The sequence below is a fragment of the Brevundimonas sp. EYE_349 genome, from assembly GCF_023147505.1.
GTDB lineage: Bacteria > Pseudomonadota > Alphaproteobacteria > Caulobacterales > Caulobacteraceae > Brevundimonas.
This window is the reverse complement of sequence record NZ_JAHXPB010000006.1, coordinates 166900-264136: the sequence shown is the minus strand read 5'-3', so window position 1 is coordinate 264136 and position 97237 is coordinate 166900. Positions and strand designations below refer to the sequence as shown.

Sequence of the window (97237 nt, the reverse complement as noted above, 5' to 3'; positions counted from 1 at the left end):
GCCGGCTCGGAAGGTGACCCGTTCCATCCACGAAGACGCCAGGGACGTCGCCCGCGACATCGCCAGGGCCGACGCCTACGTCACCTCCCGACGCGAACGGAAGAAGGTCGAGATGCTGTTCGCACACTTCAAGCGCATCCTCAGGCTGGATCGGCTGCGCCTTCGCGGTCCCTGCGGCGCCCGAGACGAGTTCCTCCTCGCCGCCACCGCCCAGAACCTGCGAAAAATGGCCCGCTTGATCCCACTGCAGATCGCCCCAGCGCCCGCCTGAAGGCCTGAAGCGTCACGAACACCGTCACAGCCCGACCACGCAGCCGTGTTGTCCCGTCAGCCAGCCGACTTTTTCAACTGTATCCGCCAGAAGCGGTCATTACTTGAGCGTCCGAGACACCACCTTTAGCCATCCTGTCTAAGCCAGTGAACGTCCGCTTTTCGGGCTGATGCCGATGACCGTCTCGCGCCTCCCGTTGAAGCGGTAGTCGTACTGTGAACGCGATGCCTCCTGACGGTGTCACGAGCACGTAGAGACCGTCTCTGTCGGTCTTTTTATACGCTTTTGATTTTCCTCGTGTATTCCTCAGTTCTGCGTCGGTAAGCATGCCATTTCCCCTGCAAAAGACCGTCAGGCGTTTTCGCGGTCTTTCGCGGTCATTTTCCGCAAACAATTCAAAAGCTTGTTTCAAAAAAGACCGTCAGGACACCCTAGAAGCGGTGACGGTATGGAGGAGCCGGCGGAGGCAACGGACGCGAGACCGTCAGGAAAGCCGTCATCACAAAAAAGAAACCCTCCGAAAGGCTTCGAAGGGTCTCGTCAGAATTCACTTTAACGTCAGTGACTTATCGGCGCTTTCGGAAGTGATTTCGAAAGGCTCAGAAAGGCCTGAATCATTCCACTCATTATTGATTGAAAGCATAAAGCCTTGAAATATAGCAGTTAAAAATATTTCTTGCGGCGGTATACCGTCATACATCCTGGAAAATGGGCCGGCTTTTGAGTTTATTGCATTTTTCCGAGATGCCCCGAAAAACCGTGCCTTCGGGATCTATCGTCAAGTGAGAAACACAGGAAACAATCCGATCCGATCCATGCATTCCGCCGATTTCACGACGTAGCTCTATCATCAATGCGGCCAACTCTCACGCGGGTCACGTCAGTGCCTTCGAGAGAGAATATCGCCATCTGACGCTACAGCATTTCAAGTGGACGACGGTTGCCTGGCCTGGGAAATGCCGCGTCGAGCGTCGCAAGTTGGGCATCGGAAAGAACGATATCGGCGGCCGCGCGGTTCTCCCGCACATGTGCGACTGAACTCGCTTTCGGGATGGCGATGAGGCCATCGTGCCGCAACGTCCAGGAAAGTGCGACCTGCACAGGGGTTGCACCAACCTCGGCTGCAATTTTGTCGAGAGCGGGGTGCGTAGAAAGTCGTCCCTGCTCGACCGGACTATACGCCATAACCGCCACTTTGTGCTCGGAGAGCCAAGGCAAAAGTTCCAATTCGGGGCCCCGACGGACCAGATTGTAAAGGATCTGATCGGTCACGCAGCCACCCCCGCCGACAGCGACAAGCTCGTCCATATCATCGGTATCGAGGTTGCTGACACCCCAGTGCCGAATTTTTCCCGCCGATTTCAGCGCCTCCAATGCCTCCACTGTTTCAGTGAGCGGCACCGATCCCCGCCAGTGGAGAAGGTAGAGGTCGAGCCGATCGGTGCCGAGCCGCTTCAGGCTCGCCTCGCACGCACCGGCAAGGCGGGAGCGCGATGCATTCTGCGGATATGCCTTGCTGACGAGGAACAACTGGTCGCGAAAGCTGCCCAGCGCCTCGCATATCAGCGTTTCCGCCGCACCGTCGCCGTACATTTCGGCGGTGTCGATGAGCGTCAAGCCCAACTCGACACCAGCGCGAAGCGCGGCGATCTCATCGGATCGCCGCTCGGCACGTTCGCCCATCTTCCAGGTGCCTTGACCCATTGAAGGAACGACTTCCCCGCCTGGCAGCGTCACGCGTTTCATGTGCTTTCACCCTATCAGATGTGTTCGGATATTCGTTCGAGCGAGGCGGATAGGTAGATCCCCGGCACGCACAAATAAATATCGATACTTGGTGTCACAACTTTCCGCGGCTGTTCAAAAATCCTGTCGAACGCTGCGGTCTCCCGGAATGGGATGATGATTTGGGCATGCGGACTTCGGTCGGAGTGGGCATTGCTGCAGATCGACAGAGGCTTATTGCAAGAACACCGAGGACGAGCTCGCTTCGACCATCACACCGCAGCCGGCCATCGATCGAGTGCCATTTTGGCGATGGAGAGCAGTTCGTTGATCGTAGCGCCGTCGCGCGCCTGAACGGACATGCCTTCCATGACCGTATTGAAGAATTTGCCTAGGACGGCCGGATCGGCATCGGCCGCAAGCTCGCCGTGCGCGGCGCCACGATGCAGACGCTCGACTAGGAGGGCCTCCGCCGCGATACGCTTGTCGCGCAGCAGGCATTCGATGGCGGCGGACGCCGGCGACACGGCTGCCGCTGCCGAATACATGAAGCAGCCGGCCGGCGTTCCAGGTTCGGAGAACGTTGACGCCGCTCGTTCCAGCAGGCCCGTGACAGCCTCGAAGGTGGACAACGCCGGATCGTTGATGGGTGCATAGAGGTGGACGCTGAACGTGGCGGAATAGCGCTCGATCACCGCCGCGAACAGCCCCGCCTTGTTGTCAAACGCCGCATAGAGACTGGCGGCGGCGACGCCAGTCTCCGCCACCAGATCGGCCATCGACGTCGCCTCGTAGCCGCGCTGCCAGAAAAGCCGTACCGCCTTGTCGAGCGCAGCGTCAGTGTTGAACTCTCGAGGGCGGCCTGCGCCACGACGGGCTTTCGTGTCTGTCATGTCTCGCGCCCGATATGGAATGATCGATAAATAATAGCTTGAACCTTGTCGCTGACATCGATACAGAACGATCGTTCAATAATCAAGGAGTGTCCCATGAGCCGCATCGTCCGTATCCACGAATATGGCGACGCCAGCGTCCTCAGGATTGAAGATGTGGCAGTGCCCGCGCCCGCGGCCGACGAAGTGCAGATCGCGGTGAAGGCGATAGGCATAAACCGCGCCGAGGTGATGTTCCGCAACCATGCCTACCTTCAGGAAGCCGAGTTCCCTAGCCGACTCGGCTACGAGGCTGCCGGCACTGTCGTTACGGTCGGGGCGGACGTGACCGGGTTTGCGGAAGGCGAAGCCGTCAACGTCATCCCCCCGCTCGATATCGCGCGCTGGGGCACCTATGGCGAGGTCGCCAACGTGCCCGCCCGCCTCGTCGTCAAGCATCCGGCGGCGCTGTCGTTCGAGGAAGCGGCGGCCGTGTGGATGCAGTATGTCACCGCTTGGGGCGCGCTGGTGGAGCAGGCGAAGCTCGGCAAGGTCGATTTCGTCATCATCACCGCTGCTTCCAGCAGCGTCGGGCTTGCTGCCTTCCAGATTGCGCGGATGGTCGGCGCGACGGTGATCGCGACGACGCGTACCGGCGCCAAGCGCCAGGCCCTGCTTGATGCCGGTGCACATCATGTCGTCGCGACCGGGGAAGAGGATCTGGTAGCAAAGGTGATGGAGATAACCGATGGTGCAGGTGCGCGCGTGGTGCTCGATCCGGTCGGAGGCCCGTCGTTCGAGCAGCTGACCGCGAGCATGGCGCGCGGCGGCATCCTGCTCGAATATGGCGCGCTCAGCGGCGAGCCAACGCCGTTCCCGTTGTTCTCCGTGCTGGGCAAGAGCCTCACGCTCAAGGGTTATCTCTACAGCGAGATCGTCTCGGACGACGCCGCCCTTGATCGCGCCAAGGCGTTCATCGTGGCGGGTCTGGAATCGGGCGCGCTCAAGCCGCGGATCGCGCGCACTTTCCCGCTCGACGCCATCCAGGACGCGCACCGCTTCCTCGAATCGAACGACCAGATCGGCAAGGTCGTCGTTACGGTCTGACCGGCAAACCCGGGGGAGCGAGCGATGGCTCCCCCCTCCCAGACACAGGATCGGACCCTAAGCGCGCATGCCGTCGTTGCTTGTGGCGCAGGCTTGAGAGCATGATGCTCCTCGTCCGCGTGCCAGACCTGTCTCAGGGCAACATGGCGGCTATGCCTGCCCGATCTGGGGGCGAATTTGGAGATTGGCCAGGGAACCTCGCCTGATTACAGAAGCGCCAGTCTCTGGACAGGATTGAAACTCCCCCCCTGTATAGTATGCTGAAGCGATTTCTCGGGAAAACGCGATGCCACATTCATCAGAGGACAAAAAGCGAGCCATCACACGCTTGCGGCGTATCAAGGGCCAGGCGGACGCTCTGGAACGCGCGATCGAAGCCGGGGCCGATTGCACTCCCCTGCTGCAGCAAATTGTCGCCATGCGTGGTGCGACAAACGGGCTGATGGCAGAAGTGATGGAGAGTCATCTCAGGGAAACATTCGGTGCGGGCGCGGATCGGGCCGTCGGAGGCGCAGGTGGCGAGCACGATGACGGCGTGGAGGGCGTAATGAAGATTCTGCGTACTTATCTCAAATGACGATTTCAGGCTCATTTTCTTGCCCGTGTTCTCCCGCACCTAGAAGCCAGCCCCTGCTGCCTTCTCTGGTTTGAGATCCTCGTCAGGACACCTCTTGTATACTGCTGGGGAGTATGATAAACATACTCCCTGCCAGTATGAGAATGTCGACGATTTTGCGCTGACGCAACGGCCTCGCGCCAGCAATCAGTTTAGTCCAACGAGGGTATCCCAACATGAAATCTCGCGCCGCTGTAGCCTTCGAGGCGGGCAAGCCACTCGAAATCGTCGAGATCGATGTCGCCCCACCCCGGAAAGGCGAAGTCCTCATACGGGTGACGCACACCGGTGTGTGCCACACCGACGCGTACACGCTGGCGGGGAGTGATCCGGAGGGTGTTTTCCCGGTGGTTCTGGGCCACGAGGGCGCGGGCATCGTTGTCGAGGTCGGTGAAGGCGTCACCAGCGTCGGGCCGGGCGATCACGTGATTCCGCTCTACACCGCCGAGTGCCGCAAGTGCGACTTCTGCCTGTCGGGCAAGACCAACCTGTGCGTCGCTGTCCGCGAAACGCAGGGCAAGGGCTTGATGCCCGATGGGACCACCCGCTTTTCGTACAATGGTCAGCCGCTCTATCATTACATGGGTTGTTCAACCTTCAGTGAATATACTGTCGTCGCCGAGGTCTCGCTCGCCAAGATCAATCCCGAGGCAAACCCCGAACATGTCTGCCTGCTCGGCTGCGGCGTCACGACCGGCATCGGCGCAGTCCACAATACCGCCAAGGTCCAGCCCGGAGACTCGGTCGCCGTGTTCGGCCTCGGCGGCATCGGCCTCGCGGCGATTCAGGGTGCGCGCCAGGCCAAGGCGGGTCGCATCATCGCCATCGACACCAATCCGTCCAAGTTCGAGCTGGCACGCCAGTTCGGTGCGACCGAGTGCATTAACCCCAAGGACCATGACAAGCCCATCCAGCAAGTGCTGATCGAGATGACGGGCTGGGGCATCGATCATACCTTCGAGTGCATCGGCAACGTCCACGTCATGCGCGCCGCGCTTGAAGCAGCGCACCGTGGCTGGGGTCAGTCGATCGTGATTGGCGTTGCCGGCGCGGGCGAGGAAATCTCCACCCGCCCGTTCCAGCTCGTCACGGGTCGCGTCTGGAAGGGGTCTGCTTTCGGCGGCGTCAAGGGACGTACACAGCTCCCCGGCATGGTCGAGGACGCCATGAGAGGTGATATCGATCTGGCCCCGTTCGTTACCCACACCATGGGTTTGGAGGAGATCAACGAGGCCTTCGAACTGATGCACGAAGGCAAGTCGATCCGCACGGTCATTCACTACTGACCCGTCGATCAGAAGCGGCGCGAGGCGCTCGGATCGACAACTCGGCCGTCATCATGGCTCGACCCCGGCCATGATGACGCGCGCTCTGGCAAATGGGCAACGCGTCGCGATGCGGTAACAAGCGCCGAAGTGCGGTCGTTACATGCCGATAGCGGCACGGACCAGGGCCGCTTGGCCCAGGCGCTTACCGCCGGAGTGTGTGTGGCCTCGTCGCGCGACCCAACGGGACAATGGTTTTGTCGCAACCTTTGTCTAGTGCTGGAAAAATATTTCAAAGGTGCCGAACATCGGGCCAGCCTGGCCGTTGGATGTATTGAGTCGGAAATGCATTCACCTGTACCCGACTGTGATGAACCACGGGCCGCACAGGCGTATAGGGCAGGAAGACTGAATTGAAGAGCAAGGATATTCACGCGACGACGCCGGCCACCGATCATGGGCATACGGGGCCGCCCGCTTGCGTGCAGGTTCGCGGCGCGCGCCAGAATAACCTCAAAAATATTGACGTCGATGTACCGCGCGACGCCTTCGTGGTGTTCACCGGCATATCGGGCTCGGGCAAGTCATCGCTCGCGTTCGGCACCCTTTATGCCGAAGCCCAGCGGCGTTATCTGGAATCGGTTGCGCCCTATGCCCGTCGCCTGATCGACCAGGCCGGCGTGCCGGAGGTCGACGCGATCGACGGTTTGCCGCCTGCGGTGGCGTTGCAGCAGCAGCGCGGCTCGGCCAACGCGCGATCCTCGGTCGGCAGCGTGACGACGCTCTCCAGCCTGGTGCGGATGCTCTATTCGCGCGTCGGCGAATATCCGCGCCATCAGCCGATGCTCTATGCGGAGGATTTCTCCCCCAACACGGTCGCGGGGGCCTGCCCGACCTGTCACGGCATCGGGCGCGTCTATGACGCGACCGAAGAAACGATGGTGCCCGACGACACGCTGACGATCCGGGAACGCGCAGTCGCCGCCTGGCCGGCGGCATGGCATGGCCAGAACCTGCGCGATATCCTCGTGTCACTCGGCTATGACGTCGATACGCCGTGGCGCGACCTGCCGAAAAAGGATCGCGACTGGATCCTCTTCACTGAAGAGGCGCCGACGGTGCCGGTCTATGCGGGTCTGACGCCCGAACAGACCCGCGTGGCGCTGAAGCGCCGCATGGAACCGAGCTACCAGGGCACCTTCACCGGCGCGCGCCGCTATGTGCTGGAAACCTTCGCCAACACGAAAAGCGCGCTGATGAAGAAGCGCGTCTCGCAATATATCATCGGCCGCGATTGCCCGACCTGCGACGGCAAGCGCCTGAAGCGCGAAGCCCTGTCGGTCAAATTCGCCGGCCTCGACATTGCCGAGTTCGGCGACCTGACGGTGCTCAAGCTGAAGGACTTGCTGATGCCCGTCGCGCATGGCGCGTATGGGGCGGTCTCAGCCCCCTCAAAGGGCCATGTTCTGGAAAAAGCGGCCCGCGATGCAGCGGTCAAACAACGGGTTGCGGCGGGCGGCTCTGCGCACAAGAGCGCGCCCGACGTGCGCCGCACGTCCAATCTCTCCGACGAGAAGCGGATCGCCGCCCAACGCCTTGCCTGCGAATTGATCGAGCGGCTCGAGGCGCTGATCGATCTTGGCCTTGGCTACATTTCGCTCGACCGCAGCACGCCGACGCTCTCCTCCGGAGAGTTGCAGCGCTTGCGGCTTGCCACGCAATTGTCGTCACAGCTTTTCGGCGTGGTCTATGTGCTTGACGAGCCTTCGGCAGGGTTGCACCCGGCAGATGGCGAAGCCTTGCTCACCATCCTCGAGCGTCTCAAGGCGGCGGGCAACTCTTTGTTCGTCGTCGAACATGATCTCGACGTGATCCGCCGCGCGGAATGGCTCGTCGATGTCGGGCCAGGAGCCGGGGAAAAGGGCGGTGAAGTCCTCTACAGCGGGCCGATAGAGGGGCTTGCCGACGTCGAGAATTCGATCACCCGCCGCTACCTGTTCGCAGAGCCGTTCCGCAGTGAGCGCACACCGCGCGATCCCAAGGCATGGCTACGCCTGGAAGGGATCAGGCGGAACAATCTCCATGGTCTCGACGTCGAGTTTCCCATCGGCTGCTTCACCGCTGTCACCGGCGTTTCGGGATCGGGTAAATCCAGTCTTGTCAGTCAGGCGCTGCCCGAGCTCGTCACGGAACACCTCGGCGGCTCCCCCGTGGCCGAGGAGGAGGATATCGATCCGCTGCTCGATGTTGCGCAGAACGACACTGAAGGACGCATTGTCGCAGGCATGGAGCATGTTCGCAGGCTGGTGCGGGTCGATCAGAAACCGATCGGCCGCACGCCGCGCTCGAACCTATCCACCTACAGCGGCATGTTCGACCATGTGCGACGGATCTTCGCTGATACGCCGCTCGCCCGCCGGCGGCACTACAGCCCGGGAAGGTTCTCGTTCAACGTCGCGCAAGGCCGCTGCCCTGTGTGCGAGGGCGAGGGATACGTCATGGTGGAGCTGCTGTTCCTGCCGAGCGTTTTTGCCCCGTGCTCGACCTGTCGTGGCTCTCGCTACAACCCGCAAACGCTCGAAGTCGAATGGAACGGGCGCAATATCGCCCAGGTGCTCGAACTGACGGTCGACGACGCGTGCGATTTCTTCGCTGGCGAGGCATCTGTGATGCGCTCCCTCGACGTGTTGCGGGAGATCGGTCTTGGCTATCTGAGGCTCGGACAGCCTGCGACCGAGCTGTCTGGCGGGGAGGCGCAGCGCATCAAGCTGGCGGCTGAACTGCAACGCGCCCAGCGCGGCAACACGATCTACATCCTCGACGAGCCCACTTCGGGGCTTCACCCCTCCGATGCCGACCGGCTGATGCAACACCTGCAGGGCCTCGTTGACGCTGGCAATACCGTCGTCGTCGTCGAACATGACATGCGCGCCATCACGCAGGTGGACTGGGTCATCGATCTGGGACCGGGGGCTGGGGAAGATGGCGGCCGTATCGTTGCCAGCGGCGTCCCTGGCGTCGTTGCGGAAGCAGAAGGCAGTCTCACCGCCCCCTATCTCAAAGCGGCGCTGTAGGTAGTAAACCTGGCCGGACGCACGTTCGATCAGGCGTATCTCCAACGTACGCACGCTGAAATGGTCGAATCTGAAAACGGGAGCCGGCGAGGTGTCACCGCGGGTCACGCGGCTTGGGGATTGAGTGCTCGGAAGTGCGCCGTTTTCGTCTGATACTAGGCGTGGCGGACAGTCAATCGTCGGCCATCCGCTACGCCTGTTTGTGAGGACCTTCACTAGGGAGCGCGCCCTCACATGGTTCGTCGAAACCGTCCCGTATTAATTCGAGGCCGCAGGCCCAGCGCCCGCACCTTCCGCGATTTTCTCAACGAGCTTGCCACAGAAGGCGGGTAAATCATCGGGGTCGCGGCTGGTCACAAGGCCGTTGGCGACCACGACTTCCTCATCGGCCCATGTAGCGCCGGCGTTCTCGATATCGACCTTCAGCGTCGGGTAGGACGTCAAGGTGCAACCTTCAAGAACGCCCGCCTCGATCAATGTCCAAGGTGCATGGCATATCGCGGCAACCGGTTTTTTCTGATCGAAAAAAGCCCGGATGAAGTCAATTACCTCGGCGCTGCCGCGCAGCTTGTCGGCACCGACAGTCCCTCCGGGCACAACTAGTCCGTCGAAATCGTCGGCTCTGACATCGGAAAATGCTCTGTCGATAGTATAGCTGCCGCCCTCGTCGAGATCGTTATTGACCGTGTGAGCCTCGCCCGGTCAAAACTGACCACGGTCACTTTGCCGCCAGCCTCCTCGACAGCTTGCTTGGGCTTCGAGAACTCTGGTTCTTCCGTCCCGCGGGTGCGATCAGAATGGCAACTGATTTGCCCTCTAACGTCATCACTTATTCCCTATTTCGGAGAAGACTAAGGTCAGGCGGTCGGCTTAAGCACGACCTTTGTCCATCCATCATCGCGCGCATCGAAATGCTTGTAGGCGTCTGGCGCCTGATCGAGCGGCAGTCGGTGCGAGATGATTTGGGCAGGATTAGCCCGGTTTTGCTCGATCAGCTTCATCAGTCGCCGGTTGTAGTGCTTTACATTGCACTGGCCGGTACCGATCTTCTGGCCCTTGAACCAGAAATTGCCGAAGTCGAACGCCATCTTGCCTTCCTTCTGGAGATCGTCAGGCGCATTCGGGTCTTCCGGGATGAACACGCCGACGACGCCGATGCCGCCGGTGGCCTTCGTGCTTTTTACGAGGCAGTTCATCGTGTAATTGCTGCGCTCCTTGCCGTGGCGATCGCAACACTGGTATCCGACCGCCTCGACCCCCCGGTCGGTCCCTAGGCCGCCGGTCGCGTCAAGGATTTGCTGAGCGGGATCGCCCTTGCGCATGTCGATCGGGATCGCGCCCATTGCCTCGGCCAGCTGCAGGCGATCATCATGGGAATCGACCACGAAGATCTGAGAGGCACCGCGGATTTCGGCTGAGTGCGCGGCCATCAAACCGACTGGACCGGCGCCGTAGATCGCGATGCTTTCACCAGGCAGGAAACCCGACAGTTCGACGCCATGCCAACCTGTGGGGAAGATGTCGGAGAGCATAACATAGTCGTCCTCCTTCTCTTCGGCGTCCTGGGGCAACTTAAGGCAATTGAAGTCCGCATAAGGAACGCGCATCAACTCGGCCTGACCGCCTTGCCACGGACCCATTTCGGCAAAGCCATACGCTGCTCCGGCGGTTCCAGGGTTGGTCGTGAGGCAAAAACCAGTCAAACCGCGTTCGCAATTTTCGCAGAACCCGCAACCGACGTTGAACGGCATGCAGACGCGATCGCCCTTCTTGATATGATCCACGGCGGCGCCGACTTCGATGACCTCGCCAAGGTTTTCGTGGCCAAAGACCCTGCCCTTCTCAAAGCTGGTACGGCCCTCATACATGTGAAGGTCGGACCCGCAGATGTTGGTGGTGGTCAGCCGAATGATGACATCGGTGGGCTTTTCGATCTTGGGATCATCGATGGTATCGACGGAAACGTCTTTGGGCCCGTTGTACACGACAGCTTTCACGGATTTTCTCCTTTTTGTAGCTCTGCTCTGGCGTCATCAAATCGAGAGCTTGCTCATGATCTGAACCAGCGCAAAGGCGCATAGCATCGCATCTTCCGAACCGATGTCTGTCTCCTAAACCGCCTGGCGCCTGAGCGGTTCCTTCCCGTTCGGCAGTTCTCGGATCGATTTACGGCGGCTTTTCGATTGTCTGGGCCAGGACGGTCTAAAAAAGCGGCAGATTGATGTGCTCAAGAAGTCCTGCGAAACCAACGGTGCCATGATGACGCAACACATCAACGCCGACCTATCAGCAGCAGCATCGAAAGGTGGGATAAGCGCAAAAGACAAGGCCATCCACTATCGCGGATGGCCTGTCGTATTCTTCTATTTAGTTCCAGAGCCGGCCGGGCCGTCCATTCCGGAGGGCAGGCGACCCTAACCTTGCAGTCGTACGGCAGCTTGGGGTGCCGACCGCTCCGCTATTTCGCTGCCAGCAGGGTGAACTTGTGAATCTGCGGCGGTTCCGAGAACAGTTCTTCCGCCTTGTCCATCAGCGCGGCGGCAACCTTGCCGTCAAGATGGGCCTGCCGATCCTCCTCTGTGTCGAACGTATCGAAGATCGCGTACGCACCGGGACCTTCCTCGATCGCATACCAGGTCAGAGTGCCCGACTCGGCTTGAACGAGCGGCAATGCCGAGGTCAGGAAATTGGCGACATCGCGCTCTTTTCCGGGCTTGGCCTTCAGTGGCACATACAGCGCAAGTTTGGGCATCATCGACTCCTCAAGTTAACGGACAGATATCATTTGGCAAAGTAACGGTCAAACGGGCCGGAACGTTCCTAGGAGGCGGAGCACACGCGGCCCTGCCTCCTCGTCGAAATCAGAACTGCTGTGCGGTCGGCCGGATGACGATCGCGTTGACGTCGACGTCATCAGGTTGTTCTACAGCGAACGCGATAGCACGCGCCACCGATGCCGCCGGGATGGCCTGCTTGTAGAAGTCGAGCACCGTCTCGGCAGCCGTGCCAGACGTCGTGAACTTCAAATCGCTTTCGACAGCTCCAGGCTCGATTGACGTGACACGGACCTTTTCACCCACCTCGTGGCGCAAGCCCTCGCTGATCGCGCTGACGGCGAACTTGGTGCCGGAGTAGACCGTGCCGCCCGGTGGGAAGACCTTGATGCCCGCAACCGAGCTCAAGTTGATGATGTGACCGCTGCCCTGCTCAAGAAAGCCGGGATCAGCCCGGCGTTGTTGATCAGCACGTCGAGGCGGCCGAAGTCGGCGATGATTGCGGCGACGACGGACTGGACCGCCGACTTGTCGGTGACGTCGAGCGCGTAGCTGCGTGCCGTGCCGCCGTTTGCGGCGATGGGCGAGGCTCAATCCGCCGCGCCCGTACCGCCCCAGGGTCAGCGTCTCGCGTCGTCCGTTGAAGCGATAGTCGTAGCGAAACGAGATCGCTCCGCCGGGCGAGACATAGACATACAAGCCGTCCCTGTCGGCCTCTTGTAAGGCTTTGATTGCGGACGCAAATTCTTCAGTGCAACGTCAGTAAGCACGGTAAAAACACCTCGATCCAAGCAAGTGCGGATTTGCCCGATGCACGACCGGTATTTTCCTTCAAGATCAATATGTTGATCCAAAATAATACCGTCACCGCCTTGCGATGAGGCTGACGGTACGAGGGAGATTCCGGCATCGCAACAGGAGGCGACACCGTCGCCAGTGACGGTAAAACGAAAAAAGACCCTCCGAAAGATATCGAAGGGTCTCGTCAGAATTCACAATGTTGTCAGGCGCTTGTCGAGGTTTTCGGAAGCGATACCGAAAGGTAGCGAGAGCCCCGAATTATTCCAAGTCCATGGTCAAGCAACTCGCCTCCAAAGGCATCCGTGTGAATGCCGTGGCGCCAAGCCCCTCCTGGACCCCGCTGCAGGTCAGCGGCGGGGCCACGACCGAGAAGCTCCAGAGCTTTGGGTCACAGAGCCCGCTGGGTCGCCCCTGCCAGCCCGCCGAGATCGCAGGCCTCGATGTCGCCGCGGCCAATGCCGCGCTCAGCTATTCCACCGGCCAGATCTTCGCAGCAACCGGCCGAGGCGGGCAGCCCGCGTAATCGGCTGACGCGCCACAACCGACGCTCAGAGAGGGATCATGTGATCGCCGACCTGGATCTGTGGGTCTTAGCTATTGGCTCGGGAGTTCGAACCGCCTTTGCGCCCCCTTGGGGGCCAGTTTCCCGACCGGCGACGATGCTCGGGACACAATTTTCCGAGGAACGACGAACGTCCGGCGCCGCAGGAAAAGCATAGCGAGGGATGGCCTGTACCGCGTCAAATCAGGCCCCTTCGCCGGCTTACCCAAGAGTTTGATCGTAAGGTCTCGCATCGGCGGCTGGCTCGCAATCTTGATAGCCCCGTGCGACAAACAAATACCAGTACGGGTGTGCGGGTTCATCAGCCGAGGCCCGACCTTTGGAATGCTTTGGCCCATGGCCCGCCCGGCGCCTAGACACCGAGATGTTCCGGCAAGGCCCGGTCCAACATCGGGGCAAGGTCAAATCACCAAAGGACTCTCGTTATGGGTGGATGAGAAACGGGGGTCATCCTTTAAGTCAAAGTAACGTCAGGACAACGCATGCGAGGATGGCGCGTGCGGGGAATGCACGTGTGGCCGCTAGGTTGCCGGCGCCTCTGGGCGGCTGATGCGGCCGAGGAAGAGAATGGCGCTGGTCTCCTTGTCGCGGATCAGAAAGAGGAAGGGGTGGTCGGCGCGGAAGGTCGGCGGGGGCGTCACAGGCGCGCTCGTCTGTTCGACAGCGATCCCGGTGGCCGCCGCGGCTTCCGTCCCCTTCTCATCAATCCGCAAGAAGGGTTTGTGCACCACCTGGCCGATCGCCAGAGGGGCGTCGGCGATGCCGCGGAAGTCGGCGCCATCGGTGAAGGCGATCCCCATGCCCAGCATGGTCAGTTGCGGGATGAGATCGTAGCTGAGCGCCGTCTCGGTCTTTGGAAGATAAAGCAGGACCCGCCGAGGCTCCTCCTCATCAAGTGCAGTGAGCCAGCCCGCAAGATTGGCGCTGAGTTGAGCCTCCACGTCCGACAGGCCGCCGCGCGTGCGCGGCAGGATCACAGTCATCGACAGCCGATCGCCCCTGTAAGGAAGATCGATGGCCTGCAAGGCGCCGGTTTCCAGCAGACGCAGGTACCCGCGCTGATACATCATCGGCGTCGACAGGCGCGATCCGTCCGTAAGGTAGAATGTTTGGTCGCTTGTGTTGGAGGCGTTGAACGGCTGGGCCCAATCACCCAGGAAATAGACCGCGTTGGTGACGATCAGGCGCGTGGCGACGTTGATGCTGGAAGGGCTGAGCAACTCCGGGATGCGCCTGCGCGTCTGTCCCGAGACCCAGGCGTTGATGCGCCCGGCCGCCTCATCAGGCGCGTCCCGAAAATCCACGGGCCGGGCCAGGGCGCCGTAATCCCGCTGGACGCTCTCAACGAAATCGGGTTTGAGGCCAAAGCCGTCCTGCACCCACACCGCGTTGGCGACGCTGAGCGTGGTCTGTCCGTCCTCGCGCTCGAGCGAACGCAACAGTGCGCCCAGGTCTGCGTCGAGCGAGGGGCTGTCGGGGAGACTGAGGCTGCTCAGGAGGGCTGTGCGCGTCTGGCCCCGGGCTCCCGCCGAGACCACCCCGAAGGCCCCCATCAGGCTGACCGGAGAGATGACGACATTGTCGTCTCCAGCGCGCAACTGGTCGTAGAGCCTCACGCCGAGCGTTTGCCCGCTGAGATCGGCCGGCGCGTTGACCGCAGGCGCATCGGTCGAAACAGGGTCATCGGGAAGAGAGGCCGGAGCCGTCGTGCAGGCGGACGCCGCCAGGGCGAAGGCGGCCAGGGCTGCAGAGGCCCCTAACCGCGCAACGTCGCCCTGTCGCCGCCGGACCATCAGTCCCTCAGGCTTGCCGGGACCTGCCCGCCGTTCTCGGCCAACTTGGCCCAGACCGCACCGGAGAGGGCGATGTTCTGCTCTGCGGATCCGTGAGGACCGGCATGCACGCCGAGTTCCTCCGCAAGGTCCTTGCGAGCGTCGAGACTGGAGTCGAGATCCAGCAGCTTCAGGAGGTCGACGATGGAGGTGCGCCAGTTGCCGCCGCCGCCCTTCATCTCCGCCATCTGGGACAGGACCTGCTCGACATCGACCGGTTGGGAAGCGACAGGGGCCGCCGTCGGCTGCACAGGAGGGGCTTGAGGTGTGGGCGCCTGGGGCGCCGCCGGCGTCTCAGGCTTCTTGTGCCCTGTGATCTTGTCCCAGATTTTTCCGAAAATACTCATGATCGACCTCGATGTGCGTGTGTTGGGATCCCGGGCGCGCATCGCGCCCGGGGTCATAGGGATCAGCGTTGGACGACAACCAGTTCGGTGCGGCGATTCTCCGCCAGCCCGCCGGCCGTGGCGTTGCTGTCGACCGGGTTGGTCTCGCCACCCGAAAGCGACTCGATACGTCGTCCATCCACGCCTGAAGCGATCAGAGCCGACCGCACCACATCCGCCCGAGCCTGGGCCAGCGTGCGATTGGCGGCATCGGACCCGCGTGCATCGGCGTAGCCGTAAAGCCGGACGTGCGCGTTCGGATAGCGGCTGAGGACGGCGGCCACGGCCTGGATTTCGGGCCGATCCTGAGGACGGATCGTGGATGCACCCGTATCGAAGTTGACGCGCTCGAAGGCGAAGGTCCGCGGCGCGGCCTCAGATCCGGCGAGATAGGCGTCCAGGCCTGAGACGCCGGCGGGGCTGGCGGGGCTGGCGGGACCCGCGGTCGGCGGCAGAACGGGACCGGTTTCGACGGGGAACGCAGCGGCGTCCGTCACTGCCGGATCGACCGCCGCACGATCATCACCGCAGCGCGTGAGCAGGAGAAGCAGAAGCAGAAGGACCACGGCTCCGATGATCCACGGAAGGTATTTGCGCCAAGAGGGCGCCACAGGATCCAGGCGGGGATCGCGATCTCGGTTGTCGGTCATGTCGGGCTCCTTGTTGGAAGCGAAGTCAAAAGACCGGGCCGCGAAATGCGGCCCGGTCCGGGAGGGTTATTGCGGCGGGATCTTCGTGACCTTGTCGGCCCACATCTGAGCCACTTTGCCCGCCGCGTCGCGTCCGCCGAGACCAAAGGCCAAGGCCGCGGCGACCGCCGCGGCTCCCAGGATCAAGCCGAAGGCGAGAAGAACGATGTCGTCGGCGATGCCCATGAAGCGCAGGCCCATGGCCGTCGCCAGCGCGATCGTGGCCCAGCGGACCAAGGTCGACGCGAAACCGTCGGCGCCGCCAGTCCCCTTGTTGATCAGGTTGGCCAGAACGCCGCCGATCAGGACGCCGGCGGTGATGATGATCCCGCCGACGATGACATGACCCGCCAGCGCCAGGATCTCCTGGAGGGTGACGGCGATCGTGCCGAACTGCAGCAGCTTGGCGGCCTCGACCGCGGTGAAGGCCACGATGGCGGCCATGGCGATCTTGCCGACGATGGACGACGGCGTCAGGGCTTTCGGCGCCTCCCCCCCGAGCGCCCGCGCCGTAGCCGGCGTGACGTCCCCGGCATAGGGCGCGACGGCAGGCGTCGGTTGGGCCGGCTTCTCGGGCGTGGCCGTGAGGCTGGTCAGGCTGGAGATGCTGCGATCGAAGCCGGTGGCCGGCAGGATGCGTTCGATCAGGTGGGCGACCCAGCGACCGATGAACCAGCCTACAGCGAGGACGATGGCGGCGGCGAGGACGTGGGGAATCGCCGCCAGGACGGTCGAGAGGACGGCCACGGCGGGAACCGTGAGGGATTCGATGCCGAGCTGTTCCAGGGCGGCGATGGTGATCGGGATGAGGATCAGGACGAACACCAGGGTACCGATGGCCGTGCTGACACCGGTCGATCCGGTCGCCTTTGTCAGACCGGCCTTCTCAAGCCAGCGATCGGCGTTGGCGGCCTGCAGGGCGGCCTCGACGACCCGCCTGGCCAGGGTGGCGACGACGAAACCGATGAAGAAGATCAGGACGGCGCCCAGCACGCTCGGGACGAAGGCGGCGACCTGGGTCAGAAGGGTGTTGAGGGGGGTGACGACCTGGCCGAGGTTGAGGACGCCGAGCGCCGCGACGACGCCGAAAAGCAGGATCAGCCAGAAGGCGACGTCGCCCAGGCTCGCGCCGATAGAATGTTTGGGATTATCGCTGGCGGTCGCTTTCGAGGCGCCCGGAATGCGGTTGATGCCCTTGGCCAGCGCCCATTTGACGGCCTTGCCGATAAACCAGGCCGCGACCAGGATGACCAGGGCTCCGAGCGCCTTGGGGCCCCATTCGTAAATGAGCGCGTTCCAGCCGATGAACTCGTAGTTTGCCGTTTGCATTCAACCCTCCACGACGCTCCCTCGCAAGCGTCGCCGAACTAACGGTGCAAAGCTGAGGGGGTTCCGCCTGGCGATGGCTTTCACGCGGGGAACCGCCCATAAGCAGTCGGGTTGGTCGATCGCTACTCGTCGCTCACAGTTCTGGATTATGATGTTCATTCGCGTCATCCCGCTTTCACTGTTGGTAGGGCTGGCCGCCTGCGGCGCGCCGTCTCCTGACCAAGCGGCTCGGCCGGAACCTGCGCCCGTCGCTGTCGCTGCGCCAGAGCGCCCGATGGCCGCGGGCCTGTCGCGGCAGGCGATCGAGGCCGCGACATTCGAGCCGCCGGCGAAGCTGTCGCCTTCTAACGCGCCCGCGGCGACGCCAGGGTCGACGCCGCCTTTTGCAAGCACGCCGACGCAGGTCCCAGCGGGTGAGGACGTCGTTCCCACGACACCAGCACCGACCGCAGCCCTGATCCGGGCGCAGATTCTCCTGGATCGCTCGCCCTTTTCGCCCGGAGCCATCGATGGTCTGGACGGGGAAAACATGCGGCAGGCGATCGCGGCCTTTGAGACCGCCAATGGTCTGACCGTCGATGGGCAGCTCGACGCCGAAGTGTTCAGCCGCCTGGCGGCGGACAGCCGGCCCGTACTGAGCGACTACGTCATCACCGCCCAGGACCTTGCAGGTCCCTACATTGGGGCCCTGCCGGACGACCTTGAGGGCAAGGCGCGGCTGACTGCGCTCGGATACGCCACGCTGAAGGAAGCGCTGGCGGAGCGGTTCCATATGACCGAGGCCCTATTCGACGCCCTCAATCCCGGCGTCGATCTCAGCCGGGCCGGGCAGACCATCGTGGTGCCGGCGGTGGCGACGCCGTCGCTGGCCGAAGTCGTGAGGATCGAGGTCGACAAGACTTCCAGCCGGGTCACCGCCTTCGATCGCTCGGGCGGCGTCCTCGCCGTCTATCGCGCCACCATCGGCAGCAGCGAGCGGCCGGCGCCGACGGGGAACCTGAAGGTGGTCGGCGTGGCCAAAGCGCCCGACTACACCTACGACCCGTCGCGCCTGAGCTATGGCGATGGGAAACAGAAACTGGTGGTCGCCGCCGGGCCCAACAATCCGGTCGGCGTGGTCTGGATCGACCTGTCACGCGACACCTACGGCATCCACGGTACGCCGGATCCCGAACTGATCGGCAAAACCGCGTCCAATGGCTGCGTGCGCCTGACCAACTGGGACGCACAGCAGCTGGCGGCGGCGGTGAATCCCGGCATGGATGTGATCTTCCGCAACTGATCCGCCGCCCCGCACGCCACAGCTAAGGTCTTGATTTCCTGACACCAACCTTACGCTGATGCGTTGGAGCGCTGAGTAGGGAGATTTCGACCTTGACCGCGACATCCAAACTTCGACTGTCCTGGGACGCCTTTCGGACGAGAACCCTGGCGCGCGCGGGGGTTCGGGCCGGGGAATGGCGCGACTGGGTCAAGGCCAACGATCCCGTCTACAACAGCTTTCGTCATCCCGGGCGGACGGAGAAGATCGCAGCTTCGATTGTGATGCTGCTGATCGCCGCGATCGTGATCTTCTTCCTCCTGTTCGACTGGAACTGGCTGCGCGGGCCGATCGGCCGGTGGGCCTCCGCCAAATATGATCGCGAGATCGCTTTGCGCGGCGACCTGGACGTCAAGTTGTTCACCTGGACGCCTACGGTGATCGTCAACGATCTGAAGTTCGGCGGCCCGCAGTGGGCCAAGTCGCGCGACACCGCCACAGTCTCGCGCATCGAGGCCTCGGTCCGACTGCGCAAACTGTTCGCGGGCCAGATCGAGATGCATCTGCTCTCCTTCACCCAGCCCGAAGTCTATCTCCTCGCCACGAAAGACGGTCGCCAGAGCTGGGAACTTGAGCCGAACAAGCCCGACACCGGCGAAGGCATGAAGCTGCCGGTCATCCAGCAACTCATTATCCAGAACGGCCATATCGTCATAGACGAACAGAAACGGGCCTGACCCTCGACGCCTCTGTCGACGCCCGCGAGACCGCCAACGACGACGACGCCGGCTTTGTTCTGGCCGGCGAGGGCTCGGTTAATCGCTCGCCCCTGACGCTGCGGATCGAGGGCGGACCCTTCATCAACATTCGCCGTGACCGCCCGTATCACTTCAACGCCCTGATCGAGGGCGCGCGGTCGAAGTTGACCGCCGACGGCGCGGTCACCCGACCCTTCCACCTGGGCCAGTTCACCTCAACCCTGACCCTCCAGGGGCAAGACCTCAGCGACCTGTACCTGCTGACCGGCGTGACCCTTCCCAATACCCCGCCCTACCGGCTGGCGGGGGCGTTGAAGCGCGACGACAGCACCTGGACCTTCAACGACTTCACCGGCCGGGTCGGGTCGTCCGACCTGTCCGGAGACGTCAAGGCCGAGACGGGCGGCCGCCTGCGATTGGAGGCGCAACTCGCCTCGCAGAGGCTGGATATCGACGACCTCATGGCCATCTTCGGGGCCCGGACCCAGACGAATGCGGCCGGCACCAACACCACCACGGTCAGTTCGGGCGCGCCGGGCAAGCTGTTGCCTGACGCCACCTTGAACGTCGATCGCTTGCGGACGATGGACGGGAGCCTGACCTACCGGGCGGCTTCGGTGAAGGCCAACGAGATGGACATTCGTGCAGTGCGTCTGGGCGCAGAACTTGAAGCCGGGGTCCTTAACCTCAATCCGGTCGCCTTTACCTTCAATCGAGGAAGCCTGACCGGAACGGCGCGGATCAACGCCGCGCGGGACATGCCCTACAGCGCTATGGACTTTCGGCTTACCGGCTATCCGCTGGAATCCATCGTGCCTGCGAAGAATGGCACGGCGCCGATCACAGGCCAGGCCACCGGGCGGATGCTCCTTGAGGGACCGGGAAACTCGATCCATCGGTTCGCCGCCGCGTCGAAGGGTTCGGTCAGCCTGGTGGTGCCGAACGGAGAGATGCGCTCAGCCTTCGCCGAACTCCTCGGCATCAACGCCAGCGCGGGACTGCTCAAGCTACTGCGCGGCGACCAGTCCAAGGCCGACATCCGCTGCGCTGTCGCCGACTTCAACGTCTCCAACGGCGTCGCCCGGGCCCAGACCCGCGCTGCATCAGATAGGCGGTCAAGACGACATAGGTCCTCATCTGCAGAAATTCGCTCTCCCAGTTCTCGAACAGGGAGGACAGAAAGGCGCCGCCTGGTCGAGCGGTTGACACGGAGATCGCCGCCCCGCGGGTCCTGGCTTTCCTGGCGATTTGAGCTGACCCGGCGAGAGGCCTAGCCTTGGCCTTGCTCGTCGTCGGACCGTACAGCGTGCGACTCGATCCATGACAGCATTTCCAGCGCCGCCATTCGTTCTTCGCCGGAGTAATCGTACTCGATCCGTGGCCTCAATCCTTCGACGAGCGCCCGGTGCATGAAAGCCTCGGGCCGCTCGGGGTCCATGAGCACTTCCAGCGCGACGAGCGTGACATGCAAGCCTTCGGAAAGGACCCCGACACAACCGTGCAGCCGGGCGACTTCTTTCTCCAGATCAAGCAAGCGACCTGCGTCGTCGGCCTCCGCCATTCAGATAATCTCCAGCCGCACCGACATAATGAGCCCCCGAACTAGGGGTCTCGCCCGTCGTTGTCCCGCGTCAGGATCAGGACCTCTTCCCCATCACGGTGGACAGAAACCCGCAATAACCCGCCGGTCAAGAGAAGACGCAGTTCCGCCAGATCTCGCGCCTCTTCGTCGTCCTGGGCATTGGCCAACTCGGTGACCGGCTCCCCGTCGGGCGTTGTGTAAAGCTTGAAAAGGTAGGAGGTCATCGGCCATCGCGAGCTAATGGCCACGCTTAGCACCTTGGTGTCGTAGAGGAAATGCAGCTTTTCGAAAGTCCGCTGACGGACGCTCGAAGCGCGCAACCCCTGGATGTCGGCTATCGACGAACCGGAGCGCCGACACCGCCTCGGCATGTCAAAACGTCTTAGGGCTCTATACCCGCGCCGGCGGCGGAAAAGCTTCGCGCGGCACTATCTCTCCTGCCGTCAGATACCCAAGTCGAACGTCTTGGTCATGACGGGGCGACCGAACAGATAGCCCTGCGCTTCCGGACACCCGTTCTCGGCGAGGAAGGCCAGCTGTTCTTCGCTCTCCACACCTTCGGCGATCACATCCAGGCTAAAGTTCCGGCCGAGATAGATCACGGCGCGGACGATCGCCGCGTCTTCCCGGTTCGTTGTGACGTTCCTGACGAAAGACTGGTCGATTTTCAGCCGGGTGCCGATGTCAACCGCAGCATGAGAAACCCGCGCACCGTCTCGGCCGCCGCGCGCGGATGGCGACGGGCATCCGGCATGTACCGCAGCACCTCCTCGGCGATCTTGAGATATTCGCCCACTGGGCTCGCGGCCTCGAGAATGGGAAGCAGCGGCTCGAATGGATCGCGGTGGACGCGCGCGACCCGCTGCACCTCTCGCGCCCGCGACAGGGCGTGCCGGTTCATCCGCTCGCAGGCCATGTCCCAGTCAGCCTGGACGGTCTCGATGTCCGCCTGCGTCAGGACGCCGGGGATCGGCCGGAGCCGTTCGGCCAGCCACGGACATTGGCGCAGCCAACCGAACTCCACCCGGGTCAGGGCCGCCGCCAGCAGGAGCATCTCCGACTCCCAACCGGTGAAGAAGCCTCGCCTCTGCTCACGCCACTGGATGTACCAGTCCCAGACTGGCGGGCAGACCAACAGGGCAAGCGAGAGATCTTCAGGCACGGCCCCTGCCCCTTTCACCTCGCCGTCCGAACGGGCGGCCAGGGCTCCGAACAGCGGGGCAAGATGCTCGCCGCGCTGGGCGGCCGTCTCCGGCCCCCAGACACCCGATCGCTGAAAGCCCAGGTCTGTGAGGGTCGCGGATTTGAACTGGATGAGCGACCGCATCTCGGCCTGTAACTGTGGCGGTGCGGGTCTCGGCGAGCCGGTCCAGGTTCTGCAACAGATCGACGAGAAGGACCTCCTCGGTCAGCTTGGCCGGGACCGAGGGCTTTTTGCGGAAGTCATAGACGCGGCCGCCGAGGTCGAACCGGCCATGGCGTTTGAGATTGTAGACAACGGGTTCGTTGTACAGCTGGGTCGTCCCTACCCCCAGGCCGTTGTAGGCGTTCGGCGAGACCAGCAGGAAGCGGTCGTCCTTGAGGAAGCTCTCCACCAGTTTCTCCGGCCGGGCGGGAGCCTTGCCGTAGCGCGTCTGGCGCGGCGCCAGATAGAGGCCGCCGGAGACCTTCTCCAGTCGCCCTTCCTCCACGAGCTGGCGCAGATGCCGATCCACGGCATTGGACCACTTCTCGAAATCCTGACGACGATAGACCTGACCAGGCCGCAGTCGTTTCCTCACATCGTTGAGCGCCGACATTGGGAAAATCCTTCGCCACCTACGTAGGAAGCGTCCGACGCTTATGCAAAGATTTTGATTTAAATTCCATGCATACTTTGCGCAGCCGCGTCTGTTGGGGGTCACGAACTTTCGTGCCGCGCCGACACGCCGACCGGCCGGCTTCGACGAACACACCCTCTTTCCTTGAACTCGGTGCCGATCCGTCCATAGAGAACCCATGACTGACGCTGAACGCATCGAAGCCTTGCTGGACCTCGTGGATCCGGCGCGCGCCGGCAACGAGAACCGCGGACGCGAACTGACGGTGCTGGGACTTGCCGAGGCCGTCGCAAAAGGCGGTTACCGCCCGACCAACGCCGGCTGGGTGATGATCGGCAACCGGGGCAGAGCTTTCCAGCCCCGCTGAGGGTCGGCAATCCGCAACGACACGGTGGCGACTTCACCCAAGGAGACCTGCGGATGGCTCCGTCGTCGCCTTTCGGATTCCCTTGAGTCGTATTCAAAGGAGAGCCCGATGGCACAAGCCGCCGCACCGCCGCTCAAGCGAACCATCAAGAAGCCTGAGCTTCGTCAGATGGTGCCGCTGGCCGACAGCACCATCTGGGAGATGGAGCAGAAGGGTCAGTTTCCCAAGCGTTTCCTGCTCACGCCGCGCTGCGTCGTGTGGGACCTCGCCGAGGTCGAGGCCTGGCTGAAACTTCGCCGGGATCGGCCAATTCCGAGGGCGGCCGGCCCGGACGTCCGCCTGCGGCGCTCGCGCCCTGTCAGACGCGCGGATCAAAACGCGGAGCCGAGGTCTCCTGCACCGTGACCACGGGTGTGAAGGGCCTGCCAGGCGTAAATCTGTTTGACGATGTCGCGGACGTGGATGGCGGTCGCCGGGAGCTTCCTGCATCGCAACAGGAGGCGACACCGTCGCCAGTGACGGTAAAACGAAAAAAGACCCTCCGAATGATATCGAAGGGTCTCGTCAGAATTCACAATGTTGTCAGGCGCTTATCGAGGTTTTCGGAAGCGATACGGAAAGGTAGCGAGAGCCCCGAGTTATTCCCACTCGATTACACGAACGCTGGTAATGATTTGATCCATATGGTCTTTATGCCAATGGGCGTCAACAGCGCCGTGTCGCAGTCCGAATAGATCGAGGAATGTTGAAAACAATGAAGAAATAGTCTGATGTAAAAAGCGCGTGATCACGACATCTTTCGAGATGTATTGACAATGCCGAAAGCTTGGTTTGCGAGAGAAGCGAGCCGATATACCTCGCTGACACGGGATACCACAACCGAACGATCTGACGAACAGGCTGGATCTACAACCCGCTCCGGAGGCGGTCGCAGCGGCTGGCGTGACCCGTCGGCTCAAGGAAGCCTGACGGCCTTCAAACCCGTGCGACGATCGAGTCGTTGCGCGAGTCCGGGTCACCCAGTATGGGTCGAAGGTCAGGAAACCTGTATTGACGCGACTGCTCCGCCAATTCTGCGCCGGCCTCGCCGTGACCATCGTGGTCGCGCTGCAGTTCCAAGACGCGGCCCCTACCGGTTCACTCGTCACCCAAAATATGTGATCGCGTCCCTCGAAATCCTCGTCCTGCCGCTCGCGTTCGGCCAAATCTGGATCGCCCTCGCATGGACCATCGCTAACGCCATGCTTCTGGCGTGGCGTATTCGGGTGGAGGATGGGGCGCTTGCCGACCGCAGATAGGCCCTCAGGAGCATGACCGGACAGCGTGATCCCAGCCTAGCTGTGCGTCCGGGGAGGCACGCTGTTCACGTTTCACGGCGCACGCGATCACCGGGGAACGGCGGCCGTTCCGGCGGGTTGACCGAGTCCGCCATCGGAGAATCCCATGCATATCCAGTCCATGATCAGCGCCCATCCTCACGTCAAAGGCTCGACCAACGACGCGCTGATCCGCGCCGTCGAGGCGGCCTACGCGTGCGCCGCGACCTGCCGCATCTGCGCCGACGCCTGTCTCGGCGAAGCCATGGTCGCCGATCTCGTACAATGCATTCGGCTCAACCTCGACTGCGCCGACGTCTGCGCGGCCGCCGGCGCGGTCGGCGCGCGCCGCACGGGGAGCAACGAGGCGGTCATCAAGGGCCAGCTCGAGGTTTGCGCCGACATCTGCGCGGCCTGCGCCGCGGAGTGCGACAAGCACGCGGACATGCATGAACATTGCCGCATCTGCGCCGAGGCCTGCCGCCGCTGCGAAGAGGCGTGCCGGGAGGCGGCTGGCACGATCACTCCGTCGAGCCGTTGATGGAGCACCGCCTTCACCGTGCGTGCGCTGACAACGCCCCGCACGAACGGTGAAGGCGAGTCCGGCTATTCCGGGCGAATGGCGGTGACTTCACCCGCGTTGCCCTGAACGGTCAGGTCGAACTCGACGCGATCCCCGACAGCGGCTTGCTGTACCACGGCGGGGTCTGCCGTGAAGCTCATCGTCATCGCTGGCCAGCCGACCGCCGGAATAGCCTCGTGATTGATCGTCACGGTGCCGGCCGCCGCATCCACGGCGGTGACCACGCCCGCGCCGCTGCCGGATCTGGAGCCCGCAGCAGGGGATGTCGCCGTGTCCGTCGCGCCGGCCGCGGAAGCCGTGTCGACGGGAGCGGCAGCGTCCGGTTCGGCGGCCGGGTCTGCGGGTTGGCCGCAGGCCGATAGCATCATGACCGCGCCGGCGAGTGCGATAAAGGTTCGAGTCATGGAGTCGCTCCTTGGGTTGAGAGGGTCGAACGGGCCTTGCGGCGCCTGAGGAGAAGATAGCCCGCCGGGATAACGAGCATCGAGAGCAAAGGCGCGGTGATCATGCCTCCGATCACCGGCGCGGCGATCCGGCTCATTACTTCCGAGCCCGCGCCGTGGCCGATCAGAATCGGAAACAGGCCCGCGAGGACAACGGCGACCGTCATGGCCTTGGGCCGGACCCGCAGCAGGGCGCCTTCGCGAACGGCGTCTTCGACCTGTCCGCGATCGGGGTCGGCTCCGCGATCCTTCAATGCGTGCTTCAGATAGATCAGCATCACCACGCCGAACTCGGCCGAGAGGCCGGCCAGGGCGATGAAGCCGACGCCGGTGGCGACGGACTGGTGAAAGCCGAGTAGATAGAGCAGCCAGATCCCCCCGGTCAGGGCGAACGGCAGGGTGGCCATGATCAGCAGGGCTTCGTCGAAGCGCCCGAAGGTCAGGTAGAGCAGGATGAAGATGATCGCCAGCGTGGCCGGGACAACGATCCTGAGCCGCGCGGTCGCCCGTTCGAGATATTCGAACTGGCCCGAGTAGGCGATGCTCACGCCAGGCGTGAGCGTGACATCGCTGGCCACCGCTCGACGCAGATCCGCGACGACCGAGGCCAGGTCGCGTCCCCGCACGTCGACATAGACCCAGGTGGTCGGCCGGCCGTTCTCGGACTTCAGCATCGGCGGCCCGTCGGCGACCCGCAGATCGGCGACGGCGCCCAGGGTGATCTGCTGGCCTGAAGGCGTCAGGATCGGCAGGGCTCGCAGCTGCTCCACGCTGTCCCTCAACTCGCGCGGATAGCGCACGCTGATGGGATAGCGCGCCACGCCCTCCACGGTCTGGCCGATGGTCTCGCCGCCGATCGCGCCGGAGACGATCGACTGCACATCGGCGATGTTGAGCCCGTACCGGCCCGCCGCGTCGCGGTCGATGTCGATATCGATGTAACGGCCGCCCGTCAGCCGCTCGGCCAGCGCCGAGCTCACGCCTGGCACGGATCGGGCGATCTCTTCGACCTCGGCGGCGATGCGGTCGATCTGACCGAGGTCAGCGCCGGACACCTTGACGCCGACCGGGCTCTTGATGCCCGTCGCCAGCATGTCGATGCGATTGCGGATGGGCGGAACCCAGACGTTGGACAATCCCGGCACCTGAACCGCGCGGTCGAGCTCCTCGACCAGCTTCTCCGGAGTCATGCCGTGGCGCCATTCATCGCGCGGTTTGAACTGAATGGTGGTCTCAAACATTTCCAGCGGAGCCGGATCCGTCGCGGTTTCCGCCCGGCCCGCCTTGCCGAACACGGTCGCCACTTCCGGCACCGTGCGGATCATGCGGTCCGTCTGCTGCAGCAGTTCCGCGGCCTCGGCGGCGGACAGGCCGGGCTGTGCGGACGGCATGTAGAGCAGGTCGCCTTCATCCATCGCCGGCATGAACTCGCCGCCCAGCTGACTCAACGGCCAGGCCGTGGTCGTGAAGGCCGCGAGGGCGATCAGCAGGGTCCGCTTCGGATATCTGAGCACCCAGTCCAAAGGTCCGCAATAGGCATGTGTCAGCCAGCGATTGATCGGATTGCTCCGCTCCGCCGGTATCCGCCCGCGGATCAGATAGCCCATCAGCACGGGGACGAGGGTGATCGACAGGATCGCGGCCGCCGCCATCGCATAGCTCTTGGTGAAGGCCAGAGGCGCGAACAACCGGCCTTCCTGCGCCTGCAGGCTGAACACGGGGATGAACGACAGGGTGATGATCACCAGGCTGAGGAACAGCGCAGGCCCGACCTCGACGGCGGCCTCGGTGATCACGGCCCAGCGGGTTTCGCCGTCCAGCCTGTCGTCAGGATGATCGTGCTCCCATCGCTCGATGTGCTTATGGGCGTTCTCGATCATGACCACCGCCGCATCGACCATGGCCCCGATGGCGATGGCGATCCCGCCCAGCGACATGATGTTGGCGTTCACCCCCTGCACATTCATGACCAGGAAGGCCGCCAGCACGCCGAGCGGCAGTGTCAGGATGGCGACAAGCGCGGATCGCGCGTGCCAGAGGAACAGGCCGCAGACCAGGGCGACGATGAGGAATTCCTCGATCAGCTTGCCGCTCAGGTTCTCGATCGCCCGATCGATGAGCCGGGACCTGTCGTAGGTGGTCACGACCTCGACGCCCGGGGGCAGTCCGGCCTTGAGCGTCTCGAGCTTCTCGGCGACGGCGGCGATCGTTGACCGCGCGTTCCCGCCGGACCGGAGGATGACGACGCCGCCGGCGACCTCGCCCTGCCCGTTCAATTCGGCGATCCCGCGCCGCATCTCCGGACCGATCTGAACCGTGGCGACATCGCCGAGCCGGATCGGAACCCCGCCGGCCGCGGTGCGGAGCGGTATGGCCCGGAAGTCCTCCAGCTCGGTCAGATAGCCGTTGGCGCGCACCATATACTCGGCCTCGGCAAGCTCCAGCACGGACCCGCCCGTTTCGCCGTTGGCGCGCTGGATGGCCTCCACCGCGGCCTGATGGGTCACGCCGTACGCGGCGAGCCGGACGGGGTCGAGCACCACCTGATACTGCCGCACCATGCCGCCCAGGCTGGCGACCTCCGCCACGCCCGGCACGGTCTTCAGCTCGTAGCGGAGAAACCAGTCCTGCAGGCTGCGCAACTGCGCCAGATCGTGGCGGCCGGTCCGATCGACCAGGGCGTACTCATAGACCCATCCCACGCCGGTGGCGTCGGGACCCAGCGCCGGTTGGACCGTGGCCGGAAGCCGCGCTTGAACCTGGTTCAGATATTCAAGCACCCGGGACCGGGCCCAGTAGAGATCGGTCCCGTCCTCGAAAAGCACATAGACGAAGCTGTCCCCGAAAAAGGAGTAGCCCCGCACCGTCCGCGCGCCGGGCACCGACAGCATGGTCGTCGCCAGCGGATAGGTGACCTGGTTCTCGACGATCTGGGGCGCCTGGCCCGGGTAGTTGGTGCGGATGATGACCTGCACATCCGACAGGTCCGGCAGGGCGTCGACCGGCGTGCTTCGCACCGCCCACAGGCCGGCCGCGAGCAGGGCGAAGGCGGCCATCAGGACGAGGAAACGCCCCTTGACCGAGGCGCGAATGACGGCAGTGATCATTGCGCGGGCCTCGCGCGCGCAGCGGACGCCGCCGGCCCGCCGGCGACCGACCGGCCTTCGGCCAACGGCGCGGCGGCGGCCCGTTCGACCTCCCCGATCGGCCGGGCCGCGACCCCCGACATATTGGCTTCGGAGTCGATCAGGAACTGGCCCGACGCGACGATCCGTTCGCCCTCCCTGAGGCCGGCGAGAACCTCGGTCCGGCCGCCGGCTTCCCGTCCGATGCGGACCTCCGCCGCCTGAAAGCGGCCTTCCGGGAGGGCGAGCATGACGAGGTCACGCTCGCCGGTCCGGATCACCGCCTCGGTCGGCACGAGCAGAGCCGAGGTCGAACCGCCGCCGAAGGTGATGCGGCCGAACATGCCGGGCCTGAGACGCCCTCCCCGACTGTCCATTTCTATTCGCGCGGTGACCGTACGGCTATCGCCGACGAGCTCCGGCAACAGGGCGGTCAGGCGGCCGGTGAAGCGCTCGCCCGGGAATGCGGCCAGGGTGACCGCGACGGATTGCCCGACCCGCAGCTGGCCCGCCAACGCCTCCGGAATGGCGGCGTTGAGCCAGACGGTCGTCAGGCCGTTGATTTCGGCCAAGGTCGCGCCCTGAGCCACGCTCATGCCCGAACGCACGCCCAAGGTCTTGACCACGCCGCCGGCGGGCGCCGTGATCGTGATGGTGTTTCGCGCCCGCCCGCTGCGCTCGATCGCGGCGATCAACGCCTCGGACATGCCCAACAGGACCAGTCGCTGCCGCGCCGCGCGGATCAGGGACGTATCGCCGGTGCGTCGCACCGCCAGATATTCGGCCTGGGCGCCGCCCCAGGACGGGATGAGCAGGTCCACCAGGGGCGCGCCGGCGGCGATCACATCGCCCGGCGCGCGATCGTAGACCCTTCGCACGAATCCGTCCGCGCGCGCCTGGACCACGGCGATGTCGCGCTGGTTGAAGTCGATGACGGCGGTGGCCTCGGCATCGGCCTCCAGCACGCCGCGACGCACGAAGGCGAACCGGGCGCCCAGGTTCTGGGTCAGCGACGGATCGATGCGGACGCCAGCCCCCGAACCCACCTCGTCCGCGTATTTCGGGATGGTGTCCATGTTCATGGACGACTTGCCTGGCCCCGGATACCGTTCGTTCGGGACCATTGGATCGTACCAGTAGAGCACCTTCCGCTCCGTAGCGGCGTCATTCGCCCCGCTTCGCGTCCGCTGGGAGATCAGGACGCCCGCGCCGGCCCCGATGGCGACCAGCAGGAGCGCCGCGGCCGCCATCGCCAGACGCTTGTCGCCAAATCCGGTCATCTGTCACCCCCATAGGTCAGGCTGATCTCGACGGCGCCCCGAACCGCCGCCGCTTCCTTGTCAAGCACGTCGAGCCGGGCCTCCGCCACGGCGGTGAAAGCACGGATGATGTCGCCGATCCCGATGCGGCCGGCGGCATAGGCCGCCGTCTCCAGGTCTGATTGCTGCACCACAGCGGGCAGCACCACGTCCCGCGCCCGGATCCACAGGTCCTGATCGGTCGCCTGCCGGGCCAGGGCGCGCCGCAGATCGGCTTCCAGGCGTCGCCGCGTCGCATCGCGCTCCGAGCTCACTCTCAGCGCGTCGGCCGCCCGGGCGGCGATCAAGGATTCCTGACGTTCTCTCTGAAAAAGCGGCAGACTGACGCTGGCGCCCACGGACACCATGTCTCCGAACCGGGGATCGCGACGTTGATAGCTAGCCTCCACCGACCAGTCCGGCCGGCGGCCGGCGCGCGCCAGATCCAGTTCGGCGTCGGCGCGACGTCGCTCGGCGGCGTAGGCCCGGAGCGCCGGCAAATCCTCGAGTCCCGCTCGCAGACGCGTGGGATCGAGTCCCGCCCGGGGCGGCTCTCCCTGCGTGCTCGCCGCCGGATCGCCGGTCCAGCGGGTCAGCTCGGCCCGGGCCGCGTCCCGATCCGCGAGGAGCCGGCTCCGGCGGTCGTCCAGGGCCGCCTTCAGCTGGATCGGGATCAGGGCGGCGGCCGGCCGTTCGGAGCCCGAGGCCACGCCGGACGGGGCCGCCTCCCAGAGGGGTTGCAGGGTCGCCAGAATCTGATCGACGACCGCCAGCTTGCGGTCCGCGTAGTAGAGGTCGATCCAGGCCACGCCGGCCGCGATCCGAACCTCCCGCAGGGCGGTGGCCTCATCCGCCACGGCGACGCCGACGGCGGCCTCGGCCAGGTCCCGCTCCGCCCGGCGGCGCGCCCGGCTCGGCAGATCCTGCTCGACCCCGATCCGCAGGGCGGTGAAATCGTCCTCGCCGAACTGGCCCGCCAACGGCCCAGTCACCGGAAAACCGTCGAGGCCGAATTTGAGACGCGGATCCGGCAGACGCCCGGCGGCGGGCGCGGCGGCCCGAGCCGCGTCGACGCCCAGAGCGCTGGCTCTCAGGCGCGGCGCATCGCTGGCGGCGCGGGCCAGAGCCTCGTCGAAGGTCTGAGGATCGGCGCGGGCCGGCGCGGTCCAGAGTGCCACCACGAGGACTGCCGACAGTGGCCACGGCCGGTGAACGGCGCCCAACCAGCAAGGCCGCCGCACGCGTCGCGGCAAGGGAACGGCCGAAAGACGGCGCACGACAGAGGCCGCCGTGCCGAAGCGAATGATCATGAGAATTCTCGATAACCGCCGCGTCCACCTCGCGGCGTGACGCAGGCGCAGACCTCAGTCGATCGGCGGACGCCGCGAAGCGGTGCGCGGCTTTCCGATCAGCGAAAGCAGTCTACGACAGCGGTTTGGGCGGACTCTTCAGTGGAAGCGGACCCGCGCCTTCCAGCGCGACATCGACCTCGGCGAACGATTTCGCCCCCGACCCGAGCGGATGCTCGATCGCCGGCGCGGGCGGCATCGGCGAGGCGACGGCGGCGCAGCCCATCTTGGCGATGCAATCCGGCGTCATCTTGCTGCACGGGCCTTCGGCGTCGTCGACGGCTTCGTCCGCCATGTCCATCATCTCGGCGCAGTCCGCCTCCGGCATTGCCGCCGTCGCCTCGAACACCTGAACCGGAGTGGCGTGCGCCGACGACTGGCCGATGAACCCGGCCACCGCGAGGGCGAACAGAAGGACGCGGACAATATTCCACATGGCGGCCGAGATAGGCGCTTCGAGGCCCTTCGAGTCAAGACGCGACCGCGCCGGACGGCGCGCGCCGTCCGCTTCAGTCGCGACCATGACGAACGCCCTTCATCGCCGTCCGTCGGGAGCATGATCGACCGCAGAAGAGCCGCTCCAGTGGCGCTTCAGCGCAGACCCGCTTACGCTGGGAGGGAAGATTCAGGATCTGAGAGGATGGCGTGCCGGACAGACTTCGAGACCTCATCGCGCAATGGCGTAACGATCCCTCGGCGACCTACCAGACCTGGTTCCTGTGGGATGAACGGCTGAAGAATTTCCGGTCGATCCGCCGGGGCATCGGCCAGGTAGTCGAGGAGATCGAGACGGGCCGCTTCGGTGTCGCCTATCGCGGCTCGTCCCTGGAGACCATCGTCCATTCCGTCGCCGAGCAGCGACAGATCTTCAAGGGCGCCGACCACGCCTTTCTGTGGAAGCCCAAGTTGAGGATCCCCGACATCTACGAGAACCCGGCGAACCAGCGCGCCTTCGGCCGCCTGCTGCATCATTGCAGCGGCTGTTCCACAGCCGACGAGATTCTCTCCGGCATCCGCACGATCGATCAACTCAAGATCAAGGGCCTCGGGCCGGCCGTCGCCAACCTGATCTATTTCCTGCACCCCACGCATGCGCCCCCGTTCAACACCGCCATCGTCAACGGTTACAACGCGATCACCGGCTCGAAGGTGAAGCTCGGCAGCTGGGAACATTATCTGGCCATGCGGGAGGGCCTCCTGGCGCTGAACGCCCGATATCGTGACCTTCTGTCGAACGATCTGGGCGCCCTCGCGGGATTCCTGTTCGATGTCGGGTCAGGGCGGTATCCGGCGCCGCCCCCCGCCGGTGACGCGCTCTCGCGCCAGGGGTGGGAAGAACGGCTCGCCCAAGCCCGCGCGGAAGCCCTGAAGTTCGAGAAGGCGACGGCGCAGCAACGCGAGACGGATCGCACGCACACGGAAATCCAGGCCTGGCTTCGTGATCTGGGACGCGCGCTCGGCTATCGGGTCTGGATCGCCGCCAACGACCAGAGCCGGCTCCATGACGGCGCGCGTCTCGGCGAGGGCTGTCTCGATCAACTTCCGACGGCGCTGGCGAACGGCGCTGGCGCCGAGTCGATCCGTCTGATCGACGTCCTCTGGCTCGATGCCTCGCCGGATCGCGTAGCGGCGGCCTTCGAAGTCGAGCACTCCACCACCATCTATTCCGGCGTGGTGCGCATGCTGGATCTGGCGCTCTCGGGTGAACTCCACACGTCCGCCGGTCTCTTTCTGGTGGCGCCGGACAGCCGGGAAGGCGATGTCCGGGCCCAGCTCCAGCGGCCGGCTTTCAGCCGGATCTCGGACCTGGACGTCCGATATCTGCCCTATGGGGAGTTGGACCGGCACCGGGGATCGATCGCGCGCTTCGGCTCCGACCTGCGAGGCCTGACCGAAATCTCTCACCGCCTGACCTGACCACCCGCCCGCGCCCGGGCGCAACCCGCATCAACTCGAACCGCCCGTCCGCCGAGACGCCCGGAAAGCCTTCAGATCACGCGCTAGGCGGATCCATAGCAGGATGATCCCGGTGATCACGATGCTCAGGGTGAGGAAGGTCGTGATGATGATCAGCGGATGGTTGAAGTTCTCGCCGGTCTTCCAGTCCATGATGTGGAGCCGCCAGAAGAAGTCATAGAACCGCCAGACGCCCGAGCGGCGCGTCACGACCTCTCCGGTGGCCGGCGACAGATAGAAGGTCGTCCGTTCGCGGTCGGCGAAATCGACCCTCCAGAGCGGTCCTGTCCGGCCGGTTTCCTGAGGCGCCGTGGCCAGCAGCACGGCGTCGGACACCTTCGCCTCGCCCTTGTAGCCCGTCCGGGCGAACGCCGAGGCCTCGCCAGCGGACATCGGCCCGAACGGAAGGCCCGTGACGGCGGACACGACGACGGGCTCTCCGTCCGCCGGTTTCAAAGTCCAGGCGGGTCCGCGCGGCGTCGTGCGCAGCTCCGCCTCGACAGGGGCCACGCCCGCGCGACGGGCCACGACGGCGAGGGTCGGAAGAGCTCCAACCTCAAGCAGAGCCGGCTTGAGTTCGGCCGCGCGATGTTCGCTACGCACCGTCTCGATCGGAATGACGGTCATGACCAGACCGCCGCCGACCCAGAACAGAACCTGCAGCCCCACCACGAGGGCGACCCATTTGTGAAGCTGGGTCGACAGCCTGAGAACCTTCATGGAACGAACCCGACTAGCTGTGACGCGCGAAGACGCGTGTGCCGCCGCCCTCGAGGATCAGCAGGGTCTCATAGGGCTCGCGCTGGCCGTCCGGCGTCTCCATGCCCGGCGACCCCAGGGGCATCGCCGGAACCGCCAGGCCCACGGCCTTGGGACGCTCGGCCAGAAGCCGTCTCACGTCCTCGGCCGGCACATGGCCCTCCAGAACATAGCCCCCGATCAGGGCGGTGTGACAGGACGCGAGGGCTTCGGGCACGCCTTGGGTGCTGCGGATCGAGCGGAGACTGGGAAGCTCGCTGATCCGCGCCTCGAAGCCCGCGGCGCGCATGTGATCCACCCAGGCCGTGCAACAGGCGCAGGTCGGCGTCTTGTAGACGGCGAGCTCGTTCGACGCGCGACCGACCGGGGCGCAGGCCGCGACCGCCAGGGCGCCCGTTCCCATGGCGATGAGACTGCGGCGTGAGAGTGGAATGGACTGGGACCCCATGAGACCTCAAGAAAACGATGTGCAAACGGCGCTGACCGTCGCGGTCGCGCTCAGGCCGCCGGACGGAAAGGCCGCGCCGAGGAATGATAGATGTCGAACCTCCACTCGTCACCTCGCTTGCGCAGGACGCTGGTCGCGGCGCCGCGGCGTTCTATGGGAGCTCGCGCGCCGTCCTTGAAGGTGATGTGGTAGGTGTAGGTCTCGCTTACGAAGGCCGTATCGCCATCGACCTCGATCTTCATGTCGTGGTCGCGGAAGTCGAACCCAGCGAGATCGGCGAACTCAGGACCCAGATGGTGCTCCAGATAGTAGGCGAACGATCCCTCCACGCCGCCGTTCTCGAAGATTTCGGAGTCGGACCAGAACAGGGCCGGCGTCTGCGACACATCCATCCGCTCGATGGCGGTCTTGTAGGCGGTGACCACGGCGCGGACCTGTTGTTCGTCCGCGGTCTGGGCCTGCGAGGCGGTGGCGAGGAGAGCGGCGACCGCCAGTCCGGCGAAGGTTGAACGAAACATCGTGGGCGAGGCTCCTGTTTGCCGGCCGCGAAAGGTGTGTCGGACGGGCGTGGGTGAAAAAACGAGAAGGTTGAACGACGGCGCGGCCTTCAGAACATCAGATGTCTCACGCCGTGGGTCAGCATGCCGCCCAAGAGGCCGTTGATCACGACGGCGACGGCGGTGAGCGTCAACAGGCCGATGTAGACTCTCTCGCGCCCGGGCCCCGGCCGGCGGACCCAGTGCTCCTTCGCCCACCAGCTGAGGAGGCCCAGCGCGGCGATCGAAGTGCCGAGCCATCTGTGAGAGGCGTGGGTCGCGTCGTCCCGTCCCGGCATCCCCATGGCGAACCAGCCCAATGCCACTGCGCCGACCGCGGAGATGGCCGCCAAGGCGATGATGACGCGCGCGCCCTGGGTCAGGACCGGACGCCGGAGGGTCAGGGCGGCGATCTCGAGGAGGGCGGCGACGAGGAACAGGGCGATCGGAAAATGCACCGCGGCCGGGTGCATGGCGCCGAGCCAGCGGTACAGGCGCTGCGGCATGGGTTTCGGACCCTCGTCCGCCATCATGGCCCCGTGGTCCATGTCGGCCGCCATGCCGGGCATGGCCGTCATGTCCGATTGCGGCCCCTCGGCGGTCGATGCGGCGCTCTGGCCGCGAACCGCCGGGGCGTCATGATCCTCGTGCGCGATCGCGGGCGCGCTCACCGACAAGGCGAGCGCGAGTCCCAATGCCGGGAAAAATCCGCGTGATGTCATAAACCCTCTCCACTCCTGTCCCTTCTGCTATCTACGCAGCGCGAGGTCCGCCCCCTCGCCCGAGGGATGTCACGGTCTTGGCCGTAGTAGGATGTAGGGGCGCAAGGAGAGTGTTCGATGTCGCTTAAACTGGATGACATTCTGGCCGAGTCCGCGATGACGCCCATCGGCCGGTCGCTCGACGGGCTCGAACCGCTGGTCTGGAGCCGGGTCGAGACGCTTCGCGGCGAAAGACTGGCCACGCAGGTCCGTCTCGGCGCGGTCGCCGTGGCCCTCGCCACCGGTCTGACGGCGGGCGGCGTCGGCGCGGCCGCCGCGCCGAGCCCGCCGGGAGAGATGGCCATCTTCACGGTCGATGCGGGCCTGTCGCCTCTGGTGAGACTGGAAACCGGGCGGTGATGCGCGGCTGGCGCGCGATCGTCCTGACGGCCGTGCTGGCGGCCGTCGCCAGCGGCGCGGGCACCTGGATCAGCGCCAGCTGGGTGCTGAGCCGGCGCGAGCCGCCGTCCCTGCACGACATCGTGCACCACGATCTCAAGCTGTCGCCTGACCAGTTGACGCGCATCGAGGCGGTCGAGGCCCGGTTCGCAGCGCGTCGGCCCGCGCTCGAAGCCGATGTCCGCGCGGCCAACCTCGAGCTGGCGCGCGCGATCGAACAGAGCGACGGCGACGGTCCCCCGGTTCAGGCCGCGGTTGACCATTTCCACGTCGCCATGGGCGCCCTTCAGAAGGAGACGATAGCCCACGTCTTCGAGATGCGGTCGGTGCTGACCCCTGCCCAGGCCGAGGTCTTCGACGACCGCATCGTGGCGGCTCTCGCGCCCGACGAAGGCTAGCGTTCCGGGTGGAGAGTCCAGCGAACCTGTCAGCGCGCGCCGCCGGCGGCGATCGGGCGGCCTTCGGCGCGCTGATGCAGCAGACCAAGACGGCCCTGTTCCGCTTCGTCCGGCGCTATGTCGGCGACGAACAGGATGCGTGGGATCTGTTGCAGGAGACCTATGCGGCGGCGTGGATCAACATCCGCCGCTATGACCCGACCCGGCCCTTCGAAGCTTGGATCCGGACCATAGCGCTCAACAAATGCCGGGACTGGAGCCGCCGCCGGTTCGTCCGACGCCTGATCCGGGGCGACGTCGATCTGGCATCGCCGGAAGCCTTGGCCGTGGCGAACGGCGACGAGCCGGCGGATGAACGGATGGAGGCCGGCGACCGACTCGCCCGTCTGAACGAGGCGATCAGCCTTTTGCCGCCGCATCTCAAGGCCCCGCTGCTGCTCACCGCGATCGAGGGGCGCAGCCAGGCGGAAGCGGCCGAAATTCTCGGCGTGACCGTCAAGACGGTGGAGACGCGCGTCGCGCGCGCCCGTCGCAAGCTGTTCGATGTCCTGGGCGGCGCGGGCGACGTCCCGCCGGCTCCGAAATGACGCGGATGAAGGCCGGACGGCGAGGGCTGCGGCGCTCGCCCGCGTAAACCAGTATGAAGGCGTCGATGGAAATACCTGACCGTCGCCCTCTTATCAGGAGCTTGCCACATGAGATTGCCGATCCTCGCCGCGGCCGCGGCGGTCACCCTGGGCGCCTGCCAGCCCGCCGCCGAGCCTCAACCGGTGGACGCCGAGCCGACGCCGGACGCTTCAGCGATGGCTCCGATGGAAGCCGTGCCGGCCGCAACCCCCGAGTCGACGCCGCCGCAGGCCGCCACGCCCGCCCCTGCCGCATCAACCCCGGCCGCGCCTCCCAAGGCATCGGCGCCCCGCCCGGCCCCCCGGCCCGCGCCCGCGCCAGAGCCGACACCGCCGCCTGCCGATCCGATGGCCGGCCATGACATGTCGAAGATGGACGGCATGACCATGCCGCCCAAACAGTAGTTCGCTTGAAGTCCAGGAGTTTTCGATGAACCGTTCAATACGCGCCACTCTCGCCGCCCTCGCGGCCTTCGCTCCTCTGTCGGCCGCCCAGGCCCAGAGCCAGTCGCATGCCGGCATGTCGGCGCAGGACCACGCCGCCATGCAGGCGCCGGCCAATGGCGTGGCGACCACTCCGGCGGACAACGCCATGCTGTCCTCCGCCCCGACCACCTTCTCGGCGACTTTCCCGCACGCCATGGTCCTGACGTCCCTTCGCCTGACCGGCGGACCGTCGAACCAGGCGGTCGATGTGGCCCTGTCAGCGGAGGCTGCACCCGCGGTCACGGTCAGCGCCCCGCTTCCGGCCCTCGCGCCCGGCACCTACGCCGCCGCCTGGACCGCGAAGGGCGCCGACGGCCATCAGATGAACGGCGTCGTCCGTTTCATGGTTCACTGAGGAGGCGGCCTCCCGCCTCCTGAGGGGCCGAAACCGAAGTGGGGAACGCCGCGCGGCGAGCCGCGCGGCGTTTTTCTTGCGCGATCGGATCGTCGATCTGGCGCACCTCGATCGCGGGCGGCTTAAAAGCGACGCGGCGGTATCCCGCACGCCGAACCCTTCATTCACGCTGAGTGTGAAGCGCAGGCAGACAACGCGCCAGGCCCGTCAAGGTCCTGACCACCACGTCGGCGTCGCTGCGACGGAGTTCGGCCTCAAGGGCCCGTTCCGGATCATACAGCACGGTCCGACAGCCCAGAGCCTTGGCCGGACGGATGTCCCATTCGAGGCTGTCGCCGATCACGCAGACCTCGGGGGCCTCGACGGCCAGGGCGGCGAACGCACGCCTGAACGCGTCGGGAAAGGGCTTTCCCACGCCGACTTCGCCCTCGATCTGAATGTGATCGAAATACGGTTCGAGACCGAACCGTTCGATCTTGGCGCGCTGCAACGGTCCGGCGCCGTTGGTGAGAAGCGCGAGGCGATAGCCCGCGTCGCGCAAGTCGAGCAGCAGGGCCTCAGCCCCCGCCTCGAGCCGCATCTCTTCGTCCCGCCGCCGGCTGAAGGCGTCGGCGAGGCTCGAGACCGTTTCGCAAGCCGGTGCGGGATGGCCTTCCCGAAGCAGGGTCTCGAAGGCCGCTGTCGCGATGAGGCGCCGCGCGTGTCGTGGGTCGGCGCGACCCAACTCATGACACCGCGGGTCGCGCCAGAACGCCTGCCCGGCCCGCGTGAGCGCCTGCGCCGCGATATCCGGGGCGAGGCCGCCCAGCTCGGCTTGCATCATCAAGCAGACGCTCCGCCAGGCCAGATCCGGCCGGCGGTAGGCCGAGAGCAGGGTGTCGTCGAGGTCGATGACCACGGCCGAGAGGGGCCGCGGCCTCACCGAGACCTCCCCGTCCTTTCCAGCCGCCGAGACCGGGGACGCCGCGCCTCGGCGACGATCCGCGACCGCCTATCGGGGCCAAGGATCAGACGAGGCCCGCCGCCGCCGACCTTCGCTAGAACCACGTCCGGATGCCGACGACGAGGCGCGTGTCTTCCGAGCTTCGCCCATCGGCTTCGAGGAAGTCCGCCGTATTCCCGAAGCTCTTGGTCCATTCCAGGCCGACATAGGGGGCGAACTCCTTGTGGAATTCGTACCGCAGCCGAGCCCCGATCTGGAGCGACGTCAGGCCGGATCCAATCCGGAGCTCGGGGATGTCCTCGGCCGACAGCACGACTTCAGCGCGAGGCTGCACGATCCAGCGGTTGGTGATCCGCTGATCGTATTCGGCCTCCGCCCTCGCCGTGAGTTCACCCTTGTTGGAGAGGAAGGCCGCCGCATCGACCTCGAACCAGTAAGGCGCGAGGCCCTGAACGCCCACGACCAGATCGGTTCGATCGCCCTCCGGACGGTAGGTCTGTCGCAGACCCGTCTGGAAGTCGAAGAAGGGCCGGAACGCCCGGCTGTAAAGGGCCTGGATCTCGGCTTCCTCGACCTCGCCGTCGAAGTCGCCCTCGACTTCCGACTTCCACCAGAAGCGGTTGATGTCGCCGCCGGTCCAGCCCTGCGCGTCCAGCGCGTAGCCTTCTTCGCCGTCTCCGAAACTCGCTTCGAGCTGGTCGATGATCACCGCGGTGGTCCGCACGTCGCCATTCTCGACGCGAAGCTGTTCGCGGGCCGCCGCCATCTCCGCGGGATCGAACAGGGTATCGGCGGCGTGAGCGGGGCCGCTGGTCGCCCCGGGCGGAACGGGCATTTCCGGAGGGCGTCCCGGGTTGTCCGCGCTGGTCGGCACGTCGGGCGGCATCGCCATGGCCGACATGTCATGACCCGGGGGCATCTGCCCCATGGTCGACATGTCATGTCCCGCCGGCATGGCCGACGCGGGCGCGGTCTGCCGCATCGTTGACATGTCGTGCCCGGCGTGGGGATCCGGCTGACCGGCGGCGGCCGGCTGTTGGCCGGCCTGCATGGTCAACATGTCATGTCCCGCCGGCATGGTCGGCGCGGGCGCGGTCTGCCGCATCGTCGACATGTCGTGCCCGGCGTGGGGATTCGGCTGACCGGCGCCGGCCGGCTGTTGGCCGCTCTGCATGGTCGACATGTCATGTCCCGCCGGCATGGCCGGCGCGGGCGCGGTCTGCCGCATCGTCGACATGTCGTGCCCGGCGTGAGGATTCGGCTGACCGGCGCCGGCCGGCTGTTGGCCGCTCTGCATGGTCGACATGTCATGTCCCGCCGGCATGGTCGGCGCGGGCGCGGTCTGGCCCATCGTCGACATGTCGTGCCCGGCGTGGGGGTCCGCCGACGCCGGCGCGCGCTCGGGCACGGCGCCGGTTGGGCAGGCCGGCGCCCCGAGCGTTCCGACGCGGGAGGGATCCGCCGTCGGCGCGCCGCGCCGGACGCAACCGGCGGGCAGCTGGACGGCGGGCTGGACGGCGTTAGCCGCCGCGCCGTGCCCGGCGTGGCTCTGGGCGAACACCGGGCCGGCCGAGGCCGCGAGGAGCAGAGGGACGAGACCCACAGACCGACGGATCATGACGAAGCTCCTGCCATCGGGCGGACGGTGACGACGTTGAACATGCCCGCGTGCATGTGCATCAGCATGTGACAGTGGAAGGCCCAGTCCCCGGGATTGTCGGCGGTCAGGTCAAAGGTGACCTTGCCGCCGGGGAGAACGTTGACCGTATGCTTCAGCGGTTGGTGGCCCGCCGGTCCGCCGGTCACCAGTTCGAAGAAGTGGCCGTGCAGGTGGATGGGGTGGGCCATCATGGTGTCGTTGACCAGGGTCACCCTCACCCGCTCGTTCCGCTCAAAGCGGATCGGCTCGACCAGTTCGCTGAACTTTCTTCCGTCGAAGCCCCACATGAACCGCTCCATGTTGCCGGTCAGGTGGATCTCCATGGTCCGCGATGGGGGACGCTGGTCCTTGTTGGGCGTCAGCGAGACCAGGTCGGTGTAGACCAGCACGCGGTGGGGTACGTCGGCCAGTCCCGTCGGGCGCTCGCCCATGCGGTTGGCCGGCGCCATGGCGATGGCGTCCACGCCGACCCCCACCGCCATGTCCGGCGGCGCGTTGGCGGGATCGCGCATGCTCATGCCGGCCATGGAGCCGTGGTCCATCCCGGTCATCGCACCCGTGGACTGGGTCGCCATGGCGCCGTGATCCATCCCGGCCATGGCGCCGCCGGAGGCGCCGGTCATGGCGCCATGATCCATCCCCGCCATGGCGCCGCCCGGCTGGCCTCCCATCGAGCCGTGGTCCATGCCGCCCATCCCGCCCATGTCCCCCATGCCCATGTCCTTCATGGTCAGGTTTGGAACCTCGCGGAGCGGCGGAACCTCGGCGGTCATCCCCAGGCGCGGAGCAAGGGTCGCCCGCCCCATGCCGGAACGGTCGATGGCCTCGGATACGATGGTGTAGGCCCGGTCTTCGGTCGGTCGGACGATGACGTCATAGGTCTCGGCGACGGAGATCTGGAACTCGTCGGTCTCGACCGGACGCACGTTCTCGCCGTCGGCCTGGACCACCGTCATCGGCAGGCCGGGGATGCGGACGTTGAAGATCGACATGGCCGAGGCGTTGATGATGCGCAGCCGCACCCGTTCGCCGGGTCGGAACAGGCCGGTCCAGTTCTCCTGCGGGCCGTGTCCATTGATCAGATAGGTGTAGGTCGTCCCATTCACGTCGAGGATGTCGCGCGGGTCCATCCGCATCTGGCCCCACATGCGCCGTTCCTCCAGGCTCATGCGGTCCTCGCCGGAGAAGAGGCCCGCCAGGGTCGTGCGCTGCCGGTTGAAGTAGCCGGGGCTCTTCTTCAGCTTGTCGAGGATTTCGTGCGGATGCATGAAACTCCAGTCCGACAGGACCAGCACATGCTCGCGGTCGTAGGCGACCGGATCGGCACCGGCCGGATCGATGACGATCGGCCCGTAATGGCCGAGCGCCTCCTGCAGGCCGGAGTGGCTGTGGTACCAGAAGGTGCCGGACTGCCTGATCGGAAACTCATAGACGAAGGTCTCGCGCGGCTTAATGCCTGGGAAGCTGATCCCGGGCACCCCGTCCATCTGGAAGGGCAGGAGAATCCCATGCCAGTGGATCGAGGTGTCTTCGTCCAGGGTGTTCGTCACCGCCAGACGGGCGTTCTGGCCTTCACGCAGCCGCAACACCGGCGCCGGCAGCACGCCGTTGATGGTCGTGGCGGTCGCGGTGCGCCCGTTCACGGTGAAGGGTGTCTGACCGATGGTCAGATCGATATTCGGCCCAGTCAGGGTAGGCAGGTCCGACCGCAGCCCCGGCGAGCCCGTCTGCGCCCAGGCGGGCATCAGGCCCTGCAAGGCGGCGAGACCGCCGCCCGCGACGGCGCCGCGCAGCAGCAGTCGACGATCTAGCTTCATAAGATACTCCTGAAAGTCAGAACCGCGCCTCGGCGAGGCGACGATCTATAGGGTTTTACGCAGGCGACCCGGTCGGCCCTCGCGACACGCTGCCGCAGAGCCGACCGGGCCGGAAACTCCCGTCGCCTGGCGCTGGATCAGCGCCGCGCCAGGATGGCTTTCATCTGGGCGATCTCCCTCTCCTGGGAGCTGACGATCTCCTCGCACAGACCGAGCACTTCCGGATCCTCCAGCGACGCCTGCTGACACATCAGGATCGCGCCGGAATGGTGGGGAATCATCGAGCGCAGGAACTCGGTGTCGCCCACCGCCGCCTGGGTCCGCATGCCGTAGAAGCTCACCGCGAACACCAGGGCCGCGGCTCCGCCGATCAGCAGGTTGGTCCGTTTCGACGGATACATCGATCGCATGAAGATCAGCATGAGGATCGCCATCGGCGAAACCATCATCAGCGTCATGTAGACGTTGTTGAGGTTGAAGTAGAAGTGATTGAGGGACGCGATCATCGTGTACATCACCAGGTACATGATGATGAAATCCAGAACGAGTTCGAAGCCGAACGAACGGTAGCTCCCCTTCATCGAATCCATCGTCTTCATCTTTTCCATCGATCGCTCCTTTCGCGACAACGCTCTTCAATCACATTCCGATCGCCAATCAGGCGGCGCCGGCCGGATGGGAGTCCAGCCAGGCGCGCAACTCGGCGATGTCGGCGGTCTGCATCTCGATCGTTTTCTGCGACATGCGCCGGATGTCGGCGTCCTGACTTTCGCGCAACACCACCTGGGCCATGTCGAGGGCGCCCTGGTGATGCGCAATCATCTTGCGAGCCCAGGTCTGGTCCGTGTCGGCCCCGGTCGCGGCCATCATGGCGTCCTTCATCTTGGCCTCGGCCGTCGCGTATGGATTTTCCGCGCTTCCGCCCGGAGCCGCCGCGCCGGCGGCGGCGCCCACGTTCGTTTCAAGCCAGCGCCGCAGCTCGGCGATATCGCCGGTCTGCATCTCGATGGTCTTCTGGGCCATGCGACGGATATCCGCGTCCTGTGTGTCCCTCAGCACGATCTCGGACATGTCCAGCGCGCCCTGGTGGTGAGAGATCATCTTGCGGGCCCATGTCTCGCCCGCATCCGCGCCCATGGCGGACATCATGGCCTCGTGCATCTTGGCCTCGGCGGCGGAGAACGGAGGCTGCGCCATGGCCATCGGCTCCTGCGTCTGAGCCGAGGCTTCGGCCTCCGTGTTCGGCGGCGGTTCCGCCGCCGGGCTGCAGGCCGCCAGAACGAGAGCGGAACAGCCGGCGACCAAGAGAGACGTGCGGGTGAAAGTCGGGGTGAGCATAGGGAGTCTCCGCTTGAGGGGGTCGCCGGCGGATCGCCGGACGGCCAGACGATCGATGCGTCCGACAACGTTGCGGCGGGTGCGAGTTTGGTCCCTTGCCCCGACTGCCCACGCCGGACATCGTCCAGCGTAATCCGGCCCCGGAGCCACGGTTCCGCCGTGATTAAATATTCCCGAACGCCGTTGGATCAGGCGAGGGATCGGTCGCCGGAATGCGTATTGGCGCCCGCCGCGGCTCTCGTCTGCGACGGCCTTCTGGCCATGGGACGTCCATCAGAGTCGGACGGCCCGGAGCCGCAGCGCGTTGGCGATCACACTGACGGAGGACAGGGCCATCGCCAACGCCGCCAGGGCCGGCGACAATAGGAGGCCGGAGACCGGGTAGAGCAGTCCCGCCGCGATCGGAATGCCGAGGGTGTTGTAACCGAAGGCGAAGACCAGGTTCTGGCGGATGTTGCTCATCACCGCACGGGACAGTTTGCGCGCCCGGACGAGGCCCTGGAGATCGCCGCCGAGAAGGGTGACCCCGGCGCTCTCGATCGCGACGTCCGAGCCGGCGCCCATGGCCACCCCCACGTCGGCGGCGGCCAGGGCCGGGGCGTCGTTCACACCGTCTCCGGCCATGGCGACGATCCGACCCTCCGCTCTCAGCCGCTCGACGACCGCCGCCTTGTCCTGGGGCAGAACCTCGGCCTGAACGTCGTCTATGCCGAGCCGGCGCGCCACCGCCTCGGCCGTTGTGCGGTTGTCGCCGGTCATCATCACCAGACGCAGCCCCGACGCCTTCAGATCGCGGATGGCCTCGGCGGTCGTCGCCTTGACCGGATCGGCGATGCCCAGCACGCCGGCCGCAGCCCCGTCCACGGCGACGAAGATGGCGGTCGCGCCGTCTTGGCGAAGCGTATCGGCCCCGGCTTCCAGAGGCCCGACGTCGACGCCGATCTCGGCCAGATAGCGGCTGTTGCCGAGCGCCACGCGGCGGCCGTCGACGACCCCGGTGACGCCGCGCCCGACGGGGCTGTCGAAGTCCGACGCCTCGGACAGAACCAGATTCTGGTCGCTCGCCGCCCGAACGACGGCGTCCGCCAGCGGATGCTCGCTGCTCCGCTCAAGACTGGCGGAAAGTCTCAGAAGCTCGGCCTCGTCGAACCCGTCGGCTGGCCGGACGGCCGTCACCGAGGGGCGCCCCTCCGTCAGGGTGCCGGTTTTGTCGAGCACCAGGGTGTCCACCTTCTCGAAGCGCTCCAGCGCCTCGGCGTTCTTGATGAGCACCCCGGCGTGAGCGCCGCGCCCCACCCCGACCATGATGGAGATCGGCGTGGCCAAGCCCAGGGCGCACGGACAGGCGATGATCAGCACGGAGACCGCGGCGACGAGGGCGTAGGACAGCCGCGGTTCGGGGCCGGCCAGGCCCCAGACGATCGCGGCGAGAACGGCGATCCCGATCACGGCCGGAACGAACCAGCCCGACACCTTGTCGGCCAGCCGCTGGATCGGCGCGCGGCTGCGTTGGGCCTGCGCCACCATCTGGACGATCTGCGCCAGGAGGGTGTCGGCGCCCACCTTGTCGGCTCGCATGACGAACGAGCCGGTCTTGTTGAGCGACCCGGCGACGACCTTGTCGCCGACGTCCTTGGTCACCGGCATGGATTCACCCGTGACGAGGGACTCGTCGAGGGTGACCCGGCCGTCCAGGATCTCTCCGTCGACCGCCACCTTCTCGCCGGGACGGACGCGCAGCCGGTCTCCCACAGCGACCAGATCGAGGGTGACGTCCTCGTCGCCGCCGTCGTCGCGGACGCGCCGCGCGGTCTTCGGGGCGAGGTCCAGCAGGGCCCTGATGGCCCCCGACGTCTGTTCGCGCGCCCGAAGCTCCAGGATCTGGCCGACCAGCACCAGGACGGTGATGATGGCCGCCGCCTCGAAATAGACCGGCGCGCTGCCGTCCATCCGCCGGACCGCCGCCGGGAACAGATGCGGCGCCAGAACCGCGACCACGCTGTAGATCCAGGCCGCACCGACGCCGATGGCGATCAGGGTGAACATGTTGAGGCTGCGATTGCGGATGGACGCCCAGCCCCTCTGGAAGAACGGCCAGCCGGACCACAGCACGACCGGCGTCGCCAGGGCGAACTGGATCCAGTTGGAGGTCTGGCCCGGAATCCGCATCGCCAGCCCGGTCAGATGGCCGCCCATTTCAAGCGCGAAGACCGGCAGCGTCAGAACCGCGCCGATCCACAGGCGACGGGTGAAGTCGATCAGTTCGTGATTGACCGGAGCCTCGGCGGTGACGGTCTCCGGCTCCAGCGCCATGCCGCAGATCGGACAGGAGCCAGGTCCCTCCTGGCGCACCTCGGGATGCATCGGGCAGGTGTAGATCACACCGGGCGTGACGGAAGCCGGTTCGGGCCGCTCGCCGAGATAGCGAGCCGGATCGTCCACGAATTTGGTCCGGCAGCCCGCCGAACAGAAGACATACGCCTGGCCCTCGTGGGTGGCCCGATGCGCCGTGGTCGCCGGATCGACGGTCATGCCGCAGACCGGATCGACCGCCTGGGCGCCGGCTTGAGGCGTCTTGTTCGAACAGCAGCCGTGACCGGCGGGATGGGAATGGGATGACGTAGCCATGACGGCTCCTCGGACGACCTCACAGCCAAATATACCCCACAGGGGTATCGCGCAAGGTGTGACGGTGAGGTAGGATCGAACGGTCGGAACGAGGAACAGGATGCAGACCGAGATCAAGCCGAAGGTGTTGAACCGCCTGAGCCGCTTAGAGGGGCAGGTGCGTGGCCTTTCCAGAATGGTCGAGGAGGACCGCTACTGCATCGACGTCCTAACCCAGCTCCAGGCCGTTCGGGCGGCGCTGTCGCGCGTTGAGAGCGAGGTCTTGAAGGACCACATGGATCACTGCGTCATGGGCGCGATCGCGGGTGACGATCTCGCCGACCGCAAGGCCAAGGCGACCGAACTGATCGAACTTCTCGGCCGCGCTTCCCGCTAGCCGGGGACCGACTCCCGGCGTTCGGTCGCCAGGCCCGGCGGTCGGCGTGGACATCCTCTCGTCCGGCTGAGGGACATGACATGTCTTGGGGGCGGCCTCACCCAGAGCCGCAGCGGTCCAGGCTGGCAAACCGGCCGAGGGCATTCCGAGCCCCGAGCCAGACTTGGACGTCCCGTATGATCGGCCGGCCCCGTCTGGCGTCGCGCATGAGGGATGTTCCCGCCCGATGCGTATCTCAATATGGCGGCGGTGCTGATCCGCCGCCCTTGGGGGGCCATCGCGAATGACATCCGTACCGCCGACCCGAGACGGCTATCCCGCCGATCTCAGGGCCCTGACCAGTCTGCGCGCCTTCCTCGCCTTGGGGGTGGTGCTGTTCCATTATCAACTCCAATGGGATCCGGCCCTGGGCTTCAGCCCGATCATCGAGCGAAGCCGGCTGGCGGTGGACGCCTTCTTCATGCTGTCGGGCTTCATTCTGGCGCACGTCTACGGTCCGGCCTTCGCGAGCGGCGGTTTCAGTTACCGGCGTTTCATCGTCGCCCGGCTCGCGCGGCTTTATCCCCTGCACGTCGCGGTTCTGACGGGCGCCTTGATCATGGTGCTGGGCGCGACCGCCGCCGGCGTCCGCTTCGACGCCGAGGGCTACGGGCCGCTGGCCTTCTTCCAGACGCTGTTTCTCATCCAGGCCTGGTTTCCGACCGATGCGGAGTTGAACTGGAGCGGCCCTAGCTGGTCCCTGTCGGCGGAATGGTTCGCCTATCTGCTGTTCCCCGCCTACGCCTGGCTGGCCCTCCGTCTGCGAGCGCGGCCGTGGGTGCTGCTGGGGATCGGGGCCGCGGCGTTCGTCGCCCTCGACGCCTTCTACGTCCAGGCGTTCGGCAAGGTCCTTCCGCGAGCTGAGGACTCCCTCGGCATTCTCCGGATCGCCCCCGAATTCCTGATCGGCATGGCGCTGTACGGGCTGGGTCATCGGTGGCGCTGGAGCCGGCCCGTGGCCGCCACGGCCGCCCTGTTCACGACCGTCCTGCTGCTGGGCGCGATGCAGCTGTCGCTGGACGACCGCATCATCGTCGCCCTCGCCGCCCCCGTGATTCTGACCTGGTCCCTGCTCGCGCGGGCGGATTGCGAGGGACCCCTCGCCTCCCCGGGCCTTGTCTTCGCCGGAGAAGCGTCCTTCGCCCTGTATCTGGTGCACATGCCGGTGATCGTGGCCTGGAAGGGCGTCGTGGCCGAACTGCGCGGCGTCGACAGCACCTTCCGCATCACGCCGGTCGAACTGATCGGATTGTTCATCGCCACGGCCCTGATCGCGGCGGCGCTGCATCTGCTCGTCGAAAAGCCCGGCCGAACCTGGATAAGGCGCCGGTTCGACAGGCGTCGCGACGAGCTCGCCCCGGCCGCGCTCAGCCCGCCGGCGCTCCGTGAGCCTGACGACCGCTGAGCCGACCGGTCTCTTCGCCCTTCGCGACGGCCGTCCGCTCGTTGGCGATGACACCGCCGTCGTCGAGAACCGGCCGATCCCGACCTCCGATCGACCGGTCGCGCGGACCTCCGTCGCGGATAAACCGCACCGTCTCCGTTCGGAGATGCGGCTCGGCCACGAAGCCGGCGTCCGCCAGGGCGAGATGCTGTGGCGTCGCGGGCGCGCCGCGCTCAGGTTTCCACCAGCCCTCCGTCGCCGCAGCCTTCGGAAGAAGGCCGCTGATGATGCGTTCGATATCGCGGAACGTTAGCACCACTTCGGTCCGCCTTTGACGCCGCAGATAGGTTGCGAGGGGCGCGTATTTGGCCATGAACCTCTTTTCCTCTCGCCGCCCCGCAGGTCAAGCGCTGCTCGGCCCCTGCGATAGCCACGAAGAAGCCAACACCAGGCTGGCTAGATGCGAGTGCGATTGACTCGCAACAAGGCCTGTGGTCAGACGCCCTCCCTGTCGTTCCCCTGAAGAGCTCCATGTCCCCTCGTCTCCTCGCCACCGTCGCCCTCCTGCCGCTGCTGCTGGCCGCGCTTCCCGCGGCGGCCCAGGAGGGGCCCACCCCGGACGCGACGCTTTTGGACGAGGTGGTGGTCACCGCCTCCCGGATCGAGACCCCGCGCTCCGCGATCGCCGCCACGGTCGAGCTCATCGACGCCGAGGCCATCGTCCAGCAGACGGCGCTGGCCGCCTCGGCCGTCGATACGGTGGCGGCCCTGGTGCCCTCCTTCTCGCCGACGCGGCAGAAGCTGTCGGGCTTCGGCGAGACCCTGCGCGGACGCTCGCCGCTCTATCTCGTCGACGGCGTGCCGCAGTCGACGCCGCTGCGCGACGACAGCCGCGACGGCTACACCATCGATCCCTTCTTCATCGACCGGGTCGAGGTCATCTTCGGCTCCAACGCCATCCAGGGCATCGGGGCCACCGGCGGGGTGGTCAACTACGTCACCGCCCGCAAGCCGTCCGAGGCGGAGGGCCTGACCGGGCGGATGATGGCCCAGGTCACCACCGACGACGAGCTGCAGGGCGACGGCGTCGGCGCCAAGATCGCCGCCATCGGCGGCCGTGACTTCGGCGCCTTTGACCTGACCGTGGGCGCGGCCTTCGAGACCCGCGGCGCCTACTATGACGCTGACGGCAGCCGCGTCGGCTTCGACGGCGCCCAGGGCGAGGTCCAGGACTCGCAAGCCGTCTCGCTGCTTGCGCGCGGTGGCTGGGACCTGGGCGGCGATCGCCGGCTGGAGGGCTGGGTCAACCGCTTCGATCTGGAAGGCGACGGCGACTATGTGACCGTGGCGGGCGACCGGGCGACGGGCGTCCCGACCACCGCCGTGCGCGGCGCGGCGCCGGGCGAGCAGCCCTCGAACGCGGTGACCTCTGCGGCCCTGACTTACACCGATCGCGACCTGTTCGGCGGCGTCCTGCGGGCCCAGGTCTTCGCCCACGATTACCAGGGCGTATTCGGCGGCGGCAGCTTCCCGGACTTCCAGGACCCCCGCATCGCCCCGGTCGGGACCCTGTTCGACCAGTCGGCCAACAACTCGGAAAAGCTGGGCTTCAAGATCGACTGGCAGGGCCAGGTTCCCGGTCTGGCGGGCCTCAAGGCCCTGGTCGGCCTCGACGGCCTGCGCGACCGGACCTATCAGGAACTGATCCTGACCGGGCGCAACTGGGTGCCCGAGACCGCCTACGAGAGCCTGTCGCCCTTCCTGCAGCTGAACCAGTCGGTCCTGGCGGGCCGCCTCAGCCTGTCGGCGGGCGTGCGGCGTGAATCGGCGAAGCTTAAGGTCGACGACTTCCAGACCCTATACGCCTACGGCCCTCAGACGGTGGCGGGCGGCGAGCCGGGCTTCGAGGAGACGCTGTTCAATATCGGCGCCGCCTTCGAGGTGACTCCGGCTCTCCTCGTCTACGGCTCCTTCGCCCAGGGCTTCACCATGCCGGACGTCGGTCGGGTGCTGCGCGGCATCAACCGCCCCAATCAGGACGTCGACACCTTCCTCAACGTCGAGCCGGTGGTGTCGGACAACACCGAGGTCGGGGTCGAATACCGCGGCGCGCGCGTCGAGCTGTCCGCCGCCGTGTTCCGGTCCGAGGCCGAACGCGGCTCGCTGCTGAACCGCCTGCCCTCGGGCATCTTCGAGGTGCAGCGCCAGGCCACGCGGATCGATGGACTGGAGCTGAAGGGACTATGGCGCGCCACGGACGCCCTGACCCTTGGCGGCAGCTACGCCGCGCTGGACGGCCAGAGCGACAGCGACGGCGACGGCGATCTGGACCGCGACCTGAACGGAGCGAACATCTCGCCCGACCGCCTGCTGCTGTGGGGCGAGTACGAGACAGGCCCGATCGCCCTGCGCCTTCAGGCCCAGACCTATCTCGCACGCGACTTCGACGGCGAGCCCGCGGCCAACGGCTTCGAGGGCTATACGGTGCTCGACGCCGTGGCCGCTATGAGGCGGGCTTCGGCACGGTGTCGCTGGGGGTGCAGAACCTGCTGGACGAGCAGTACATTTCCTATTTCTCGGACACACAGGGGCCGACCGACAATCTGCGCTTTTTCGCCGGTCGCGGGCGCACGGCCACCGTGACCCTGACGCGGAGCTTCTGAGCCGGTGATGGGCGCGATCCGCACGCTCCACGCCTGGGCCGGGACCGCCCTCTCGATCCTGGCCGTGGTGTTGGGCCTGACGGGATCGTTGCTGGTGTTCGAGGACGACTGGATCCGCGCCACCGTCCCCGCCGCGCGCGCCGAGATCGATCTCGATGCCGCCCGTCTGGGTGCGGCGCTGGACCGGCTCGAGGCAGCCGAGCCCCGCCTCACCTCGGTGGTCCTGCCGGGCGGGGCGGTCGGCGTTCACCGGCTCTACCTGGCCGAGGACGGTTTCGGCTACGCCGACCCCGACGGCAAGGTGGTGGACCGCTGGTGGGGCCCGGCGCGAGCCGAGACATGGATCTTCGACCTTCACCACGAGCTGCTGGCCGGTCACACCGGCAAGCTGGTTGCCGGCGGCGCCGGCCTGACCCTGGCGGTGATGATCCTGACCGGCCTGATCGTCTGGATTCCCGCCTGGCGCGCCACCGGCTGGCGGGTCTGGCCCCGCTCGGGGGCCCGGCGCGAACTGATCGGCAGCCATCGCAATCTCGGCCTGATCTTCGCCATCCCGCTGGTCGTCTTCAGCATCACCGGTGCGGCGATCGTCTTTCACGGCACGACCCAGGCCCTGCTGGGGGCTGTCCCGACGCCGCCGGCGCCGGTGGTCGGGACCGGGGACGTCGACTGGGCCCACGCCCTGACAGAGGCCCAGGCCCGCTTCCCCGAAGCGATCCCGCGCATGGTTGTCCGCCCCGCCGCACCGGGCAAGCCCGCCACGATCCGTCTGAAGCAGCCCGGCGAGTGGCATCCCAACGGCCGCACCACCGTGACCATCGATCCGGCCACCAGCCGGGCGGTCGCGACCTCCGACGCCAACGCCCTGCCGACCGGCGTCCGGGCCTACAACGCCTTCTACCCCCTGCACGCCAGTTCGGTCGGCGGCTGGCTCTATAGCGCGGTGACGGCGCTCAGCGGCGTCGCCATGGCGGCCCTGGGGGTGGTCGGCGCCTGGGCCTTCCTCGGAAAGCCCCGACGCCGCTCGCCTCGATCGAAACCGACCCGCTGAGGACAAGCGGGCGAGGGAGCGGAAGGGTTTGCCGGATTCCCGGGTCTTGCCCTCCGCTGGTCGCCACTCGAGGCCTGATGCACTCACACCGCCCCGCGCGAACCCCTACGCGCGACCACCGGCGGCAAGGCCTCGTTCACCGTGTCGGGCAAGCCTTCCTTGGCGCCTGTGGGGGGATGATGGCTGGATGACGGAAGATCCAGCACCCCCGGAGCGCCGACGCCCGCCGCCGATCGCGCGCGGCGGCTGGCTCGACCTTCTGCGTTTCGTCGTGGGGGCGATGATCGTCCTCTATCACTTCCGCGAGGCCGCTCCGATCCCCTTGCCGCTCTTCCATCCGGTCTTCGACCGCGGCTATCTGCTGACCGACTTCTTCATCATCGACTCCGGCTACGTTCTCGCCCGCGTCTACGGCGAGCGGCTCGCGAACCGGCGAATTCCGCTTTCCGTCTTCTACCGTCAGCGATTTCTCAGGGTGGTTCCGGCCCACATGACCGTCAGCCTCGCCCTGGCGGGGCTGGTGCTGACGGCGGCGATCCTGGGCCAAACACCCAGCCACCCGGAATGGTTCGACTGGTCCCGGTTTCCCGCCCAGTTCTTTCTGGTGCAGGCCTATGGGGTGCCGGGCGGAGAGGGATGGAACGCGCCGACCTGGACGCTCTCGGCGCTCCTGGGCTGTTACGTCAGCCTGCCCTTCCTCGCTCGCGCGGCGCGCGGCCTGTCCCCATGGCTGATCCTCGCTCTTGGGGTGGGCGGGCTGCTCGCCGCCAACCTGTCCGCCCACGCCGCCTTCGGGTTGCCGATCTACGAGATGCCGTTGCGCCTCGGCTTCCTGCGGGCCTTTCCGCTGTTCGCCCTCGGCGTCGCCGTGGCTCTGTTCGCCCGGCAGGTCTATTGCCCGCCCCGTCTGGCCGCCGGTCTGGGCGGTTCCGCCGTGGTCGCTGTGGCGGGTCTGCAGGCTCTGGGACCCCATAATCTGGCGACCCTCCGCCTCCTGACCGTCATCATCTTCGCCACCGGGGCCTTGCCGATTCGGAGCCCGTCCAGGCTGGTCGAGCACCTCGCTTTGATGGCGTTCGCGATCTTCCTGACCAACGAAGTGATCCGGATCGTGTGGTTCGGCGTGCTCGACGCCGTCGATTGGCGGAGTTGGAGTCCGTCAGTGCAATGGACCGCCTGGGCGGTCGGCCTGGCCGCGGCTTTCGGCGGCGCCGCCGTCTTCCGCTACGCCTTCGACCGACCGACCCAGGCCTGGTTCAATCGTCCGCAGTCGGGGTCGCGATCGACCTCCCCCGCGGCCAAGTCTCCCGTTCCCGCGCTGTAGGCCGATCCTTCACAAAAGCTCGGCGAGGTTCACATCATGGCGGCGGGGGGCGCCTGGGTGCCCATGATCGCCACGATCAGAAGCAGCAGGGCCGCCAGCACGGTCTCCAGCGCCAGGCTGCGCCGCAGGCGGCGCAAGGCGAGCGGACGGGCGTGATCGTCTTCGAGCGCCGATCCGAGATGCGGGGTCAGGACAAAGCGGTTCGAGGCCGCTAGGGCCAGCATGCCGGCGAACAGGACGAGTTTCAGGATCAGAAGAACGCCGTAGGGCGTCGTCAACAGGCTCCCGAGCCGGCTGAACCCGATCAGATAGGCGCTGTTCACCAGACCCGTGATCGTCAGCAGGACGACGGCGAGCGTTCCCAGACCGGCGAACCCCTCCAGGGCGGCGTGAGTCACCGGCGCGCCCGCCGCGTGCCCGTGGCGGGTCCGCAGCATCAGGAACAACGCGACCAGACTGCCGAGCCAGAGTCCGGCGGCGAGCGCGTGAACGACATCGGCGATCAGATGCGGCCAGCGGCCCGCGCCTTCCGTCGCCGCGCCGTGACCGGTCCAGGCCAGGCTGGCGCTGACCACAACGCCGACGACGGTCAGCACGATCCAGCCGCCGCGTCCCGGTTTCAGACTGATCAGCAGAACGGCGGCCAAAAGGGCCATCGCCGCGCGAACCAGGAAGCCGACGCCCAGGCCCGTGCCGAATGCCACGTAGGACAGCGACTCCGGCTTCAGCGCCTCGGTCAGCGATCCCGCCATCACGGCGGTTTGGACCACGAGGTTGGCGAGAGCAGCCAGGACGGTCGCCACGGCGGCGACCAGCAGCGTCGTTCGCGGCCACCTTTCGGCGGCCGCGTCCGACATGGGCATCCTGAACGCGAAGAACAGGGGGACGCCAAACAGCAGGACGGCGCCGATGTACTGCCCCAGCCTCAGCAGGACGACCGTTGTCTCCATCTGATCAGCGGACCGAGAAGTTGGTGGACCCCGTCATCCGGTGCCCGTCCGGAGACGCCACCCGCCAGTTGACCACGTAGGCCCCGGCCGCCAACGGCCTCGCCGGAGCGCCCGAGATCGTCTTGCCGTCCTCGGACACCCGTGTCTGGACACGGATGGTCGCGCCCGCCGCATTGACGAGATCGAAACCGGAGAAGGCCGGCGCCACGCGCTCGCTGAAGGTGAGGCTGATGGTGCGCGGCGCCGCGACCGCAGCGCCGGCGGCCGGCGTGGCGCTCACGAGACGCGCGTGTGCATCCGCCTGACCGGCGACCAGGGAAAGCGCCGCGACGGTCGCGGCGAGCGATGCGATTTTGAAACGGGTCAACTCAAACTCCTAGGAAGGGACGCCCCTACTGTCTCTTACGCGGCACGCGCCCCCGCCCCTCACGAAATGAAACTGAAGCCGGCCGGCCCCCGACAAAAACACTCGACGGCGGGTTCATCCACAAACTCGGCTTCAGGGATTTAAACCGGATCAGTTGGTGGCGGCCGGCAAGCAGAGACACATCTACCAAGGGAAGGCCGGACAAAGTGAGTCACGGTCCAGTCGCGCTTCGGCACAGCGGGTCCGCTCAACCGCTGTCACCGGCAGGGCGCCGGTCTGGACGACAACGCCTTGTAGAGGCGCCGCCGCGTCGCAGACCGCAGGTCGCTAAGCGCCGCCTCGCCGATCGCCTAGACGCGGAACTCGAGCATCACGCGAGAATTCGCCGATTACTGCTCGTCGGCGCATAGTCGAAAGTTCATGCGCTTCGGGGCCCACCAGCGCCTGCGTAAACGCTAGCAGTCGGTTCAACCGGTCACTGGATATCCCGCGAGCCTTACCCATCAGTTCGCAACGCGCCATAACGACAGGCACCACAGGCCCGCCGCAGACTGTGAACCCGATCCTCAAGAATCGAAGGAACAGGGCGCCTGAGAACCACGCGGGGTAGAGGCTGGTGCGCCACGGCGCCTGCGCTATCCGACCTGCCGGTCTGCACACATTGGTTTGGGCTCTCTTCCGACGAAGCGCAATCGCGGCGCTCGTAGGGATCGTGCCGCCAATGCCGGTGCATCCGCTCCGCCACCAAAGACGTGCCCAGGATTCACCGCTTCCGCGTCGTCGCAGCTGACGCGCGGCATGGCGACGGGCGCGGCCACGCCTGGCATGAATCTGAGGTGTCTCCTGCTATGAAGGGAACCTGAAGCAACTCCAGCTTCGTTCCCCTTCCGAGCGTTCCGTTCGAGGGACAGTCGCGGTGTCGTAAGCCAGCCGGATGAGGCGGCCGGAGCGTGCTCATCGGGAGTCAGAACAATGCGCAACTCCATCAAAATCGCTGGCTGCGGAGACAGCCCTCGGCGTCATCGCCGGTCTCGTGGCCACGAGGGTAACCGAGAGGGCGCAGACGGCGCTCTACCAGATCAAGCCGCCGAAAGTACGGGAAGAGGAAGTGCTGGAGCGACCATGCTCTTGATGATCGACGAAGGTCTGACGCCTGTGTTCGGCTACAGTGCTCCCAATCGAGACAACCCCCTGCTCACCCAGGCTAGAGGGGTCGCCGGGCACCTTCTCTTTGGCGCCGTCAACGCGGTGGTGACCGAGGCACTGTACCGCCTCGTCCGTCCCAAGGTAGCCGCTACAGAGCGAGCGCGGAGCATACATCGATGACCAAACATTATGATCTTGTGGTGATCGGGACCGGGACCGCCGCCATGGTCGGAGCCATGCGGGTTCGCGCTGCTGGTCGCAGCGTCGCGGTTGTCGATTTTCGTCCCTTTGGAGGCACGTGCGCGCTCCGGGGCTGCGATCCAAAAAAAATGCTGATCAGCGGGGCCAACGCCGTCGATCATACATGGCGGATGCGAGGCAGGGGTGTCGCCGGCGACGCCCGAATTGCTTGGGCCGACCTCATGGCCTTCAAGCGGGGTTTCACCGATCCCGTTCCCCAAAAGCACCAAGAGCGGTACTCTGAAAGAGGCATCGACACTTTTCATGGACGGGCGCGCCTCACCGGCCGCAACAGCCTTGAGGTGGGCGAGGAAACGCTGGAGTTTTCGAACCTGCTCATCGCCGCCGGAGCCGAACCCAGGAAACTCGGCATCCCGGGGGAAGAGCATCTGGTCACCAACGAGGGCTTCCTCGAGCTGGGTGACATGCCAAAGCGCATTGTGCTGGTCGGCGGAGGCTATATCGCGGCCGAGTTCTCCCACATCGCCGCGCGGGCTGGCGCCGAAGTCGTAATCCTCCAGCGTGGCGAGCGATTGCTTCCCCAGTTCGACCCGGACGTGGTCGGTTGGCTCATGGAAAGCTTTCGCCAACTCGGCGTTGACGTGCGCCTCGAAACGACAGTCCAGGCGGTCGAGCAGACGCGCGCAGGCTTTCGGGTTCACGCCCAGACGAAGGGGAAAGCCGTCGATGTCCATGCTGATCTGGTCATTCACGCCGCCGGACGAGGACCTGCGATCGACGATCTCGGCCTTGACGCCGCCGGGGTCGAGCATGAAGGAGGCCGCCTGAAGCTCAACGAATTTCTGCAGAGCGTTTCCAATCCAGCCGTCTATGCCGCGGGCGACGCAGCCCAGGTCGGTCCGCCGCTGACCCCCGTGTCCAGCCACGACGCCAAGGTCGTGGCGGCCAACATTTTGAACGGTAACTCCGAAAGGCCGAACTATCGCGGCGTCCCGAGCGTGGCCTTCACAATCCCGCCTATCGCGGCGGTCGGGCTGACGGAGAGGGACGCTAAGGATCAGGGTCTGCTCTACCGAGTCAAAAATCAGAAGGCCTCCGACTGGTTCACAGCACGCGCAGCGGCCGAACCCACCTTCGGCTTCAAGGTCTTGGTCGAGGAAGGGACGGAACGGGTGTTGGGCGCCCACCTCGTGGGCCCGAACGTGGACGAGGTCATCAATATTTTCGCTTTGGCGATCCGCCATGGACTGACTGCGGATGACCTCAAGACCACGATGTTCGCCTATCCGACGGGCGCATCGGATGTGGGCTACATGCTATGACGCTCAAGCGGTGTCGCGGTAGGTTCATGGCGCCATCCGCATCGCGGATTGGAGCGAAGGAGGGATCCCTTGGAGAGGCAGTCCGACACCATCCAGTTCACGGTGATCCGGGGCGACGGCGACTGGCGGGTGCTTCGCGATGGCCGACCCTCAGGGCATTTCGACTTCAGCGTCGACGCCATAGAGTCCGCGCTCGTGAAGGCGACGACGCTGATCGACAAGGGCGAGCAAGTGGAAGTCTTTGTCCAGGACGCGGCCGGCCAGTTGCGTCAGGTCGATCCGGTCGGCGGGGAAGTGCTCCACTAAGAGGACGGCGATTCCGACCTCGTCGCCTTTTAACCCGTCCACTCGAGTTCGAAATCCGGAGTGAGCGCGATCAAGCCTGTTTCGATCTGGTTCCAGGTCAGGCGGAGCGCCTTCAGATCTTCGGGCGTGAACAGGTGCGCATGGTGCGACGCCGCGCGCAGCTTCCCGGCCTGCTTCAGAAGATCGAACACCGCCTCTGGGTCGTCGAAACCAGCCTCGAAGATCGCCTGGAAATGCTCCGGATGGCTCATGATCCGCGCGTAGTGGGTGTAGTCGGCATGGTCGAAAACCTCGCCTCCCCGCTTCTTCCACTTCCCCAGCAAATCCTTGCAGTCGCACAGCGGCAGGCGCTCGTCCGCCCAGTCCTCACCGTAGGTCTCGGCCATCACGGCATCTAGAATTTCCCTCAAGGTCAGTTCGTAGCGGTGAACCAGAGTCTTGGCGCGCTTCACATGCGGCGGGGCCGAGTTGGCCTGAAGGCGGGCCTTCAGGCGACGGCGCTTCTCCGCCATCGTCAGGAGACGCCGTCTCGGCCAGTGCGCAAGCCGCAGTCCCGCCGCGTCGAGGAAACTGCGATAACCGGCCAGATTGGCGAACTGCGGCATCTCCGTGATGGAGAAGGCGCCGACCGCCTCTCGCACTCCCCGCGTCAGCCGGTCGCTCTCGGCGAACATGTCGGCCATCGCCGAGGCCCGCGCGAAGGCCTCGATCTGGGCGGGTCGCCCGATCGCCAGGGCGCTCGCGCCAAGACCACTGTCCGACAGTCGGAGGATGCGATCGACGAAACTGTCCGTCGGCGTCCTGAAGCGCTCGAGACCATCCGGCAAGGCGAAGCCGGCGGACAGTTGCGCGATCCGCTCGGCCTGCTCGATCAGGCCATTCGGAAACGCGGCGCGATAGACGCGGTCCGCGTCGGTCTGAGCCCTCATCAGGGCGCCGACGCCCTGCATCCGGTCCATGAACGGGTTACGACCCATCGCGGCCAAGGCCAGCGGGGTCTCCAGCTTCATGCGCTCGGCGATGCCGAGCACGCCGCTGGCCCGCAGCATATCGTGCTGTCGGCGGACGTCCTCAAAGGGATCGGCCATCCGTCTTGCGGCGTCCAGCGTCGCGCGCATGCTGGGCGGGATCAAATCACGCGGAAGGGTCATCGCTCGCCGCTTCGCGCAGATGGGCCAGCCGTTCCTCGCACACAGTCGTCGCCAGCGCGCGCAGCACCTCAACCCGCTGGGTCAACCAGGTCAGTTCCTCGACGCTGATCTTGTAGTGCTTGGAGTAACGAGCCTTCACATAGGCCTCGCGCAGCAGCTCGAAGCAGCGGCGCTCGAACTTGGTCTCGCGCGGCCAGGCCTCGGCCAGGCGGGCGTCGATCGCCTCGCACTTCTTGCGCAGGAAGGCGAGGTTGTGCGCCTTGCCGCTGTAGAGCGTCACAACCAGCAAAACGCAGTGGTAGAGGTGTTCAGCCGATTGATGAAGGTTGAACGCGGCGAGCTTAGGATCAGCGCCCTCGCCCATATAGAATTTCGCGCCACGAGCAAAGCTGGCCGAACTCTGCGTCCAATCTCCGAAGAACTCCTCCGCTTCCTTAAGGGCAACCTGAGCTTTCAGGTCAGCCGGCTTGCGCAGCTTGGCGCCGGGCGTGTCGAAGAGAACGATGCCCTCACGCACGATGTCGGCCCAGAAGTATCGCCCGCGGTCCAACTGCTCGTTCACGTCTTCCAGACTGTGCACGATAAGGCTCACCGGCGTGCGGATCAGGGTCTCGCCCGGCATCAGCTTGTTCTCGGCGTCATGCCAGAACTCGCCGTCGGTCAGATCCTCATGATCGACAACGATCAACAGATCGAAATCCGAGAAGTAGCGTCCGACCGGATCATGGACCCAATCGCCGCGCGCATACGATCCGTAGAGGATGATCTTGAGGATCTTGCCGTTCTTCAGCCGCTCGGCCCGACGGGTCGAGACGGTTTCGGCGAACGACTCGCGGATCACCTCGACCACCCGGCGCAGTTCCACCTGCTTGCGCGGCGGCAGATGATCGATCGAAGTCTTCATGACGCGAGTCTCGCGCAACGCGTGCATCGGGGCAAGGCGCGAAGCCTCAGTTCTGGATCAGGCGGATCAGGGTTCCGTCCGGGTCGATGAGCGCGCCGATCCGCATGCCCGACTCCTCGATCTTGGGCGCGTGCAATCGGGGTTGGCCCCAGCACGTCTCCGGCAGTCCGGTGCCAAGGCACACGGCGTAGAACGCGTCGAGATCGTCAAGCCGCAGGCAACAGCTGAAGTTGCTGGTCAGCGGATCAAGTTCCGGGTGCGGGAAGAACTCAAGCGTCAGCCCGCCCCGTTTCAGGATCATCCACCCTTCGTCGCGCCAGCCCTGCTGGAAGCCCAGTCGAGTGTAGAACTGGGACGTAGCTTCGAAATCCCGCGACGGCAGGTTGGGCGTGGCGTGATCGGTCACGGCGAACTCCGGAATGCAGCAGTGCCGCCTAAGCCTAGCCGCAACAGCCCTTTCCATCCACCTGGATCGGCGGACACGGCACGTCGGCATAGGAGCAGAACACGCAGCAATCGCCGGGTTGAGGCTTCAGCTTCACGCCGCAACCGAGGCAATCGTAAAACCAGATGCAGGCGTCGGTGGGCATGGTCTCGGTCGCGACGTGACCGCAGTGCGGGCAGGTCAGCGTCGATTCCAGAACGATGGCGGGGCTCATCGCATGGCCGCCAGTCGCGGCATGGCCCATGGTTCGATGTAGGGCTGCCAGGCCAGGGACAGGACGATCAGCAGGCTGGCGATCACCAGCAGCCAGAACGCCAGACGCGAGGGCCGGCGGCAGGATGCGTCCTTCCGACACATCCGCAGGCGACGCCAATGCAGCAGCCAGCCGGCGGCCAAGATGACGGCGGCCAGAAGCGTCAGCCAGGTTCGCGCGCCCGCGATGACCGCGGCGCCGGCGAAGGACACGCCCGCCACCGAGAGAGCCAGAGGCAGTACACAGCACGCGGCCCAGGCGAACACCGAGGCCACACCGCCGATGGCGGCCGAGGCGCTGACGGCGACCTCAGGAATGTTGGGCCGGTCTTGATCGATGGCCATGGGGCCTCCCGTTCGATTTCTGCTACAGGCTACAACCCGTAGCCGCTACGGGATCAAGAGCCATGTCCGCACGAAGTTTGACGATCGGGCGCCTCGCAGAGAGCGCCGGGGTGAACTTGGAAACGGTGCGCTACTACGAGCGGATCGGCCTGATGCCCGCCCCGGCCCGCACCGAGGGCGGACACAGGAGCTATGAGCCGGAACACGCCCAACGCCTGCGCTTCATCCGCCGGTCCCGCGAACTGGGATTCGGCATCGACGCCATTCGGCGGCTGATCGCGTTGAGTGAGCCGGGCGTCCAGGCCTGCTGCGAAGTCCGCGACATGGCCCAGGACCACATCGCCAGCGTGGACGCCAAAATCGCGGATCTGGAGCGGCTCCGGACGGTGCTTAAGCAGGCCGTCGCGGACTGCAGCGAAGGCGGGCGGGTTCGGTGTCCGGTGATCGCAGAACTCGGATCGATCGCATAGGTGATGACCTGCGCACCCTGTCGAGCCGGTAGGGTCCTGGCAATCACGCGCCGATGACGCCGAGGTGCTCAAGCAGGATCATCAGACCGAGCGCGACAAGCGCGAGCCCTCCCAGAAGCTCGGCGATCTTGCCAAAACGCTGGCCGACGGCCCGGCCAATCAGCATGCCGATCGTGGTCAGCAGGAAGGTCGTGACGCCGATTGAGGCCGCGATAACCCAGATATTGGCTCCGATGAAGGCCAGGCCGACGCCAACAGCCGCCGCGTCGATGCTGGTCCCGACCGCCATGGCGATCAGCGCCCAAGGTCCGGACCGGCGTGGGGCATCCTCAGCCAGGGGACGGGTCGCTTCCCAGATCATCTTGCCGCCAACAGCGGCGAGGAGGCCGAAGGCGATCCAATGATCCACGCGTTCGACGAGGCCTGCAGCGACCATGCCGAGCCCCCAGCCAATCACCGGGGTGATGGCCTCGATACACCCGAATACCAGGCCTGCCTTCACGGCGCCGGCCAGGTTCGGTCGATGCAAAGCACCACGCCCAACGGCGGCGGCGAAGGCGTCGGTAGACATGCTGAGAGACAGAACGGCGATGGCGACAGGAGTCATGACGAGCATCCACCCGGCAACGAACAGCGCTTCCCTCCCCGGCCGGTGCGGCGGTGGGACGCGCTGGTCTCGCTAGGCGGCGGTTCCGCTGGTCGGACCGCGCGCCGAAACGCGAGTGTGTTGATCCGACCCCGGCGATCAGACGCCGGAAGCTACTCCCCAACAGGAAGCGGCCTCATAGGAGGTGTCGCGCGCCGGTGCAAGATACTATAGGGGAGTATCCATGGCGCATACCTCCACGAACAAGAAGAAGCTCGTCGCGCGGGTCCGGAGGATCTCGGGTCAGCTCAGCGCAATAGAGCGCGCCATCGAGTCTGAAGCCGGGTGTTCGCAAATCCTGCAGCAGGTCGCGGCCGCGCGGGGCGCCATGGGCGGGCTTCTGGAAGAGTTGATTGAAGACCATCTGCGCCACCACGTCGCTCATCCCGATCTGAGCGAGGACGCCCGGCAGGGCGGCGCCGACGAGTTGATCGCCATCATTCGCCGCTATTCAAAGTAAGGCCCGCGCCATGTCCGCGTCCGAGACCGACTATCTGACCCACGACCACTATTTCCTCAGCCGTTCGCACGACGACAGCGCACGGCGAACGCTGTGGGTGGTCGGCCTGACGGCCGTCATGATGGTCGGGGAGATCATCGCCGGCCTGGTCTACGGCTCGATGGCCCTGCTGGCCGACGGCTTTCACATGGCGACCCACGCCGGCGCCCTGGCCGTTGCGGCCGGCGCCTACGCCTACGCCAAGCGGCATGCCGCCAACCGGCGCTTCAGCTTCGGGACCGGCAAGGTCGGGGACCTGGCGGGGTTCGCCTCGGCGCTGGTTCTGGGCATCGTGGCGCTCGGGATCGCGGGAGAGTCCATCGGCCGCCTGATCGATCCGCGCTCGGTCGCCTTCGGCCAGGCGACGCTGGTCGCCATCCTGGGTCTCGTGGTCAATCTGGTCAGCGCCGTCCTTCTGTCCGGCGGGGGGCACCACCACGGTCGTCATGGCCACGGGCATGGCCATCACCACGACCACGATCATCACGACGACCATGATCACCAGCACGGTCATGGCGGCCATCGCGACAACAACCTGCGCGCCGCCTACATCCATGTGCTGGCCGACGCCCTGACCTCGGTGCTGGCGATCATCGCCCTGCTTGCGGGCCGCTATGGGATGGGTCTGGCTAGACCCGCTGATGGGCATCGTCGGCGCGATCGTCATCGCCCGGTGGTCGTGGTCCCTGATGCGCGACACCGCCGCGGTGCTGCTCGACACAACGGACACCGCCATCGAGGCCGAGGTCCGCGAATTCGTCGAGGGGCCGGGCGACGGGCAAGGGTTGCAGGCACGCGAACTGCGCGCCTGAAACCCTGCCCGTCGGCGAGACCGGGGTAGCAAGGGCCAGGGCGGACCGGCCGGAGGGGGATCGCCCGGCCTGCACAAGCCGACGACGATGATGAAAATGAACAGCATGACCGCGCGGAAGGTCGGGGAGACCGGCCGGTCCGGCGGCGCAGCCGCTTCACCCTGACCCGCGCGAGGGCGGAGCCCTTAGCCTTCTGGGCGGCGTCCCGGCGTGCGCCTGTGGATGACGACGGCGGGCGCGCGAAGCCGGCTTGACCCCGCTTCGTGTTCTGCTTTTGTTCTTGCCATGCCCCTCCGCAAGACCGTCACCATCGAATGGCAGGACGCCGGCTCCAGCCGCGCCTATTTCGTGCGCCCGGGCAGCCGGTCGCGCGCGTGGATCTGGTTCCTGGACGGCGACGTGCCGGCCTTCGAGGAAACGTCCGCCCGCTTCGTGGTCGAGAAGCGCGGCGGACGCTGGGTCGCGGTCGAACGGGTGGACACCTGACCGCAGGGGTCGCCCATTGACGGCGGACGCCCGCGGGCCGATCAAGGCGGCTCGATTTCAAGGAGACCCGCGATGACCCTCAAGATCGCCGCCGCGGCGGCCGCCTTCCTCGCCCTCAGCGCCGGCGCGGTGCTCGCGGCGGAGGCCTGCGCCTGCTGCAAGGACATGGCCCCCGGCGCCGCCATGGAGTGCTGCGACGAGATGAACGCTCCGGCCCCGGCTCCGGACGCACCCGCCCCGGCTCCGGCGCCCGCTCCCGAAACGCCGCAGAGCGGCGGGCACGCAGGTCACACGCCCGGCTAAGCCGCGGCGTCATCGTCACCCAGGACCGCCATGAACCGTTCTCCGACCATCCTTGACCGCCGGTCCATCCTGAGCGGCCTGTCCCTCGCCGCCTTAGCCGCCCCGGCCCTCGCCGCGCCGCCGAAGCGGATGACCGCCTACAAGACGCCCTGGTGCGGCTGCTGCGGCGGCTGGATCGCCCACATGCGCCAGGCCGGCTGGACCGTCGAGGTCGTCGAGCGCGAAGATCTCGCGCCGACCCGGGCGCAACATGGCGTTCCGGACCGGCTGGCCTCCTGCCACACGGCGGTCGTCGGCCCCTATGCGATCGAGGGCCATGTTCCGGCCGGCGACGTCGACCGGCTGCTCAGCGAACGCCCCGCCGCCCGGGCGCTGAGCGCCCCCGGCATGCCGGCTGGCTCGCCGGGCATGGAAGCCGCCGGGCGCGAACCCTATACGACCGTCCTGATCCTCAACGATGGTTCAACCCGCGTGTTCGGCCGCCACAACGGCGCCTGACGCCCGAGGCGTCGCGGGTGCGTTCCTGTCCGCAGCCGCCAGCCTGACGCGCGACGGGTTGAGCCAGCTCTGCACCGGCCGGTCGAAGCCATAGCGGAACACCGCCGCGGCCGCGAAGGCGCCGATGAAACCGATCGACCACAGCGCCCAGCGAACCCCCGACGACAGGGCGTCCTGGCCCAGGGCGTCGAGCAGGCCGAACCAAACGATACGGGTGACCTCATTGGTCAGGAACATCGAGAACGACATCAGGGCCAGATGTTCGATCAGGCGTGACGGCCTGCGCACCGATACGGCCCCGGCGGCCCAGATGATCACGGTCATCAGGCCCAGCGACAACAGGCTGAAGGCGCCGAAGGCCTGAAGGATGACAAGCGCGATGGCGGCGCCGACCCCGATCGCGCCGGCCAGACGGGATGCGACATAGACGCGTGAACCGTAGAAGGCCGCCGCGACCCCGAGCAGGAACAGCGGCAAGGCGCGCAGGACGCCGTAGCGCATCGGCAGGCGGTAGATCGGATCGCCGAGCCACAGCGAGGCCGCGAGGTCGGCGCCGACGACCAGCAGCGTCGCGCCGATCACCACGGCGATCGGCGGCCAGCGCCACAGGGCCCGGCAGATCCAGGGCAGCAGGAGGTAGCAGGCAATCAGGGCCGAGAGCGTCCAGGTCGGGGCGTTCCACCCCTGCCCGCCCGGCACGCCCCAGGCCTGGAGCAGCAGCACCTGGGCCGGCAGCTGCGACCAGTCGAACCAGCGCGGGTTGCTGGGCGCGATCCCCGCCAGAGCCGCGCCGCCGACGAGGACGACGAGGATAAGGCTGACGACGAGGTGGGCCGGAATGACCCGCAGCAGCCGCTGGCGCGCATAGGCGCGCAGCGACGCCTGACCGGCGGCGAGCCGGTCGCCGTAGATGCGCGCCAGGACGTAACCGGAGTCGATGATGAAGAAGTCGGTGAGCAGATAGCCGCGGTCGAACACCGGATGCAGCTGGGGCAGCGGGACCGGCGAGGCCTCGCGGAAATGGTAGAGGATGATCAGCGCCCCGACGATGAAGCGGAGCGCGTCGAGCCAGCCGCCGCGGGCGATGCGCGGTGGGCGGGACTTCATCGGCGCGGCGTCGCTGCGGACCATGGGCGCAGCCTAGTCCGCAACGGGGCAAGGAATGGTTATCAGCGCGGGCCGCTCACTTCGCCACCGACCCGGGCTTTGGCCCCGGCCGTGTGATCATGGGCGTAGCCGCCGTCGTCACTCAGGCTTCTTCCCCCGCTCTCGTTTCGGCCCGGGAGTCGCGGAGGATGTCGACGCCGCCCTTCACGGCGATGCCGGCCACGATTAGGCCCACGACCAGATCCGGCCAGGACTGATCCAGCCACAGGACCAGGCCACCCGCGATCAGGATGCCGCCGTTGGAGGCGAAATCGTTGAAGCTGAAGGTCTCGGCGGCCTTCATGTTCACATCCTCGCTGCGTTGGCGCCGGATCAGTTCCAGGCACACCAGGTTCACGATGGCGGCGACCACCGCCATGCCCATCATCGTCCAGCCTATGGGCTCCGTCCCCATCAGCGTTCGTCTCAGCACGTCCAGCAGGACGCCCGCAGCGAAGATCAGCAGCAGGATTCCGGAGGCCCGGGCGGCGCGGGTCTTCCAGATCAGGGCGCGGCCCACCGCCAGAAAGCTGATGAGGTAGACGGCGGAGTCAGACGCATTGTCCAGGGCATTGGCCAGCAGAGCGCTGGAATCGGCGAGCAAGCCGCCGATCCCGAGCCCTACAAACAGGGCGGCGTTGAGGATCAACACCACCAGCAGGGTGCGGCGCTGGACGCCTTCCGTCTCGTCTCGTTCGCTCATCAATCCTCGATCCCTTCCGCCTTGCGATGCTTCACCGCCTTGGCGGCGAAGGTGGGCAACACCAGCAGTGTCAACGCAGTCGCCGTCAAAAGGCCCCCGATGACCACTGTGGCCAATGGTTTCTGGACCTCGGCCCCGGCCCCGTGGGCGATGGCCATGGGAATAAAGCCCACGATGGCCACCAGGGCGGTGGTCAGAACCGCCCGCAGGCGGCTGGACGCCCCTTCGATCGCGGCCTCACGCGGCGCCAGGCCCGCCGTCAGCCGCTCGCGGATGGCCTGCATCAGCACCAGGCCATTCAGGGTCGCCACCCCCGAGACGGCGATGAAGCCGACCGCCGCCGAGACGGAGAAGGGCATGCCGCGCAAGAGCAGCGCCAGGGCCCCGCCGACCAAGGCGAGCGGGACGCAGGCGAACACCAGACCGGCTTCAGCGAATGAGCCGAGGGCCATGAAAAGCAGGACCCCGATGAGGATGAATACGATCGGAACCACGAGGCCCAGACGCTGTTCGGCGCGCTTGAGATTCTCGAACTGACCGCCCCAATCGAGCCGGACGCCCGGCGGAAGATCGATCCGCTCCACCCGCGTCTGCGCATCCGTGACGAAACCGCCGAGATCCCGGCCGCGGACGTTGGCCTGCACCACCATGCGCCGACTGCCGTTGTCGCGGCTGATCTGGTTGGGCCCCTCGGCGGTCTGGATGCGCGCCACCGAGGACAGGGGCACCACCACGCCGGTCGAGGAGACGATCGGCAGGGCGGCCAGGCTGGTTGGATCGTTGCGGGTCGCCTCGGGCAGACGGACGACAACGTCGAAGCGCCGATCCCCTTCGAAGATGCGTCCAGCCTCTGTTCCGCCGATGGCGGTGGAGACCGCCTCCGAGACGTCCGCCGCCGACAGGCCGTAGTTGGCCGCCGCGAAGCGGTCGACGCTGACCGTCAGCGTCGGCAACCCCGACGCCTGTTCCACTCGAACGTCGGCGGAACCCGGTGTTTCCTCCAATGCGCGAGCCACCTGCTCGCCGACCCTCTGCAGGGTGTCGAAGTCGTCGCCGTAGACCAGCACCGCCAAATCGGTCCGGACGCCGGAGATCAGTTCGTTGAAGCGCAGTTCGATCGGCTGGCTGAACTCGAAATTATTGCCGATCTGCTGACTAACCGCCTCCTCAATGCGCTCGATGAGCGCCTCCTTTTCGAGGCCCGGGTCTGGCCAGTCGCCTCGGTCCTTGAGGATGATCACGCTGTCGGAGATGTTACGCGGCATGGGATCGACGGCGGCCTCCGCCGTGCCGGTGCGCGAGAACACCGTCTCCACCTCGGGCTGGGCCTTGACGACCCGCTCGAGGGCCATCTGCATAGCCAAGGACTGGTCCAGCGAAGCGGACGGCACCCGCAGGGCCTGCATGGCGATATCGCCCTCATCGAGGGTGGGAATGAACTCCCGGCCGAGGGTGGCGAAGGCCAGACTGCCGACGACCAAGGCGCCCAGGGCCGAGGCGAGCACGACACGGGGCTTGTCTACGGCGGCGCTGATCGCGGGTTGGATCCAGCGGCGGGCGAAGCGCAGGACGCGGGTTTCGTGCTCCTGCACGCGGTCGTTGGCGTCGAGGTGGGCGCTTTTCGGGTCGCGTACCAGCAGCGCAGTCATGGCCGGGACGAAGGTGAAGGAGAAGATGAAGGCGCCGACCAGGGCGAGCATGACGGTCGCCCCCATGGGAATGAAGGTCTTACCCTCCACGCCCTCGAGCATCAGCAGGGGGGTGAAGACCAGCAGAATGATCAGCTGGCCGAAGGCGGCCGGCTTCACCATCTGCCGGGCCGCGGCCATGGCGACGTCCAGTCGTTCGTGACGGCTGAGCATGCGGCCCAATTCCGCGCGCCGCCGGGTCATCATCAGCAGGGTATTCTCCACCACCACCACCGCCCCGTCGACCATCAGGCCGAAGTCGAGGGCGCCGAGGCTCATCAGGTTTCCGCTGATGCCGAAGCGGTTCATGCCGATGACGGCGAACAGGAAGCTGATCGGGATCATCAGGGCGGTGATGCTCGCCGCCCGCAGGTTCCCCAGCAGCAGGAACAGCACGACGATGACGAGCAGGGCGCCTTCGGTCAGATTGCGCGCCACCGTGCCGATGGTGGAGTTCACCAGGGCGCTTCGGTCGAGCACGGTCACCGCCTCGATCCCGGGGGGCAGGGTCTCGCGCACCTCCTCGAGGCGCTCTCCGGCGGCCTGGGCCACGGTGCGGCTGTTGCCGCCGGCGATCATCAAGGCCGTGCCGAGCACCGACTCGTGGCCATCGCGGCTCGCGCCGCCCAGCCGCGGAGCTTGCCCGACCTCGACCGACGCCACATCGGCGACGCGCACCACCAGGCCGCCCCGGTTGACGACCGGGGCCTGGGCAAGATCCTCGACGGTGGAGGCCAGGGCGTCGGTCCGGACGGTCAGCGCCTCGCCGCCGCGCTGGACGTAGCCGGCTCCGGCCTGGGTGTTGGCCCGCTCCAGGGCCGTGACGAGGTCGCCCAGCCCCAGCCCATACGCTGACAGGCGGGCGGCGTCGGGGCGGACGGCGTATTCCTTCACATAGCCGCCGATGGTGTCGACGCCGGCGAGCCCGGGCGTCGTCCGCATCTGCGGCGCGACGATCCAGTCCTGAACAGTGCGCAGGTAGGTGGCGCGCGCCTCGGGCGTGGTCAACCGCTCCCCCTCGGGGGTCAGGTAGACGCCGCCTGGCTGCCAGCCGGGTTGTCCCGGCCGGGCGAGGTTGCGGCTGTTGAACGGCAGATAGTCCACGGTCCACATCAGGACCTCGCCGAGGCCGGTGGTGATCGGCGCCAATGCCGGCTCCACGCCCTCGGGCATGCTTTCGCGCGCCTGGGCGAGGCGTTCGGCCACCTGCTGGCGCGCGAAATAGATGTCCGTCTGGTCGGTGAAGATGACCGTGATCTGGCTGAAGCCGTTGCGGCTCAACGAGCGAGTGCTGGTCAGTCCGGGAATGCCGGCCATGGCCGTCTCGAGCGGATAGGTGACCTGCCGCTCGATCTGTTCCGGCGCGAGCGCCGGGGCGACGGTGGTGATCTGGACCTGCCGGTTGGTGATGTCCGGAACGGCGTCGATCGGCAGCTTGGTCAGTTCGAACAGACCGAGCGCGGCGACCAGCGCGGTCGCCAACACAACGAACCAGCGGAAGCGCACCGAGGCTTCAATGATGGATTTGAACATGCCGCGCCTCAGTCGTCATCGCCGGCCTCGCCCTTGGCGAGTTCGGCTTTCAAGAGAAAGGCGTTGGCGGCGGCGATGCGTTCACCCTCGTCGAGGCCGCGCAGGATCTCCGTGCGCCCTCCCGCCTGACGACCGGCCAGCACCGGGACGGCCCGGAAGCCGCCCTGGACCTGAACGAACACGACCGTCGCGCCTTCGATGGTCTGCACGGCTTCGCTGGGGACCGTCAGGCCGCCGGGGACGGCATCGCCCGTAACGATGGCGCCGGTGACGGCGGATCCCGTCGGCGGCAGCGACACGCCCGACGGCCGGGCGCGAATGATCGTCGCGCCGCTCTCGGCGCCGGCGCCGGGCGCCACGCCGGTGACGACGGCTTCGAATTCCCCGTTGGGCCCGGTCGCCCTCAGGCGCGATCCGGCGCGGACCTGGGCGGCCAGAGCCGGCGGCGCGTTGAAGACCAGTTCAATCCGCGCGGGGTTGGTGACCTCGGCGACGACGCCGCCCTGGGGGACAAAGCCTCCGGGGCCGACCTGCACCGAGGTGACGACGCCCGAAATCGGGCTGGTCACGCTCAGCCGTCCCGAAGCGTTTGGCGATCCGGCCGCCGAAGCCCTGGCGCGGGCGGCGCGCGCCGACGCCTCGGCGCTGAGCGACTGGGCTCGGGAGGTCTCCACCTCCTGCCGGGCCACCACGCCCTGGTCGGCCAGGTTGCGATCGCGGTGATAGGCCTGGCGCGCGGCTTCGGCCTGCGCCACCGCCGCGTCGGCGTCGGCGCGGAAGGTCGCGGCGTCGCCGCTGACCAATGTGGCGAGGGCCTGACCGGCGCGCACGGACTGCCCCGGCGCGACGAGCACGCGCTCGACCCGGCCGCCGACCGAGGCGGCCACGGCGGCGCGCGCATCGACCATGGGCTCGACGCGTCCCGCCAGCCGGGTCTCTGACCCGCCGCCGGCGCCGACGGCGACCACGGCGATGCCGGCGGCGCGGATCTGTTCGGCCGTGAGCGCCACGACGCCTTCGGGGGCCTCGGCGCCCTCGCCTTCCGCGTGCCCCTCCTCTTCCGCGTGACCGGCCTCGCCCTCGGCGGCCGGCCGCGCGTCGCGATTGAGAGCCAGGAACAGCCCGCCGCCTCCGAGCAGGACGACGGCGGCGACGCCGCCAATGAGCAGCGTTCTGTTGGATTGCGGCTTGCGCATTATTGGCCCCCTCCGAAGGGTGCGCGCGCTTGCAGGCGCGCGAGATCGATTTCGGCGCGGACGCGCGCCAGGCGGGCGTCGACGGCGGCGTTGCGGGCGGTGATGAGGGCGGCGCGGGTTCCGCGCAGCTCCAGTTGCGAGATGCGGCCGGCCTCGAAGCCGATCCGGGACAGGCGATAGGCTTCCTCGGATGAGGTCACGCCGGCGTCGGCGGCCGCGACGCGGCTCACCGAGGCGTTCAGCCGGGCGACCGCGGCCTGACCGTCGGCCTCGGCCTCCTGGCGCGCGCCGGCCAGGCGGGCGTCCGCGGCGCGGAACTCGGCCTGGGCCGCGTCGATATTGCCGCGGTTCCGGTCGAACAGGGGCAGCGGCATGCTGATGCCGAAGGTCAGCGCTGTCGCATCCTCGGCTTCGTAACGCCGAACGCCGACGCTGGCGCTGACGTCGGGCCGCGCGCGCACTCGCTCGACGGCGATCCGCCGTTCGGCCGCTTCGCGTTCGGCCTCGGCGACGCGAACGGCCGGCGCCCCGGGAGCGGCTTCGATGGCCGTCCGGGTCGGCGCGTCGTCCAGCAGGCTGTCGACGATCGAGGTGACCGGCGCGGGCAGCATCGCGACAGCCGTCAGGCGGGCGAACGCCGCGTCCCGCTCGGCCTGCGCCTCGTCACGGGTCGCGCGGGCCGCCGCCGCCTCGCTCTCGGCCTGGATGCCGCGCAGCATGGGCTCGCGTCCCTCCTCCACGAGCACCAGGGCGGCGCGGGCGTCCGCGATGGTCAGGCTGAGCGCCTCCTCGGCCAGGGCGAAGCGCCGCTCGGCGGCTTCCGCTTCGGCGTAGGCGAGTGCGAGCCGTCCGGCGGCGTCGACGACCGCCTGATCGCGACGCAGCGAAGCCGTTCCGGCCTCCGCCCGCGCCACCTCGACCCGGGCGCCGCGCCGGCCCCACAGTTCGAGGTCCTGGGTGAGCGAGAGCGTGGTCTCGGCGTTGTCGTAGCCGGAAAAGGGACCGCTGCCGAAGGCGTTCTCCGCCTCGAGGGCGGCGGTCGGGTTGGGCCGCACGCGCGCCTGGCGCACCCGGGCCTCGGCCGCTTCGAGCAAGGCGTCGGCCTCGGCCGCGGAGGGGCTGGCCCCTATGCGCTCAAGCAGGGTCCGGAAGGATGGCGCGGGATCGGCCCAGGCCGGGCCGGTCAAGGCGGTCGTCAGGGCGACCACAGCGCAGCCGACCGCGAAAGGCGGCAAGCGGCGAATAGGGGATGGCATGTCTCATGTCCCGGAAGGTTGACGTGAAGGGCGCGCGCGAACGCGAGGTCACGTCAGGTTCTGGGCGGGCGCATGGGACCGGCGGGCATCCGGGAGGCCGGCGCCTGATCGAGCGATGGCGCCAAGGGCGCGCGATCGAGGGCCATCGACCTCATGTCGTCAATCGCCGGCGGCGCGGTAATGCCGCAATGGTGGCAATGGCCGTGGGCGCAGGCGACCTGACCTGCTGCGTCCTTGCGTTCGCCGTGACCTGTATCGGACACAGCGACGACGTCCGACGCGGCCAGGCCTTGCAAGCTTCCGGTCTCGGGTGCGCAGGCGAAGGCGTCGGCTGCGGAAACCAGGACGAACAGGGCCAGGAACGACGCGAGCAGCGCCGCCATCCACCCATGCCTAGTCGAGGGAAACCCCATGCCGTCCCATAACACGGTGCGCCGCGACATCAATCGCCTCATCGTCGCACCGCCCGATACAGAGAGATGGATCCGGTGGCGGTCGGGATGACATCGAGCACTTGAACCTGTGTGAAGCCGGCCTCGGCCATCAGCGTAGGCAGAACGCCGTCGGCGTTCGGTTGGGTGTTTTCGTAGCCGTCCAGAGACTGCACCAGGCGGAAGAGCACGCGCATCGCACCCGACTGGCGGCCGTAGTCCGCGACATGCAGCGTTCCGCCCGGCTTGAGCGCCCGCAGGCTCGCGGCGAGGCCCGCTCGCTTCTCGGCCATGGGCAGCTGATGGAAGACCAAGCTGGAGACCACCTTGTCGGCGGCGTCCTCGCCCAGGAGCGCCGCCACATCGCGCGAAAACCCCTGGATGAAACGGACGGCCTGACCTGCAGCGGCCGTCTTCGTCTCGGCCCGCCTGAGGATGTCGCCGTCGGGATCGAGGCCGAAGATGCGCGCGTCCGGCGCCCGGTTCGCCATGGCGATCGCGAATGAGCCGGTTCCACATCCAAGATCGATGATCGTCTCGCCAGGGGACGGAGCCACCTGTTCGAGAAGGCGGCTCCGCCACAGCGGTTCCCGGGTCAAAAGCGCGATGGCCGGATCATACAGCCCGCTCAGGGCTGTATGGCCGAGCGCGGGGGTGAAGTTCGCGGTCACGCGGCGGCCTTCAGTTCTTCGCGGGACTGACGAATGATCGACCAGCCGGATTGCAGGAAGACCACCGCCAGGATCGCGCCGGCGATCAGGTCGGGCCAGCGAGAGGCGGTCAACCAGACGGCCACGCCCGTGGCCGCGACCACCAGGCTCTGGATCAGGTCGTTGCGCGTGCACAGCCAGACCGAACGGACATTGGCGTCGCCTTCGCGATGGCGGACCAGCAGCAGCGCGGCCAGGGCGTTGGCGAAAAAGCCCAGGGCGCCCAGGCCGGTGATGACGACGCCTTCCGGGGGCGCCCCCGAGGTCGCCCGCCAGATCGCGTAGCCAAGGATGAACAGCGCCAGCGCCGCGAGGCTGGCGCCCTTGATGATGGCGGCCCCGGATCTCACGGCGACCGAGCGCCCGATCACGGCCAGGCTGATGCCGTAGGTGGCGGCGTCGGCCAGGAAGTCGAGGGCGTTGGCACCCAGCGAGGCCGAGCCCTGCAGGGCCGCGCCGCCGGCGATGGCCAGGAAGGCGGCGCCGTTGATAGCGATCACCGCCATCAGGATGCGGCGATAGGCCGGCGTGGCGCCGTCGAACTTGACGGCCGCGCCGCAGCCGCAGCCGGCGGCCGCCGGTTCGGGGGACGAGAGGGAGTCAGTCATCGAAGTCCGCCTTTCACCACGAGAATGCATCCTCCAGTCGCTCGAGGATCAAGAACAAAAATGGATGCCTCGCCCAAAAAGACGCGGTTTGGCGGAACCGACTTGATCCTCTAGTAGCTAGAGGACGCACAATCGGACGAAATCCACAGGAGGCCTCATGATCACGATGCACCCGTCGCGACGCGGTCCCAGCCGCATGCGGGCGATCGCCTTCTCGTTCTTCATGCTGATCGCCGCTCTGGATCAGGCCGCCAAGGCCGCGGCTCGCGCCCGACTCGAGAGCCCGGTGGACCTCACGCCGTTCCTCGCGCTGCGTTTGGGATTCAATCCCGGCGTCACCTTTGGCCTGTTCGCAGACTCGGGCGCGGTGGGACGATGGGCCCTGAGCGCCGTGGCATTCCTGATCATCGGCGTCCTGCTGACCTGGATCTGGCGTACGCGAAGCGCCGTCACGGCGGTCGCGGCGAGCCTCATCCCCGGTGGAGCGCTCGGGAACCTGCTCGATCGTCTGCGCTCCGGCGCGGTGACGGATTTCATCGATCTTCATTGGGGCGACGCGCACTGGCCGACCTTCAACCTCGCCGATGCGGCCATTGTTTGCGGCGTGGCGCTGCTCCTCCTGACCGTCCGGGGCTCGGACGGCCGCCCGGCGACGTCGACCCTGGGACGGGCGGCGCGATGACCTTTTCCGCCGAACAGAAGGCGCTCGCCGTCCGTTCGGGGTTGGCGATTCTCATCACCGCTGCGGCGGTGGCGTCAGCTTGGCTATGGCTTTCGCCACGTCTCCTGGGCGCCGCGCCGGACATGGCGACAGCTGATCGGCTGGCCTACGCCCTGAAGGCGGACCTCCTCGTTTTCCTGTGGCTCGCCGGTTGTTTGAGGGCCGTGGCGAGCATCCGGTTCCGGTCCGACGCCGACCGGCCGGGTTCCGCCTATGCGGCGCCCAGCTCGAGGCTCGCCGTGCCTGCCGCCGTGCTTCAGAACACCCTGGAGCAGACGGTCCTGGCGGTGGGCGCCCACCTGGTGCTCGCCACCGTGCTGCGCGGCGAGGAGATGGTCGTGCTGCCGGTGCTGGTCGCCCTCTATCTGATCGGCCGCGTGTTGTTCGCCCACGGTTATGCCCGGGGCGCGGCGGCCAGGGCCTTCGGCATGGCCCTTACCGGCGCTTCCACGATCGCCGCCTTCGGCGCCGCCATCGTCCTCATGGGGCTGGGCCGATGATCCTTTTCCGTCCTGCGCCTGCCGCCCTTCAGCCCGCTGCTGCGAGATGATGCGATGACCCTGCCCTCCCCGGCCTCGTCCGGCCTGCGCCCTATCGGCAAGCTCGCCGCGGCCACCGGCGTCAAGGTCCCGACCATCCGCTTCTACGAGGAGATCGGCCTGCTTCCCGCCGCCCCGCGCACCGCCAGCGACCGGCGGATGTATGACGACGCGGCGGAACGCCGCCTGTCGTTCATTCGGCATGCACGGCAATTGGGCTTCGATCTGGACTCGATCCGCTCCCTGCTGGATCTGTCCGATCACCCTGATCGGCCCTGCGCCGAAGCCAGCATCCTCGCCGAACGTCATCTGGCGGAGGTGACGCATAAGATCGCCCGACTCCGGGCCCTGCAACGCGAGCTTTCGCGGATGACGGCGGAATGTGCCGGCGGCCGCGTGTCCGCCTGCAAGGTGATCGAAGCCCTGCACGATCCCTCGGCGCCGGTTTGAAGACGAACCCGACCCGGGTTTGCACCGCTCCTCGGCCTCGCCGTGCAGGTCGGCGCTGAAGGTCAGAACGGGCCCGGGATGATGCAGGAGCCATTGGGTCACCGCGACGTTTTGAGTAATCCCGCGGCCCTCGTCGCGCTCCCTTCGTCCATGGAGGACTTCGATGGCGCATCGATCGACACAGCGACACGCCGATCAGACGTTCGCCCTTTTGACGGACCCGTACAGGCGCATCTCCCGCCTGTTCGAGCAGGCCGGCGCGGACGCAATCGAGACCCGTCTGGCGCTGAAGGAGACGGCCTGTCTGAGAGGGCGTGAAGCGGCCCAGGTCTTCTACGACGAGACCCGCATCTCGCGCGCGGGCGCCATGCCGGCGCCTGTCCGACGCACACTGCTCGGCGAAGGCGGCGTCCAGGGCCTGGATGGCGAAGCGCACCGCGCCCGCAAACGCGTGTTCATCGCTCTTATGTCGCCGGAACGGATCGCGCGGCTGGGCGACCTGTTCGAGGCGGAATGGCGACGCGCGGCCGTTGAATGGGCTGGCCAGGAAGAGATCGTGCTGTACGACGCCCTGCAGCCGGTGCTCACCCGCGCCGTCTGCCGCTGGGCGGGGGTGCCGCTGAATCCCGACGACGAAGCGAAACGGGTCAGTCACCTCAGGGCGCTGTTTGACGCGGCAGGATCGCGGGGGCCTCGCCACCTGTGGTCGAGGTACGCGCGGCGACGCGTCGACGCCTGGCTGGCCTCGATCATCGAGGGCATTCGCGCCGGACGACTGGCGCCGGATCCAGACACCGCCGCCTACGCCTGGGCCTGGGCGAGCGCGGATGATGGCGAACCGTTGGCGGCCCGGACGGCGGCGGTCGAACTGGCCAATGTGCTGAGGCCGACCGTGGCGACCTCGGTCTATATCGTGTTTGTGGCGCACGCGATGCAGGCGCACCCCGCGGCGGCCCGTCTGGCCACCGCGGACGCCGGCCGCCGCCGCGCCTTCGTTCAGGAGGTGCGACGCCTTTATCCGTTTTTCCCGGCGGTGATCGGGCGTGTGCGCGCGCCGTTTCGCTGGCGCAACCTTGACTTCCCGGTGGGTCGGCAGGTGATCCTCGATCTCTATGGCTCCAATCACGATCCTGCCGTCTGGACCGATCCCGACGAATTCCGGCCAGAGCGTTTCATCGACGGCTCCGGGGACGCGTTCGGCCTGATTCCCCAAGGCGGCGGGAACGCCCTGACCGGTCACCGTTGTCCCGGCGAAAGCATCGTCGTCGAATTGATGGAGCGGGCCCTCGGCATGCTCGCCGGCCTGAACTACCGGCTGCCGGCTCAGGATCTGGAGATCGACTTCCGCCGCCTTCCGGCCCTCCCCAGGAGCGGGTTCCGAATGATGACGCGTCGGACTTCCCCGCGTAAGGGCGGCGCCTGATGTTTGCTCATGCGGGTGGCCGGCGCCTTCGTCCCTCTTTCACTTACAGCGAAGGCTGACGCGATGGCTTCGATGACATCCTATGACCTGGTGATAATCGGCGGCGGGCCGGGCGGGTACCCCTGCGCCATCCGGGCGAGCCAGCTCGGCATGTCGGTGGCGGTTATCGACGACCGGGAACTCCTCGGTGGAACCTGCCTGAACATCGGGTGCATTCCGTCAAAGGCGCTGCTGCAGGCCACAGAGCGGCTGGAGATGGCCCGCAATCTCGAGGCTTTCGGCGTCCTGGTCGACAATGTGCGGGCCGACCTTGCAGGCGTCATGCGGCACAAGGCCAGGGTCGTGACGGAGCTTGGTGAAGGGGTCGCCTAGCTCCTGCGCAAGAACAAGGTCACCCGCCTGCAGGGCCGCGGCCGGCTGCTGTCGCGCGACCGTGTGGAAGTGAGCGCCCCGGACGGCAGCTTCGAGGTGCAGGTCCGCAAGGCGATCGTGCTCGCCAGCGGATCGAAAGCGGCGACGTTGCCGGACCTGCCCATCGACGAGCAGCGGATCGTCACCTCGGCGGGCGCCCTCAGCCTGACGGCGGCGCCGCGCCATCTGGCGGTGATCGGCGGCGGCTATGTCGGACTGGAGCTGGGCTCCGTCTGGCGCCGTCTCGGCAGCGAGGTCACCGTCGTCGAGGTGCTCGACCGGATCGCGTCCGGCGTTGATTCAGAGATGTCGACGGCGCTGCACAAGGTGCTCGAGGCCCAGGGCTTCCAATTCTGCCTGGCGCACAAGGTGGTCGGATCGCGAATGGAGGCGGACGACGTCGTCCTTGAGGTCGAGCCCATGGGAGACGGCGCGCGAGGAACCATCAAGGCCGATGTCGTGCTCGTGTCCATTGGCCGACGTCCCGCCACCGACGGACTCGATCTGGAGACGGTCGGCATCAAGCCGGACCCAAGGGGCTATATTCCGGTCGACGACGGCTTTCGAACCAGCGCCGAAGGGGTCTACGCCATCGGCGATGTCATCGGCGGCGCCATGCTGGCCCACAAGGCGGAGGAAGAAGGGATCGCCCTTGCCGAGCGCCTTGCCGGCGCCGCGGGCCATGTCGACTACGGAACAATCCCGGCCGTCGTCTACACCTGGCCGGAACTGGCCTCAGTCGGGCGCACCGAGGACGACCTCAAGGCGGCCGGCGTGGCCTATCGCGTCGGGCGCTTTCCGTTCTCGGCAAACGCCATGGCCAAGGCGCGGTTGGAGAAGAACGGGCTGGTCAAGGTGTTGGCGGACGCCGGCACGGACAGGATTCTCGGCGTGCACATCCTGGGGCCGGACGCGGGCAGCCTGATCCATGAAGCGGTCGCCGTCATGCAATTCGGCGCGGCGGCCGAAGACGTGGCGCGGACGAGCCATGCGCATCCGACGCTTCCGGAAGCCTTGCGCGAGGCATGCCTGGCTGTGGCCGACCGCACGATCCACCTGTAACGACCGCCCGTCGCGTGGCTGCCCGGGCTGGCCGCGCGGCGCCGAGGCGTCCCGGCGGGCGTAGAGGACCCGTAGCCGCCTACGAGCCCGGCCGCGTCGCGAATAAAGCGCGACAGCGTCGCCGCCTGAATGCTAATGCGAGCCGTTCACATCTGGATTGACCATGCGTCCTCTGCTCCGTCTGCTTGCCCTGCTGTTCGCCCTGGGGCTGGCCGCGCCCGCCCTGGCCCAGACGCCGTCCGCCTCCGAGGCCCAGGTCGCCTGGCGGCTGCTCGACTATGTAGCGGTCGACTACGCCGGCGCGGTGGCCGACGGTCAGGTGACCAATCCGGCCGAATACGGGGAGATGATCGAGTTCGGCGGCCAGATCCGGACCCGCCTGGACGCCCTGCCGCCGAATCCGGCCAAGGCCGGTCTGGTCCGCGACGCCGAGGCCCTGCAGGCGGCCATCAGGGACAAGGCGGATCCGCGCGTCGTTGGCGACCGGGCCAAGGCGCTCGCCGGCGCGGTGCTGACGGCCTATCCGAGCCCGCTGGCGCCTTCGTTCCCGCCTGATCTGGCCCGCGGCGCGACGCTCTATGCCGAGCAATGCTCGGTCTGCCATGGCGTGACCGGACGCGCCGACGGCCCGGGCGCCGAGGGGCTTGATCCGCCCGCGATCGCCTTCGCGGATGTGGAGCGCGCCCGTCAGCGCAGCGTGTTCGGCCTCTACCAGGTCATCGATCAGGGGCTGGAGGGCACGGCGATGGCCAGCTTCGCCCATCTGCCGGCCGAGGACCGCTGGGCCCTGGCCTTCTACGTGGGCCGGTTCGCCTTCACCGACGCCGAAGCCGCCGAAGGTCGACGCCTCTGGGAGAGCGACCCGGCGATCCGCGCCGTCTTCCCGGACCTGGCCGCCCTCACCCAGGCGACGCCGGCCGAGCTGGCGACAAGGATCGGCGAGACGAAGGCACGGGCGGTCACGGCCTACCTGCGCCGCCACCCGGAGGCGACGGTCCGCGCCGAGGGATCGACCCTGTCCCTGGCCCGGACGCGACTGGCCGAAAGCGAGGCCGCCTATCGCCGGGGCGATCGCAGGGCCGCGACCGACCTGGCCCTGTCGGCCTATCTCGACGGCGTCGAACCGATGGAGCCGGCGCTGGGCGCCCGCGACGGCGCCTTGCTGCGGCGGGTCGAGACGGCCATGACCGACCTGCGCGTCTCGATCAGCAGGGGCGCGCCGGCCCAGGAGGTCGCGGACCGGGTCGCCCGCGCGAACGCCCTGCTGGACACGGCCGAACGCGCACTCGCGCCCCAGGAGGCGGACAATCTCGCCAGCTTCCTCGGCGCCTTCACCATCCTGCTGCGCGAAGGTCTGGAAGCCATCCTCATCGTGGTGGCGATGATCGCCTTCCTCAGGAAGGCCGAACGTCCCGAGGTGCTGCGCTACGTCCACGGCGGCTGGGTGGCCGCGCTGGTCGCCGGCGGCGCCACCTGGGCGGCCGCGACCTTCTTCATCTCCATCAGCGGCGCCAGCCGGGAGCTGACCGAAGGGTTCGGCTCGCTTCTGGCGGCCGTCGTGCTCGTCTCGGTCGGCATCTGGATGCACGGCAAGTCGCACGCCGACGCCTGGCAGACCTATATCCGCGACAAGCTCTCTCACGCCCTGTCGAAACGGTCGGCCTGGTTCCTGTTCCTGCTGGCCTTCGTGGTGGTCTACCGCGAGGTGTTCGAGACCATCCTGTTCTATGCGGCGATCTGGAGCCAGGGCGGCCATCTCGGCATGCTGGCCGGCGCCCTTACGGCGGTGGCGATCCTGGCCGTGGTGGCCTGGGCCTTGCTGGCCTACAGCAAGCGCCTCCCGATCGGCCGGTTCTTCTCCCTGAGCTCGATCCTGATGGCCATCCTGTCGGTCGTCCTCGTCGGCAAGGGGGTGGCGGCGCTGCAGGAGGCGGGCTGGCTCGATGTCCATCCGCTGGCGTGGATCCCCCGCATCGAGATCCTCGGTCTTTATCCGACGGTCGAAGGCGTCGCCGTTCAGCTTCTGACGATCGCTATCCTCGTGGTCGGCTTCTCCCGGCATGCGGCGCCGAAAGGCGCGCGCCCAGCCTCTTGAGCGGGCGTCTGAGGCCCTCAACTGCGACCCGTTGGCAGGGTTTCGGAGCTGCTTGGGCGCCGATAGCCGCGCAGTCCGCGGATACCCAAGGTGCGGGGCCGCAGCCGATAGCGTGCGGAGACCACCCTTGGTGCGGAGATTAGGCGCCCTATTCTCCGCACTTCGCGCGGAGAATAACCTTGCTCTTGCGGCGAATGGCGCCCATATTCTCCGCAAGGAGTGCGGGGAATGGCGCAATACATCCATGAGATCGAAGGCTGGCCGCGTCTGGACTGGCGCGCTGACGCGCTTGCCGATCGCCTCGCAGCCGTCCGTCATCGCCAGGGCCTTCTGCTTGGCCGGATGCACACGCTCGGCTTCGACCTCCGCGCTGAAGCCGTCCTCGAGACCCTTACCGAAGATGTCCTGAAATCCAGCGAAATCGAAGGCGAGCTGCTCGACAAGGATCAGGTGCGATCCTCCATCGCCCGCCGCCTCGGCATGGATATCGGGGCCCTCGCCGCCGCGGATCGCAACGTCGAAGGCGTCGTCGAAATGATGCTCGACGCGACCCAGAACTTTGCGTCTCCGCTCACCGAGGAACGGCTGTTCGCCTGGCACGCCGCCCTGTTTCCGACCGGGCGCAGCGGCATGACGAGGATCGTCGTCGGCGCCTGGCGCAACGAGAGCTCCGGCCCGATGCAGGTCGTCTCGGGCCCCTTCGGACGAGAGCGCGTGCACTATGAAGCGCCCCTTGCCGACCGTCTGCAGGACGAGATGCGGGCGTTCCTCGACTGGTTCAATGACGAGCCGCGGACGGATCCGGTCCTCAAGGCCGCGATCGCCCACCTGTGGTTCGTGACCATCCACCCGTTCGACGACGGGAACGGCCGGATCGCGCGGGCGATCGCCGACATGGCGCTCGCCCGCTCCGAGAAAAGCGCTCAACGCTTCTACAGCATGTCCGCCCAGATCAGGCTGGAGCGCAAGGACTACTACGCCACCCTGGAGGCGACCCAGAAAGGCGCGCTGGACGTGTCCCTCTGGCTGGACTGGTTCCCCCGCCCGCCGCCTCATAGGCCTCCACGCCGACGAAACGGGCGCGCCGGTCGCTCACCGCCACCTTGGACTCGGTCATGGCCCGGCGAATGGCGTGGACGGGGCGATATTCGCCCAACTGCTCGAACACCTGCCGCTGCCGGTCCTGATCCGCACTGACGCAGAAGGCCATCAGCTGGTCCAAGGCCAGCGCCCCGGCCCGATAGGCCGCCATCAGTTCGGGCGCCGCCGCGCCCAGCCGCAGTCGCTGGCGCACGACATGGGCCGACACGCCGAACCGGGCGCCGATCTCCTCGGGACCGTAGCCCTTCTCCGTCGCCAGCCGCTGGAAGGCCTCGAATTGGTCGGCGGGATGCATGGCCTCGCGGGTCATGTTCTCGTCGAGACTGATTTCGTGGGCGTCATTCTCGGCGTCCACGATGCAGCGCACGGGATGTGTGCGCTTGATCGCCTTGCGCTTGGCCAGCAGCCGGAGCCCCTGACGGCGACCTTCGCCGATGGTCACGAAGTAGTTCCCGGTCGGAACGCCCTCCCCGTCCCGCTCGACCTCGACCACGGGCGGCTGCAACACCCCCTTGGCCTTGATGGAGGCCGCGAAGGCCTCGATGGTCGCCGGGCTGTGCGGGGTCTTCCGGGCGTTCCTCGGCGAGGCCTTGAGCCGGTTCAGCGGCACGATCACCTCCGCGCCGTGCTGCGGCGCGGTCGCTTCGGTCTGGGCGGTTTGGGTGGATTGAGCAGTCATGTCTGCCTCCTTTGGGCAAGGGTTGCAGGCACGCGAACTGCGCGCCTGAAACCCTGCCCGTCGGCGAGACCGGGGTAGCAAGGGCCAGGGCGGACCGGCCGGAGGGGGATCGCCCGACCTGCACAAGCCTGACCCTGATGATTGTCATGACGCCGATCGCCGGCGCGGAAGGTCGGGGAGACCGGCCGGTCCGGCGGCGCAGCCGCTTCACCCTGGCCCGCGCGAGGGCGGAGCCCTTAGCCCTTCTGCGACGTCCGCAACGTGTCCTTCTGGCGCGGCGTCGCAGGCTCCAGCTTGAGGAAAACGAACTGACCGGGCCTCGCGTGTGAGGTCGTCGCAACGGGGCTTTTGACCCACGGTCGCGTCAGGCCACCGGCCGATCCGCACTGACCCCCGGCGCAGGCGTCGCAGGCCTCGGCGGGTTCAACCGGGCCTGGACCGGCCGATCGAACCCATACCGGAACGCCGCCGCCCCCATGAACGCCGCCGCCAGACCGGCGGCCCAGACGCCCCAGCGCATCCCGATGGACCAGTCCGACTGTCCGACGGCGTCGAAGACGCCGAACCAGACGATGCGGGCGACTTCATTGGTGAGAAACATCGCGAACGACATCAAGCCGAGGTGTTCGATCAGGCGCGACGAGCGCACCACGGGCAAGGCTCCAGCCGCCCAGATGATGATCGTCATCAGCAGCAGGGAGGCCAGGCCGAAGGGGCCAACGGCCTGACCGAGCGCGAGCGCACCGAAAGCGCCGAGTCCCAAGGCGCCCGCCACGGACGGACGCACGTAGACGCGCACACCGACCACGGCGGCGGCCACGCCCAGCAGGAAGAGCGGAAGGGCGCGGAGGAATCCGAACCGCAGGGGCAGGCGATAGACCGGATCGCCCAGCCAGACGCGGCTGGCGACGTCGGCGGCGAGAAGCAGGGTGATCGCGATCGCGGCCGTGGCCCGGGGTCGGCTCCAGAGCGCCCGGCAGATCCAGGGCAGGAGCAGATAGCAGCCGATCAGAGCCGACAGCGTCCAGGTCGGCGCGTTCCAGCCGACGCCGCCCGGCACGCCATAGGCCTGCACGAGCAAGACCTGGGCGGGCAGCTGGCTCCAGTCGAACCATTGGGGATTGCTCGGTCGGACCCCGGCCAGAGCGGCGGCCGCGACCAAGGCCGCGAGACCGGCGATCACGGCCAGATGGGCCGGGAACACGCGCAGCAGCCGCTGGCGCGCGTAGGCCCCGACGTCGATCCCGCCCGAGGCCAGGCGCTCGCCGTAGATCCGGGCCAGCACATAGCCGGAGTCGATGATGAAGAAATTGGTCAGCAGGAACCCCCGGTCGAACACCGGATGGATCTGTCCGAGCGGCAGCGGGGCCGCTTCCCGGAAGTGGTAGAGGATGATCAGTGATCCCGCGGCGAACCGCAGCACGTCCAGCCACCCTCCGCGGGCGATGCGCGCGGGGCGGCGGGCCTGACCTTCCCCGTCGGAGCTTCTCGTCATTCGCGCTTCCCTGTGGCGGCGGGGCGTTCGTTGGCGTGAGGATGGTCGTGCACGTCCGCCCGCACCCCGTACAGGATGAGCGTTCCGGCGACGCAAAGCACGCCGAGCCCGCCGGCGATCATCAATCCGGCTCGGTCGCGGGGACCGAACACCAGACAGCCGCCCGTCACCAGGCTCATCATCACGCCGTAGCCGATGTAGAGCGGCGTTCCGTAGGCGCCGAGCAGGGAGAAGGCCATGCACAGGACGAAGAAGGCCGCGATCAGGCTGGCGCCGACGGCGATTACGACATCAAGTACTGGCCGGGGCTTCGGCGGCCGGCGCGGGCTCGAGCCGCGGCGGCCCTTGTAGCGCCCTTGGCGCCAGCGGATGCTGCGGCTGCGGACCGTGAAGCGCTTGCCGGCCATCGGGTCAGGGCCGTTCTGAGACTGCCGGCGCGTCCTCGTGCCGCGCCAGCATGATCCGCATCCGCAGGATTTCGGCTTCCTGGGCGCGGATGATCTCCTGCGCGAGACCGCGCACGTCATCCCCCTCGCCCTCCTCCACCGCGATCCTGGCCATGGCGATCGCGCCCTCGTGGTGGGCGATCATGCCGCGCAGAAAGTCGATGTCAGCGTCGCCGGAGTAATCGATGTTCATCGCCTGGTGCATGCGGTCAGCGGCCTCCCGATAGGCCCGCGTCGACGGCGTATCCGAGGGGTCGCCCGCGTGACCGGCGTGGGCGTCGATCGCTCGCGCCTCGACCGGCGGCGGGGCCGAGGCGTCGGGCGCGCCGCGACGGGACAGAATGCCGAAGGCGAAGGCGGCGACGGCGAGGAAGACCGCGATCACCGAGATCCAGCCGGTGCGTCTCATGGCTTTGTCTCCGAGATTTGGACAAGGGGCGGGATCGTGGCGCCGGACCTGGCGGGCTCGTCATTTCGGGTCATGCGTGCAGACCTCCCGCATCCCCGCACGGCTCAAGCTCGGTCTGGACGGTCGTGTGATGCAGGTCGAACCGCTCTTCGAGCATGTCGCCGACGGCCTGTCGGACTGCGTCGGCGTCGGCACCCTCGACCAGCACGACGTGAACCGTGCAGCTCGCCTGATCCGCCCCCGAGACCCAGACGTGGAGGTCGTGAAGGCTGGCGACCCCGGCGGTGGCGAGGATGGCGGCCCGGACGTCCGACAGGGCCACGCCGCGCGGGGCGCCCTCCAGCAGGATGTGGGTGGTGTCGCGCAGCAGGATCCAAGTCCGGGGCAGGACCCAGAGGCCGATGGCGATCGCGACGATCGGATCGACCCAGCGCCAGTCCGTCACGGTGATGACGACGGCGGCGACGAGGACGCCGAGCGATCCGAGCATGTCCGCCCAGACCTCGAGATAGGCGCCCTTGACGTTGAGGCTGCGATCCTTGCCGCTCGACAGGATGCGCATGGAGATCAGATTGATCACCAGGCCGGCGGCGGCGACGATCAGCATCCCGATCGAGCCGACGGGCTCGGGATCGAGGATGCGCTTGATCCCCTCATACAGGACGTAGCCGGCGACGACGAAGAGCAGCACGGCGTTGAACGCCGCCGCCAGGATCTCGAACCGGCGATAGCCGAAGGTGCGCTTCTCGTCCGCCGGCCGCTGGCCGATCTTGATCGCCAGCAAGGCGATGGCCAGGGCCGCCGCGTCGGTGAACATATGCGCCGCGTCCGACAGCAGGGCGAGGCTGTTGAACACCAGGCCGCCGATGACCTCGACGATCAGGAAGGTTCCGGTCAGCGCCAGCGCGATCGTGAGCTGCCGGGCGTTCGCGCCGGCGGTGTGGTCGTGGGCGTGGCCGTTCGAGTGGTCGTGACTGGTCATGAAGCGCGTTCCTCTGGCTGTTCGGAGGCGGCGTTGGCGTCGCGGAGAATCTCGACGCCGCCCTTGATCGCGATCGCCGCGACGAGGACCCCGACGACGAGGTCGGGCCAGGCCTGGTCGAGCCAGAGGACCAGACCGCCGGCGACGAGGATGCCGCCGTTGGACGCGAAATCGTTGAAGCTGAAGGTCTCGGCCGCCTTCATGTTGACGTCGCCGCTGTGCTGGCGGCGGATGAGCTGCAGGCAGATCAGATTGACCACGGCGGCGACCAGGGCGAGCGCCATCATGGTCGGACCGATCGGCTCGGTCCCGGTGATCACGCGGCGCACGGCATCGACGAGGACGCCGGCGGCGAAGACCAGCAGCATGACCCCCGACACCCTCGCGGCGCCCCGCTTCCAGCCTCCTGTCCGCCCGATGGCCAGAAAGCTGATCAGATAGACCGCCGCGTCCGAGGCGTTATCCAGCGCATTGGCCAGCAAGGCGCTGGAATCGGCCGACACGCCGCCGATTCCGAGCGCCGCCGCCAGGCCGGCGTTGAGGCCGAGAACCGTCAGCAGCGTCCGGCGCTGCCGACGGTCATCCTGGGTCCGGGCCATCAGTCCTCGATCCCTTCGTCCTTGCGGTGACGCACCGCCCTCGCCGCGAAGGTCGGCAGGACCAGCAGGGTCAGGGCGGTGGCGGTGATCAGGCCGCCGATGACCACGGTCGCCAGCGGCTTCTGGACCTCGGCCCCGGCGCCGTGGGCGATGGCCATCGGAATGAATCCGACGATCGCCACCATCGCGGTGGTGAGCACCGCGCGCAGGCGGCTGGACGCGCCCTCGATGGCGGCGTCGCGGGGGGGCAGGCCCGCCTGGAGCCGCTCGCGGATAGCCTGCATCAGAACCAGGCCGTTGAGCGTCGCCACGCCGGAGACGGCGATGAAGCCGACCGCCGCCGAGACGGAGAACGGCATGCCGCGCAGGAGCAGCGCCAGCGCCCCGCCCACCAGGGCGAGCGGCACGCAGGCGAACACCAGACCGGCCTCGGCGAAGGAGCCCAGCGCCATGAACAGCAACACGCCGATCAGGACGAAGACGATCGGGATGACCAGGCCCAGCCGCTGTTCGGCGCGCTTGAGGTTTTCGAACTGGCCGCCCCAGTCCAGGCGGACGCCCGGGGGGAGCTGAACCTGATCGACCGACCTCTGGGCGTCGGTGACGAAGCCGCCCAGATCACGACCTCGCACATTGGCCTGGACCACCATGCGTCGGCTGCCGTCGTTGCGGCTGATCTGGTTCGGTCCCTCGGCGCTCTGGATGCGCGCGACCGAGGACAGGGGCACGGTCACGCCGGTCGAGGACACGATCGGCAAGGCCGCGAGCGCCGCCGGATCATTGCGCGCGGCGTCCGGCAGACGGACCACGACGTCGAAGCGCCGGTCGCCCTCGAAGATGCGGCCCGCCTCGGCGCCGCCGATGGCGGCGGACACGGCTTCGGAGACGTCGGCCGCCGACAGGCCGTAACTGGCCGCGGCGAAGCGATCCACGCTGATCGTCAGGGTCGGCAGGCCGGACGCCTGTTCCACCCGCACGTCGGCCGCCCCGTTCGTCTGGCGCAGGGCGTTGGCCACCTGGTCGGCGACCCGCTGCATGGTGGCGAAGTCGTCGCCATATACCATGACCGCCAGATCGGTCCGCACCCCGGAGATCAGCTCGTTGAACCGCAATTCGATCGGCTGGCTGAATTCGAAGTTGTTGCCGATCTGCCGCGACGCGACGTCCTCGAAGCGAGCGATCAGCTCTTCCTTCTCCAGACCCGGGTTGGGCCAGTCCTTGCGGTCCTTCAGGACGATGACGCTGTCGGAGATGTTGGGCGGCATGGGATCCACCGCCGCTTCGGCGGTGCCGGTCCGCGAGAACATGGTCTCCACTTCCGGCTGGGCCTTGATCGCCCGCTCGATCGCCATCTGCATGGCGAGCGACTGCTCGAGCGACGCCGACGGAACCCGCAGCGCCTGCATGGCGATGTCGCCCTCGTCCAGGGTCGGGATGAACTCCCGGCCGAGGGTGGTGAAGGTGACGCCGCCGACGACGAGGGCGCCGAGCGCGGAGAGCAGGACGATCTTCGGACGATCGACGGCCGTGCGGATGGCCGGAGCGATCCAGCGGCGCGCGTGGCGCAGCAGGAAGGTCTCGTGCTCGTGGGCGCGGCCGTGGTCGTCGACCTCGACCGTCTTGGGATCCCGCACCAGGAGCGCCGTCATCGCCGGCACGAAGGTGAAGGAGAAGATGAAGGCGCCGACCAGGGCGAGCATGACCGTCGCGCCCATCGGGATGAAGGTCTTGCCCTCGACGCCTTCCAGCATCAGCAGGGGGGTGAAGACCAGCAGGATGATCAGCTGACCGAAGGCGGCCGGCTTGACCATCTGGCGCGCCGCCGCTGCGGCGACGCCCAGACGCTCGTGCCGGGTCAGCATGCGCCCGGCCTCCGCCCGCTTCTGGCTGAGCATCAGCAGGGTGTTCTCGACCACAACCACGGCGCCGTCGACGAGCAGACCGAAGTCCAGCGCGCCGAGGCTCATCAGATTGCCGCTGATGCCGAACCGGTTCATCCCGATGACGGCGAACAGGAAGCTGATCGGGATCATCAACGCCGTGATGCTCGCCGCCCGGATGTTGCCGAGCAGCAGGAAGAGCACGACGATGACCAGCAGCGCGCCTTCGGTCAGATTGCGCGCCACCGTGGCGATGGTGGAGTTCACCAGGGCGCTCCGGTCCAGCACCGTCACCGCCTCGATGCCGGGGGGCAGGGTCTTCTGCACCTCCTCGAGCCGGTCTCCGGCGGCCTGGGCCACGGTGCGGCTGTTGCCGCCCGCGATCATCAGGGCGGTCCCCAAGACCGCTTCGTGTCCGTCGCGGCTGGCGCCGCCCAGACGCGGCGCCTGGCCGACCTCGACGGTGGCGACGTCGGCGACGCGGACCACGAGGCCGTTTCGATTGACAACAGGCGCCTGGGCGAGGTCCTCGACGGTTGACGCCAGGGCGTCCGTGCGAACGGTCAGGGCCTCGCCCGCACGCTGCACATAGCCGGCCCCGGCCTGGGTGTTGGCCCGGTCGAGCGCCTGGATGAGGTCGCCCATCCCGAGACCGTAGGCCGACAGACGCGCCGTGTCCGGACGAACCGCGTATTCCTTCACATAGCCGCCGACGGTGTCGACGCCGGCCAGGCCGGGCGCCGTCCGCATCTGCGGAGCGATGATCCAGTCCTGTATGGTGCGCAGATAGGTGGCGCGCTGTTGCGGGGTGGCGAGGAGATCGCCTTCCGGCGTCAGATAGACGCCGCCGGCCTGCCAGCCGGTCTGACCCGGCTTGGCCAGATTGGCGCTGTTGAACGGCTTGTAATCGACCGTCCACATCAGCACCTCGCCAAGGCCGGTGGTGATGGGCGCCAGCGCCGGTTCGACGCCTTCGGGCATCGTCTCGCGCGCCTGCGCCAGTCGTTCGGCGACCTGCTGACGGGCGAAATAGATGTCTGTCTGGTCGGTGAAGATGACGGTCACCTGGCTGAAGCCGTTGCGGCTCAGCGACCGGGTCGAGGTCAGGCCGGGGATGCCGGCCATGGCGGTCTCGATCGGATAGGTGACCTGACGTTCGATCTGTTCGGGGGCCAGGGCCGGGGCGACGGTGGTCACCTGCACCTGACGGTTGGTGATGTCCGGCACGGCGTCGATCGGCAACCGTGTCAGTTCGAGGAGGCCGTAGGCCGCGACGAGCGCCGTGGCCAGGACGATGAACCATCGGAATTTGACCGACAGTTCGATGATGAATTTGAACATGCGCGCGTCCCCTAGTGGCCGTGCTCGGCCTCGCCCTTGGCGAGTTCGGCTTTGAGGAGGAAGGCGTTGGTTCCGGCGACCCGTTCGGACCCGTCGAGCCCACGCAGGATCTCCGTCCGCCCCCCGGCCTGGCGGCCGACGAGCACGGGGCGGGCCTGGAACCCGTTCGGAACCTGGACGAAGACGACGCTGGCGCCGTCGACGGTCTGGATGGCTTCCGTCGGCACGGTCATCCCGCCGACGGCTTCGCCGGTCACGACAGCGCCGGTGACGGCGGAACCGGCGGGGGGAAGGGTCGCCCCGGTCGGCCTCGCCCGGATCACGGTGGCGCCGCTTTCTGCGCCCGCCCCGGCGGCGACGCCGGTGACGACCGCGTCAAAATCGCCTGCCGGGCTGGAGACCCGGAGGGTCGACCCCGCGCGTACGAGGGCCGCAAGGTGCGGCGGCGCGTTGAACACGAGCTCGACCCGCGCGGGATTGGTCACTTCGGCGATCACGCCGCCCTGCGGGACGAAGCCTCCCGGGCCGACCTGGACGCTGGTGACCACGCCGGCGATCGGGCTGTTCACGCTCAGCCGTCCGGCGGCGTTGGGCGAACCGGCCGCGCTCGACCGGGCGCGCGCTGCACGGGCCGCCGCCTCGGCGCTCAGCAGCTGCGCACGGGACGCCTCGACCTCTTGCCGGGCGACGACGCCCTGGTCGGCGAGGTTGCTGTTGCGTTGGTAGGCCTGACGGGCGGCTTCAGACTGGGCCGCGGCCGCGTCCGCATCGGCGCGGAAGGTGGCGGCGTCGCCGCTCACGAGGCTGGCGAGGGGCTGGCCGATCCGCACGGACTGACCGGGCGCGACCAGCACCCGCTCCACCCGCCCGCCGACGGAGGCGGCGACGGCGGCGCGGGCGTCGATCATCGGCTCGACACGGCCGGAGAGACGGGTTTCGGCCCCGCCGCCCCGGCCGACGCCGACCACAAGGAGATTGGCGGCCTGGGCCTGCTCCGCGCTGAGGGCGACGAAGCCCTCCGGCGCCTCGGCCTCGCCTTCGGCATGGCCGCCCTCCTCTTCGGCGTGCCCGGCTTCGCCTTCGGCGGCTGCGCCCTCGGCGGCGGGCGGCTCCGATCGGCCCATGGCCAGGTAGAGACCGCCGCCGCCGAGGATGACGAGGGCGGCGACCCCGCCGATCAGCAGGGTCTTGTTGGACGTGCGCTTACGCATCATTGGGCTCCTTGGAAGGGGGCGCGGCCGTCCTGGCGCGCGAGATCGATTTCCGCGCGGACCCGGGCGAGGCGGGCGTCCACGGCGGCGGTTCTGGCGTTGACCAGGGCGGTGCGGGTTGCGCGAAGCTCGAGTTGCGAGATCCGGCCCGCCTCAAAGCCGATCCGCGAGAGGCGGTAGGCTTCTTCGGCGGAGGTCACCCCGGCGTCGGCGGCGTTGACGCGGCTGACTGAGGCGCGGAGGCGGGCTTGTGCTGCGGCCCGGTCCGCCTGGGCTTCCTGGCGGGCGGTCATCAGCCGGGCGTCGGCCGCCCTGAAGTCCGCCTGGGCGGCTTCGATGTTGCCGCGGTTCCGATCGAACAACGGCAGGGGCAGGCTGAGGCCGAACGTCAGCGCCGTCGCGTCTTCTGCCTCGTAGCGGCGAAGGCCGACGCTGGCGCTGACGTCCGGTCGCGACCGGGTGCGTTCGACCGCGATGCGGCTTTCGGCGGCTGAGCGCTCCGCCTCGGCAACGCGCACCGTCGGCGTCTGGTCCGTCGGCGCAAGCGCGGCCGCCGGCGCCAGGTCCAACAGGCTGGCCTCGATGGTCGTCACCGGCTCGATGAGCATGGCTACGGCCGTGAGTCGCGCGAAGGCGGCGTCCCGTTCGGCGATGGCTTCATCGAGACCAGCGCGCGCGGCGGCCGCTTCGCTCTCGCCCTGGATGCCGCGCAGAAGCGGCTCGCGCCCCTCCTCCACCAGCACGAGGGCGGCGCGGGCGTCGGCCAAGGTAAGGCTCAGAGTCTCTTCCGCCAGCATCGCGCGACGTTCGGCCGCTTCGGCGTCGGCGTAGACCAGCGCCAACCGTCCAGCGGCGTCGACTACGGCGAGGTCCCGCCGCAGCGACGCGGTTCCCGCATCCGCGCGAGCTGCATTGATCCGAGCCGTACGCCGGCCCCAGAGCTCAAGATCCTGGGTGACCGAGAGCGTGGTCTCGGCGTTGTCATAACCCGAGAAGGGACCGCTTCCGAACGCATTCTCGGCGTCCAGGGCGAGGGTCGGGTTGGGGCGGACACGCGCCTGCCGAGCCCGCGCTTCCGCGGCGTCCACGAGCGCCCCAGCTTCCAGTGTGGCAGGGGTCTGATCCAGTCGGGCGAGGAGCTCGGCGAACGAAGGGGCGGGGTCAGCCCAGGCGGGGCTGGCCAGCACAGCCGCGAAGGCGGCGAGCGCGCAGCCGAGCGCGAAGCGTGGCGGCCGGCGATATGAGGGAGGCATGATTCATCTTCCAGAGGGAGTGACACGAGAGAGCCCGCGCGGACGCGCGGTCGCCGTGTCAGGCTCTGGGCGGTCGAATCAGGCCATCGGGGGCGATGGAGGCCCGCACCTCGCTGACGGGGAAGGCATGCACGGGTCGCGAATAGACCTGCAGGGGAAGATCGTCCCCCGCCTCGGCCCGCGCGGAGGCGGTGTGATGGCAATGGCCGTGCGCGCAGATGCCGTTTTCGGCGGAGCCGGTGTGATCGCCCTGGCTTGGATCATGATCCACGGAAGCGTGCGCCGCCGGGAGTTCCGGCATGCAGGTCGCGGCGTCGGCGACCGGCACGACGAAGAAGGCTGCGACCACCAAGGTCGCCGCCAACACCAGTTTCGCCCATGTCGTCATCGACCAGGTCATCGCGAGCTGCATACTTTTGTTCGTTCCGGGGAGCAATGCGTTACACAGTACAGGGCCCCATCTGGTCCGGCCCTGTTCACCTGACCGGGCCCGGGCCAAGTCTGTCTGCGACGACCGGTCACGGCCGCACCGCCCGGTAGAGGGAGATGGATCCGGTCGGGGTTGGAAAAACCGTCGTCTCCTCGATTTCTGCGAACCCGACCTCGGCGAGCAGGACAGGGATCACGCCGTCGGCGTTGGGCTGGGTGTCCGCGTGGCCGTCCAGCGCCTGGATGATGCGGAACGCCGTGCGCATCGCGGCTGTCCGTTGCAGGCCGTAGTCGGCGATGTGAAGACGACCGCCCGGCTTGAGCGCACGCAGGCAGGCGGCCAGACCGGCGCGCTTCTCCGGCAGGGGCAGTTGGTGGAACACCAGGCTCGAGACGATTTTGTCGGCGCCCGCCTCACCCACGATCCGGCCCACATCCCGCGCGAAGCCTTCGACGAACTCGACCTCGACCCCGAGCGACCGCGTCTTGACGCGCGCCCGGTCGAGGATATCGCCGTCAGGATCGATCCCGATCACCTGGCTCCCCGGCGCTTGCTTCTTGATCAGGGCGGCCAGGCTGCCGGTGCCGCAGCCGATGTCGACGATGCGGTCGCGGGCGCGCGGATCCAGCGCGGTCAACAGGGCCTCGCGCCAGATCCGCTCCCGCGTCAGCAGGGCGATCGCGGGATCATAGAGGCCGCTGAGCCAGCTGTGGCCGAGCGCCGGCGTGAAGGTCGCCGTCATCCCGCCGCCCTCAGCTCGGCCTGCGACTGACGGATGATCGACCAGGCCGACTGCAGGAAGACGACCGCCAGGATGGCGCCGGCGATCAGGTCGGGCCAGCGGGAGGCCGTCAGCCAGACGAGTCCGCCCGCCGCGGCGACGACCAGGCTCTCGATCAGGTCATTACGGGTGCAGAGCCAGACGGACCGGACGTTGGCGTCGCCGTCGCGATGGCGCACCAGCAGAAGGGCCGCGATGGCATTGGCGACGAAGCCGAAGAGACCGAGCCCGGTGATGACCGTCCCTTCCGGCGGCGCGCCGGACACTGCGCGCCAGACGGCGAAGCCGAGGATGAACACCGCCAGAAGCGCCAGGCTGGCGCCCTTCACGAGCGCCGCGCCCGAGCGCACGCGGACTGATTTGCCGATGGCCCAAAGGCTGATGGCGTAGGTCGCGCTGTCGGCCAGGAAGTCGAGCGCATTGGCGCCCAGCGAGGCCGAACCCTGCACCAGAGCCCCGCCCGCGACCGCCACGAAGGCGACCGCATTGATGGCGATGACCGCCAGCAGGATGCGGCGATAGGCGGGGGAGGCGCCGTCGAACTTCACCGGCGCGCCGCATCCGCAGCCCGAGGCGGCGGGAACATCCGGGGTCAGGGGCTCGGTCATGAGGGCTCCGTGGTTTTCGGGAGCCTTTGTGCATCCTCTAGCCGCTAGAGGATCAAGCGACTATTTTCAGGTCATGCCCTCCCCGTCCGCGCCCCCCTCCCTTCGCACCATCGGCAAGCTGGCCGCCGCCACCGGCGTGAAGGTCCCGACCATCCGCTTCTATGAGCAGATCGGCCTGTTGCCGGCGGCGCCGCGCACCGCCAGCGACCGACGCCTGTATGACGATGTCGCCCTGCGCCGGCTCTCGTTCATCCGTCACGCGCGCCAGCTCGGGTTCGACATCGACTCGATCCGATCCCTGCTCGACCTGTCGGATCATCCCGACCGGGCTTGCGGCGAGGCCAATGCGATCGCCGAGCGGCATCTGAGCGAGGTCACCGAGAAGATCGCCCAGCTTCAAGCGCTCAAGACGGAGCTGTCGCGCATGACGGCCGAATGCGCCGGCGGCCGGGTCTCCGCCTGCAAGGTCATCGAGGTGCTGCATGACCACGCGTTCTGTAGTCACGGACATGACGCCGTGGGGCGAGCTTCACTTTCGAGCGCGACACCCTGACGCACCAGTGATAATGCGAGCCGTTCACAGTTAGGCTCGCCATGCGTCATTTCCTTCGGTTGCTGCTTTTGGTCCTGGCCCTCGGGGCCGCGGCTCCCGTTCAGGCCCAGGCGCCCGCCGCCTCGGAGGCCCAGGTCGCCTGGCGGCTGCTGGACTATGTGTCGGTCGACTACGCCGGCGCCGTCGCGAACGGCCAGATCGTCAACCCGGCCGAATACGGCGAGATGACCGAGTTCGCGGGCCAGATCCGCACCCGCATCGACGCCCTGCCCGCGACCGCCGGCAAGGCCGCGCTCGTCCGCGACGCCGCCGCCCTGGAGACCCGCATCCGCGACAAGGCCGCGCCGGAAGCGGTCGCCGCCCAGGCCAAGGCCCTGGCCGCCGCCCTGCTCGCCGTCTATCCGAGCCCGCTCGCGCCGGCCTTCCCGCCTGACCTGGCGCGGGGGCGGACTCTCTACCAGGAGCAATGCGCCGTCTGCCACGGCGTCACAGGCCGCGCCGACGGCGAAGGCGCTCAAGGGCTGGACCCGGCGCCGATTGCTTTCGCCGACGTCGAGCGCGCCCGCCAGCGCAGCGTGTTCGGCCTCTATCAGGTGATCGACCAGGGCCTGGACGGCACCGCCATGGCCAGTTTCGCGCATCTGCCGGCGGAGGATCGCTGGGCCCTGGCCTTCTACGTCGGGCGGTTCGCCTTCACCGACGCCGAGGCCGCCGAAGGCCAGCGTCTGTGGGAGAGCGACCCGGCGATCCGGGCCGCCTTCCCCACCCTGGCCGCGGTCACCCAGACCACGCCCGCCGACCTGGCGTCGCGCATCGGCGAGACCAAGGCCCGGGCGGTCACCGCCTACATCCGCCGTCATCCCGAGGCCGCCTCGCCGGCGTCGGGCGGCGCCCTCGCGCTGGCGCGAACCCGCCTCGCGGAAAGCCAGACGGCCTACCGTCGAGGCGACCGTAAACAGGCTGGCGACCTGGCGCTCTCGGCCTATCTCGACGGCTTCGAACCGGTCGAACCGGCGCTCGGCGCCCGCGACGGGGCCCTGCTGCGGCGTGTCGAAGCCGCGATGACCGGGGTTCGCGTCGCCATCGGTCAAGGCGCGCCGGTGGACGACGTCGACGCCCAGATCGCACGGCTCAACGCCCTGCTGGACACCGCCGAACGGGCGCTGGCGCCGCAGGAGGCGGACAACGTCGCCAGTTTCGCGGGCGCCTTCACCATCCTCCTGCGCGAAGGCCTGGAGGCCCTGCTGATCGTGGTCGCCATGATCGCCTTCCTGCGCAAGGCGGAGCGCCCCGAGGCGCTGCGTTATGTCCACGGCGGCTGGGTCGCGGCCCTGCTCGCCGGCGGGGCCACCTGGGCGGCGGCGACCTTCCTGATCTCGATCAGCGGGGCGAGCCGGGAACTGACGGAGGGCTTCGGTTCTCTGCTGGCCGGCGCGGTCCTGGTCTCGGTGGGCATCTGGATGCATGGCAAGTCTCACGCAGACGCCTGGCAGATCTATATCCGCGAGAAGCTGTCGAGGGCCCTGTCGGGGCGGTCGGCCTGGCTGCTGTTCCTGCTCGCCTTCGTGGTGGTCTACCGCGAGGTGTTCGAGACCATCCTGTTCTACGCCGCGATCTGGAGCCAGGGCGGCCACCTGGGTATGCTGGCCGGCGCCCTGACCGCCGTGGCCGTCCTGGCCGTGGTCGCCTGGGCCCTGCTGACCTACAGCAAGCGCCTGCCCATCGGCCGCTTCTTCTCTCTCAGCTCCATCCTGATGGCCGTGTTGTCGGTCGTCCTGGTCGGCAAGGGCGTGGCCGCGCTGCAGGAGGCGGGATGGGTCGACGTCCACCCGGTCGCCTGGATTCCCCGGATTGAAATCCTCGGCCTCTATCCGACGCTGGAAGGCGTCATCGTTCAGCTGCTCACCGTGCTCGTCCTCGTGATCGGATTCCTCCGGGCGTCCGGTCCGGGCGCGAAGGCGGCGCCCGCCGGCTGAAGCGACCGCAGCCTTGCGGTCGTAAGCTTGGGGGTCGCAGGGACGGCGGCCGATCGTTAGGCTACCGGAAATCGTCACTTATGGCGACTTAAGCGCCATTCCCGCCTATAGTTCGCCAGAAATGGCGAGTTATTTCACATAGACACAAGTCGCCATTATTGACGACTTAACCCCTTATCTCCTATATAAGTCGCCGAAAGTGGCGAATTATGAAAATCACCAATCTCACCACCGATGACGCAGCCCTGGCCGAGTTCGGCCGTCGCATGGCGGAGGCGCGGCTGGCGCGGGGGATGACCCAGGCGCAGTTCGCCCAGGCCGCCGGCGTCTCCAAACGGACGATCGAACGGCTCGAGGACGGCGGATCGATCCAGGTCGCCAATCTGATCCGCTGCCTGCGCGCCCTGGACAGGCTGGAGGGGCTCGAACGCCTCCTGCCCGAGACGCCGCCCAATCCGATCGACCTGCTGGAGCGCCATGGCAAGACCCGGCAGCGCGCCCGGCTGGACGCCGACGACGGCCGCGACGCCGCCGCCGCCGCGCCCTGGGCCTGGGGCGACGACCGATGACCACCGTCGCGGAGGTCCGCCTGTGGGGACGCCGGATCGGCGCCGTCTCGCTGGAGGACGGCGCCGACGTCGCCGCCTTCGCCTACGACCCGGCCTTCGCCGCCAGCGGCATTCAGGTGGCGCCGCTGGCCATGCCCCCGGGGACGCAGGTGTTCAGCTTTCCCGGGCTCAACCGGGAGAGCTTCCACGGCCTGCCCGGGCTGTTGGCGGACGCCCTCCCCGACAAATACGGCAACACCCTGATCGACGCCTGGCTCGCGACCCAGGGGCGGACGCCGGAGAGTTTCAACGCCGTGGAGCGCCTCTGCTACACGGGGGCCCGCGGCATGGGCGCGCTGGAGTTCGCCCCCGCGGTCGGCCCCCGGCCCCGCAAGGCCTCCCGCATACAGATCGACGCCCTGGTCGAACTGGCCTCCGAGGTCCTCAGCCACCGCAACGATCTGCAGGCCTCCTTCGCCGACAGCAAGAAGGCCGACGCCCTGCGCGAGATCCTGCGGGTCGGCACCTCGGCGGGCGGCGCGCGCGCCAAGGCGGTGATCGCCTGGAACGCGGCCACCAACGAGGTCCGCTCGGGCCAGGTCGAGGCCGGCGACGGCTTCGACTACTGGCTGCTGAAATTCGACGGGGTGAAGAACAACAAGGACCGCGAACTGGCCGATCCCGAGGGCTATGGCGCGGTCGAGTACGCCTACGCCCG

At 67.2% G+C, this 97237-nt stretch carries 99 protein-coding genes and 5 pseudogenes (1 of these 104 cut by a window edge); 43 read left to right on the top strand and 61 right to left on the bottom strand.

What is annotated here, in order from left to right; genetic code table 11:
* A partial coding sequence (locus KZX42_RS12955; protein WP_248119817.1) for a transposase occupies positions 1 to 271 on the top strand: 271 nt, incomplete at its 5' end.
* Positions 272 to 1186: 915 nt separating this feature from the next.
* Here KZX42_RS12955 and KZX42_RS12950 read toward each other — a convergent pair.
* Both KZX42_RS12950 and KZX42_RS12945 read right to left on the bottom strand, forming a co-directional pair.
* On the bottom strand, positions 1187 to 2017 hold the full coding sequence (locus tag KZX42_RS12950) for an aldo/keto reductase (protein WP_248119815.1): 831 nt from the start codon (positions 2015 to 2017) through the stop codon (positions 1187 to 1189).
* A 251-nt stretch (positions 2018 to 2268) separates the two neighbouring features.
* Complete coding sequence (locus tag KZX42_RS12945; protein WP_248119813.1) at positions 2269 to 2889, bottom strand: TetR/AcrR family transcriptional regulator; 621 nt, start codon at positions 2887 to 2889, stop codon at positions 2269 to 2271.
* A gap of 96 nt (positions 2890 to 2985) precedes the next feature.
* Here KZX42_RS12945 and KZX42_RS12940 point away from each other — a divergent pair, with 96 nt between their 5' ends.
* The 4 genes from KZX42_RS12940 (at position 2986) to KZX42_RS17265 (ending at position 8930) form a co-directional block, all read left to right on the top strand.
* The gene (locus tag KZX42_RS12940; RefSeq protein WP_248119810.1) at positions 2986 to 3975 is read left to right on the top strand and encodes a zinc-dependent alcohol dehydrogenase family protein; all 990 of its coding nucleotides are present in this window, start codon (positions 2986 to 2988) and stop codon (positions 3973 to 3975) included.
* Between the two features lie 286 nt (positions 3976 to 4261).
* Positions 4262 to 4552 (top strand): metal/formaldehyde-sensitive transcriptional repressor, encoded by a 291-nt coding sequence (locus KZX42_RS12935; protein WP_248119809.1) that lies wholly within the window; start codon positions 4262 to 4264, stop codon positions 4550 to 4552.
* A gap of 215 nt (positions 4553 to 4767) precedes the next feature.
* A complete protein-coding gene (locus KZX42_RS12930) occupies positions 4768 to 5877 on the top strand; it encodes an S-(hydroxymethyl)glutathione dehydrogenase/class III alcohol dehydrogenase (protein ID WP_248119807.1) in 1110 nt (369 codons plus the stop codon).
* A 461-nt stretch (positions 5878 to 6338) separates the two neighbouring features.
* Positions 6339 to 8930 carry an excinuclease ABC subunit UvrA gene (locus tag KZX42_RS17265; protein WP_348983636.1) on the top strand — a complete coding sequence of 864 codons (2592 nt, stop codon included), beginning with the start codon at positions 6339 to 6341 and terminating at the stop codon, positions 8928 to 8930.
* Between the two features lie 258 nt (positions 8931 to 9188).
* On the opposite strand, the gene KZX42_RS12915 is transcribed toward KZX42_RS17265, so the two are convergent.
* From KZX42_RS12915 to KZX42_RS12895, 5 genes and pseudogenes are all read right to left on the bottom strand, one after another.
* Complete coding sequence (locus tag KZX42_RS12915) at positions 9189 to 9578, bottom strand: DJ-1/PfpI family protein (RefSeq protein ID WP_248119828.1); 390 nt, start codon at positions 9576 to 9578, stop codon at positions 9189 to 9191.
* 209 nt (positions 9579 to 9787) lie between these two features.
* Positions 9788 to 10927: a glutathione-independent formaldehyde dehydrogenase gene (locus KZX42_RS17350; protein WP_066629245.1), complete on the bottom strand. Its 1140-nt coding sequence runs from the start codon at positions 10925 to 10927 to the stop codon at positions 9788 to 9790.
* 461 nt (positions 10928 to 11388) lie between these two features.
* Positions 11389 to 11682, bottom strand: a complete 294-nt coding sequence (locus tag KZX42_RS12905) for an antibiotic biosynthesis monooxygenase (protein ID WP_066629275.1) — start codon at positions 11680 to 11682, stop codon at positions 11389 to 11391.
* Between the two features lie 109 nt (positions 11683 to 11791).
* Positions 11792 to 12249 (bottom strand): annotated as a pseudogene (locus KZX42_RS12900) (SDR family NAD(P)-dependent oxidoreductase); the annotation flags it as partial.
* A 22-nt stretch (positions 12250 to 12271) separates the two neighbouring features.
* Positions 12272 to 12474 (bottom strand): annotated as a pseudogene (locus KZX42_RS12895) (Arm DNA-binding domain-containing protein); the annotation flags it as partial.
* Positions 12475 to 12776: 302 nt separating this feature from the next.
* On the opposite strand from KZX42_RS12895, the gene KZX42_RS12890 reads away from it, so the two are divergent.
* Positions 12777 to 13028 carry an SDR family oxidoreductase gene (locus KZX42_RS12890; RefSeq protein ID WP_248119805.1) on the top strand — a complete coding sequence of 84 codons (252 nt, stop codon included), beginning with the start codon at positions 12777 to 12779 and terminating at the stop codon, positions 13026 to 13028.
* Between the two features lie 560 nt (positions 13029 to 13588).
* Here KZX42_RS12890 and KZX42_RS12885 read toward each other — a convergent pair.
* The 4 genes from KZX42_RS12885 to KZX42_RS12870 all read right to left on the bottom strand — a co-directional run bounded on the left by KZX42_RS12885 (position 13589) and on the right by KZX42_RS12870 (position 17303).
* On the bottom strand, positions 13589 to 14860 hold the full coding sequence (locus KZX42_RS12885; RefSeq protein WP_248119801.1) for a serpin family protein: 1272 nt from the start codon (positions 14858 to 14860) through the stop codon (positions 13589 to 13591).
* Complete coding sequence (locus KZX42_RS12880; RefSeq protein WP_248119799.1) at positions 14860 to 15246, bottom strand: DUF3597 family protein; 387 nt, start codon at positions 15244 to 15246, stop codon at positions 14860 to 14862. Before KZX42_RS12880 ends, KZX42_RS12885 begins: the two co-directional genes overlap by 1 nt.
* Before the next feature lie 62 nt (positions 15247 to 15308).
* A complete protein-coding gene (locus tag KZX42_RS12875; protein ID WP_248119796.1) occupies positions 15309 to 15935 on the bottom strand; it encodes an OmpA family protein in 627 nt (208 codons plus the stop codon).
* Between the two features lie 66 nt (positions 15936 to 16001).
* Positions 16002 to 17303, bottom strand: coding sequence for a mechanosensitive ion channel (locus tag KZX42_RS12870; protein ID WP_066629233.1), 1302 nt, complete (start codon positions 17301 to 17303; stop codon positions 16002 to 16004).
* A 274-nt stretch (positions 17304 to 17577) separates the two neighbouring features.
* Between KZX42_RS12870 and KZX42_RS12865 the strand changes: the two genes are divergently transcribed.
* The 3 genes and pseudogenes from KZX42_RS12865 to KZX42_RS12855 form a co-directional block, all read left to right on the top strand.
* Entirely contained in the window at positions 17578 to 18585 is a 1008-nt protein-coding gene (locus tag KZX42_RS12865) for a L,D-transpeptidase (RefSeq protein WP_248119794.1), read from the top strand.
* 92 nt (positions 18586 to 18677) lie between these two features.
* Positions 18678 to 19301 (top strand): AsmA family protein, encoded by a 624-nt coding sequence (locus KZX42_RS12860; RefSeq protein WP_248119781.1) that lies wholly within the window; start codon positions 18678 to 18680, stop codon positions 19299 to 19301.
* A 185-nt stretch (positions 19302 to 19486) separates the two neighbouring features.
* Positions 19487 to 20353: pseudogene (locus tag KZX42_RS12855) on the top strand (AsmA family protein); the annotation flags it as partial.
* Positions 20354 to 20381: 28 nt separating this feature from the next.
* On the opposite strand, the gene KZX42_RS17345 reads toward KZX42_RS12855, so the two are convergent.
* From KZX42_RS17345 to KZX42_RS12835, 5 genes are all read right to left on the bottom strand, one after another.
* Positions 20382 to 20531, bottom strand: a complete 150-nt coding sequence (locus tag KZX42_RS17345; RefSeq protein WP_348983635.1) for a DUF6766 family protein — start codon at positions 20529 to 20531, stop codon at positions 20382 to 20384.
* A gap of 61 nt (positions 20532 to 20592) precedes the next feature.
* Positions 20593 to 20883 carry a hypothetical protein gene (locus KZX42_RS12850; RefSeq protein WP_066629222.1) on the bottom strand — a complete coding sequence of 97 codons (291 nt, stop codon included), beginning with the start codon at positions 20881 to 20883 and terminating at the stop codon, positions 20593 to 20595.
* Between the two features lie 41 nt (positions 20884 to 20924).
* Positions 20925 to 21128, bottom strand: a complete 204-nt coding sequence (locus KZX42_RS12845) for a hypothetical protein (protein ID WP_157076479.1) — start codon at positions 21126 to 21128, stop codon at positions 20925 to 20927.
* 219 nt (positions 21129 to 21347) lie between these two features.
* The gene (locus KZX42_RS12840) at positions 21348 to 21518 is read right to left on the bottom strand and encodes an EAL domain-containing protein (protein ID WP_244878404.1); all 171 of its coding nucleotides are present in this window, start codon (positions 21516 to 21518) and stop codon (positions 21348 to 21350) included.
* 53 nt (positions 21519 to 21571) lie between these two features.
* Positions 21572 to 22231, bottom strand: a complete 660-nt coding sequence (locus KZX42_RS12835) for a hypothetical protein (RefSeq protein ID WP_248119776.1) — start codon at positions 22229 to 22231, stop codon at positions 21572 to 21574.
* On the opposite strand from KZX42_RS12835, the gene KZX42_RS12830 reads away from it, so the two are divergent.
* From KZX42_RS12830 to KZX42_RS12815, 4 genes are all read left to right on the top strand, one after another.
* Positions 22218 to 22730, top strand: coding sequence for a hypothetical protein (locus KZX42_RS12830; protein WP_248119773.1), 513 nt, complete (start codon positions 22218 to 22220; stop codon positions 22728 to 22730). The two genes, KZX42_RS12835 and KZX42_RS12830, sit on opposite strands and share 14 nt — an antisense overlap.
* A 172-nt stretch (positions 22731 to 22902) precedes the next feature.
* A complete protein-coding gene (locus KZX42_RS12825) occupies positions 22903 to 23091 on the top strand; it encodes a hypothetical protein (protein ID WP_183195817.1) in 189 nt (62 codons plus the stop codon).
* Between the two features lie 108 nt (positions 23092 to 23199).
* Positions 23200 to 23496 carry an AlpA family phage regulatory protein gene (locus KZX42_RS12820; RefSeq protein WP_066629210.1) on the top strand — a complete coding sequence of 99 codons (297 nt, stop codon included), beginning with the start codon at positions 23200 to 23202 and terminating at the stop codon, positions 23494 to 23496.
* A gap of 1038 nt (positions 23497 to 24534) precedes the next feature.
* On the top strand, positions 24535 to 24948 hold the full coding sequence (locus tag KZX42_RS12815) for a hypothetical protein (RefSeq protein ID WP_054765342.1): 414 nt from the start codon (positions 24535 to 24537) through the stop codon (positions 24946 to 24948).
* 65 nt (positions 24949 to 25013) lie between these two features.
* On the opposite strand, the gene KZX42_RS12810 is transcribed toward KZX42_RS12815, so the two are convergent.
* The 6 genes from KZX42_RS12810 to KZX42_RS12785 form a co-directional block, all read right to left on the bottom strand.
* The gene (locus tag KZX42_RS12810; RefSeq protein WP_054765341.1) at positions 25014 to 25394 is read right to left on the bottom strand and encodes a copper-binding protein; all 381 of its coding nucleotides are present in this window, start codon (positions 25392 to 25394) and stop codon (positions 25014 to 25016) included.
* On the bottom strand, positions 25391 to 28540 hold the full coding sequence (locus KZX42_RS12805; protein ID WP_248119769.1) for an efflux RND transporter permease subunit: 3150 nt from the start codon (positions 28538 to 28540) through the stop codon (positions 25391 to 25393). Before KZX42_RS12805 ends, KZX42_RS12810 begins: the two co-directional genes overlap by 4 nt.
* A complete protein-coding gene (locus KZX42_RS12800; RefSeq protein WP_248119767.1) occupies positions 28537 to 29838 on the bottom strand; it encodes an efflux RND transporter periplasmic adaptor subunit in 1302 nt (433 codons plus the stop codon). The genes KZX42_RS12805 and KZX42_RS12800 overlap by 4 nt, the downstream gene beginning before the upstream one ends.
* Entirely contained in the window at positions 29835 to 31166 is a 1332-nt protein-coding gene (locus KZX42_RS12795; protein WP_082382654.1) for a TolC family protein, read from the bottom strand. The genes KZX42_RS12800 and KZX42_RS12795 overlap by 4 nt, the downstream gene beginning before the upstream one ends.
* 112 nt (positions 31167 to 31278) lie before the next feature.
* A complete protein-coding gene (locus tag KZX42_RS12790) occupies positions 31279 to 31728 on the bottom strand; it encodes a hypothetical protein (RefSeq protein ID WP_224761380.1) in 450 nt (149 codons plus the stop codon).
* Positions 31729 to 31811: 83 nt separating this feature from the next.
* On the bottom strand, positions 31812 to 32090 hold the full coding sequence (locus KZX42_RS12785) for a hypothetical protein (protein ID WP_224761378.1): 279 nt from the start codon (positions 32088 to 32090) through the stop codon (positions 31812 to 31814).
* A gap of 21 nt (positions 32091 to 32111) precedes the next feature.
* Here KZX42_RS12785 and KZX42_RS12780 point away from each other — a divergent pair, with 21 nt between their 5' ends.
* Complete coding sequence (locus tag KZX42_RS12780; RefSeq protein ID WP_248119764.1) at positions 32112 to 33122, top strand: type II restriction endonuclease; 1011 nt, start codon at positions 32112 to 32114, stop codon at positions 33120 to 33122.
* Positions 33123 to 33152: 30 nt separating this feature from the next.
* Here KZX42_RS12780 and KZX42_RS12775 read toward each other — a convergent pair whose 3' ends face one another.
* The 4 genes from KZX42_RS12775 to KZX42_RS12760 all read right to left on the bottom strand — a co-directional run bounded on the left by KZX42_RS12775 (position 33153) and on the right by KZX42_RS12760 (position 35626).
* Positions 33153 to 33881 (bottom strand): PepSY domain-containing protein, encoded by a 729-nt coding sequence (locus KZX42_RS12775; RefSeq protein WP_066551051.1) that lies wholly within the window; start codon positions 33879 to 33881, stop codon positions 33153 to 33155.
* Positions 33882 to 33894: 13 nt separating this feature from the next.
* A complete protein-coding gene (locus KZX42_RS12770; RefSeq protein WP_220116512.1) occupies positions 33895 to 34368 on the bottom strand; it encodes a DUF411 domain-containing protein in 474 nt (157 codons plus the stop codon).
* A 50-nt stretch (positions 34369 to 34418) separates the two neighbouring features.
* Entirely contained in the window at positions 34419 to 34886 is a 468-nt protein-coding gene (locus KZX42_RS12765; protein ID WP_054765336.1) for a nuclear transport factor 2 family protein, read from the bottom strand.
* 89 nt (positions 34887 to 34975) lie between these two features.
* Complete coding sequence (locus KZX42_RS12760; RefSeq protein WP_248119762.1) at positions 34976 to 35626, bottom strand: DUF2231 domain-containing protein; 651 nt, start codon at positions 35624 to 35626, stop codon at positions 34976 to 34978.
* 117 nt (positions 35627 to 35743) lie between these two features.
* Between KZX42_RS12760 and KZX42_RS12755 the strand changes: the two genes are divergently transcribed.
* The 5 genes from KZX42_RS12755 (at position 35744) to KZX42_RS12735 (ending at position 37929) form a co-directional block, all read left to right on the top strand.
* Positions 35744 to 36025, top strand: coding sequence for a hypothetical protein (locus KZX42_RS12755; RefSeq protein WP_066551049.1), 282 nt, complete (start codon positions 35744 to 35746; stop codon positions 36023 to 36025).
* On the top strand, positions 36022 to 36462 hold the full coding sequence (locus tag KZX42_RS12750; protein ID WP_112862307.1) for a periplasmic heavy metal sensor: 441 nt from the start codon (positions 36022 to 36024) through the stop codon (positions 36460 to 36462). Before KZX42_RS12755 ends, KZX42_RS12750 begins: the two co-directional genes overlap by 4 nt.
* 8 nt (positions 36463 to 36470) lie before the next feature.
* Entirely contained in the window at positions 36471 to 37049 is a 579-nt protein-coding gene (locus tag KZX42_RS12745; RefSeq protein ID WP_054765333.1) for an RNA polymerase sigma factor, read from the top strand.
* Positions 37050 to 37157: 108 nt separating this feature from the next.
* On the top strand, positions 37158 to 37493 hold the full coding sequence (locus KZX42_RS12740; protein ID WP_054765332.1) for a hypothetical protein: 336 nt from the start codon (positions 37158 to 37160) through the stop codon (positions 37491 to 37493).
* Positions 37494 to 37518: 25 nt separating this feature from the next.
* A complete protein-coding gene (locus KZX42_RS12735) occupies positions 37519 to 37929 on the top strand; it encodes a copper resistance CopC family protein (protein WP_248119759.1) in 411 nt (136 codons plus the stop codon).
* Between the two features lie 160 nt (positions 37930 to 38089).
* Here KZX42_RS12735 and KZX42_RS12730 read toward each other — a convergent pair whose 3' ends face one another.
* The 6 genes from KZX42_RS12730 to KZX42_RS12705 form a co-directional block, all read right to left on the bottom strand.
* Complete coding sequence (locus tag KZX42_RS12730; protein WP_161638712.1) at positions 38090 to 38827, bottom strand: HAD family hydrolase; 738 nt, start codon at positions 38825 to 38827, stop codon at positions 38090 to 38092.
* Between the two features lie 139 nt (positions 38828 to 38966).
* On the bottom strand, positions 38967 to 40433 hold the full coding sequence (locus tag KZX42_RS12725; RefSeq protein ID WP_248119757.1) for a copper resistance protein B: 1467 nt from the start codon (positions 40431 to 40433) through the stop codon (positions 38967 to 38969).
* 53 nt (positions 40434 to 40486) lie between these two features.
* Positions 40487 to 42349, bottom strand: coding sequence for a copper resistance system multicopper oxidase (locus KZX42_RS12720; RefSeq protein ID WP_112862310.1), 1863 nt, complete (start codon positions 42347 to 42349; stop codon positions 40487 to 40489).
* Positions 42350 to 42486: 137 nt separating this feature from the next.
* Complete coding sequence (locus tag KZX42_RS12715; RefSeq protein WP_152950394.1) at positions 42487 to 42957, bottom strand: DUF305 domain-containing protein; 471 nt, start codon at positions 42955 to 42957, stop codon at positions 42487 to 42489.
* 49 nt (positions 42958 to 43006) lie between these two features.
* Entirely contained in the window at positions 43007 to 43687 is a 681-nt protein-coding gene (locus KZX42_RS12710; protein ID WP_248119754.1) for a DUF305 domain-containing protein, read from the bottom strand.
* A 273-nt stretch (positions 43688 to 43960) separates the two neighbouring features.
* Positions 43961 to 46315, bottom strand: a complete 2355-nt coding sequence (locus KZX42_RS12705) for a heavy metal translocating P-type ATPase (RefSeq protein WP_112862313.1) — start codon at positions 46313 to 46315, stop codon at positions 43961 to 43963.
* Between the two features lie 100 nt (positions 46316 to 46415).
* Here KZX42_RS12705 and KZX42_RS12700 point away from each other — a divergent pair, with 100 nt between their 5' ends.
* Together KZX42_RS12700 and KZX42_RS12695 are read left to right on the top strand one after the other, a co-directional pair.
* Complete coding sequence (locus tag KZX42_RS12700) at positions 46416 to 46691, top strand: metal-sensitive transcriptional regulator (RefSeq protein WP_112862314.1); 276 nt, start codon at positions 46416 to 46418, stop codon at positions 46689 to 46691.
* A 283-nt stretch (positions 46692 to 46974) separates the two neighbouring features.
* Entirely contained in the window at positions 46975 to 48135 is a 1161-nt protein-coding gene (locus tag KZX42_RS12695) for an acyltransferase (protein WP_161638709.1), read from the top strand.
* On the opposite strand, the gene KZX42_RS12690 is transcribed toward KZX42_RS12695, so the two are convergent.
* Complete coding sequence (locus KZX42_RS12690; protein WP_248119751.1) at positions 48098 to 48487, bottom strand: toxin-antitoxin system, antitoxin component; 390 nt, start codon at positions 48485 to 48487, stop codon at positions 48098 to 48100. The two genes, KZX42_RS12695 and KZX42_RS12690, sit on opposite strands and share 38 nt — an antisense overlap.
* Positions 48488 to 48645: 158 nt before the next feature.
* On the opposite strand from KZX42_RS12690, the gene KZX42_RS12685 reads away from it, so the two are divergent.
* The 3 genes from KZX42_RS12685 (at position 48646) to KZX42_RS12675 (ending at position 53152) form a co-directional block, all read left to right on the top strand.
* Positions 48646 to 50757, top strand: coding sequence for a TonB-dependent receptor (locus KZX42_RS12685; RefSeq protein ID WP_248119748.1), 2112 nt, complete (start codon positions 48646 to 48648; stop codon positions 50755 to 50757).
* A gap of 27 nt (positions 50758 to 50784) precedes the next feature.
* Positions 50785 to 51828, top strand: a complete 1044-nt coding sequence (locus KZX42_RS12680; RefSeq protein ID WP_066551022.1) for a PepSY-associated TM helix domain-containing protein — start codon at positions 50785 to 50787, stop codon at positions 51826 to 51828.
* 187 nt (positions 51829 to 52015) lie between these two features.
* Positions 52016 to 53152 (top strand): acyltransferase, encoded by a 1137-nt coding sequence (locus tag KZX42_RS12675; protein WP_248119746.1) that lies wholly within the window; start codon positions 52016 to 52018, stop codon positions 53150 to 53152.
* Positions 53153 to 53181: 29 nt separating this feature from the next.
* Here KZX42_RS12675 and copD read toward each other — a convergent pair whose 3' ends face one another.
* Positions 53182 to 54102 (bottom strand): copper homeostasis membrane protein CopD, encoded by a 921-nt coding sequence (gene copD, locus KZX42_RS12670; RefSeq protein ID WP_248119744.1) that lies wholly within the window; start codon positions 54100 to 54102, stop codon positions 53182 to 53184.
* A gap of 4 nt (positions 54103 to 54106) precedes the next feature.
* A complete protein-coding gene (gene copC, locus KZX42_RS12665; RefSeq protein WP_066551017.1) occupies positions 54107 to 54469 on the bottom strand; it encodes a copper homeostasis periplasmic binding protein CopC in 363 nt (120 codons plus the stop codon).
* Between the two features lie 1322 nt (positions 54470 to 55791).
* Here copC and KZX42_RS12660 point away from each other — a divergent pair.
* Positions 55792 to 57138, top strand: coding sequence for an NAD(P)/FAD-dependent oxidoreductase (locus tag KZX42_RS12660; protein ID WP_248119741.1), 1347 nt, complete (start codon positions 55792 to 55794; stop codon positions 57136 to 57138).
* A gap of 69 nt (positions 57139 to 57207) precedes the next feature.
* Positions 57208 to 57444 (top strand): DUF2188 domain-containing protein, encoded by a 237-nt coding sequence (locus KZX42_RS12655; protein ID WP_054765692.1) that lies wholly within the window; start codon positions 57208 to 57210, stop codon positions 57442 to 57444.
* 29 nt (positions 57445 to 57473) lie between these two features.
* Here KZX42_RS12655 and KZX42_RS12650 read toward each other — a convergent pair whose 3' ends face one another.
* Genes KZX42_RS12650 through KZX42_RS12630 form a run of 5 tightly spaced genes read right to left on the bottom strand, consistent with a single transcriptional unit; the run spans position 57474 to position 60541 of the window.
* Positions 57474 to 58595 (bottom strand): hypothetical protein, encoded by a 1122-nt coding sequence (locus KZX42_RS12650; RefSeq protein WP_054765691.1) that lies wholly within the window; start codon positions 58593 to 58595, stop codon positions 57474 to 57476.
* Positions 58579 to 59517, bottom strand: a complete 939-nt coding sequence (locus KZX42_RS12645; protein WP_248119738.1) for a HEPN domain-containing protein — start codon at positions 59515 to 59517, stop codon at positions 58579 to 58581. Before KZX42_RS12645 ends, KZX42_RS12650 begins: the two co-directional genes overlap by 17 nt.
* Before the next feature lie 28 nt (positions 59518 to 59545).
* On the bottom strand, positions 59546 to 59905 hold the full coding sequence (locus KZX42_RS12640) for a bleomycin resistance protein (protein ID WP_054765689.1): 360 nt from the start codon (positions 59903 to 59905) through the stop codon (positions 59546 to 59548).
* A gap of 34 nt (positions 59906 to 59939) precedes the next feature.
* Complete coding sequence (locus KZX42_RS12635) at positions 59940 to 60158, bottom strand: GDCCVxC domain-containing (seleno)protein (RefSeq protein ID WP_054765688.1); 219 nt, start codon at positions 60156 to 60158, stop codon at positions 59940 to 59942.
* Positions 60155 to 60541 carry an MFS transporter permease gene (locus tag KZX42_RS12630; protein WP_066624881.1) on the bottom strand — a complete coding sequence of 129 codons (387 nt, stop codon included), beginning with the start codon at positions 60539 to 60541 and terminating at the stop codon, positions 60155 to 60157. The genes KZX42_RS12635 and KZX42_RS12630 overlap by 4 nt, the downstream gene beginning before the upstream one ends.
* A gap of 62 nt (positions 60542 to 60603) precedes the next feature.
* Between KZX42_RS12630 and KZX42_RS12625 the strand changes: the two genes are divergently transcribed.
* Positions 60604 to 61011, top strand: a complete 408-nt coding sequence (locus KZX42_RS12625; RefSeq protein ID WP_054765686.1) for a helix-turn-helix domain-containing protein — start codon at positions 60604 to 60606, stop codon at positions 61009 to 61011.
* 43 nt (positions 61012 to 61054) lie between these two features.
* Here KZX42_RS12625 and KZX42_RS12620 read toward each other — a convergent pair whose 3' ends face one another.
* Positions 61055 to 61618: a manganese efflux pump MntP family protein gene (locus KZX42_RS12620; RefSeq protein WP_054766931.1), complete on the bottom strand. Its 564-nt coding sequence runs from the start codon at positions 61616 to 61618 to the stop codon at positions 61055 to 61057.
* A gap of 223 nt (positions 61619 to 61841) precedes the next feature.
* Between KZX42_RS12620 and KZX42_RS12615 the strand changes: the two genes are divergently transcribed.
* From KZX42_RS12615 to KZX42_RS12595, 5 genes are all read left to right on the top strand, one after another.
* Positions 61842 to 62117: a metal/formaldehyde-sensitive transcriptional repressor gene (locus KZX42_RS12615; RefSeq protein WP_054765685.1), complete on the top strand. Its 276-nt coding sequence runs from the start codon at positions 61842 to 61844 to the stop codon at positions 62115 to 62117.
* A gap of 10 nt (positions 62118 to 62127) precedes the next feature.
* Complete coding sequence (dmeF, locus tag KZX42_RS12610; RefSeq protein ID WP_248119732.1) at positions 62128 to 62997, top strand: CDF family Co(II)/Ni(II) efflux transporter DmeF; 870 nt, start codon at positions 62128 to 62130, stop codon at positions 62995 to 62997.
* A gap of 256 nt (positions 62998 to 63253) precedes the next feature.
* Positions 63254 to 63454, top strand: a complete 201-nt coding sequence (locus KZX42_RS12605) for a hypothetical protein (protein ID WP_201462389.1) — start codon at positions 63254 to 63256, stop codon at positions 63452 to 63454.
* A gap of 72 nt (positions 63455 to 63526) precedes the next feature.
* Entirely contained in the window at positions 63527 to 63757 is a 231-nt protein-coding gene (locus KZX42_RS12600) for a hypothetical protein (protein WP_054765671.1), read from the top strand.
* A gap of 30 nt (positions 63758 to 63787) precedes the next feature.
* On the top strand, positions 63788 to 64255 hold the full coding sequence (locus KZX42_RS12595; RefSeq protein WP_201462388.1) for a DUF411 domain-containing protein: 468 nt from the start codon (positions 63788 to 63790) through the stop codon (positions 64253 to 64255).
* On the opposite strand, the gene KZX42_RS12590 is transcribed toward KZX42_RS12595, so the two are convergent.
* From KZX42_RS12590 to KZX42_RS12555, 8 genes are all read right to left on the bottom strand, one after another.
* Positions 64220 to 65386 (bottom strand): acyltransferase, encoded by a 1167-nt coding sequence (locus KZX42_RS12590; RefSeq protein ID WP_248119723.1) that lies wholly within the window; start codon positions 65384 to 65386, stop codon positions 64220 to 64222. The genes KZX42_RS12595 and KZX42_RS12590 overlap by 36 nt on opposite strands.
* A gap of 118 nt (positions 65387 to 65504) precedes the next feature.
* Positions 65505 to 66104 (bottom strand): cation transporter, encoded by a 600-nt coding sequence (locus KZX42_RS12585; protein ID WP_054765668.1) that lies wholly within the window; start codon positions 66102 to 66104, stop codon positions 65505 to 65507.
* Positions 66104 to 69325, bottom strand: coding sequence for a CusA/CzcA family heavy metal efflux RND transporter (locus tag KZX42_RS12580; RefSeq protein ID WP_201462386.1), 3222 nt, complete (start codon positions 69323 to 69325; stop codon positions 66104 to 66106). Before KZX42_RS12580 ends, KZX42_RS12585 begins: the two co-directional genes overlap by 1 nt.
* Positions 69326 to 69333: 8 nt before the next feature.
* Complete coding sequence (locus KZX42_RS12575; RefSeq protein ID WP_066624849.1) at positions 69334 to 70521, bottom strand: efflux RND transporter periplasmic adaptor subunit; 1188 nt, start codon at positions 70519 to 70521, stop codon at positions 69334 to 69336.
* Positions 70521 to 71777 carry a TolC family protein gene (locus tag KZX42_RS12570; protein WP_248119721.1) on the bottom strand — a complete coding sequence of 419 codons (1257 nt, stop codon included), beginning with the start codon at positions 71775 to 71777 and terminating at the stop codon, positions 70521 to 70523. Before KZX42_RS12570 ends, KZX42_RS12575 begins: the two co-directional genes overlap by 1 nt.
* 53 nt (positions 71778 to 71830) lie before the next feature.
* Positions 71831 to 72160: a hypothetical protein gene (locus tag KZX42_RS12565; RefSeq protein ID WP_066624846.1), complete on the bottom strand. Its 330-nt coding sequence runs from the start codon at positions 72158 to 72160 to the stop codon at positions 71831 to 71833.
* Positions 72161 to 72228: 68 nt separating this feature from the next.
* The gene (locus KZX42_RS12560; protein ID WP_054765663.1) at positions 72229 to 72879 is read right to left on the bottom strand and encodes a class I SAM-dependent methyltransferase; all 651 of its coding nucleotides are present in this window, start codon (positions 72877 to 72879) and stop codon (positions 72229 to 72231) included.
* A complete protein-coding gene (locus KZX42_RS12555) occupies positions 72876 to 73526 on the bottom strand; it encodes a cation transporter (protein ID WP_054765662.1) in 651 nt (216 codons plus the stop codon). The genes KZX42_RS12560 and KZX42_RS12555 overlap by 4 nt, the downstream gene beginning before the upstream one ends.
* Before the next feature lie 157 nt (positions 73527 to 73683).
* On the opposite strand from KZX42_RS12555, the gene lspA reads away from it, so the two are divergent.
* The 7 genes and pseudogenes from lspA (at position 73684) to KZX42_RS12520 (ending at position 81424) form a co-directional block, all read left to right on the top strand.
* Positions 73684 to 74208: a signal peptidase II gene (lspA, locus tag KZX42_RS12550; protein ID WP_248119718.1), complete on the top strand. Its 525-nt coding sequence runs from the start codon at positions 73684 to 73686 to the stop codon at positions 74206 to 74208.
* On the top strand, positions 74205 to 74747 hold the full coding sequence (locus tag KZX42_RS12545) for an MAPEG family protein (RefSeq protein ID WP_248119716.1): 543 nt from the start codon (positions 74205 to 74207) through the stop codon (positions 74745 to 74747). The genes lspA and KZX42_RS12545 overlap by 4 nt, the downstream gene beginning before the upstream one ends.
* A 54-nt stretch (positions 74748 to 74801) precedes the next feature.
* Positions 74802 to 75236: a helix-turn-helix domain-containing protein gene (locus tag KZX42_RS12540; RefSeq protein ID WP_054765660.1), complete on the top strand. Its 435-nt coding sequence runs from the start codon at positions 74802 to 74804 to the stop codon at positions 75234 to 75236.
* A 163-nt stretch (positions 75237 to 75399) separates the two neighbouring features.
* Positions 75400 to 76659 (top strand): cytochrome P450, encoded by a 1260-nt coding sequence (locus tag KZX42_RS12535; RefSeq protein WP_201462384.1) that lies wholly within the window; start codon positions 75400 to 75402, stop codon positions 76657 to 76659.
* A 72-nt stretch (positions 76660 to 76731) separates the two neighbouring features.
* Positions 76732 to 78132 (top strand): annotated as a pseudogene (lpdA, locus tag KZX42_RS12530) (dihydrolipoyl dehydrogenase).
* A 163-nt stretch (positions 78133 to 78295) separates the two neighbouring features.
* Complete coding sequence (locus KZX42_RS12525) at positions 78296 to 80227, top strand: cytochrome c/FTR1 family iron permease (RefSeq protein ID WP_003169303.1); 1932 nt, start codon at positions 78296 to 78298, stop codon at positions 80225 to 80227.
* Between the two features lie 228 nt (positions 80228 to 80455).
* On the top strand, positions 80456 to 81424 hold the full coding sequence (locus KZX42_RS12520) for a DUF4172 domain-containing protein (RefSeq protein ID WP_248119714.1): 969 nt from the start codon (positions 80456 to 80458) through the stop codon (positions 81422 to 81424).
* A 226-nt stretch (positions 81425 to 81650) separates the two neighbouring features.
* Here the strand turns inward: KZX42_RS12520 and KZX42_RS12515 are convergent.
* The 12 genes and pseudogenes from KZX42_RS12515 to KZX42_RS12460 all read right to left on the bottom strand — a co-directional run.
* A pseudogene (locus tag KZX42_RS12515) lies at positions 81651 to 82007 on the bottom strand (ParB/Srx family N-terminal domain-containing protein); the annotation flags it as partial.
* Between the two features lie 364 nt (positions 82008 to 82371).
* Positions 82372 to 83502: an acyltransferase gene (locus tag KZX42_RS12510; protein WP_112862345.1), complete on the bottom strand. Its 1131-nt coding sequence runs from the start codon at positions 83500 to 83502 to the stop codon at positions 82372 to 82374.
* Positions 83499 to 83909 (bottom strand): hypothetical protein, encoded by a 411-nt coding sequence (locus tag KZX42_RS12505; protein ID WP_112862346.1) that lies wholly within the window; start codon positions 83907 to 83909, stop codon positions 83499 to 83501. The genes KZX42_RS12510 and KZX42_RS12505 overlap by 4 nt, the downstream gene beginning before the upstream one ends.
* Positions 83910 to 83913: 4 nt before the next feature.
* The gene (locus KZX42_RS12500; protein WP_248119712.1) at positions 83914 to 84357 is read right to left on the bottom strand and encodes a DUF305 domain-containing protein; all 444 of its coding nucleotides are present in this window, start codon (positions 84355 to 84357) and stop codon (positions 83914 to 83916) included.
* 70 nt (positions 84358 to 84427) lie between these two features.
* Entirely contained in the window at positions 84428 to 85339 is a 912-nt protein-coding gene (locus tag KZX42_RS12495; RefSeq protein WP_112862348.1) for a cation diffusion facilitator family transporter, read from the bottom strand.
* A complete protein-coding gene (locus KZX42_RS12490) occupies positions 85336 to 85938 on the bottom strand; it encodes a cation transporter (protein WP_112862349.1) in 603 nt (200 codons plus the stop codon). Before KZX42_RS12490 ends, KZX42_RS12495 begins: the two co-directional genes overlap by 4 nt.
* The gene (locus tag KZX42_RS12485; RefSeq protein WP_205682979.1) at positions 85938 to 89159 is read right to left on the bottom strand and encodes a CusA/CzcA family heavy metal efflux RND transporter; all 3222 of its coding nucleotides are present in this window, start codon (positions 89157 to 89159) and stop codon (positions 85938 to 85940) included. Before KZX42_RS12485 ends, KZX42_RS12490 begins: the two co-directional genes overlap by 1 nt.
* An 11-nt stretch (positions 89160 to 89170) precedes the next feature.
* Positions 89171 to 90370, bottom strand: a complete 1200-nt coding sequence (locus KZX42_RS12480) for an efflux RND transporter periplasmic adaptor subunit (protein ID WP_248119711.1) — start codon at positions 90368 to 90370, stop codon at positions 89171 to 89173.
* Entirely contained in the window at positions 90370 to 91623 is a 1254-nt protein-coding gene (locus KZX42_RS12475; protein WP_248119709.1) for a TolC family protein, read from the bottom strand. The genes KZX42_RS12480 and KZX42_RS12475 overlap by 1 nt, the downstream gene beginning before the upstream one ends.
* Before the next feature lie 58 nt (positions 91624 to 91681).
* Positions 91682 to 92035: a hypothetical protein gene (locus KZX42_RS12470; protein WP_181669140.1), complete on the bottom strand. Its 354-nt coding sequence runs from the start codon at positions 92033 to 92035 to the stop codon at positions 91682 to 91684.
* Between the two features lie 106 nt (positions 92036 to 92141).
* Complete coding sequence (locus KZX42_RS12465) at positions 92142 to 92795, bottom strand: class I SAM-dependent methyltransferase (RefSeq protein WP_248119707.1); 654 nt, start codon at positions 92793 to 92795, stop codon at positions 92142 to 92144.
* Positions 92792 to 93442: a cation transporter gene (locus KZX42_RS12460; RefSeq protein ID WP_112862354.1), complete on the bottom strand. Its 651-nt coding sequence runs from the start codon at positions 93440 to 93442 to the stop codon at positions 92792 to 92794. The genes KZX42_RS12465 and KZX42_RS12460 overlap by 4 nt, the downstream gene beginning before the upstream one ends.
* A gap of 73 nt (positions 93443 to 93515) precedes the next feature.
* Here KZX42_RS12460 and KZX42_RS12455 point away from each other — a divergent pair, with 73 nt between their 5' ends.
* From KZX42_RS12455 to KZX42_RS12440, 4 genes are all read left to right on the top strand, one after another.
* Positions 93516 to 93995: a helix-turn-helix domain-containing protein gene (locus tag KZX42_RS12455; protein ID WP_112862355.1), complete on the top strand. Its 480-nt coding sequence runs from the start codon at positions 93516 to 93518 to the stop codon at positions 93993 to 93995.
* Between the two features lie 41 nt (positions 93996 to 94036).
* On the top strand, positions 94037 to 95971 hold the full coding sequence (locus KZX42_RS12450; RefSeq protein WP_248119706.1) for an FTR1 family protein: 1935 nt from the start codon (positions 94037 to 94039) through the stop codon (positions 95969 to 95971).
* Between the two features lie 209 nt (positions 95972 to 96180).
* Positions 96181 to 96540: a helix-turn-helix transcriptional regulator gene (locus KZX42_RS12445; RefSeq protein WP_248119704.1), complete on the top strand. Its 360-nt coding sequence runs from the start codon at positions 96181 to 96183 to the stop codon at positions 96538 to 96540.
* On the top strand, positions 96537 to 97237 hold the 5' portion of the coding sequence (locus KZX42_RS12440; RefSeq protein WP_248119700.1) for a HipA domain-containing protein. The gene runs 601 nt beyond the window's last position; the window shows 701 of its 1302 coding nt (coding positions 1-701); its start codon is at positions 96537 to 96539; the stop codon falls past the right edge of the window. The genes KZX42_RS12445 and KZX42_RS12440 overlap by 4 nt, the downstream gene beginning before the upstream one ends.

Coding starts and splice junctions, on each gene's coding strand:
- KZX42_RS12950 (WP_248119815.1), bottom strand. CDS start 2,017: ATGAAACGCGTGACGCTGCCAGGCGGGGAAGTCGTTCCTTCAATGGGT.
- KZX42_RS12945 (WP_248119813.1), bottom strand. CDS start 2,889: ATGACAGACACGAAAGCCCGTCGTGGCGCAGGCCGCCCTCGAGAGTTC.
- KZX42_RS12940 (WP_248119810.1), top strand. CDS start 2,986: ATGAGCCGCATCGTCCGTATCCACGAATATGGCGACGCCAGCGTCCTC.
- KZX42_RS12935 (WP_248119809.1), top strand. CDS start 4,262: ATGCCACATTCATCAGAGGACAAAAAGCGAGCCATCACACGCTTGCGG.
- KZX42_RS12930 (WP_248119807.1), top strand. CDS start 4,768: ATGAAATCTCGCGCCGCTGTAGCCTTCGAGGCGGGCAAGCCACTCGAA.
- KZX42_RS12905 (WP_066629275.1), bottom strand. CDS start 11,682: ATGCCCAAACTTGCGCTGTATGTGCCACTGAAGGCCAAGCCCGGAAAA.
- KZX42_RS12890 (WP_248119805.1), top strand. CDS start 12,777: ATGGTCAAGCAACTCGCCTCCAAAGGCATCCGTGTGAATGCCGTGGCG.
- KZX42_RS12885 (WP_248119801.1), bottom strand. CDS start 14,860: ATGGTCCGGCGGCGACAGGGCGACGTTGCGCGGTTAGGGGCCTCTGCA.
- KZX42_RS12880 (WP_248119799.1), bottom strand. CDS start 15,246: ATGAGTATTTTCGGAAAAATCTGGGACAAGATCACAGGGCACAAGAAG.
- KZX42_RS12875 (WP_248119796.1), bottom strand. CDS start 15,935: ATGACCGACAACCGAGATCGCGATCCCCGCCTGGATCCTGTGGCGCCC.
- KZX42_RS12870 (WP_066629233.1), bottom strand. CDS start 17,303: ATGCAAACGGCAAACTACGAGTTCATCGGCTGGAACGCGCTCATTTAC.
- KZX42_RS12865 (WP_248119794.1), top strand. CDS start 17,578: ATGGCCGCGGGCCTGTCGCGGCAGGCGATCGAGGCCGCGACATTCGAG.
- KZX42_RS12850 (WP_066629222.1), bottom strand. CDS start 20,883: ATGGCGGAGGCCGACGACGCAGGTCGCTTGCTTGATCTGGAGAAAGAA.
- KZX42_RS12845 (WP_157076479.1), bottom strand. CDS start 21,128: ATGACCTCCTACCTTTTCAAGCTTTACACAACGCCCGACGGGGAGCCG.
- KZX42_RS12830 (WP_248119773.1), top strand. CDS start 22,218: ATGAGCGACCGCATCTCGGCCTGTAACTGTGGCGGTGCGGGTCTCGGC.
- KZX42_RS12835 (WP_248119776.1), bottom strand. CDS start 22,231: ATGCGGTCGCTCATCCAGTTCAAATCCGCGACCCTCACAGACCTGGGC.
- KZX42_RS12825 (WP_183195817.1), top strand. CDS start 22,903: ATGACTGACGCTGAACGCATCGAAGCCTTGCTGGACCTCGTGGATCCG.
- KZX42_RS12820 (WP_066629210.1), top strand. CDS start 23,200: ATGGCACAAGCCGCCGCACCGCCGCTCAAGCGAACCATCAAGAAGCCT.
- KZX42_RS12815 (WP_054765342.1), top strand. CDS start 24,535: ATGCATATCCAGTCCATGATCAGCGCCCATCCTCACGTCAAAGGCTCG.
- KZX42_RS12810 (WP_054765341.1), bottom strand. CDS start 25,394: ATGACTCGAACCTTTATCGCACTCGCCGGCGCGGTCATGATGCTATCG.
- KZX42_RS12805 (WP_248119769.1), bottom strand. CDS start 28,540: ATGATCACTGCCGTCATTCGCGCCTCGGTCAAGGGGCGTTTCCTCGTC.
- KZX42_RS12800 (WP_248119767.1), bottom strand. CDS start 29,838: ATGACCGGATTTGGCGACAAGCGTCTGGCGATGGCGGCCGCGGCGCTC.
- KZX42_RS12795 (WP_082382654.1), bottom strand. CDS start 31,166: ATGATCATTCGCTTCGGCACGGCGGCCTCTGTCGTGCGCCGTCTTTCG.
- KZX42_RS12790 (WP_224761380.1), bottom strand. CDS start 31,728: ATGGTCGCGACTGAAGCGGACGGCGCGCGCCGTCCGGCGCGGTCGCGT.
- KZX42_RS12775 (WP_066551051.1), bottom strand. CDS start 33,881: ATGAAGGTTCTCAGGCTGTCGACCCAGCTTCACAAATGGGTCGCCCTC.
- KZX42_RS12770 (WP_220116512.1), bottom strand. CDS start 34,368: ATGGGGTCCCAGTCCATTCCACTCTCACGCCGCAGTCTCATCGCCATG.
- KZX42_RS12765 (WP_054765336.1), bottom strand. CDS start 34,886: ATGTTTCGTTCAACCTTCGCCGGACTGGCGGTCGCCGCTCTCCTCGCC.
- KZX42_RS12760 (WP_248119762.1), bottom strand. CDS start 35,626: ATGACATCACGCGGATTTTTCCCGGCATTGGGACTCGCGCTCGCCTTG.
- KZX42_RS12755 (WP_066551049.1), top strand. CDS start 35,744: ATGTCGCTTAAACTGGATGACATTCTGGCCGAGTCCGCGATGACGCCC.
- KZX42_RS12740 (WP_054765332.1), top strand. CDS start 37,158: ATGAGATTGCCGATCCTCGCCGCGGCCGCGGCGGTCACCCTGGGCGCC.
- KZX42_RS12735 (WP_248119759.1), top strand. CDS start 37,519: ATGAACCGTTCAATACGCGCCACTCTCGCCGCCCTCGCGGCCTTCGCT.
- KZX42_RS12720 (WP_112862310.1), bottom strand. CDS start 42,349: ATGAAGCTAGATCGTCGACTGCTGCTGCGCGGCGCCGTCGCGGGCGGC.
- KZX42_RS12715 (WP_152950394.1), bottom strand. CDS start 42,957: ATGGAAAAGATGAAGACGATGGATTCGATGAAGGGGAGCTACCGTTCG.
- KZX42_RS12710 (WP_248119754.1), bottom strand. CDS start 43,687: ATGCTCACCCCGACTTTCACCCGCACGTCTCTCTTGGTCGCCGGCTGT.
- KZX42_RS12705 (WP_112862313.1), bottom strand. CDS start 46,315: ATGGCTACGTCATCCCATTCCCATCCCGCCGGTCACGGCTGCTGTTCG.
- KZX42_RS12700 (WP_112862314.1), top strand. CDS start 46,416: ATGCAGACCGAGATCAAGCCGAAGGTGTTGAACCGCCTGAGCCGCTTA.
- KZX42_RS12695 (WP_161638709.1), top strand. CDS start 46,975: ATGACATCCGTACCGCCGACCCGAGACGGCTATCCCGCCGATCTCAGG.
- KZX42_RS12690 (WP_248119751.1), bottom strand. CDS start 48,487: ATGGCCAAATACGCGCCCCTCGCAACCTATCTGCGGCGTCAAAGGCGG.
- KZX42_RS12685 (WP_248119748.1), top strand. CDS start 48,646: ATGTCCCCTCGTCTCCTCGCCACCGTCGCCCTCCTGCCGCTGCTGCTG.
- KZX42_RS12680 (WP_066551022.1), top strand. CDS start 50,785: ATGGGCGCGATCCGCACGCTCCACGCCTGGGCCGGGACCGCCCTCTCG.
- KZX42_RS12675 (WP_248119746.1), top strand. CDS start 52,016: ATGACGGAAGATCCAGCACCCCCGGAGCGCCGACGCCCGCCGCCGATC.
- copD (WP_248119744.1), bottom strand. CDS start 54,102: ATGGAGACAACGGTCGTCCTGCTGAGGCTGGGGCAGTACATCGGCGCC.
- KZX42_RS12660 (WP_248119741.1), top strand. CDS start 55,792: ATGACCAAACATTATGATCTTGTGGTGATCGGGACCGGGACCGCCGCC.
- KZX42_RS12650 (WP_054765691.1), bottom strand. CDS start 58,595: ATGACCCTTCCGCGTGATTTGATCCCGCCCAGCATGCGCGCGACGCTG.
- KZX42_RS12635 (WP_054765688.1), bottom strand. CDS start 60,158: ATGAGCCCCGCCATCGTTCTGGAATCGACGCTGACCTGCCCGCACTGC.
- KZX42_RS12630 (WP_066624881.1), bottom strand. CDS start 60,541: ATGGCCATCGATCAAGACCGGCCCAACATTCCTGAGGTCGCCGTCAGC.
- KZX42_RS12625 (WP_054765686.1), top strand. CDS start 60,604: ATGTCCGCACGAAGTTTGACGATCGGGCGCCTCGCAGAGAGCGCCGGG.
- KZX42_RS12620 (WP_054766931.1), bottom strand. CDS start 61,618: ATGACTCCTGTCGCCATCGCCGTTCTGTCTCTCAGCATGTCTACCGAC.
- KZX42_RS12615 (WP_054765685.1), top strand. CDS start 61,842: ATGGCGCATACCTCCACGAACAAGAAGAAGCTCGTCGCGCGGGTCCGG.
- dmeF (WP_248119732.1), top strand. CDS start 62,128: ATGTCCGCGTCCGAGACCGACTATCTGACCCACGACCACTATTTCCTC.
- KZX42_RS12605 (WP_201462389.1), top strand. CDS start 63,254: ATGCCCCTCCGCAAGACCGTCACCATCGAATGGCAGGACGCCGGCTCC.
- KZX42_RS12600 (WP_054765671.1), top strand. CDS start 63,527: ATGACCCTCAAGATCGCCGCCGCGGCGGCCGCCTTCCTCGCCCTCAGC.
- KZX42_RS12595 (WP_201462388.1), top strand. CDS start 63,788: ATGAACCGTTCTCCGACCATCCTTGACCGCCGGTCCATCCTGAGCGGC.
- KZX42_RS12590 (WP_248119723.1), bottom strand. CDS start 65,386: ATGGTCCGCAGCGACGCCGCGCCGATGAAGTCCCGCCCACCGCGCATC.
- KZX42_RS12585 (WP_054765668.1), bottom strand. CDS start 66,104: ATGAGCGAACGAGACGAGACGGAAGGCGTCCAGCGCCGCACCCTGCTG.
- KZX42_RS12580 (WP_201462386.1), bottom strand. CDS start 69,325: ATGTTCAAATCCATCATTGAAGCCTCGGTGCGCTTCCGCTGGTTCGTT.
- KZX42_RS12575 (WP_066624849.1), bottom strand. CDS start 70,521: ATGCGCAAGCCGCAATCCAACAGAACGCTGCTCATTGGCGGCGTCGCC.
- KZX42_RS12570 (WP_248119721.1), bottom strand. CDS start 71,777: ATGCCATCCCCTATTCGCCGCTTGCCGCCTTTCGCGGTCGGCTGCGCT.
- KZX42_RS12565 (WP_066624846.1), bottom strand. CDS start 72,160: ATGGCGGCGCTGCTCGCGTCGTTCCTGGCCCTGTTCGTCCTGGTTTCC.
- KZX42_RS12555 (WP_054765662.1), bottom strand. CDS start 73,526: ATGACTGACTCCCTCTCGTCCCCCGAACCGGCGGCCGCCGGCTGCGGC.
- lspA (WP_248119718.1), top strand. CDS start 73,684: ATGATCACGATGCACCCGTCGCGACGCGGTCCCAGCCGCATGCGGGCG.
- KZX42_RS12545 (WP_248119716.1), top strand. CDS start 74,205: ATGACCTTTTCCGCCGAACAGAAGGCGCTCGCCGTCCGTTCGGGGTTG.
- KZX42_RS12540 (WP_054765660.1), top strand. CDS start 74,802: ATGACCCTGCCCTCCCCGGCCTCGTCCGGCCTGCGCCCTATCGGCAAG.
- KZX42_RS12535 (WP_201462384.1), top strand. CDS start 75,400: ATGGCGCATCGATCGACACAGCGACACGCCGATCAGACGTTCGCCCTT.
- KZX42_RS12525 (WP_003169303.1), top strand. CDS start 78,296: ATGCGTCCTCTGCTCCGTCTGCTTGCCCTGCTGTTCGCCCTGGGGCTG.
- KZX42_RS12520 (WP_248119714.1), top strand. CDS start 80,456: ATGGCGCAATACATCCATGAGATCGAAGGCTGGCCGCGTCTGGACTGG.
- KZX42_RS12510 (WP_112862345.1), bottom strand. CDS start 83,502: ATGACGAGAAGCTCCGACGGGGAAGGTCAGGCCCGCCGCCCCGCGCGC.
- KZX42_RS12505 (WP_112862346.1), bottom strand. CDS start 83,909: ATGGCCGGCAAGCGCTTCACGGTCCGCAGCCGCAGCATCCGCTGGCGC.
- KZX42_RS12500 (WP_248119712.1), bottom strand. CDS start 84,357: ATGAGACGCACCGGCTGGATCTCGGTGATCGCGGTCTTCCTCGCCGTC.
- KZX42_RS12495 (WP_112862348.1), bottom strand. CDS start 85,339: ATGACCAGTCACGACCACTCGAACGGCCACGCCCACGACCACACCGCC.
- KZX42_RS12490 (WP_112862349.1), bottom strand. CDS start 85,938: ATGGCCCGGACCCAGGATGACCGTCGGCAGCGCCGGACGCTGCTGACG.
- KZX42_RS12485 (WP_205682979.1), bottom strand. CDS start 89,159: ATGTTCAAATTCATCATCGAACTGTCGGTCAAATTCCGATGGTTCATC.
- KZX42_RS12480 (WP_248119711.1), bottom strand. CDS start 90,370: ATGCGTAAGCGCACGTCCAACAAGACCCTGCTGATCGGCGGGGTCGCC.
- KZX42_RS12475 (WP_248119709.1), bottom strand. CDS start 91,623: ATGCCTCCCTCATATCGCCGGCCGCCACGCTTCGCGCTCGGCTGCGCG.
- KZX42_RS12470 (WP_181669140.1), bottom strand. CDS start 92,035: ATGCAGCTCGCGATGACCTGGTCGATGACGACATGGGCGAAACTGGTG.
- KZX42_RS12465 (WP_248119707.1), bottom strand. CDS start 92,795: ATGACGGCGACCTTCACGCCGGCGCTCGGCCACAGCTGGCTCAGCGGC.
- KZX42_RS12460 (WP_112862354.1), bottom strand. CDS start 93,442: ATGACCGAGCCCCTGACCCCGGATGTTCCCGCCGCCTCGGGCTGCGGA.
- KZX42_RS12455 (WP_112862355.1), top strand. CDS start 93,516: ATGCCCTCCCCGTCCGCGCCCCCCTCCCTTCGCACCATCGGCAAGCTG.
- KZX42_RS12450 (WP_248119706.1), top strand. CDS start 94,037: ATGCGTCATTTCCTTCGGTTGCTGCTTTTGGTCCTGGCCCTCGGGGCC.
- KZX42_RS12445 (WP_248119704.1), top strand. CDS start 96,181: ATGAAAATCACCAATCTCACCACCGATGACGCAGCCCTGGCCGAGTTC.